Origin of the sequence: Celerinatantimonas diazotrophica, from assembly GCF_004339545.1 — a bacterium.
GTDB lineage: Bacteria > Pseudomonadota > Gammaproteobacteria > Enterobacterales > Celerinatantimonadaceae > Celerinatantimonas > Celerinatantimonas diazotrophica.
In genome coordinates this window covers 1-115,343 of sequence record NZ_SMGD01000014.1, presented here as the reverse complement: position 1 = coordinate 115,343, position 115,343 = coordinate 1, and the positions used below count along the sequence as shown (strand labels likewise).

Annotated in this window: 107 protein-coding genes, 1 rRNA gene and 7 pseudogenes (1 of these 115 running past the window's edge); 55 read left to right on the top strand and 60 right to left on the bottom strand. The window is 43.6% G+C overall.

The window, feature by feature from the left end:
- The 9 genes and pseudogenes from EV690_RS11885 to rpmH form a co-directional block, all read right to left on the bottom strand.
- On the bottom strand, window positions 1–120 hold the start of the coding sequence (locus EV690_RS11885) for a type I restriction-modification system subunit M (protein ID WP_131913235.1). The gene continues 1,431 nt to the left of window position 1, outside the view; the window shows 120 of its 1,551 coding nt (coding positions 1–120); the start codon lies at window positions 118–120; its stop codon lies beyond the left edge, outside the window.
- Complete coding sequence (locus EV690_RS11880) at window positions 117–755, bottom strand: restriction endonuclease subunit S (RefSeq protein WP_131913234.1); 639 nt, start codon at window positions 753–755, stop codon at window positions 117–119. The genes EV690_RS11885 and EV690_RS11880 overlap by 4 nt, the downstream gene beginning before the upstream one ends.
- Entirely contained in the window at window positions 739–1,149 is a 411-nt protein-coding gene (locus tag EV690_RS11875) for a hypothetical protein (RefSeq protein ID WP_131913233.1), read from the bottom strand. The genes EV690_RS11880 and EV690_RS11875 overlap by 17 nt, the downstream gene beginning before the upstream one ends.
- 298 nt (window positions 1,150–1,447) lie before the next feature.
- A pseudogene (gene mobI / locus EV690_RS18640) lies at window positions 1,448–1,791 on the bottom strand (conjugative transfer protein MobI(A/C)); the annotation flags it as partial.
- A 200-nt stretch (window positions 1,792–1,991) separates the two neighbouring features.
- Entirely contained in the window at window positions 1,992–3,356 is a 1,365-nt protein-coding gene (mnmE, locus tag EV690_RS11865; protein WP_131913232.1) for a tRNA uridine-5-carboxymethylaminomethyl(34) synthesis GTPase MnmE, read from the bottom strand.
- A 91-nt stretch (window positions 3,357–3,447) separates the two neighbouring features.
- Window positions 3,448–5,097: a membrane protein insertase YidC gene (gene yidC, locus EV690_RS11860; RefSeq protein WP_131913231.1), complete on the bottom strand. Its 1,650-nt coding sequence runs from the start codon at window positions 5,095–5,097 to the stop codon at window positions 3,448–3,450.
- 7 nt (window positions 5,098–5,104) lie between these two features.
- Window positions 5,105–5,359 (bottom strand): membrane protein insertion efficiency factor YidD, encoded by a 255-nt coding sequence (gene yidD / locus EV690_RS11855; protein ID WP_131913230.1) that lies wholly within the window; start codon window positions 5,357–5,359, stop codon window positions 5,105–5,107.
- Entirely contained in the window at window positions 5,323–5,637 is a 315-nt protein-coding gene (rnpA, locus tag EV690_RS11850; protein WP_233458709.1) for a ribonuclease P protein component, read from the bottom strand. Before rnpA ends, yidD begins: the two co-directional genes overlap by 37 nt.
- Before the next feature lie 47 nt (window positions 5,638–5,684).
- Complete coding sequence (gene rpmH, locus EV690_RS11845; protein ID WP_013745661.1) at window positions 5,685–5,819, bottom strand: 50S ribosomal protein L34; 135 nt, start codon at window positions 5,817–5,819, stop codon at window positions 5,685–5,687.
- 273 nt (window positions 5,820–6,092) lie between these two features.
- On the opposite strand from rpmH, the gene EV690_RS11840 reads away from it, so the two are divergent.
- Window positions 6,093–6,782, top strand: coding sequence for a metal-dependent hydrolase (locus EV690_RS11840; protein WP_131913228.1), 690 nt, complete (start codon window positions 6,093–6,095; stop codon window positions 6,780–6,782).
- On the opposite strand, the gene pyk is transcribed toward EV690_RS11840, so the two are convergent.
- From pyk to EV690_RS11820, 4 genes are all read right to left on the bottom strand, one after another.
- Window positions 6,769–8,205: a pyruvate kinase gene (gene pyk / locus EV690_RS11835; RefSeq protein ID WP_131913227.1), complete on the bottom strand. Its 1,437-nt coding sequence runs from the start codon at window positions 8,203–8,205 to the stop codon at window positions 6,769–6,771. The two genes, EV690_RS11840 and pyk, sit on opposite strands and share 14 nt — an antisense overlap.
- Window positions 8,206–8,307: 102 nt before the next feature.
- The gene (locus EV690_RS11830; RefSeq protein WP_131913226.1) at window positions 8,308–9,054 is read right to left on the bottom strand and encodes an alpha/beta fold hydrolase; all 747 of its coding nucleotides are present in this window, start codon (window positions 9,052–9,054) and stop codon (window positions 8,308–8,310) included.
- An 84-nt stretch (window positions 9,055–9,138) separates the two neighbouring features.
- Window positions 9,139–9,618: a GNAT family N-acetyltransferase gene (locus EV690_RS11825; RefSeq protein WP_131913225.1), complete on the bottom strand. Its 480-nt coding sequence runs from the start codon at window positions 9,616–9,618 to the stop codon at window positions 9,139–9,141.
- A 139-nt stretch (window positions 9,619–9,757) separates the two neighbouring features.
- Window positions 9,758–10,306, bottom strand: a complete 549-nt coding sequence (locus EV690_RS11820) for a cytochrome b (RefSeq protein ID WP_131913224.1) — start codon at window positions 10,304–10,306, stop codon at window positions 9,758–9,760.
- Between the two features lie 186 nt (window positions 10,307–10,492).
- Between EV690_RS11820 and EV690_RS11815 the strand changes: the two genes are divergently transcribed.
- From EV690_RS11815 to EV690_RS18460, 23 genes and pseudogenes are all read left to right on the top strand, one after another.
- Window positions 10,493–11,257 carry an amino acid ABC transporter substrate-binding protein gene (locus tag EV690_RS11815; protein ID WP_131913223.1) on the top strand — a complete coding sequence of 255 codons (765 nt, stop codon included), beginning with the start codon at window positions 10,493–10,495 and terminating at the stop codon, window positions 11,255–11,257.
- 96 nt (window positions 11,258–11,353) lie between these two features.
- Window positions 11,354–12,025 carry an amino acid ABC transporter permease gene (locus EV690_RS11810; RefSeq protein WP_131913222.1) on the top strand — a complete coding sequence of 224 codons (672 nt, stop codon included), beginning with the start codon at window positions 11,354–11,356 and terminating at the stop codon, window positions 12,023–12,025.
- Window positions 12,022–12,759 (top strand): amino acid ABC transporter ATP-binding protein, encoded by a 738-nt coding sequence (locus EV690_RS11805; RefSeq protein WP_131913221.1) that lies wholly within the window; start codon window positions 12,022–12,024, stop codon window positions 12,757–12,759. Before EV690_RS11810 ends, EV690_RS11805 begins: the two co-directional genes overlap by 4 nt.
- A gap of 619 nt (window positions 12,760–13,378) precedes the next feature.
- Window positions 13,379–13,825: an FMN-binding protein MioC gene (gene mioC, locus EV690_RS11800; protein WP_131913220.1), complete on the top strand. Its 447-nt coding sequence runs from the start codon at window positions 13,379–13,381 to the stop codon at window positions 13,823–13,825.
- Between the two features lie 397 nt (window positions 13,826–14,222).
- Entirely contained in the window at window positions 14,223–16,112 is a 1,890-nt protein-coding gene (mnmG, locus tag EV690_RS11795; RefSeq protein WP_131913219.1) for a tRNA uridine-5-carboxymethylaminomethyl(34) synthesis enzyme MnmG, read from the top strand.
- Window positions 16,113–16,124: 12 nt separating this feature from the next.
- On the top strand, window positions 16,125–16,751 hold the full coding sequence (rsmG, locus tag EV690_RS11790) for a 16S rRNA (guanine(527)-N(7))-methyltransferase RsmG (RefSeq protein WP_131913218.1): 627 nt from the start codon (window positions 16,125–16,127) through the stop codon (window positions 16,749–16,751).
- 14 nt (window positions 16,752–16,765) lie between these two features.
- Window positions 16,766–17,554: a ParA family protein gene (locus EV690_RS11785; protein ID WP_131913217.1), complete on the top strand. Its 789-nt coding sequence runs from the start codon at window positions 16,766–16,768 to the stop codon at window positions 17,552–17,554.
- Window positions 17,555–17,578: 24 nt separating this feature from the next.
- On the top strand, window positions 17,579–18,481 hold the full coding sequence (locus EV690_RS11780) for a ParB/RepB/Spo0J family partition protein (protein WP_131913216.1): 903 nt from the start codon (window positions 17,579–17,581) through the stop codon (window positions 18,479–18,481).
- Between the two features lie 280 nt (window positions 18,482–18,761).
- A complete protein-coding gene (locus tag EV690_RS11775; protein WP_131913215.1) occupies window positions 18,762–19,148 on the top strand; it encodes an ATP synthase subunit I in 387 nt (128 codons plus the stop codon).
- 18 nt (window positions 19,149–19,166) lie between these two features.
- Window positions 19,167–19,952, top strand: a complete 786-nt coding sequence (gene atpB / locus EV690_RS11770) for a F0F1 ATP synthase subunit A (protein WP_131913214.1) — start codon at window positions 19,167–19,169, stop codon at window positions 19,950–19,952.
- 53 nt (window positions 19,953–20,005) lie between these two features.
- Window positions 20,006–20,245, top strand: coding sequence for a F0F1 ATP synthase subunit C (gene atpE / locus EV690_RS11765; protein WP_131913213.1), 240 nt, complete (start codon window positions 20,006–20,008; stop codon window positions 20,243–20,245).
- Window positions 20,246–20,305: 60 nt separating this feature from the next.
- Window positions 20,306–20,776, top strand: coding sequence for a F0F1 ATP synthase subunit B (gene atpF, locus EV690_RS11760; protein ID WP_131913212.1), 471 nt, complete (start codon window positions 20,306–20,308; stop codon window positions 20,774–20,776).
- A gap of 14 nt (window positions 20,777–20,790) precedes the next feature.
- Window positions 20,791–21,324, top strand: coding sequence for a F0F1 ATP synthase subunit delta (gene atpH / locus EV690_RS11755; RefSeq protein WP_131913211.1), 534 nt, complete (start codon window positions 20,791–20,793; stop codon window positions 21,322–21,324).
- A gap of 14 nt (window positions 21,325–21,338) precedes the next feature.
- The gene (atpA, locus tag EV690_RS11750; protein WP_131913210.1) at window positions 21,339–22,880 is read left to right on the top strand and encodes a F0F1 ATP synthase subunit alpha; all 1,542 of its coding nucleotides are present in this window, start codon (window positions 21,339–21,341) and stop codon (window positions 22,878–22,880) included.
- Window positions 22,881–22,903: 23 nt separating this feature from the next.
- On the top strand, window positions 22,904–23,767 hold the full coding sequence (gene atpG / locus EV690_RS11745; RefSeq protein WP_131913209.1) for a F0F1 ATP synthase subunit gamma: 864 nt from the start codon (window positions 22,904–22,906) through the stop codon (window positions 23,765–23,767).
- A 36-nt stretch (window positions 23,768–23,803) separates the two neighbouring features.
- Window positions 23,804–25,180, top strand: a complete 1,377-nt coding sequence (atpD, locus tag EV690_RS11740) for a F0F1 ATP synthase subunit beta (protein WP_131913208.1) — start codon at window positions 23,804–23,806, stop codon at window positions 25,178–25,180.
- 37 nt (window positions 25,181–25,217) lie between these two features.
- Complete coding sequence (locus EV690_RS11735; protein WP_131913207.1) at window positions 25,218–25,637, top strand: F0F1 ATP synthase subunit epsilon; 420 nt, start codon at window positions 25,218–25,220, stop codon at window positions 25,635–25,637.
- Between the two features lie 248 nt (window positions 25,638–25,885).
- Window positions 25,886–27,256 carry a bifunctional UDP-N-acetylglucosamine diphosphorylase/glucosamine-1-phosphate N-acetyltransferase GlmU gene (gene glmU, locus EV690_RS11730; protein ID WP_131913206.1) on the top strand — a complete coding sequence of 457 codons (1,371 nt, stop codon included), beginning with the start codon at window positions 25,886–25,888 and terminating at the stop codon, window positions 27,254–27,256.
- A 54-nt stretch (window positions 27,257–27,310) separates the two neighbouring features.
- Window positions 27,311–27,868 (top strand): GNAT family N-acetyltransferase, encoded by a 558-nt coding sequence (locus EV690_RS11725; RefSeq protein WP_165872745.1) that lies wholly within the window; start codon window positions 27,311–27,313, stop codon window positions 27,866–27,868.
- Between the two features lie 115 nt (window positions 27,869–27,983).
- Window positions 27,984–28,745 (top strand): DeoR/GlpR family DNA-binding transcription regulator, encoded by a 762-nt coding sequence (locus tag EV690_RS11720; RefSeq protein ID WP_131913204.1) that lies wholly within the window; start codon window positions 27,984–27,986, stop codon window positions 28,743–28,745.
- A gap of 40 nt (window positions 28,746–28,785) precedes the next feature.
- Window positions 28,786–30,618, top strand: a complete 1,833-nt coding sequence (gene glmS / locus EV690_RS11715) for a glutamine--fructose-6-phosphate transaminase (isomerizing) (protein WP_131913203.1) — start codon at window positions 28,786–28,788, stop codon at window positions 30,616–30,618.
- 326 nt (window positions 30,619–30,944) lie between these two features.
- A pseudogene (locus EV690_RS18465) lies at window positions 30,945–31,064 on the top strand (IS5/IS1182 family transposase); the annotation flags it as partial.
- Window positions 31,065–31,071: 7 nt separating this feature from the next.
- A pseudogene (locus EV690_RS18460) lies at window positions 31,072–31,191 on the top strand (IS5/IS1182 family transposase); the annotation flags it as partial.
- A 100-nt stretch (window positions 31,192–31,291) separates the two neighbouring features.
- On the opposite strand, the gene EV690_RS11705 reads toward EV690_RS18460, so the two are convergent.
- The 26 genes and pseudogenes from EV690_RS11705 to EV690_RS11585 form a co-directional block, all read right to left on the bottom strand.
- A complete protein-coding gene (locus tag EV690_RS11705; RefSeq protein WP_131913202.1) occupies window positions 31,292–33,775 on the bottom strand; it encodes an eCIS core domain-containing protein in 2,484 nt (827 codons plus the stop codon).
- Between the two features lie 20 nt (window positions 33,776–33,795).
- Window positions 33,796–36,426: an eCIS core domain-containing protein gene (locus EV690_RS11700; RefSeq protein WP_131913201.1), complete on the bottom strand. Its 2,631-nt coding sequence runs from the start codon at window positions 36,424–36,426 to the stop codon at window positions 33,796–33,798.
- Entirely contained in the window at window positions 36,423–37,814 is a 1,392-nt protein-coding gene (locus EV690_RS11695) for an ATP-binding protein (RefSeq protein WP_131913200.1), read from the bottom strand. The genes EV690_RS11700 and EV690_RS11695 overlap by 4 nt, the downstream gene beginning before the upstream one ends.
- Before the next feature lie 9 nt (window positions 37,815–37,823).
- Entirely contained in the window at window positions 37,824–38,897 is a 1,074-nt protein-coding gene (locus tag EV690_RS11690) for a hypothetical protein (RefSeq protein WP_131913199.1), read from the bottom strand.
- The gene (locus EV690_RS11685; protein WP_131913198.1) at window positions 38,894–39,481 is read right to left on the bottom strand and encodes a DUF4255 domain-containing protein; all 588 of its coding nucleotides are present in this window, start codon (window positions 39,479–39,481) and stop codon (window positions 38,894–38,896) included. Before EV690_RS11685 ends, EV690_RS11690 begins: the two co-directional genes overlap by 4 nt.
- Window positions 39,482–39,493: 12 nt before the next feature.
- Window positions 39,494–41,335, bottom strand: coding sequence for a bactofilin family protein (locus EV690_RS11680; RefSeq protein ID WP_131913197.1), 1,842 nt, complete (start codon window positions 41,333–41,335; stop codon window positions 39,494–39,496).
- Between the two features lie 10 nt (window positions 41,336–41,345).
- Window positions 41,346–42,209 (bottom strand): hypothetical protein, encoded by an 864-nt coding sequence (locus tag EV690_RS11675; RefSeq protein WP_131913196.1) that lies wholly within the window; start codon window positions 42,207–42,209, stop codon window positions 41,346–41,348.
- Between the two features lie 9 nt (window positions 42,210–42,218).
- Complete coding sequence (locus tag EV690_RS11670) at window positions 42,219–43,457, bottom strand: baseplate J/gp47 family protein (protein ID WP_131913195.1); 1,239 nt, start codon at window positions 43,455–43,457, stop codon at window positions 42,219–42,221.
- Entirely contained in the window at window positions 43,454–47,167 is a 3,714-nt protein-coding gene (locus tag EV690_RS11665) for a baseplate J/gp47 family protein (protein WP_131913194.1), read from the bottom strand. Before EV690_RS11665 ends, EV690_RS11670 begins: the two co-directional genes overlap by 4 nt.
- Window positions 47,164–47,559, bottom strand: coding sequence for a GPW/gp25 family protein (locus tag EV690_RS11660; protein ID WP_131913193.1), 396 nt, complete (start codon window positions 47,557–47,559; stop codon window positions 47,164–47,166). Before EV690_RS11660 ends, EV690_RS11665 begins: the two co-directional genes overlap by 4 nt.
- Before the next feature lie 3 nt (window positions 47,560–47,562).
- A complete protein-coding gene (locus EV690_RS11655; RefSeq protein WP_131913192.1) occupies window positions 47,563–47,958 on the bottom strand; it encodes a PAAR domain-containing protein in 396 nt (131 codons plus the stop codon).
- A 12-nt stretch (window positions 47,959–47,970) separates the two neighbouring features.
- On the bottom strand, window positions 47,971–48,648 hold the full coding sequence (locus EV690_RS11650; RefSeq protein ID WP_131913191.1) for a phage baseplate assembly protein V: 678 nt from the start codon (window positions 48,646–48,648) through the stop codon (window positions 47,971–47,973).
- Window positions 48,649–48,665: 17 nt separating this feature from the next.
- Window positions 48,666–49,703 (bottom strand): phage late control D family protein, encoded by a 1,038-nt coding sequence (locus EV690_RS11645; protein WP_131913190.1) that lies wholly within the window; start codon window positions 49,701–49,703, stop codon window positions 48,666–48,668.
- On the bottom strand, window positions 49,700–50,338 hold the full coding sequence (locus EV690_RS11640) for a CIS tube protein (protein ID WP_131913189.1): 639 nt from the start codon (window positions 50,336–50,338) through the stop codon (window positions 49,700–49,702). The genes EV690_RS11645 and EV690_RS11640 overlap by 4 nt, the downstream gene beginning before the upstream one ends.
- Entirely contained in the window at window positions 50,339–52,024 is a 1,686-nt protein-coding gene (locus EV690_RS11635; RefSeq protein WP_131913188.1) for a hypothetical protein, read from the bottom strand.
- Window positions 52,025–52,027: 3 nt separating this feature from the next.
- Complete coding sequence (locus EV690_RS11630) at window positions 52,028–52,495, bottom strand: phage tail protein (RefSeq protein WP_131913187.1); 468 nt, start codon at window positions 52,493–52,495, stop codon at window positions 52,028–52,030.
- An 84-nt stretch (window positions 52,496–52,579) separates the two neighbouring features.
- Window positions 52,580–52,777 (bottom strand): DUF6760 family protein, encoded by a 198-nt coding sequence (locus EV690_RS18635; protein WP_325063395.1) that lies wholly within the window; start codon window positions 52,775–52,777, stop codon window positions 52,580–52,582.
- The gene (locus EV690_RS11620; protein ID WP_131913186.1) at window positions 52,777–53,139 is read right to left on the bottom strand and encodes a phage tail assembly protein; all 363 of its coding nucleotides are present in this window, start codon (window positions 53,137–53,139) and stop codon (window positions 52,777–52,779) included. The genes EV690_RS18635 and EV690_RS11620 overlap by 1 nt, the downstream gene beginning before the upstream one ends.
- A gap of 115 nt (window positions 53,140–53,254) precedes the next feature.
- Entirely contained in the window at window positions 53,255–53,695 is a 441-nt protein-coding gene (locus EV690_RS11615) for a phage tail protein (RefSeq protein WP_396022810.1), read from the bottom strand.
- Window positions 53,696–53,712: 17 nt separating this feature from the next.
- Entirely contained in the window at window positions 53,713–55,365 is a 1,653-nt protein-coding gene (locus tag EV690_RS11610; RefSeq protein WP_131913184.1) for a phage tail sheath family protein, read from the bottom strand.
- A gap of 62 nt (window positions 55,366–55,427) precedes the next feature.
- The gene (locus EV690_RS11605; RefSeq protein WP_131913183.1) at window positions 55,428–56,210 is read right to left on the bottom strand and encodes a hypothetical protein; all 783 of its coding nucleotides are present in this window, start codon (window positions 56,208–56,210) and stop codon (window positions 55,428–55,430) included.
- Window positions 56,203–56,832, bottom strand: a complete 630-nt coding sequence (locus EV690_RS11600; RefSeq protein WP_131913182.1) for a hypothetical protein — start codon at window positions 56,830–56,832, stop codon at window positions 56,203–56,205. The genes EV690_RS11605 and EV690_RS11600 overlap by 8 nt, the downstream gene beginning before the upstream one ends.
- Before the next feature lie 153 nt (window positions 56,833–56,985).
- Complete coding sequence (locus EV690_RS11595; protein WP_131913181.1) at window positions 56,986–57,624, bottom strand: hypothetical protein; 639 nt, start codon at window positions 57,622–57,624, stop codon at window positions 56,986–56,988.
- 239 nt (window positions 57,625–57,863) lie between these two features.
- Window positions 57,864–57,977, bottom strand: a pseudogene (locus EV690_RS18455) (IS30 family transposase); the annotation flags it as partial.
- Window positions 57,978–58,082: 105 nt separating this feature from the next.
- Entirely contained in the window at window positions 58,083–58,727 is a 645-nt protein-coding gene (locus EV690_RS11590) for a hypothetical protein (RefSeq protein WP_131913180.1), read from the bottom strand.
- A 2-nt stretch (window positions 58,728–58,729) separates the two neighbouring features.
- Window positions 58,730–59,206, bottom strand: coding sequence for a winged helix-turn-helix domain-containing protein (locus EV690_RS11585; protein WP_131913179.1), 477 nt, complete (start codon window positions 59,204–59,206; stop codon window positions 58,730–58,732).
- Window positions 59,207–59,645: 439 nt separating this feature from the next.
- Here EV690_RS11585 and EV690_RS11580 point away from each other — a divergent pair.
- Window positions 59,646–60,725, top strand: a pseudogene (locus EV690_RS11580) (transposase).
- A 337-nt stretch (window positions 60,726–61,062) separates the two neighbouring features.
- On the opposite strand, the gene EV690_RS11575 reads toward EV690_RS11580, so the two are convergent.
- Window positions 61,063–61,635 carry a TetR/AcrR family transcriptional regulator gene (locus EV690_RS11575; RefSeq protein WP_131913178.1) on the bottom strand — a complete coding sequence of 191 codons (573 nt, stop codon included), beginning with the start codon at window positions 61,633–61,635 and terminating at the stop codon, window positions 61,063–61,065.
- A gap of 1,054 nt (window positions 61,636–62,689) precedes the next feature.
- Between EV690_RS11575 and EV690_RS11570 the strand changes: the two genes are divergently transcribed.
- Together EV690_RS11570 and EV690_RS11565 are read left to right on the top strand one after the other, a co-directional pair.
- Window positions 62,690–62,992, top strand: a complete 303-nt coding sequence (locus EV690_RS11570) for an aldo/keto reductase (protein WP_396022811.1) — start codon at window positions 62,690–62,692, stop codon at window positions 62,990–62,992.
- A 174-nt stretch (window positions 62,993–63,166) separates the two neighbouring features.
- A complete protein-coding gene (locus EV690_RS11565) occupies window positions 63,167–64,567 on the top strand; it encodes an MFS transporter (protein WP_131913177.1) in 1,401 nt (466 codons plus the stop codon).
- 269 nt (window positions 64,568–64,836) lie between these two features.
- Here EV690_RS11565 and alsE read toward each other — a convergent pair whose 3' ends face one another.
- The 5 genes from alsE to EV690_RS11540 all read right to left on the bottom strand — a co-directional run bounded on the left by alsE (window position 64,837) and on the right by EV690_RS11540 (window position 69,261).
- The gene (gene alsE, locus EV690_RS11560; RefSeq protein WP_131913176.1) at window positions 64,837–65,529 is read right to left on the bottom strand and encodes a D-allulose 6-phosphate 3-epimerase; all 693 of its coding nucleotides are present in this window, start codon (window positions 65,527–65,529) and stop codon (window positions 64,837–64,839) included.
- Window positions 65,530–65,674: 145 nt separating this feature from the next.
- Window positions 65,675–66,781, bottom strand: coding sequence for a PTS fructose transporter subunit IIC (locus tag EV690_RS11555; protein ID WP_131913175.1), 1,107 nt, complete (start codon window positions 66,779–66,781; stop codon window positions 65,675–65,677).
- A 43-nt stretch (window positions 66,782–66,824) separates the two neighbouring features.
- A complete protein-coding gene (locus EV690_RS11550; RefSeq protein WP_131913174.1) occupies window positions 66,825–67,136 on the bottom strand; it encodes a PTS fructose transporter subunit IIB in 312 nt (103 codons plus the stop codon).
- An 80-nt stretch (window positions 67,137–67,216) separates the two neighbouring features.
- Window positions 67,217–67,672 (bottom strand): PTS sugar transporter subunit IIA, encoded by a 456-nt coding sequence (locus EV690_RS11545; protein WP_131913173.1) that lies wholly within the window; start codon window positions 67,670–67,672, stop codon window positions 67,217–67,219.
- A 23-nt stretch (window positions 67,673–67,695) separates the two neighbouring features.
- Complete coding sequence (locus tag EV690_RS11540) at window positions 67,696–69,261, bottom strand: BglG family transcription antiterminator (protein ID WP_131913172.1); 1,566 nt, start codon at window positions 69,259–69,261, stop codon at window positions 67,696–67,698.
- 561 nt (window positions 69,262–69,822) lie between these two features.
- Here EV690_RS11540 and EV690_RS11535 point away from each other — a divergent pair.
- On the top strand, window positions 69,823–70,251 hold the full coding sequence (locus EV690_RS11535; protein WP_131913171.1) for a MarR family winged helix-turn-helix transcriptional regulator: 429 nt from the start codon (window positions 69,823–69,825) through the stop codon (window positions 70,249–70,251).
- Window positions 70,252–70,255: 4 nt separating this feature from the next.
- Window positions 70,256–71,095, top strand: coding sequence for an alpha/beta fold hydrolase (locus EV690_RS11530; RefSeq protein WP_131913170.1), 840 nt, complete (start codon window positions 70,256–70,258; stop codon window positions 71,093–71,095).
- Window positions 71,096–71,220: 125 nt separating this feature from the next.
- Here EV690_RS11530 and EV690_RS11525 read toward each other — a convergent pair whose 3' ends face one another.
- Window positions 71,221–72,237, bottom strand: coding sequence for a GlxA family transcriptional regulator (locus tag EV690_RS11525; RefSeq protein ID WP_131913169.1), 1,017 nt, complete (start codon window positions 72,235–72,237; stop codon window positions 71,221–71,223).
- Between the two features lie 290 nt (window positions 72,238–72,527).
- Here EV690_RS11525 and EV690_RS11520 point away from each other — a divergent pair, with 290 nt between their 5' ends.
- The 4 genes and pseudogenes from EV690_RS11520 to EV690_RS11505 all read left to right on the top strand — a co-directional run bounded on the left by EV690_RS11520 (window position 72,528) and on the right by EV690_RS11505 (window position 74,353).
- A complete protein-coding gene (locus EV690_RS11520) occupies window positions 72,528–73,211 on the top strand; it encodes a DJ-1/PfpI family protein (protein WP_131913168.1) in 684 nt (227 codons plus the stop codon).
- Window positions 73,212–73,437: 226 nt separating this feature from the next.
- On the top strand, window positions 73,438–73,734 hold the full coding sequence (locus EV690_RS11515; RefSeq protein ID WP_131913167.1) for a YciI family protein: 297 nt from the start codon (window positions 73,438–73,440) through the stop codon (window positions 73,732–73,734).
- A gap of 27 nt (window positions 73,735–73,761) precedes the next feature.
- A pseudogene (locus EV690_RS18630) lies at window positions 73,762–73,848 on the top strand (N-acetyltransferase); the annotation flags it as partial.
- Between the two features lie 55 nt (window positions 73,849–73,903).
- Window positions 73,904–74,353, top strand: coding sequence for a GNAT family N-acetyltransferase (locus EV690_RS11505; RefSeq protein ID WP_131913166.1), 450 nt, complete (start codon window positions 73,904–73,906; stop codon window positions 74,351–74,353).
- Between the two features lie 374 nt (window positions 74,354–74,727).
- Here the strand turns inward: EV690_RS11505 and EV690_RS11500 are convergent, their stop codons facing one another.
- Window positions 74,728–75,219, bottom strand: a complete 492-nt coding sequence (locus EV690_RS11500) for a DUF6622 family protein (RefSeq protein WP_131913165.1) — start codon at window positions 75,217–75,219, stop codon at window positions 74,728–74,730.
- Between the two features lie 272 nt (window positions 75,220–75,491).
- Here EV690_RS11500 and EV690_RS11495 point away from each other — a divergent pair, with 272 nt between their 5' ends.
- The 3 genes from EV690_RS11495 to cqsA all read left to right on the top strand — a co-directional run bounded on the left by EV690_RS11495 (window position 75,492) and on the right by cqsA (window position 79,071).
- Window positions 75,492–75,971, top strand: a complete 480-nt coding sequence (locus EV690_RS11495; RefSeq protein WP_131913164.1) for a 2TM domain-containing protein — start codon at window positions 75,492–75,494, stop codon at window positions 75,969–75,971.
- A gap of 231 nt (window positions 75,972–76,202) precedes the next feature.
- A complete protein-coding gene (locus tag EV690_RS11490; RefSeq protein ID WP_131913163.1) occupies window positions 76,203–77,645 on the top strand; it encodes a sensor domain-containing diguanylate cyclase in 1,443 nt (480 codons plus the stop codon).
- 262 nt (window positions 77,646–77,907) lie between these two features.
- Window positions 77,908–79,071, top strand: a complete 1,164-nt coding sequence (gene cqsA / locus EV690_RS11485) for an alpha-hydroxyketone-type quorum-sensing autoinducer synthase (protein ID WP_207907527.1) — start codon at window positions 77,908–77,910, stop codon at window positions 79,069–79,071.
- Between the two features lie 27 nt (window positions 79,072–79,098).
- On the opposite strand, the gene EV690_RS11480 is transcribed toward cqsA, so the two are convergent.
- Window positions 79,099–81,075 (bottom strand): ATP-binding response regulator, encoded by a 1,977-nt coding sequence (locus EV690_RS11480; RefSeq protein ID WP_131913161.1) that lies wholly within the window; start codon window positions 81,073–81,075, stop codon window positions 79,099–79,101.
- Between the two features lie 330 nt (window positions 81,076–81,405).
- Between EV690_RS11480 and EV690_RS11475 the strand changes: the two genes are divergently transcribed.
- From EV690_RS11475 to dsbD, 4 genes and pseudogenes are all read left to right on the top strand, one after another.
- Window positions 81,406–82,197 carry a DsbA family protein gene (locus EV690_RS11475; protein ID WP_131913160.1) on the top strand — a complete coding sequence of 264 codons (792 nt, stop codon included), beginning with the start codon at window positions 81,406–81,408 and terminating at the stop codon, window positions 82,195–82,197.
- A 255-nt stretch (window positions 82,198–82,452) separates the two neighbouring features.
- Window positions 82,453–82,590, top strand: a pseudogene (locus EV690_RS11470) (integrase core domain-containing protein); the annotation flags it as partial.
- A 153-nt stretch (window positions 82,591–82,743) separates the two neighbouring features.
- On the top strand, window positions 82,744–83,520 hold the full coding sequence (locus EV690_RS11465) for an FMN-binding protein (protein WP_131913159.1): 777 nt from the start codon (window positions 82,744–82,746) through the stop codon (window positions 83,518–83,520).
- Window positions 83,521–83,532: 12 nt separating this feature from the next.
- Window positions 83,533–85,281, top strand: coding sequence for a protein-disulfide reductase DsbD (gene dsbD / locus EV690_RS11460; protein ID WP_165872744.1), 1,749 nt, complete (start codon window positions 83,533–83,535; stop codon window positions 85,279–85,281).
- On the opposite strand, the gene deoC is transcribed toward dsbD, so the two are convergent.
- A complete protein-coding gene (gene deoC / locus EV690_RS11455) occupies window positions 85,278–85,952 on the bottom strand; it encodes a deoxyribose-phosphate aldolase (protein ID WP_131913157.1) in 675 nt (224 codons plus the stop codon). The two genes, dsbD and deoC, sit on opposite strands and share 4 nt — an antisense overlap.
- Window positions 85,953–86,145: 193 nt before the next feature.
- Between deoC and EV690_RS11450 the strand changes: the two genes are divergently transcribed.
- The 7 genes from EV690_RS11450 to cyoE all read left to right on the top strand — a co-directional run bounded on the left by EV690_RS11450 (window position 86,146) and on the right by cyoE (window position 92,404).
- Entirely contained in the window at window positions 86,146–86,454 is a 309-nt protein-coding gene (locus EV690_RS11450; RefSeq protein WP_131913156.1) for a putative quinol monooxygenase, read from the top strand.
- Between the two features lie 52 nt (window positions 86,455–86,506).
- The gene (nfsB, locus tag EV690_RS11445; protein WP_131913155.1) at window positions 86,507–87,163 is read left to right on the top strand and encodes an oxygen-insensitive NAD(P)H nitroreductase; all 657 of its coding nucleotides are present in this window, start codon (window positions 86,507–86,509) and stop codon (window positions 87,161–87,163) included.
- A 417-nt stretch (window positions 87,164–87,580) separates the two neighbouring features.
- Window positions 87,581–88,543: a ubiquinol oxidase subunit II gene (gene cyoA / locus EV690_RS11440; RefSeq protein ID WP_131913154.1), complete on the top strand. Its 963-nt coding sequence runs from the start codon at window positions 87,581–87,583 to the stop codon at window positions 88,541–88,543.
- Window positions 88,543–90,543, top strand: coding sequence for a cytochrome o ubiquinol oxidase subunit I (cyoB, locus tag EV690_RS11435; protein ID WP_131913153.1), 2,001 nt, complete (start codon window positions 88,543–88,545; stop codon window positions 90,541–90,543). Before cyoA ends, cyoB begins: the two co-directional genes overlap by 1 nt.
- Window positions 90,544–90,573: 30 nt before the next feature.
- Window positions 90,574–91,185: a cytochrome o ubiquinol oxidase subunit III gene (cyoC, locus tag EV690_RS11430; protein WP_131913152.1), complete on the top strand. Its 612-nt coding sequence runs from the start codon at window positions 90,574–90,576 to the stop codon at window positions 91,183–91,185.
- Entirely contained in the window at window positions 91,185–91,505 is a 321-nt protein-coding gene (gene cyoD / locus EV690_RS11425; RefSeq protein ID WP_131913151.1) for a cytochrome o ubiquinol oxidase subunit IV, read from the top strand. The genes cyoC and cyoD overlap by 1 nt, the downstream gene beginning before the upstream one ends.
- A 14-nt stretch (window positions 91,506–91,519) precedes the next feature.
- Window positions 91,520–92,404 (top strand): heme o synthase, encoded by an 885-nt coding sequence (gene cyoE / locus EV690_RS11420; protein ID WP_131913503.1) that lies wholly within the window; start codon window positions 91,520–91,522, stop codon window positions 92,402–92,404.
- A 56-nt stretch (window positions 92,405–92,460) separates the two neighbouring features.
- Here the strand turns inward: cyoE and EV690_RS11415 are convergent, their stop codons facing one another.
- The 4 genes from EV690_RS11415 to EV690_RS18625 all read right to left on the bottom strand — a co-directional run bounded on the left by EV690_RS11415 (window position 92,461) and on the right by EV690_RS18625 (window position 98,131).
- Window positions 92,461–93,000, bottom strand: a complete 540-nt coding sequence (locus EV690_RS11415) for an MltR family transcriptional regulator (RefSeq protein ID WP_165872743.1) — start codon at window positions 92,998–93,000, stop codon at window positions 92,461–92,463.
- A gap of 26 nt (window positions 93,001–93,026) precedes the next feature.
- The gene (locus tag EV690_RS11410; RefSeq protein ID WP_131913149.1) at window positions 93,027–94,175 is read right to left on the bottom strand and encodes a mannitol-1-phosphate 5-dehydrogenase; all 1,149 of its coding nucleotides are present in this window, start codon (window positions 94,173–94,175) and stop codon (window positions 93,027–93,029) included.
- Window positions 94,176–94,257: 82 nt separating this feature from the next.
- The gene (locus EV690_RS11405) at window positions 94,258–96,171 is read right to left on the bottom strand and encodes a PTS mannitol transporter subunit IICBA (protein ID WP_131913148.1); all 1,914 of its coding nucleotides are present in this window, start codon (window positions 96,169–96,171) and stop codon (window positions 94,258–94,260) included.
- Between the two features lie 1,273 nt (window positions 96,172–97,444).
- The gene (locus EV690_RS18625; protein ID WP_165872742.1) at window positions 97,445–98,131 is read right to left on the bottom strand and encodes a TetR family transcriptional regulator; all 687 of its coding nucleotides are present in this window, start codon (window positions 98,129–98,131) and stop codon (window positions 97,445–97,447) included.
- 98 nt (window positions 98,132–98,229) lie between these two features.
- On the opposite strand from EV690_RS18625, the gene EV690_RS11395 reads away from it, so the two are divergent.
- The 4 genes from EV690_RS11395 to EV690_RS11380 all read left to right on the top strand — a co-directional run bounded on the left by EV690_RS11395 (window position 98,230) and on the right by EV690_RS11380 (window position 104,094).
- Entirely contained in the window at window positions 98,230–99,420 is a 1,191-nt protein-coding gene (locus EV690_RS11395) for an efflux RND transporter periplasmic adaptor subunit (RefSeq protein WP_317986202.1), read from the top strand.
- A 17-nt stretch (window positions 99,421–99,437) separates the two neighbouring features.
- Window positions 99,438–102,560 (top strand): efflux RND transporter permease subunit, encoded by a 3,123-nt coding sequence (locus tag EV690_RS11390; RefSeq protein ID WP_131913146.1) that lies wholly within the window; start codon window positions 99,438–99,440, stop codon window positions 102,558–102,560.
- A 185-nt stretch (window positions 102,561–102,745) separates the two neighbouring features.
- Complete coding sequence (locus tag EV690_RS11385; RefSeq protein ID WP_131913145.1) at window positions 102,746–103,429, top strand: DUF2786 domain-containing protein; 684 nt, start codon at window positions 102,746–102,748, stop codon at window positions 103,427–103,429.
- 104 nt (window positions 103,430–103,533) lie between these two features.
- Window positions 103,534–104,094, top strand: coding sequence for a DUF6933 domain-containing protein (locus EV690_RS11380; protein WP_131913144.1), 561 nt, complete (start codon window positions 103,534–103,536; stop codon window positions 104,092–104,094).
- A gap of 13 nt (window positions 104,095–104,107) precedes the next feature.
- Here the strand turns inward: EV690_RS11380 and EV690_RS11375 are convergent, their stop codons facing one another.
- The 7 genes from EV690_RS11375 to EV690_RS11345 all read right to left on the bottom strand — a co-directional run bounded on the left by EV690_RS11375 (window position 104,108) and on the right by EV690_RS11345 (window position 111,807).
- Window positions 104,108–104,566, bottom strand: a complete 459-nt coding sequence (locus EV690_RS11375; protein ID WP_131913143.1) for a DUF2753 family protein — start codon at window positions 104,564–104,566, stop codon at window positions 104,108–104,110.
- A 335-nt stretch (window positions 104,567–104,901) separates the two neighbouring features.
- Complete coding sequence (gene glyS, locus EV690_RS11370; RefSeq protein WP_131913142.1) at window positions 104,902–106,983, bottom strand: glycine--tRNA ligase subunit beta; 2,082 nt, start codon at window positions 106,981–106,983, stop codon at window positions 104,902–104,904.
- A 9-nt stretch (window positions 106,984–106,992) separates the two neighbouring features.
- Complete coding sequence (glyQ, locus tag EV690_RS11365; protein WP_131913141.1) at window positions 106,993–107,898, bottom strand: glycine--tRNA ligase subunit alpha; 906 nt, start codon at window positions 107,896–107,898, stop codon at window positions 106,993–106,995.
- 119 nt (window positions 107,899–108,017) lie between these two features.
- Window positions 108,018–108,266 (bottom strand): sulfurtransferase TusA, encoded by a 249-nt coding sequence (gene tusA, locus EV690_RS11360; RefSeq protein WP_131913140.1) that lies wholly within the window; start codon window positions 108,264–108,266, stop codon window positions 108,018–108,020.
- Between the two features lie 113 nt (window positions 108,267–108,379).
- Window positions 108,380–109,645 (bottom strand): ABC transporter substrate-binding protein, encoded by a 1,266-nt coding sequence (locus EV690_RS11355; protein ID WP_224054953.1) that lies wholly within the window; start codon window positions 109,643–109,645, stop codon window positions 108,380–108,382.
- Window positions 109,646–109,661: 16 nt separating this feature from the next.
- Window positions 109,662–111,101: an ATP-binding protein gene (locus tag EV690_RS11350; protein WP_131913139.1), complete on the bottom strand. Its 1,440-nt coding sequence runs from the start codon at window positions 111,099–111,101 to the stop codon at window positions 109,662–109,664.
- Entirely contained in the window at window positions 111,091–111,807 is a 717-nt protein-coding gene (locus tag EV690_RS11345) for a response regulator (protein ID WP_131913138.1), read from the bottom strand. The genes EV690_RS11350 and EV690_RS11345 overlap by 11 nt, the downstream gene beginning before the upstream one ends.
- Window positions 111,808–112,005: 198 nt before the next feature.
- Here EV690_RS11345 and EV690_RS11340 point away from each other — a divergent pair, with 198 nt between their 5' ends.
- The 4 genes from EV690_RS11340 to EV690_RS11325 form a co-directional block, all read left to right on the top strand.
- On the top strand, window positions 112,006–113,298 hold the full coding sequence (locus EV690_RS11340) for a M24 family metallopeptidase (RefSeq protein WP_131913137.1): 1,293 nt from the start codon (window positions 112,006–112,008) through the stop codon (window positions 113,296–113,298).
- A 38-nt stretch (window positions 113,299–113,336) separates the two neighbouring features.
- The gene (locus tag EV690_RS11335; RefSeq protein WP_131913136.1) at window positions 113,337–113,963 is read left to right on the top strand and encodes a YigZ family protein; all 627 of its coding nucleotides are present in this window, start codon (window positions 113,337–113,339) and stop codon (window positions 113,961–113,963) included.
- 2 nt (window positions 113,964–113,965) lie between these two features.
- Entirely contained in the window at window positions 113,966–114,484 is a 519-nt protein-coding gene (gene hemG / locus EV690_RS11330; RefSeq protein ID WP_131913135.1) for a menaquinone-dependent protoporphyrinogen IX dehydrogenase, read from the top strand.
- Between the two features lie 594 nt (window positions 114,485–115,078).
- Window positions 115,079–115,343, top strand: a 16S ribosomal RNA gene (locus EV690_RS11325); the annotation flags it as partial.

Below are 115,343 nucleotides of genomic sequence, written 5' to 3'. Positions count from 1 at the left end.
AATAAAGTCTTTGTAGGTGTCTGCGCTGATGGTTCCGCGGAAAGTGTCGCAAGCGCCCCACAATGCTTTGTTAATACTGTCTTGGTTGATTTTATTATTTGTTGTTACTTGGTTATTCATGAATGGGTTCCCTTAATCATTTGTTGAAACATGCCTTGCAGCATGGTTTCACGATTTTTTAGCAGCGCTTTGGTGAGGTGTTGTTCCTGCTCCCATAGATGATTGATGTGCAGAATTTTCTGTTGTATCGCGATTGGAGGAATGTCCAGTTTCAGCTCTCCGGCTACCTTGGTATTTAACATGACAATGTTGCTGCCCTGACTGCCTGTTCCTTCTGATAGCCAGTATTGAACAGCCGGTTGATTAAGAGACCAACAAAGAAATTCTGGTATCACATCTGCTTTAGGTGTGATAACCACAAACTGACTGCTAACCACTACGGGTTTTGAAGAATGTTCGTCTGTAACTAAACAAGAGGCCCTGAAATAGCCGCCTCTAGAACCTCTCGCAGGGAGCAATACTGTACCAGGGCTAACAAAAGCATTACTTTTGCCTGTCCACTCTATCAAGGGCATTTGGCTGGCTTGTAGGGTAAAAAGGTTGGATTTTTCCCAAGCCTCTCTAACGTCTTTAATTTGCGCCACATGGACATTGCCGGCCTCTTTATCGACTTCCTCTATTTTTCCTCGGAAGGTAAATCCTGTTCTTAGGTCGGCAATGTCACTTAGCGCTCTGGTGCTAGTGCGTTGTGGCATCGATAACTCCTTTAGTCGGTGGAACAGACAGCATACAGCCTGCTATGCGGTTGTTGTGTGCATGGGGCACGAATTTAGCTATCTTCCAGCCTGCCGCCAGCGCTTTATGTTCAAACCACTGTTGAATTTTGACTGTCATTTTTTTGCGTTTAGCGCTTTGTTTTTGTTGCTCTTTGTTATAAATGGCGATAACTCTCTCTGTATCACAGAAACACTCATTACTTTCAGTTGCTTTTGGTGTAGGGAAAGCAAATTTTTCTCGCGATGTTTTAGGTTGGGAGTCCTTGCTTGCAAGCTGTTGGGGCGACTTCGTGATTTGTTGGGTATGAACCAAGTAGACTCGATGTTCAACTTGAATTTCTTGCATGGCCAGCTGGGTTTGGTATTCTTTCATTATTCGATCTCCTATGTGTTTCTCGGCACTGTTGGTATTGAATGGAGCGACAGGTTGCAGCCTGTCGCTTTTTTACATGGTTATAATTCACTCACAACCACATAAAAAAACGCAGTAGGAGCTCTATACACAACCAATGTGTGTATAATTGCTGATCTTTTTTTATCCGTCAAGCTAAAATTATGAGGTTTTTTGTCTACTGCAATAAAAAGTTTATTCTGTCGGTACAAATTTAGTGATTAAGGCCGTGATCAGCCGTTGGGCGCTTTTATTTACTGCTGCTCTCTTCCTTGAAATCTTAGATATCGCCTGCCATTTGGTAGAGGTTAGTGTCATTCCACCGACATAGCTGGCGCATTCTCATCAGATTAGCGTTAGCTCTACGGATTATTGAGAAAACATCTTCGACAGCTGTAATCACTGGTTTTTCCCAATCTTGTGCTCGGGAAAAGTCGTCTTGGGGTAGCGGCAGTAACCTTCACGGGGAAGGTAATGGCTAATCACTTGGAATCCGGCAGCATTCTTTTTAGGTTTAAACTGGTTATAAACCCAGAACATTTCCAATTTAATCTCTCGCAACCTAACACGGTAACCAAAGTGGCCTGGATAACCCGGAGAATTTTCTCCTCTATGAGCCTGATGGGACGCAGACCATTCTTATCTGGTTCGCGTTTCTGGATAGTGATTTTCATGGTCTGCTCCTATTGTGCTCCGAAAACTTATACTCGGAGCACACACGGAGCATGAGGGGTAAAACGGATCAAACTGTTTGCAAACACATAGGATTAATTTATTTATAAAACAATATTTTATCTTTATTTAGGTAGATCTTTTTGGTCGTTTCACTTCCCGATACAAAAGCTTGAGAAAATCCGTCCCAGCAGGTCATCACTAGTGAATTCGCCGGTGATTTCATTTAAGGCATTCTGACAAAGCCTGAGTTCTTCGGCCACCAGCTCGCCCGCTTTGTACTCTTCAAGCTGGACATGGGCATTTTTTAGATGCTCAAAGGCTTTATCCAGAGCATCAAGGTGCCGACGGCGCGCCATAAAGGTGCCTTCGTTCGACCCTTGAAAGCCCATACAGTCTTTTAAATGCTCGCGCAACAGCTCTATCCCTTGACCAGTTTTTGCCGAAAGCGATAACACCGGAATATCCCCAACGTGCGCCATGCCAATGGTTTCACCGCTTTGATCGGCCTTATTACGAATCACACTGAGTCCCATCTGTTCAGGTAAGCGCGCCATAAATTCAGGCCAGATATTGGTTGGATCTTTGGCATCACTTTCACAGCTGTCGACCATTAACAATACCCGATCCGCATGATTAATCTCATCCCAGGCACGGGCTATCCCAATCTGTTCGACTTTATCAGGACTATCGCGCAACCCTGCGGTATCGATAATATGCAAGGGCATGCCATCCAGATGAATATATTCACGCAACACATCGCGCGTAGTTCCGGCAATCTCGGTGACAATCGCGGAATCTTTCCCCGCTAAGGCATTCAGTAAACTCGATTTACCAGCATTCGGACGCCCGGCAATAACCACTTTCATCCCTTCACGCAACAGTGCGCCCTGCCCAGCTTGGGCCCGAACGCCTGTGAGTGCCTGCTCAACTAATGATAATTCGGCCGCGATTTTACCATCCCCTAAGAAATCCACCTCTTCTTCGGGAAAATCGATGGCCGCTTCCACAAAAATGCGCAAATGGATCAATTGCTCGACTAACTCACTCACTTGTTGAGAAAATTGTCCCTGCATTGAATTCAGTGCACTTTTAGCCGCTTGTGCTGAGGTTGCTTCAATTAAATCGGCAATTGCTTCGGCCTGAGCAAGATCGATTTTATCGTTCAAAAAGGCGCGCTCGGTAAATTCTCCGGGCCGAGCTGGACGAATATCATCTAGCTTTAGGATTTGCTGGATCAGTAAATCCATGACCACAGGGCCACCATGGCCCTGCAATTCTAAAATATCCTCGCCAGTATAGGAGTGCGGCCCTTTAAAAAATAACGCAATCCCTTGGTCTATTAATTCACCATCGGCATTTTTAAAAGGCACATATTCAGCATAACGCGGTTTTGGACAGTGCCCGAGCATTGCTTGAGCCACCACTTGAGCCTTGGCGCCAGAAACCCGCACAATTCCAACGCCCCCGCGCCCAGGAGCCGTTGCCTGGGCCACAATGGTATCAATGCTTTGCATATAAACTCCTATTGCTCTAAGAGCATAAAAAAATGCCACCGATGATGCAGTGGCATTTTAAAGATTTGTAACGATTCGTTAAGCGTTATCGTTATTTTTTCTTCTCTTTCTTATCCCGACTGTGTAAGCCTTTTTTCTCTAATTCGCGATAAATCAGCGTTTGTTGAATCAATGTGACACAGTTACTGACCAACCAGTACAGTACCAAGCCCGCAGGGAAGAACAGGAAGAATACGGTAAATGCCACTGGCATAAACTGCATAATTTTCTGCTGCATCGGGTCAGCAACCGCCGTTGGCGACATTTTCTGGATCATGAACATACTAATCCCCATCAAGACTGGCAGGATGTAGTATGGGTCTTGAGCGGATAAATCATGGATCCAAAAGATGAACGGAGCATGGCGCAGCTCAACACTCCCCAAGAAAGCCCAGTACAGTGCAATGAAAATAGGCATCTGCAAGGCAATTGGGAAACACCCACCGAGCGGATTCACTTTCTCTTTTTTGTACAATTCCATCATCGCCTGAGACTGTTTCTGGCGATCATCTGCATAGCGTTCACGCAGCTCTTTCATTTTCGGCTGGAGAATACGCATTTTTGCCATTGAAGTGTACTGAGCACGAGTCAATGGATACATCACCCCTTTTACAATCAATGTAATCAGGATAATCGCGACACCCCAGTTGCCAACTATGCTATGCAAGAATTTCAAGAATTTAAACAATGGCTGAGAGATAAACCAAAGCCAACCATAATCAACGGTTAAATCCAGATGCGGCGCGACAGCAGCCATTTTGTCCTGCAGTTCAGGACCAATCCAGATAGAACTTGTAAGCTGACCAGTTTGTCCCGGTGCAATCTCTTTTTTGGCACTGATAAAGCCGATATGGGCAAACCCATCTTGGTAGCGGCTATACAACGTGCTTTCTTGATTTTGCGGTGGTACCCAAGCTGCTGCAAAGTAATGCTGCAACATCGCTACCCAGCCTCCTTTGGTGTTGATATTCAGAGGCTTCTCTTTAATGTCACCAAAGGAGTATTTTTCATAGCGGGTATTATCGGATGAATATGCCCCACCTCGATAGTTCGGATGGCCGAAGAAACCACCTTTCGCTTTCTGAGTGGTCTGTTTGAGCTCAGCAAACTGTTGCACAGAAATGGGTTTATTTTCGTTATTGGTGACCTTATAGTCCACCTTAACGTCATAACTGCCTTTATCTAAGGTAATCAGTTTATGATAAACAACCCCGTTTTGACCGGTATATGTCAGTGGAACAGTCACCTGTTTTTGACCAGCCGCCAATTTAAAGGCTTTTTTATCGACGCTGTATACAGGACGCTGACCTTTAGCCAGACCGTTATCACCGATTAAACCACTGCGCGCAGTGTATTTATGGGCACCGTTGATATTAAGCAGTTGAACTGGATTTTTATTTTTCTCAGTTTTTGCATATTTGAGAAGATCAGCTTCAACAATATCACCACCGCGAGTATCAATAGTCAGTTTCAAAACATCTGACTGCACGGTAATTAACTGACCATGCGCACCATCATCAGCAGGTGTCGCGTTTACGTCTCCCGGAGCCTGAGGAAGATTATTCGACTGGCCAGAATGAGTCTGAGTTGTCGTTTGTTCTGTATTTACTGGCTTAGGGCTGTGATCCTTGCCCCATTGCTGATAAATCAAAAAACTGACGAACAGCAAACCAATTAACAATAAATTGCGTTGAGATTCCATAATCAAGTCAATCTCTTTTAGTTTTATGAACAGGCGGAACCGGATCGTATCCGCCTGAGTGTAAAGGCTGGCATTTTAATAGACGTTTGATAGATAACCAACTGCCTTTGATCAAACCATGGACTTTTAATGCTTCGATCGCATAATTTGAGCACGTAGGCGTAAACCGACAACGCGGACCAATCAGCGGACTAATGGCTAACTGATAAAAACGAATCAGCCCAATTAAGAGGTAGCGAAACGGCGCAGTAATCTTCGCCATGACTTATCCAATAATTTGTTGAGCTCAGGATCCGACAAATCCGACACCCCAAACTTTGAAATAACAACAATATCCATGCCCGATAGCTGTTGCTGATTCAGCCGAAAGCTCTCTCGAATATGCCTTTTAATTCGATTTCTGGCAACTGCTCGCTTATCGCTTTTTTTGGAAATGGCCAAACCAAGGCGGGGATGTGATAACTGATTGGCTACAGCCAGAAAAGTAAGCTGAGGTGTGCCGATACGAATCGGTTGATTAAAAACCCGTTTAAATTGCATGGGAGTTAACAAACGTAACTCCCTGCTGAACGACTGATTCGCCACAATTAGGCTGACAGACGTGCACGACCTTTGGCACGACGACGAGCCAAGACCTGGCGACCTTTTTTGGTAGCCATGCGAGCGCGAAAACCGTGAGTACGGCTACGTTTCAGTACGCTTGGTTGAAATGTACGTTTCATAATAATAATACCGTTTTGCTAGCTAGTTTTTACTGTACAGCAGGCCCGAAAGCCTGGAAAAAAGAGGCGAAATTCTAATCATTGGCATCGTAAAAGTCAATCACTGATGAAAAACCAACCGCCAATTTAGTATCCCACATCAATTTATGCCCGATTAGCGCGAAATTATAGCGATTATTAGCACACAGGCAAGCATCTTCCTAAGGTTTCTGTGAGCTTTTCTAAACCGCTAAACTTGTTACAATGCTTTTTTTCTCTCAACAGTTGTAGGTTATGGCTGATTTTAAGACCCATACCATTGTTGCTGCCGGTGTCAGTGGGGCAATGACCACTGGATTACTTGTGCATTATCAACTCAGTGTTCCTTTGGCTTTGTTGTTCTGGGCATCCGGAACCTTTGGCGGTATATTGCCTGATATCGATTCTGATCATTCCACCTCAATTCGGCTTATTTTTCAGTTATTGGCCGGGATAAGCGCCGTGATCACGGTGGTAGCTCTGCATACTAGATTGCCATTATGGCAATTATGGCTGGCGGGGCTGATCAGTTTCTTAGCAGTCTACTACCCGCTACGTCAATGCTTCGCTTCATTTACCATTCACCGCGGTATCTTACATTCACTGCTGGCTAATTTATTATTTGCCCTGGTCATGATTGTTGCCGGATACTACTTACTTGATATGCATCCTTGGGTCGCTTGGGGATGTGGGTGTTTTCTGTTTTGTGGCGCCATTATTCACCTCTTATTAGATGAAATCTATAGTGTGGACTTGGCGGGCGGGCGATTAAAATCGTCATTTGGAAGCGCCCTAAAATTAACCCAATGGAGTGAGCCACTGCTAAGCGTGGTTGTAATTGGGCTCATTGGCGGGCTTTACTATCTGGCACCGCCCGATCACTATTGGCTCCATTTAATGGAACACCTATTTGCACCCATGATTCACTTTTTTAAATCACTTTAAGTAATTTACAGGTATTAGTCGTGCCACTAAATTCCACCTGATCACCATGAGTAAGCGCGACTAAATCACCATTTTGCAGATATCCCTGTGCTTTGAGCTGGGATAGAACATCGCGGATTACATCGTTAATATCCCCGATTTGGTCAAAGAAGACCGGATAAACCCCCCGAAATAGCGCACATCGATTCAATGTTTGTTCATGCCGCGATAGCGCCAAAATAGGGATTCGCGAACTTAATCGCGAAGCTAACAGAGCCGTACTCCCTGATTCAGTCAAGGTTATAATGGCTTTCATTCCGGTTTGGTGTTGTGCTGCAAACATCGCCAACATTGCAACTGTTTCATTGATCTCATCAAAGTATTCATCCTGACGATAATTGTACACATGAATACTGGGATGCTTTTCAGCCCCCACACAAACGTTAGCCATCGTTTTGACCGTTGCCACGGGATACGCACCAACGGCCGTTTCACCCGAGAGCATCACGGCATCAGTGCCGTCTAAAACGGCATTGGCAACATCCATTGTTTCAGCGCGAGTGGGCATTGGTGAGCTGATCATCGACTCCATCATCTGAGTGGCAGTAATCACCAAACGGTTATGTTGTCGCGCCAAATAAATTAACCGTTTTTGTACCCCCATCAATTCGGCATCACCGATCTCAACCCCTAAATCACCGCGAGCCACCATCACGGCATCACTGGCCTTAATAATGTCAATCATCGCGGCTTCACTGGCCACGGTTTCAGCTCGTTCCACTTTTGCTATAAGTTGTACTTTTGCCATTCCCGCTTCTTGCGCTAAAGCACGCGCATAGTGCATATCTTCACCATTGCGTGGAAATGAGATAGCCAGATAATCAACACCAATCGCCGCCGCAACTTGCATATCTGCTTTATCTTTATCGGTCAGTGCCGCAGCTGAGAGTCCGCCCCCTTTTTTGTTGATCCCTTTATTATTAGAAAGTTTGCCGCCTACCGTCACTTGGCAGCGAACTTTACTCCCTTCGATATCAATCACTTGAAGTTGCACACGGCCATCATCAAGTAGCAATGTATCGCCTGGGATCACATCATGGGCCAAGACTTTATAATCGAGTCCTACTTGGGTGTGATCGCCTTGGCCGGGTTGCAATTGGGCATCTAAGCAAAATAGATCCCCCATAGAGAGTTCAATCGGACTTTGTTTAAATGTAGAGATCCGGATCTTAGGCCCTTGAAGATCCCCTAAGATGGCGACATGAGTGTGATGTTTTTGAGCAATCGCGCGAACCAACGATGCCTGTTTTTGATGATCTTCTTTTTTACCGTGGGAAAAATTTAAACGCACCATATTCACCCCGGCGAGGATCATCTGTTCCAACACCCCATCAGGTGCTGTAGCCGGGCCTAACGTAGCAACGATTTTTGTTCGACGAAACATCCCATGCTCCTTCAGCTAACAAGATAAACTTTAGCAGTTATGCCAAAGCATGAGATGGAATATAAAGAAAGTAAAGAAAGCGGCTAAAAAATCACGAGCGAACTAATCGTAATGAGTCACCCAGTCAGTTAATTTTTCACAGACCCAACGCGGATCATCCAGTGCTAAGTCATGCCCGGCACTCAAATGTGGAAATAATGGCACCTGCCATTTTGCAGCCAGCGCATAACTCAATGATGAATGAACCCAGTGATCATGGCGAGAAACCAAAAGTTGTAGTGACCCCTTTGGTGAAAAAGAGCTCCCCGATTGCATAAAGAGCTTTATCTGTTTCACTAGAGGTTCGCATCGCAATGCTAATGAGTTGGTCATTTCGGTCAGTTCAGGATGCAACCCAGGCCAAGCCGATAACCGTTTAAACCAGCGTCTAGACTGGCTCGAAGTCAGCACTGACAACACCAAAATTTTTAGCAATATCCACCAAAGTCGCGGATGCCAACGATGTTCCCGGTCTATCACAAGCGGATTAATCAGCGTGACACTTTTAATCTCATCACTAAATTGGTGTTGCCATTGCAATGCAACATTAGCGCCTAGCGACAAACTCACCAAATGACACGAGTAGCCTTGTGTCTGCTCATATAATTGGGTGCGAAACGTTTCAACTAAGTCGGCACAACTCTGCGTTTGCGAGCTTAATTGCTCACGGAGCGAAACCAGAACAACTTTGCGCTGCAGAGTCTGCTCTAGAATCTGTTGAAAACGCAGCCAGTAATAGTTTTCACCTAACAACCCTCGAATAAGTACAACAGGACTGAAATGATCCAGTAGCTGTTTTTCCTCGGTCATATTTAATCCTTATCCAATCAATTGCTCAACAAAAACTCCCAACTTGTCAATTTTGGATGTGAGCTCACAAACCATAGTACCTCATCATCCATTAGACTCTACATATTTCTCCATCTCAACAACGATCCATTGTTGACCATCGGCAGTGGCTACCGCATGCTGGTTAATCATTTTAAAACCGAAATATTGATAGCGATTCAGTGCAATTTGATTATGTTGATAAACCCCTAATTCGATTCTTTTCACTTTCAGTTGATCCCGAGCAAATCCAATCGAGTGGGCAATTAGCAAGCGACCGAGCCCCTGTCGACGATGCTGCGGATTTACAATCACCCGACATAATCGAACACTATTTTGACGGCAGGGTTTAAGCTGAAAATATCCTAATAGTTGCGGCCCATCGATCATCATTCGGGCCCAACCATCCAGCTCACTATCAAGTAATTTTGAGACACTCAACGGAAACGATAAATTAGGGCCCGCAAAAAGTTGAGTTTCCAGAGCATTATTAGGCCAATGAGCCAACTGTGCTAATCCATTTGGAATACTCTCAATAAACTGCATAACGTTCTGCTTTGTAACAATGATTATTTATAACTTTACATGGCTTAGCCACGCTTTACATCTTTAACACAAACGCACTGATGTGTAGCGATGCAATGCAGCAAATACCCATAGTTCAAGGATAAAGCGTTACAGAGCATCACGGCTTAGTGTGGTGGTGCTCCCTTCTGCCAGGCAGCATTCGCAATAACGTATTATCTTTTCGGACAAAATGGTGATAAAACGCAGCAAGCGCATGTAATCCAACTAAAAAATATCCGATAGTAGCAATCTGTTCATGGAACTGATGAAGCTGCACTGAGGCTTTAAAATCTTCGCCTAGAATGGGAGTCATTATGCCCAAAAACGGCCACGACTGTTGTTGTAACGCTAACGACAATGCCCCTAATATCGGCAAACTCAAAAAGCAGGCAAACATGAGATAGTGCATGAGCTTGGAAATAACCTGTTGCAAACGAGCAATCGGAGGAACAATGGCAACAGCTTTAGAACGCGTTATAAAAATAACGAATCGAGCCATCATCACGCCCCACAATAATCCACCGCAATTAAAATGCACTAAACGCAATAGTTCACTGATACGATAATCGGAGAATGCATCCTTTAAGTTGACGCTAGTATAAGCGCCAATCACTAATCCAACCGATAACCAGTGCAACCCAATCGTCCAAGATGAAAATCGTTGCATAGTAACCCCTTGGCCCGCTAACTCAGTATTATAAAGTCGAGTCCCTCTCTTATTTATAGCCTAATATAAAGCTTCTATTGTTATTAACCTATGTATAAACAGCTTGTTTAATAACAAAATGGAATAAGTGAATAAAAATAGTCATGTTTATAATGGCGACAATCACAATAAAGGGATACAGAATTTATGAAATATTGGAGCAAAATTTTCGCTATTGCTGCCTTACTGATGGCAATTAGCGCACCGTCAGCATTTGCCCAGGAACAAGTTGTAAAAGTTGGGATGTCAGGGGGGTATTTTCCATTTACCTTCGTTCGCAATGATAAATTACAGGGCTTTGATGTCGATGTATGGAAAGCGATTGGTAAGCTCAATCATTATAACGTGAAATTTGTTACAGCGAGTTTTTCTGGACTATTTGGTCTTTTACAAACAGGCCGAATCGATACAATTTCAAACCAGATCACGATTACGCCACAACGTAAAGCTAAGTATTTGTTTTCCAATCCATATGTGATTGACGGCGTGCAAATCACGGTTCGTAAAAACAATAACAGTATCCACTCGTTAAAGGATCTAAACGGCAAAACAGTCGCAGTTGATTTAGGGAGCAACTTTGCTCAGATCCTTGAAAAATATAATAAAGATCACAACGGCACGATCAAAATTAAAACCTTTGAAACAGGCGTTGAACAGGTTGTAGCGATGGGTCGAGCCGATGCCTATGTTATGGATCGGTTGTCAGCGGCACAATTGATTAAAAAATCACATTTGCCATTAAAATTGGCTGGCAAACCCTTCTCTGAAATTAAAAATGCTTGGCCGTTTGTAGATAATGCAAAAGGACGTAAACTGCGTAATCAAGTTAACCAAGCTCTGGCTGAGTTGCGTAAAAACGGCACACTGAAAAAAATATCTGAAAAATGGTTTGGTACAGATATTACTAAATAATCATCTAAGGCAAATTGAAAAAACCCGTTGCCTGCGACGGGTTTTTTATTACGCCAGGCACAACGCAATAGGCCACAGAGGTCTAAAAGAGGCATAATGAATTTTGACTTTGCATACATGCTCCATCTGTTTCCAATTTTGCTTAGGTATCTAAGCACCACCATGGAAATGGCTTTTTTGGGAATGTTCTTTGCCCTGATATTGGCCATTTTAATTGCGAATATCAGAATTTTTCGTATCCCAGTTCTGAACCTGCTCAGTCAGTTGTATATCAGTTTTTTCCGTGGTACACCGCTATTGGTACAGATGTTTCTGTTTTTCTACGGATTGCCTCAACTATTTCCTTCGTTGGTGGGCATTGATGCCTTTACCGCTGCAGTCATTGCACTGACATTGCACTTTACCGCCTATATGGCCGAAAGTATCCGCGCCGCAATTTTAGGGATTGACCGCAGTCAGATGGAAGCAAGCTTATCGATTGGCATGACCAATTCACAGGCAATGCGCCGTATTATTATACCGCAGGCCACTCGTATCGCCTTTCCATCGTTAGTGAACTACTTTATCGATATGATTAAATCGACCTCGCTAGCATTTACGCTCGGCGTCACCGAGATGATGGCTGAAGCAAAACTAGAAGCAGCCTCTAGTTTTAAATATCTTGAAGCTTTTTTAGCTGTCGCAATTATCTACTGGGTGGTGGTTCTCATTATGACGCGCATCCAAGTCTGGGCTGAAAAACAGATGAATAAGGCGTACCAGAGATGATTAAAATCACGAATTTACATAAAAACTTCGGCGACAGTGAAATTCTGAAAGGGATCGATCTGAGTATCAATAAAGGTGAAATTCTCTGTATCATAGGTTCCAGTGGGACAGGTAAATCCACCTTACTACGCTGCATTAACTTTTTGGAAAAACCAAGCCAAGGCCAGATTACTATCGGCTCACACTCAGTCGATGTGACACAAGCCAAACGCAGCGATATTTTAGCATTGCGCCGTTCCTGTGGGTTTGTATTTCAGAACTACGCATTATTTGCCCACATGACAGCACGAGCCAATATTGCTGAAGGGTTGATCACGGTCCAGAAAAAAAATCGCAAAGATGCCTACCAAATAGCCGATCAAATCCTCGCGGATATTGGTCTCGCTGATAAAGGTAACTCGTATCCAGCGGCGCTATCAGGCGGCCAGCAGCAACGCGTTGGAATCGCCCGAGCGATGGTATTAGAGCCAGAAATTCTGCTCTTTGATGAGCCCACTTCAGCTCTTGATCCTGAATGGGTCGGGGAAGTTCTCTCGCTGATGAAAAAACTTGCGCAACGACACCAGACCATGGCGATAGTCACCCATGAAATGCAGTTTGCTAGAGATGTCGCAGACCGGGTGATCTTTATGGCTGAGGGGAATATTGTCGAACAAGGAACGCCTCAGGAGATATTTGACACGCCTCAAGACCCGCGTTTAAAACGGTTTTTAAATCAGGTGAGTAAGGTTTAATACAGTAGTATTTCGCATTTTTCTTCATCCGATATCCACCTTGGATATCGGATTTTTTATGGCTGTGTTAGCCAATCTTACCAAGCTATTGGGGTTTACCCCCTAAATACGAGAGAGTCAGAGGGTTACAAACTTGGCTTTATCACGTCCTAATTAGCCCTTCTTGAGACGAAATCAAACTGATTGAACCAAAGCAATGAGCTCATAACTTTCTTGACGGTCTGATTCGTTATTCCGCGTTTGCTCTAAAACTAACCAAGTATTCCTCTATAAAGAATATTTATCGCAATCACACCACCCGCAATTTCTGTATTATTTGCCTACTCAGAGCAAAAATTTCTCAATGTCGCTTGGCCAACCGATCACTTTTACACAGGTTGATCTTATTAAATGATCGGGATAACTGATCCCTTAAATGATCGCAGCATCAGGATCTTCGCGGGTGATCCACACATTTGCGAAGGCGAATATCAGGTGCACAATATGTGGATCAACTGTGACTTTTATTCGATCTTAATTTATAGTCGCAACAACATTTTGTGGAAACTGCTTAAAAACAAAATATTCATCCACAAATAAACGAGGTTATTTTTACCTTCTTTTCGAATGAGGAGTCGTTATGGAAATTGATCTCATTGTGGGATCTATGATGGGTGCAGCAGAGTATGTAGCCGATGAATTAGAGCAAGACCTGATCGATAAACATCAGGTAACACAGCACTTAGATGCAGATTTAGAAGAACTTGCAACCGATGGGAGTCATATCTGGTTAGTTTGCACATCAACACATGGTGCTGGTGATTTTCCTGATAATATTCAACCCTTTGTTGACCAGCTTAAAACACAAAGCCCTGATCTTAGCCAACTAAAATACGGCATTATCGCGTTAGGTTCGAGCCAATATGACACGTTCTGTCAAGCCGGACGAAATATGGATAAACTACTCACTGAACTCGGTGCAAAGCGCATCGGTAAACGATTGGAAATTGACGCTGAAGAACAACCCGTACCAGAAGATAGCGCATTAGAATGGCTACCAGGGTGGCGCGACGAGTTAGAAGCATAATAGTCTATCCACAATCAGCGAATAAATTGTGAATAACGGGATCAATATCCTCTGATCTTAGCAATGTTATTCCTATGGATAACTTACGACTGCGATTCATCTGTGGATAAATAAGGATCTTGCGCCCAGCTTCTACGCGATCAGATCAATGGTTAAACACATCTTTTGATCTGATCTAACTTAATGATCTAAGTGTTTTTTTTCCACTTAATCACAGAAATCCCGCTCCTTAGTAGTAGATCTAATAAAAAAGATCTTTAAATAAGATCTTATATTATTAATAACGATCTTTTCTGAGATCCTATCTAAAAATGATCGTTTCCTCTGAGCCATTAAATCGGTAGAATACCCACCCCCTTAGCGTAAGGGATCATTAAAGATTGATGGGGTTAATCAGATGTTCTTAGATCAGCAGTTTGACGTAATTGTTGTTGGTGGTGGTCATGCCGGCACAGAAGCAGCTAGTGCGGCAGCTCGAATGGGGCGTAAAACACTGCTCCTAACACACAATATCGAAACACTTGGACAAATGTCCTGTAATCCAGCTATTGGTGGGATCGGCAAAGGACATCTGGTTAGAGAAATCGACGCAATGGGCGGGATCATGGCGCAAGCTGCTGATCGGGGTGGAATTCAATTTCGTACCCTAAATTCAAGCAAAGGCCCTGCCGTTCGCGCAACTCGTGCTCAAGCCGATCGGATTCTCTACAAAGCTGCCGTTCGGCAAATGTTAGAAAACCAACCTAACCTGTATCTGTTTCAACAGGCCTGTGATGACTTAGTCATTGAAGGTGAGAAAGTAACCGGTGTGATCACTCAAAGCGGTTTAACATTTCATGCCAAAACGGTGGTTTTAACGGTTGGAACATTTTTGGCGGGCCGTATTCATATCGGTTTAGATAACTACGCAGGCGGTAGAGCTGGCGATCCACCTGCACAGCGTTTAGCTCAGCGTTTACATGAATTACCTCTTCGGATCAGCCGGCTAAAAACAGGGACTCCTCCACGTATCGATGGTCGAACCATTGATTACTCAGTGATGAAAGAACAGCCAGGAGATTCCCCAGAACCGGTTTTTTCGTTTATTGGCCAGCGCAGCGATCATCCACAGCAGATCCCGTGTTATATCGCGCATACCAATTTAAAAACTCATGAGATCATCAAAACTGGCTTGGATCGCAGTCCAATGTTTACCGGGGTGATCGAAGGCGTTGGCCCTCGTTATTGCCCATCGATTGAAGATAAAATCACGCGCTTTGCTGACAAAGACAGCCATCAGATCTTTATCGAACCTGAAGGGCTAACCACCAACGAAGTCTATCCAAATGGGATATCAACAAGCTTACCTTTTGATGTTCAAGTTGAGCTGGTACATTCCATCAAAGGGTTAGAAAACGCTCATATTCTGCGCCCAGGGTATGCAATTGAATATGATTACTTCGATCCACGCGATCTGAAAATGACACTTGAAAATAAACATATTCAAGGCCTCTTTTTTGCTGGACAGATCAACGGCACAACGGGCTATGAAGAAGCCGGTGCGCAAGGATTAATTGCTGGTCTAAATGCCGCTCGCATGGCTTGGGATGAAGAAGGCTGGGCACCTCGGCGTGAAGAGTCCTATGTTGGTGTACTTATTGATGACCTGTCAACATTAGGGACCAAAGAACCTTATCGAATGTTTACCAGTCGTGCGGAATACCGGCTGTTACTGCGTGAAGATAATGCGGATATTCGTTTAACCCCCGTTGGCCGTGAACTAGGGTTGGTTGGCGATAAACGTTGGAAACTATTTAACGATAAAATCGAATCTGTTGAACACGAACGCCAACGGCTCCGCGCAACATTAGTTCATCCACGGACTCCTGGAATTGAACAGCTGAATCCACTGTTGAAAAATCCGCTAAATCGGGAGCACCGTTTAGAAGAGATCTTACGTCGACCTGAGATGACGTATGATCAATTGATGTCTCTGGATATTTTTGGTCCAGGTCTAACTGAACCAAATGCAGCTGAACAAGTTGAGATCCAGGTTAAATACGATGGTTACATTAAACGCCAGCTCGAAGAGATCGAAAAATCTCGGCGCCATGAGCAAACATTGTTACCTCATAACATCGATTTTAGCCAGATCAGCGGGCTTTCCAATGAAGTTGTCGCTAAACTGAAAGAGGCTCAACCGGAAACCTTAGGCCAGGCATCACGTATTTCTGGAGTAACCCCTGCGGCTATTTCACTATTGCTGGTTTATCTTAAAAAGCATGATTTAGTGCGTAAATCGGCATAAAAAGGTGATCGGGTGCTAAAATCTTTATTAAATGAGCTGCTTAAAGAAGCAAAACTCAACCTTGATGCAGCGCAAATTGATCAGCTTGTCGCATTGGTTGAATTACTTGATAAGTGGAATAAAGCCTATAATTTAACATCGGTGCGTGATCCCAACGAGATGCTGATCCGTCATATTCTCGATTCTCTGGTTGTTAGTGAACACCTTGAGGGCGATCGATTTATTGATGTTGGAACCGGGCCAGGATTGCCGGGGTTGCCGTTGGCCATTATCAATCCAGATAAACAGTTTGTATTGCTTGATTCGTTAGGCAAACGAATACGTTTTATTAAACAGGTTTGTTATAGCCTGAAGCTCAATAATGTGACAGCGCTGCAAGCGCGGGTTGAAAATTACCAACCAGAAGATAAATTTGATGGTGTTTTAAGCAGAGCCTTTGCTTCATTAAGTGATATGTTACAGTGGTGTTCTCACTTACCGGCAAATCATGGTAAATTCTATGCCTTGAAAGGGAGTATTCCTGAGTCGGAAATTGAAACCTTAGACGTTGGGCTAAAAGTTCGGGATATTATTAAGTTACAGGTTCCACGACTTGCAGAGCAGCGTCATCTGATTATCATTGAACCAGTTTCACATTAAAACAGAGAGTGCTTGTGGCTAAAGTGATTGCGGTTGCCAACCAAAAAGGTGGTGTCGGCAAAACAACGACCAGCGTTAACTTGGCAGCTTCTATGGCTGCGACTAAGCGCAAAGTATTGTTAATTGATCTCGACCCGCAAGGGAACGCGACGATGGGTAGTGGCGTTGATAAATATGACGTTCCTAAAACGAGTTATGAGCTACTGGTTGACGAAGAACCAATTGATGATGTTCTTGTCCATGAAACATCCGGTGGTTATGATTTGTTAGCCGCTAATTCCGATGTGACAGCTGCCGAAATTAAGCTGATGGAGTTCTTTGCTCGAGAAGTTCGTCTACGCAAGGCCATTGCTCCCGTTCGTGAGCGTTACGATTATATATTTATTGATTGTCCGCCATCGCTGAATATGTTGACCGTAAATGCCATGGCTGCGGCTGATTCTATATTAGTGCCGATGCAGTGTGAGTATTATGCTTTGGAGGGTTTGACGGCGTTGATGGATACCATTAGCAAATTGGCTTCGATCGTCAATCCCGACCTTAAAATTGAAGGAATTTTGCGGACTATGTTTGATCCGCGAAACCGTCTGGCAGCGGATGTTGCCGCGCAGCTTAAACAGCATTTTGGCGAAAAAGTATACCGGACCGTTATTCCTCGCAACGTCCGTTTAGCGGAAGCCCCAAGTTTCGGTAAACCTGCTATGTATTACGATAAAACATCGAATGGGGCTAAAGCATATCTGGCACTCGCTGGCGAAATCATCCGTCGCCAAGAATCTAATCAAACAAAAGTTGCGGGTTAATTTTTCATGGGAGCTGATTTTTCAATGACGTCTCGTAAACGTGGTCTAGGTAAAGGTTTAGATGTGCTGCTAAGCACCAGTCATTCTGCGCGTCAGCGAGAACAGTCTGAGCATGCAGCGTCCGGTCAACAAGATGAACGTTCAGAGTCATCGGATAAAACGCTACGCACACTGCCGATCGAGTGGCTGAAACCAGGCCGTTATCAGCCGCGTAAAGATATGTCTAGCGAACTGCTTGAAGAGTTGGCGCAATCCATTCAGGCGCAAGGGGTGATTCAGCCCATAGTGGTCCGTCCGGTTGGTCATGAGCAATTTGAAATTATCGCCGGGGAGCGGCGTTGGCGTGGGGCCCAGCTGGCTGGACTACATGATGTTCCATGCTTGGTCAAAGATGTTGATGACAATGCTGCGATTGCTATGGCCTTAATTGAAAATATTCAGCGTGAAGATCTCAATGCCATGGAAGAAGCGGTTGCGTTGCAGCGTTTATTAGATGAATTTTCCCTGACTCACCAGCAAGTGGCAGATGCTGTAGGTAAATCGCGTACCGCTATTAGTAACTTATTGCGTTTGAACGGACTAGTCGCTGAAGTGAAGCAGCTTTTAGAGCATGGTGACATAGAAATGGGCCATGCCAGAGCATTATTATCGCTTCATGGTGACCAACAAGTTGAAGCAGGTCGCATAATTGCAGCAAAAGGTTTAACAGTTCGAGAGACCGAAAAGCTAGTTAAAAAGTTATTAAATCCCTCCTCACCTTCGGTTTCGACCTCCTTAGATCCGGATGTTGAAAGATTACAGCAACGTTTATCGGAACAGCTTGGTTCTGTTGTAAAAATACAGCAGTCAAAACAAGGAAAAGGTAAATTAGTGATCAACTACACATCTTTAGCCGAATTAGATCAAATTATTAATAAATTTAACTAGAATAAACCATTTAACTTGAAAGTTTATTTCTATTATCACTGGAATAAGCCAATAACCCTGTAATAAATTGACATGAGTCAACGCCGGATAAAGGCAACAGGTTGAATATATGAGTGGTTGGTTTCTATTGATGAAATAGCTTTGTTATATAACGCGAAAGTTATATTTGTGAAAAAATTTAGCGTTGTTAACAACATTGCAATGACTATTAAGCAACGTATAATTGCATTTTTGTTGGTGGCAGGTGGGTCTATTATTGATTCAGCCAGGGAGTCTTTCCGTGTCGGGACATTTCTTTGAGTATACGCGCCGGCGAGTGTTTTTCCTGATGGGTCTGCAGGCTTGCTTTATCTGCCTATTAGTATTTGGGACTGCGTTATTTAAAGAAAAACAAATTGTTTTATCTGTTTTTATCGGTTCCTTGATATTTTTTATTTCTAACTGGTGTTTTATGTTATTTTCTCTTCGAAAATATACGGAATTATCGCCAGCATCAGCGGTAAAAAGTATCTATATTGGTCAGGCAATGAAACTGGCTTTGGTAGTAGGGCTTAGTGTTGTTTTTATGCATGTTTTTACGTTGAATGCGTTAGCGGTTTTGTTGAGTTTCATCGTAAGTGTATTGGCGCACGGTCTTACTCTTTTACTTATATTTCAAAGTAGATAATTAGGTGGGGCTTATTGTATGGCTGCAACTGGAGAACAGGTGTCTTCTGCTGAATATATATCACACCACTTGCAGAACTTGCAGGTTGGGACTGGTTTTTGGCAGTTCAACATCGACTCGTTGTTTTGGTCGGTCCTATTAGGTGTGCTTTTTTTATGGTTATTTAGAGCCTATGCGAAAAAAGCAACTACCCATGGTGTACCGGGGAAGATGCAATGTTTTATCGAGATAATTGTCGAATTTGTGGATAACTCCGTTAAAGATATTTTTCATGGTAAAAATAAACTTATTGCGCCATTATCTTTAACTATTTTTGTTTGGGTTTTCCTGATGAATTTCATGGATTTACTCCCAATTGACTATCTCCCTTATGTAGCAGAACACTGGATGGGTTTACCAAACATGCGTGTTGTTCCATCAGCTGATGTGAATATTGACATGTCTATGGCATTGGCCGTCTTTGTTTTGGTTATCTTTTATAGTTTGAAGGTGAAAGGTTTGGGTGGGTTCATTAAAGAACTGACCATGCAACCGTTTAACCACTGGGCGTTTATTCCAATCAACTTTATCCTGGAAATGGTTTCATTGCTTTCTAAACCATTATCGTTAGGGCTTCGGTTGTTTGGTAATATGTACGCAGGGGAACTGATTTTCATTCTGATTGCAGCCTTGCTGCCATGGTGGATTCAGTGGCTTCTGTCTGTTCCGTGGGCTATCTTCCACATTCTGATTATTACATTGCAAGCGTTTATCTTTATGGTCCTGACGATCGTTTATCTGTCTCAGGCAAGTGAAGATCATTAATTTTTAAACTCTATTGTTGGATAAACATAGTCGATAGAAAACTGGAGAAACTAATGGAAAATTTGAATTTTGATCTGCTGTACATTGCCGCGGCTATCATGATGGGGTTAGCGGCTATTGGTGCTGCTATCGGTATCGGTATCTTAGGCGGTAAGTATTTGGAAGGTGCAGCTCGTCAACCTGATATGATTCCTCTGTTACGTACGCAATTCTTCATCGTTATGGGTCTGGTCGATGCGATCCCAATGATTGCAGTAGGTCTGGGTCTATATGTCATGTTTGCGGCCGCTTAGAAGGATAGTGTTTAATCGCTATTATTTGATATTTTATTCATTATTTAGAGAGGTATTGCAGTGAATCTCAATGCAACCATCCTCGGCCAGGCTATCGCTTTTATTATCTTTGTCTGGTTTTGCATGAAATTCGTATGGCCACCGATTATGAAAGCCATCGAGGATCGTCAGAAAACTATTGCTGATGGTTTACAAAGTGCAGAACGGGCAAAAAAAGATTTGGAATTAGCAAAAGCTAAATCTTCAGATCAGCTGAAAAGCGCCAAAAACGAAGCCGCCGTCATCATTGAACAGGCGAATAAACGTAAAGCCCAGATCCTTGATGAAGCGAAACAAGAAGCTGTCAGTGAACGAGAAAAAATCGTTTCGCAAGGACAGGCTGAATTAGAAGCCGAACGTAATCGGCTTCGTGAAGAGCTGCGCGCTCAAGTCGCGGCACTCTCTGTCTTGGGAGCTGAAAAAATCATTCAGCGTTCCATTGATGCAGAGGCCAATAAAGATATTATCGATCAGGTGCTCAAGGAGCTTTAGAGGGGTAAGAGTTTATGGCTGAACAAAGAACCATTGCTCGCCCTTACGCGAAGGCTGCGTTTGAGTTTGCTGTGGAGCATAAAGCAATCGATAAATGGGGTGATATGCTGGGGTTTGCGAGCGTAGTCGTCCAAGAACCTCAGATGAAGGAAATTTTATCGAATGCCGATAAGACCCAACTAATGGCTGATATTTTCGTCAACGTTTGTGGGGATGCGCTCGACGGACATGGTCAGAACCTGATTCGGGTTATGGCCGAAAACAAACGTCTTGGAGTCCTTCCTTCGGTCTGTGAACAATTTATGGAGTTCCGTTCGGAATACCAAAAAGAGATTGTCGTACAGGTTGAAAGTGCGGCCGAACTGTCACAGTCGCAGCTGCAAGAGTTATCGAGCGCCTTGGAAAAACGATTTGCGCGTAATGTGCAGCTAGAATGCAGTGTCAACAGTGATTTGATCGCCGGCATGGTGATTACCGCTGGCGATACAGTGATTGATAGCTCTGTTAAAGGGCAACTGGCAAAACTGTCTGACACGCTTAAAGCGTAATTGGGGAATAGAGCATGCAACTGAATTCCACTGAGATTAGCGAACTGATCAAAGAACGAATTGACCAGTTTCAGGTTGTTAGTGAAGCTCGTAATGAAGGTACTATCGTTTCAGTAAGTGATGGTATTTTGCGGATTCATGGCCTTGCAGATGTAATGCAAGGTGAAATGATTGAGCTTCCTGACAATCGATTTGCACTCGCACTTAACTTGGAACGTGATTCCGTTGGTGCGGTTGTTATGGGGCCTTATGCCGATTTGGCAGAAGGCGATAAAGCTAAAAGTACTGGCCGTATTTTAGAAGTCCCTGTAGGCCGTGGTCTGTTAGGCCGTGTGGTTAACACCTTGGGACAACCGATTGATGGTAAAGGCGCTGTTGAACATGATGGGTTCTCACCTGTTGAAGTGATTGCGCCTGGGGTTATGGCCCGTAAGTCAGTCGATAAACCTGTACAAACGGGTTTGAAAGCGATTGACTCAATGATTCCAATCGGTCGTGGTCAACGTGAGTTGATTATTGGTGACCGTCAAACAGGTAAAACTGCCATTGCTGTCGATACCATTATTAACCAGAAAGATGCTGGTATTAAATGTATCTATGTCGCGATTGGTCAGAAAGCATCAACAATTGCTAACGTGGTTCGTCAATTAGAAGAACACGGAGCAATGGCTTACACCACTGTAGTTGCTGCATCTGCATCTGATACGGCTGCGCTGCAATATTTGGCACCTTACTCTGGCTGTGCCATGGGTGAGTATTTCCGTAACCGTGGTGAAGATTCTCTGATTATTTATGATGACCTGTCCAAACAGGCGGTCGCTTATCGTCAGGTTTCTCTTTTGCTACGTCGTCCACCAGGTCGTGAAGCATTCCCTGGGGATGTGTTCTATTTGCACTCTCGTTTACTCGAACGTGCAGCGCAGGTTAATGAAGAGTTTGTTGAAGAGTTCACCAAGGGTGAAGTCAAAGGTCGCTCTGGTTCCTTGACTGCTTTGCCTATTATTGAAACTCAAGCCGGGGACGTTTCTGCATTTGTTCCAACCAACGTAATTTCGATTACCGATGGTCAGATCTTCTTGACGACTCAGCTGTTTAACTCAGGCGTACGTCCTGCGGTTGACCCTGGTATTTCAGTCTCTCGTGTTGGTGGTGCTGCTCAGACGAAAATCATCAAAAAACTTTCTGGTGGGATTCGTACCGCACTGGCTCAGTATCGTGAATTGGCGGCCTTCGCTCAGTTTGCATCTGATCTTGATGATACCACTCGTAAACAGTTGGATCATGGTCAGAAAGTAACTGAATTGATGAAGCAAAACCAGTTTTCACCCCGTTCTGTCGCTGAACAGGCTCTTAGCTTGTATGCCGCTGAGAAAGGGTTCCTGGATGATGTTGAAGAGAACAAAATTGTCGATTTCGAATTGGCATTGCTCTCTTATGCAAAAGCAGAACATGCAGAACTGTTAGCCACTATCAACGAAACTGGTGATTACAACGACGAGATTGATGGAAAATTGAAAGCGCTCTTGGAAGCTTTCAAATCCACTCAAACTTGGTAGTTCACCGATAGGAGCATAACTTTATGGCCGGCGCAAAAGAGATTAAAGGTAAAATCGGGAGTGTGAAAAACACTCAGAAAATTACCAAAGCGATGCAAATGGTTGCCGCCAGTAAAATGCGTCGCTCCCAGGAGCGTATGGAATCGAGTCGTCCATATGCACGAACAATGCGCAAAATGATCGGTCATATTGCGCTTGGTAAGTTGGAGTATAAACATCCTTATACTATAGAACGACCTGCTAAGCGTGTTGGTTATATCATCGTCTCAAGTGACCGTGGGTTGTGTGGTGGTTTGAATATTAACTTGTTTAAACACGCCATCAGCGATATGAAACAGTGGAATGAACAAGGTGTTGAAGTTGATTTAGCACTGTTAGGTTCCAAAGCCACTGGTTTTTTCAACTCCCACGGTGGACATGTTGTGGCTCAGAATTCAGGTTTGGGTGATGCACCCTCGCTGGATGAATTAGTCGGGACTGTCCGGGTGATGCTGGATGCGTATGACGAAGGACGCTTAGACCGTCTGTTTTTGGTGTATAACCAGTTCGTTAATACGATGGTCCAGAAACCAAAAGTCGATCAGATTTTGCCTCTGCCTAAAGCAGATGATCCGGAAATTGCTAAACGTAATTGGGACTATATCTATGAGCCCGATGCACGGGACATCTTAGATACACTGATGTCTCGATATGTTGAATCGCAAGTGTACCAGGCATCTGTAGAAAACTTGGCATGTGAACAGGCCGCTCGAATGATTTCCATGAAAGCAGCCACTGATAATGCCAGTAGCCTGATAGACACACTGCAGTTGGTTTACAACAAAGAACGTCAGGCCGCCATTACCCAAGAACTGACAGAAATTGTCTCCGGGGCTGCAGCAGTTTAATGGCAGCGAAAGCATAAAGAATTTAGAGGAATCAACATGAGTAACGGTAACATCGTCCAGATTATTGGCGCTGTTGTGGACGTTGAGTTTCCACTGGACAGTGTGCCTCACATCTATGATGCTCTGAACGTTGAAAGTGCCGGATTGGTACTGGAAGTTCAGCAGCAAATTGGTGGTGGCGTTGTTCGTTGTATCGCAATGGGCTCATCTGATGGGCTAGTTCGCGGTATGGACGTTAGTAATACTGGTGAAGCTATTAAAGTACCGGTTGGCGAAGGCACCTTAGGACGTATTATGAACGTACTAGGTGAACCAGTTGACGGCGTTGGTGAAATTAAAGCCGACGAAAAATATATTATCCATCGTGATGCTCCAACCTATGAAGAACAATCTAACGCGATTGAACTTTTGGAAACGGGTGTAAAGGTTATCGACCTGATTTGCCCATTTGCTAAAGGTGGTAAAATTGGTCTGTTTGGCGGTGCCGGTGTGGGTAAAACTGTCAACATGATGGAGCTGATTAACAACATTGCGACAGCTCACTCAGGTTTGTCTGTATTTGCTGGGGTCGGTGAACGTACCCGTGAAGGGAACGATTTCTACTACGAAATGCAAGAGTCAGGCGTTATCGATAAAGTGGCCATGGTTTATGGTCAGATGAATGAGCCTCCTGGGAACCGTCTTCGAGTTGCGCTCACGGGGCTGACAATGGCGGAACGTTTTCGTGACGAAGGCCGTGATGTATTGTTGTTCATCGATAATATTTATCGTTATACCTTGGCTGGGACTGAAGTATCAGCATTGCTGGGACGTATGCCATCAGCGGTTGGTTATCAGCCTACATTGGCTGAAGAAATGGGTGTTTTGCAAGAACGTATTACATCAACTAAGACGGGTTCAATTACCTCGATTCAAGCGGTATATGTACCAGCGGATGACTTGACTGACCCATCACCAGCAACTACTTTTGCTCACTTGGATGCAACGGTTGTATTGTCTCGTAACATTGCTGCATTAGGTTTGTACCCTGCGGTGGATCCACTGGACTCAACAAGTCGTCAGCTTGATCCATTGGTTATCGGTCAGGAACATTATAGCGTTGCTCGTGGTGTTCAGACGATCTTACAGCGTTATAAAGATCTCAAAGACATCATCGCTATTTTAGGGATGGATGAGCTTTCTGAAGACGATAAATTGGCTGTTGCTCGGGCACGTAAAATTGAACGTTTCTTAACTCAGCCATACCATGTTGCTGAAGTGTTCACCGGCGACCCTGGTATTTACGTTCCACTGAAAGAAACTATCCGTGGCTTTAAAGGCATTTTGGATGGTGAATATGACGATCTGCCTGAACAGGCCTTCCTGTATTGTGGTTCGATCGATGATGCAGTTGAAAACGCTAAGAAAATGTAATCATTCCACTTTTAGATAGTGGATTGAGGAGGCTATCATGGCAGCAATGACAGTCCATCTGGATGTAGTTAGTGCTGAGGATAAAATGTTCTCGGGGCTAGTAGAAAGCATTCAGGTGACCGGTCAGGAAGGGGAACTTGGCATTCGTTATGGCCATGCTCCATTGCTGACCCCGATTAAGCCCGGTATGGTTCGTATCGTTAAACAACACGGCGAACCCGAAGTGATTTATCTTTCGGGGGGGATCTTGGAAGTTCAGCCTAATCTAGTGACCGTTTTGGCTGACACTGCCATTCGTGGCGAAGACTTGGATCGCGCTAAAGCTGAGAAAGCGAAGAAATCAGCTGAAGAGCGGATTAATAATCCGCATAGCGATATTGATTATGCTCAGGCCCACAGTGAGTTGATGAAAGCCATTGCTCAGCTGCGTGTTCTGGATATGGTGAAAACTCGCTAAACGTATATGAACAAGGCTTATCAATAGTGAAGGCAACCTTTAGGGTTGCCTTTTTTTTAACAAATTTATAGTGACAACATAAATTCGGTTAAGTGTTTAAGTTTAATCATATGATATAACTCAGGGGCTAATAGAGCGCATGTGAAATTGCTATACTGTCAGCTCAATAAATTGAAACTGCTTAATCTAAGCGATTTATGGATTGCTTAGCTTTTTTATATTTTTTCTCATCATTAGTGGAGTCGTGCATGAATTTAAGTGTGGTTATCCTGGCAGCCGGGAAGGGGACCCGGATGTATTCTCGTTTGGCAAAAGTTCTCCATCCGATTGCAGGTAAAGCAATGGTTCAGCACGTCATCAATACGGCTCGCGCGCTCGGTAGCGAGTCGATCCACCTAGTTTATGGTTTTGGGGGGGAGCAACTCAAAGCAACCTTAACTGGAGATGATCTAAATTGGGTTGAACAAATTGAGCAACTTGGTACGGGCCATGCGATGCTCCAAGCCGCTCCATATTTTAAAGATGATGAAATTGTCTTAATGCTCTATGGTGATACACCGCTGGTTGAAACCGAAACACTTGAGCGGCTGATTGCTGCTAAACCACAAGATGGCATTGCTCTGTTGACGGTTAAACAGAACGATCCAACTGGATATGGCCGAATTATTCGTGACGCAGACGGACATATTACCGCGATTGTCGAGCATAAAGATGCCAGTGAAGAGCAGCGCAATATTAAAGAGGTTAATACTGGCATCATGGCGGGGAGCGGTAAAGATTGGAAACATTTCCTCGCTCAACTTTCTAATGATAATGCTCAAAGAGAATATTATGCCACCGATGTGATTGCGCTGGCGGTTAGTGAAGGGCGTTCAATTGGTTATGTTGAAGCGCTCAATGCCGATGAAGTCGCTGGTGTGAATAGTCGAGTGCAGCAAGCTGCGCTGGAGCGTGCATATCAGTTAAAACTGGCGAATCAGCTATTGACCGATGGTGTTTCTTTGGCGGATCCAACACGTTTTGATTTACGTGGACAGTTAGAACATGGCTACGATTGCTTTATTGATGTGAACTGTGTTTTCCAAGGTAACGTAACGCTTGGCAATGATGTCAGTATTGGTGCGAACTGTGTCCTGAGCGATTGTGTGATTGGCGATGGTTGTGAAGTGAAACCCAATACGGTCATTGAAGGGGCTATCCTTGAGAAAGGTAGTTCAGCCGGACCTTTTGCGCGGCTGCGTCCCGGTGCTAAGTTAGCCGAAGATGCCCATATTGGCAATTTTGTTGAAATGAAAAAGGCCTCGCTAGGTAAAGGTTCTAAATGTGGTCATTTAACCTATCTTGGTGATGCCGAAATAGGGGCTAATGTGAATATTGGTGCAGGGACTATCACTTGTAATTATGATGGCGTGAATAAATTTAAAACAGTGATTGAAGATGGTGCCTTTATCGGCAGTGACTCTCAGTTGGTAGCGCCAGTTCGTATCGGTAAAAATGCAACAATAGCTGCAGGTACAACTATTACCAAAGATGCGCCTGCCGAGCAGTTGACTCTTTCCAGAATACGTCAAACATCAGTTGCTCATTGGCAACGACCCGCTAAAAAAGCTGAAGATTAATCAGGCTTCGGCATCGCAGGGTGCCGATATTGTGTTGTATTGAAAGGAGTTGTTGTGAAGAAGTTTCATCTTGTGACCGAACGCTCCCAGGTGGTGTTATTGCAACCTGGGCTCGCGCCATTTTTAACCGACTATATAATTCGTAATCGTGACCATTTAGGTCCTTGGGAGCCACCGCGTCGTGAAGAATATTTCACACTGAAAAATACTCAACAAACCATCGCGGCAAAGTTAAAACTCTACGATCAAGATTTGGCCTTACCATTGGTCGCCTTGGATCGCAGTAGCCAAAAAGTTATTGCAACCGTGAATGTCTCGAATATTGTTCGCGGTATATTTCAGGCCGCTCATTTGGGATATGGAGTCGATGAGAAATATCAGGGCCAAGGATTTATGACCGAGATCTTATCAGCTGCCATCCCGGAAATATTTACGCAACTTAAGTTGCATCGGTTAATGGCCAACTACATTCCGACCAATCAGCGCAGTGGTGCACTTTTGCAACGTCTTGGTTTTGATAAAGAAGGCATTGCTAAAGACTATCTGTTTATTAATGACCAGTGGCATAACCATATTTTAACAGCCAAAATCAATCCAGACTTTCATTTTTAATTGCCACTAAATCTTTCATGACGCATTAACCTACTGATTTTTACTTCAGTGGGTTGATCTTATCTTTCGAATTAACCATAATAAGTTTCAGTTTGAAATTTAATTAAGTTTTTTCATGGCAAAACGTAACACTCAGCAACGACGACGGCTCATTATCGAGCAGTTAAATAGCTCGGGTGAATTGAAAGTTGATCAGTTGGCACAACAGTTTAATACATCTGAAGTCACCATTCGTAAAGACCTAGCTGAATTAGAAGAAAATGGCTTATTGCTCCGTCGTTATGGGGGGGCGGTCCCTTTGCCAAGTGAACTACTCATCGAAACGAATGAACAAGAAGTTTCGAAACGAAAGAAATTGATTGCAGCTGCTGCGGCTAAACTAATTAAAGATCATCATCGAATCATTTTAGATTCAGGGTCAACGACCGCAGCCCTGATTCCTGAGTTGTCAGCCAAACAGGGGCTAGTGGTAATGACTAACTCTTTGTCGATCGCGGCTTCACTGCGCGAGCTCGAGAACGAGCCAGTGCTGTTAATGACTGGTGGCACTTGGGATCCACATTCAGAAGCATTCCAGGGCAAAGTCGCTGAGGAAGTGCTGAAGTCCTATGACTTTGACCAGCTCTTTATCGGTGCCGATGGCATTGATGTTGAACGTGGTACAACTACATTTAACGAGCTGTTTGGGTTAAGCCGAGTGATGGCGGATGTTTCAAGAGAGATTATCGTTATGGCCGAGTCAAATAAAGTGGGCCGCAAGATGCACAACTTAGAGCTTTCGTGGCAACAGGTAACAACATTGGTTACCGATCACCAAATCGCGACTGCTGAACGCCAAGCGATCGAAGCGCAGGGTGTGCAGGTCATTTTAGCGTAACGAATTTAATAAATAGTATTGAGATTATGAGGTTATAACTATGTGTGGAATTGTAGGGGCAGTTGCGCAGCGTGATGTCGCTGACATTCTGGTAGAAGGGTTACATCGTTTGGAATATCGCGGTTATGACTCGGCCGGAGTGGCAACCATTGATACTCAAGGCGAACTGCAACGAGTCCGCTGTGTGGGCAAAGTACAGGCACTTAAAGATGCGCTAGCTCAATCTCCATTAAGTGGTGGCACTGGGATTGCGCATACACGTTGGGCGACTCATGGTGAACCGAGTGAACGCAATGCGCATCCACATGTTTCATGTGAAACTATTGCGGTTGTTCATAACGGTATTATTGAAAACTATCAGTCGCTTCGGCAGATGCTGAAAGGCAAAGGCTATGAATTTACCTCCGATACTGATACCGAAGTCATTGGGCATCTAATTCATGATCTACTTAAAACATACGACTCTCTGCGTGAAGCGGTGCAGGCCGCCAGCTCTCAGCTCGAAGGGGCGTATGGGATGGCTATTATGGATAAACGCCACCCTGAAAGTATAGTTGTGGCGCGCTCTGGGAGCCCATTAGTGATTGGTTATGGTTTGGGTGAAAATTTTGTTGCCTCTGATCAGCTGGCATTGTTGCCTGTCACGCGTCGTTTTTCTTACCTTGAAGAGGGCGATGTTGCAGAAATAACGCGTCAGTCAGTGACGGTTTTTGCTAAAAATGGTGAACGAGTTGAACGGGCTATTGCGGAATCCAGCGCTTCTCATGACAGTGGTGATAAAGGGCCATATAAACACTTCATGGCGAAAGAGATTTTTGAGCAGCCTCAAGCTCTGCAACAAACGTTAGAAGGGCGTATCAAAGGTGGAATGGTTCTCGATAGTGCTTTTGGTGAGCAGGCCAGTGAATTATTGCCAAATATTGAGCATGTGCAGATCATCGCCTGTGGGACCTCCTATAACTCTGGAATGGTTTCCCGTTATTGGTTTGAAGAGTTAGCGGGAGTTTCTTGCAATGTCGAGATTGCCTCTGAATTTCGCTATCGTCGCTCATTCGTGCCGAAAAATAGTTTGTTAGTCACACTCTCTCAAAGTGGTGAAACAGCCGATACTCTGGCTGCATTACGTTTAGCCAAAGATATGGGATACATGGCATCGCTCACCATCTGTAATGTTGCGGGCTCTTCATTGGTGCGCGAATCCGATATGGTCTACATGATGAATGCGGGCGTTGAAATTGGAGTGGCATCAACTAAAGCGTTTACTGTTCAGCTGGCTGCACTATTAATGCTGGTGGTCGCAATTGGTCGTCATAAAGGGCTGGATAAAGCCAAAGAGCAGGAAGTTGTGCAGGGGCTTTTGAGCTTGCCTGCAAAAATTGAGCAGACACTCACACTTGATAAAGAGATTGAACAGCTTGCCGAAGAGTTTGCCGATAAGCAACACAGCCTCTTTTTAGGGCGTGGCAGTCAGTACCCAATCGCCCTAGAAGGGGCGCTGAAAATGAAAGAGATCTCTTATATTCATGCCGAAGCCTATGCTGCTGGAGAGCTCAAGCATGGCCCGCTGGCGTTAATTGATGCGCAGATGCCAACGATAGTTGTGGCGCCTAATAACGAACTGTTAGAAAAATTAAAATCGAATATTGAGGAAGTGCGAGCGCGTGGTGGACTATTGTATGTGTTTGCCGATAAAGACGCTAACTTTCAAAGCGATGAGACCATGAAGGTTATCAATCTACCACATATTGATGAGTTGCTTGCCCCAGTGATCTACACCGTCCCAACGCAGCTGTTAGCTTACTATGTTGCCTTAATTAAAGGGACTGATGTCGACCAGCCGCGTAACTTGGCTAAATCTGTAACGGTTGAATAAGCTTTATAATTGGATATTTAGTAAATGTGTGAGAATAATAAAGTCTCATACTAAGTAATAAAGTTAAAAGTTAGAGTAAAGTTATAAACCCTTCATAGTATAGCGAAAGGGCTAAGCGGCGATACTCTAACTTTTCGAGGTCAGATTTAGACGTGGAATGATCGCTTACCTTATTGGAAAAGCTGACTACACAATTACGAGTTTTAGCGTATTGTGACTTATTAATCGCAGTTTCCTTAGAGCGTGTTGATCTTTGTGGTATGAAAAGTAAACAGCAAATGGCGCGGTTATAATGATTTCGCCAAAAAACAATTTAACGTCCCCAAATGCCGAGATTCATGCTAACAGATGATAGCTGGAAACTGCTATCCAGGATCATGTATTTAACAGGCCAAATTTATAATAAACCTGAACATCGAATGACACTTGAAGGTATTTTATATCGGAAAACTCTTTTTAAAAATAAAGAAATATCGAATTGTCGCCACTCGATATGACAAGTTAGCCAGAAACTACCACAGTGTTGTTGCAATCGCTTTCTCACTTATGTGGTTACCCATGTGGGATTATTAGAATATGTATAGCAAAGATCAATACGCTCTAGTAAATTTTTCTCTTTTTTTATTTCTAACGTCTTAAAGTCAAACTGGATATTTTAATGAATGTTGTTATTTCAAGCGTTATCAAATAAGGGTTCATAATGGTTATTATTGATAAATAACAGTCGTAGGCTGACAGTTTTAGTTGAATTTGCTACTAAGCGCTCATTAGCATTAAGAAATTGAACTACAAAGCCATTAGGCATAACCAAAAATATGTCAACGTCCAGATCAACATGCAACCTCAGATTACTGAAGATGACATTTTGAACCGCCTCTAGTACCAAATTCCCCTGTGGATTAATAATTTCTAACATATCGCCCTGGTTGGTACCAGTTAAACGACGAACTTCATTGATCAAGTCTTGGCGATTTATCTTTATCTCATCTTTGAGTAGTGCTTGATAGATAGAGTCAATGAGGCAAATAAAGCCAGTGGTATCAGAAGGAGTTCGGTATAGCCCCATTTCAGCTAAATTGCGGTCTACATTTTGATATATCTGTTTGTCATCAGGAACTTTTATACTTGCGCTGCGCACAACATCCAGAACGGTTTCTTGATCTTGCACGGCTAGTAGGTCATAAATGTGCTGTTGAGAGGTTTGTGAGGACTCTAGCCCAAAGGCTTCGGCAATAGCCGCTCGTCTTTCCTTAGGAATATTTAGGGCAAAATGAGCCAGTTCTCTTGGCGTCAGTTTATTAGCTGGAGACTCTATTATCATTGCATCACTGTTAGCTTGAAAAGGGTTCTCACCAAACTGATACGATGAAAGGTTTTTTGCATCCAGTGCCCCAAAGGTTGTCCGTCCAGCATAGCGTAGCTGCCGATTCTCAGAAACAAGTGGCTTGCTACGGCTGAGGCAGTCGAAAACCCAGTGATACACTGATAATGGTGTACTATGTTCATCATACATACTAAAGTCGTAGCGAATGGTTTGACCAATGTGGCGCTCGGCATCAAACATGGTTGCCATAACATGCAGATGAGCATGGCCTTTTATCCGTTTGACTATGTCTTTAAGAAATTCCTCGACGACGATCATTTGTGTATTGCACTCGCTGGTCCCTGCGACTAAATTTTCTGAAACTTGGGGACCTTGTAAGTCAATGCCGCCCATACTATGAGCGATCATATGTAACCATTCCCAACCGTTGCCTTCATTCGGGTCAAAGCCTGCATTCTCAGCTGCCACGCAGGCACTCATCCCCATCACCTCGTTTTGAGATTTGATGCGCTTTTTACCCTCAAAAGACTCGATAACATCGGTCGAGATATTCTTGCTGACGGCTTCTTTCATGTCGCCCGCAGACGTGACACCCTGAGCCCATTTTAGGTCATTTGGGTCGCTTTTAGGTTTGAAATTGGGGCTGGCTTGCCCCTCCACGGGACGATGGTCACTGTAATGAGCACCAAAATCGGTACAGCCTATAAAGGGTAAAATGCGACGACCAACCGTGACGATATAAGGTGGGTAGCCCCATTGGTTACGGTCCGAAATTATTTTCCCTTGGGCTTTGTAATCCTCTTTGATTTTTTCCCATAATTCCTGAGTTGCTTCAGAGTTGTTTTTTTGAAAGCTTTTTTCCTTACTGGCTAGATATTCGGCCAATTCTTTTTTACGTGTGTCTCCCATTCTTGAGTTGGGTATAAAGCTAGTTACAGAAGATTCAGAGTCAAAGCGTCCAAATGGATTATAAACATCTCCTGTATTACGGCGATTAGTGCTGCAATATATGGCGTTGTATTCACTCAGAGTATAAGCGGGTATGCTGCTACGTGATGGTCGGATTGTATAATCAGCACGGTAGTAATCACCTACGTTGCTTTCATCAACCATTTGGTAGTTTTGCCAGATTGTTGGCGGAGCAGGAATTTGGCCTCTTGCTTGTGGGCTCCGATCTTCGTGCCAGAATATTCGTCGAGTTGAGTCCATAGAGGTATCATAGAACAACCATACCGCTTGAATGGGTTGATGATCTTGATTCATTAGTGACGATGAGGATAGGAAGCTGGTAGAAGGCAAGGGTGATGACTCATCGGCTTGAGTGCTCTGGTTCTGCGCGGCATAAGCAAGAGCTTGATGCCCCCAGTCTGTGGCCTCTTGCTCCAACGCGTCATCATCATTGATATTAAGTCCTTGATATTGTGTCGTGGTCGCTACCCGCCCTTGCATTTGTTGTACAACGTGCGCTAGCTCGTGAGGAAGGTGCTGATCTTGTCCTTGCCCCATATAAATTTGATGCCCTTGAGCAAAGGCCGCAGCGCCTATTTTGGAGGGTTCCGAGGAATTGTGATGGACTCTGACATGGTTAAGGTTAAAGCCTGAGAGTTGTTCCATACCTTCTTTTAGATCATCGGGTAGTCCCGTATTATTGTGAAGCTGAGTATGGTGATGCATCATCTTAATTTGCTGTTTTTGTATGACCGTTTCTTGGCGTTGGTCGGCAATAGTTGGGGCAGGTAACTGCTTAGCTTGCAGCGGTCGAGTCGAGCTAGCAGAGCCTGATTTTTGCGGCTTATCTAAGCCTGGGGTGCGAGATGAGGAAGAATGACGCATCGATCTGGCCTATAAGCAAATTAAAAACGCGTAAAATGACGGTGGGCATAGCGGATATGGATGGTTTTTTCCCCTGTGCCTATAGAACAACTCGTCGTCGCTTCATCATCTGATTGGGTATAGACCTCAACGGTTGCATTAGGGCAATTAAAGTAACCTAAAATGATGGACAGGGTGGTGGCATTTAAATCGAGCATTTCACCGACATTGGCCCCTGCGTATTTCTTCAGACGCATACGAATTTCAATAATATCCTGCATGGTTAAGTTCGTTCCCGTTTGTTCCGCCAAAGCAATGATCAAACAGTTGTTCCACTCGAATTCGCTGGACGATAAGCTGTAAAGGTAATGAAACAGCCTCATGGCTGCACCGTTTTTATTGCCCATGGTTGTCCCTTTAGGAAGCATGGAGGATTTACCCAAAGCGGATGCCATAAAGTCTCCTCGTACTGTATCCCACAGGTCAAAAATCATGGACACATTTTTCTGATAGCCCATAAATTTGTGGATGAGGTAATATTCCATGGCCTTTTGGAACTGATCGAGAAGCAGTCTAGGGTCTTTAACTTTTTGGCTGAATAACGGGGTAAAGAATTGTTTGAGGAACAACTCCTGTAATTGGAACTGACGGCGCATATAGACATCTTTAAAGACGAGATAACCTAATGATTCCTTATCCTGTTTCGTTAAGTTGCGCTTTTGTGATTTAGAAAGTTTGCCACTCTGATTAGACTGTGCCAATGAGGTCGTTGCTAAGTCTGAACTGACGGCTTGACTGTTAAATCTGCCGTTTTGTACGACTTCTGCTTGGCGTTCCATTGGACCTCTAGCGCCTGAACGGGGAATGGTACCTTTCTGGTTGGCGTCCGAGGCGTAAACAAAATACGGCATGGATTCCAGCGTGGGTCTACGAGAATCATCCTGGAATAATGCCTGATTCCAGGACAAAGTGCCCTGATTCGCCAAATCTACGACCATCGGACCGTGTAAGGTCATCATATTGTTTTGTGTGCCTTCGATACCGACCAAGAGAATGGCCAATTCTCTAAAGAACGGGTCAGACGTGCTCATCGAATGAAAGGCTCTATTTAAATGCGCGCGAATGGTGTCTGGGTCCATCAGGTTAAGGTGGTGGACAATGTTTTCATAACTGAGGTCTTCATTGGTACTCATGCCGCCAGGGAGAGCATCACTGATTTCCTCTCGTTCGGGGGTTCCCGTGGTAAAGTCGAGTCGAACGGCACCGGTATTTTTAATGTGAGTGCGGCGCTGGTCACCTGTATACAGGTCTAAGGTATAGGGGAAGCGATGGTCGTCATTGGTGCTGACATCATCGTCAGGACTTTGTTTGAGTCGATTACGTTCGGATAATAAATTGCTTTCGAGCTCTTCCCTGACACCGCGTGGATAGCGACTAAACTCATCGGCGCGCATGTCCAAAAACCGATCAGAAGTCCAGTTGAGAGGCAATGGCCGTGTTTCTTCTACGGGGAAGTAATCACCAGAAGCTAGCATCATAGACATGCGGCCAACCGAATTGAGTAACTCCAGTCCATCGGTGATTTGAAACTCGGAACCTCTTGTTCTCGGGTGCATCGCATTAGAAAAAGCAAGTAAGGCCTGAATACTGGTATGCAAGCGTTGATACAGGTGGAGATTAAAGTCATCGCTCGTAAACATATCGCTTGGTGAATAGTGGCCAGAAGATTGCAGCCCTGTCTGACTGATAACACGATCCAAAATCCCTGCATGCAGCATGCCAGACAGTGGCGAGTTTGCTTCTCGAAAGTTTTGCTGGCGCACAAATGAGTCAACAGGAACCAGAGCCTGCAACTCGGACAATTGCTGCGGTGAAATATTAAACCTTTTGATCAGATAGTTTAGCGCTTGTTTCAGCGTATCACTTTGACGTGCGGCGTTTATAAGCTCTTGCTCAATGGTCTGATGTGTCCAAGAGGTTAAGGTCAGTTTGCTTTTTAGGAGTTGCCATAGCTGGAATAAACGCTGCGCATCTTCCAGATTAAGCTGCCGTTGTACGGGAGACTGATGAGAGGCCGTAGCCGTTACTGCTACTTGCTGTAACGGTGGTGGGTTGATTGACGCATTAGGATGAAGAGCGTGCCCCCCCATTTGTGTGGCTTTGGCTCCCATTTTATCTGCTTCTTGTTCAAGCTCACTGTCATCATTGATATAAGTACGGCTTTTAAGTTGAGCGGTAGCTGGAACGCGCCCCTGTTTTTGTTGTACCACATGCCAGGCTTCATGAGGTAAGTGTTTTTCTTGGCCCGCGCCTAAATGAATTTCGCTGCCTTGCGCGTAAGCATGAGCCTGTAATTGTGCGGGTTGATGGGAGTTGTAATGGACTTTGACATCATCCATAGACAATCCGGATAAATTTTCGATGCCTTGCTTGAGCGTGTCAGGGAGCCCCGTTTTATTTTCCATGTCAGTCGGAGCAGAAATAGAGGGAGCAGGAGAGGATTGCTGCATCATCTGTATTTGAGATTGCTGAGTCTGTGATTGTAGACGTTGATCAGCAATCGCAGCAGACGGATTCGAGGGGCTATTAGCAGTCGTCTGATGACTTGAAGAAAGCGCCGTGCTGGATTGATGAGCAGGTCTTGGCGGTTTTGGGGATTGATGTTCACTCATAAGCTTTTTCCTTCTTTATCCAGCTCTCTGCGAATGCCCTCATGTATGTCCAATAAGGAAAAGTGCTGTCTTTGCTCTTGTAACGCCATCAGTGATGCATAGCGCAAGACATTACTAATGGTGCCTCCAGACAGTTCAAAACGCTGGGCTAATTCCTGTAAGTCAAAGTCGGGTGCCTGAAAGTGCTGCCGACCAATCAAGCCTTGTTGCCAAAGTTTTAAACGTTCATCGCATCCAGGTAGAGGAAAGTAAATGCAGGACTGAAAACGGCGCATAAAAGCATCGTCAAAATTATCCTTTAAGTTACTGGCCAGAATAACGACATTAGGACAATCTTCTATTCGTTGTAATAAATAAGCGGTTTCCTGATTGGCATAACGATCATTGGAACTGCTCACCTGGGTACGTTTACCAAACAGTGCGTCGGCTTCATCAAAAAAGAGAATCCAGCGATTAGGCTCAGACAGTGAGAATAAACGTTCGAGGTTTTTTTCCGTTTCCCCTATGTATTTCGAAACGAGTTGCGATAAATCGATACGATAAACCGTTTGCTGACTAAGCTTGCCCAAGAGGCTGGCTGTGAGTGTTTTGCCTGTTCCTGGTGGGCCATAAAACAGGCAACGATAGCCAGGTTTAAAGTGTTTGGTGCCTTCTGCTTGCAGTAAGGCTTCTCCATATTGCAGCCAGGCTTGTAACTCTCGCAATTGATTGTGCGTTTTAACTGACAGAATAAGATCGTCCCATGTTTTTTCTGTGGTTAAAGGCACCGCAGGAAATTCTTTATAGCTCAGACTAAAGTCGGCATTGCCTAAAATATGGCGCTCCAAAAACACAGGGGTAGGGCGTAAAGGGCACAGCAGATTAGAATGCGCTGTGTTTTCTGCTTGTTCAAACTGTAACCAGCCCTGAATAAACAAAGCATGTTGGGGAGAAAATAGGCGCAATAATGTCAACTTTTGCTTCACGTCTTTCCCTGCTAATAGAAAACAGGCGGTTTGTAAGGTCGGCTGGAAATGGCTGTACTGGTCATGAAATACGCCTCCAAACTCCGAATAAACACGGTCATAAAGTGGGTTTTTGGAAAGAAAAATATCCAATACATTGGGCTGTAATGGCGGTGCTAAAGCCAGTATCAGTAGCAATCGTTCTGATATGGATAGTGCTTGTTGCTGTAAAAACAGACCAAAGGGATCGTTAAATTTTCCTAATTCAGGCGGTGAAGGCAAGACTCCAGCAGTGGGAGAATCCAGTTTGAAATATTGCTCTAAGCGATACTCGATACATTTTGTAAGCCAGTGAAATTCCTGTTGCAGGCTAGTACAGCAAGGAGGCTCCTGATCGGTAGGTGAATTGGTGAGAGCTGGTGTGATCATTTCTGGTTGAGACATTTTGACCTCCTAAATATAAATGTACATATCGGAGTATGCCGCATCGGGCTCTACGACCAGTTGTGTTGGGTTTGGGGACGGCAAATTATCAATCAAAGTCCCTTGTTTACTACTGTTTAGCGTTAAGTGTTTGCGACCTTGTGATGACAATGTGAGAGGCTGGTCAGCCAAACACTGCCATCCCGTTGGCGTAGTCGAAACGGCAAAGGTATAACATTGATCAGGCACTTGAATGGACAAGTCGCCCAGTGTCTCATGGTTGAGATAACTTGCTGTCACCAAATAGCGCCACCATGTGCGACGGGCAGGAATAGTTAAGTTAAAGGACTTATAAGAAACCACGCCTGTTTCAGGGATTACAAATTGCCCCTTGGTCGGCGTTAAAGACCCTGTTTTCAAGGTCAAGACCGCAAAAGGTGTGCGCCACAGCAACCTGTCATCAATATAAAATTGTGCTTGAGGCACTTGTGCCAAAGCCAACTCATACTGCCCTGGGCCATTTTGGGCATAGCTTTCTTGGCTATTGCCTAAATTGACTTGTAACCCTTTTGGGGTGGTTTGGATAACCTGACTGTCACAGATTTGCTGGGTGTCGAGTGATTTAAGCGTCCACTCGCTGCCTGCTTGTTGTTCGGAAGAATGAAAAGGCCAGAAAAAATTACGTGATGAAAGGATGGGCCAGTAGGTGCTGGTTTGCCAATCGGCATCGGTGACAGGCGCCAAAGCGCAGCCAGTATCGTTTGTTATGACGTCATCATTACGAAAATTGACCAGTATTTTTGTTCCCAGATTATCGGGGAAGGCCGAGATTTCAGTCAGCATGTTATAGCGACGGTAAAGAGTAAAAGTGAGCGCCTGATTCATTGTCAGCAGCCGCGAACACACAACGGCTTGTTCATTATGAGAAGCATGTGACTCACAGAAAAGCAATAACTGATTATTCCTGATCTTGTAATGGCAGCGCATGTGCTTTAATAACTGAGCGCATTCAGGGGTTGGTTGCCAGTCAAATAGTTCTGGTGTTTGGCCGGTAAAATATTCGTGTTCGAGTGTCACCAGACAGAGTTTAGAAAAGCTGGTCATGAGATATTACCCTGTTGGTTTAATACTTGAATATCGACCTGCTCAACAATGTCATCAATCGAGGTGATGCTGTCTTCTTGAATAGGCACACTGCGTAAACGATAAATCACAGAAGGCATATAACGACTGCCAAACAAGCTCCAGGTATGGTTATGCTCGGAAGTGTCCTGAGTTAATAACGCGACGCTAAAAGGAGCCATCTCTTTAGGCATCAATGGGTTACTGGTTTGATCAAAATAGTTTTGACTCTGAAAAAAAGCGATGGCTGCAGACAGGTACTTCAACCCCTCTGTGTATTCGGTAAAGTTGGCCGTAATGATAAATTCCAGACTAAGAATGACAGGTGGGCGTTTGTTAGACGAAGAAGAGTCTTGAAAAGAAGTCCGGTACTCTGTTTCTGACACTCGATCTTCGACAACACGATAAAGTGTAATACCCAGTGCATTATTGGGAATGGTCATCTCACCTTGTTGATTAATGATGCTGGTTAAAACAACTTTTTCAGTGACTTGGTCAAGATTGAGTTTTAACCGTAAAAACTGTCGTAGCCCTTCCCGTACAATGATCATAGCTTGGTCTATCATAGTCTGGCTCCATTAAGACTCAGCAGGTGTGAAGATCCATACTGATACACTGATGCCTAGCCACTGAAAAATCGTATTATCAGCAGGCGTCGTCACTGTAATGCTGACCTGACCTTGACTTAATGTCTGCTCAACATTGGCTCCTGAGGTGAGGTTTTGGCTGTTGGGGTTCTGTAATTTTGTTTGTTTACCCGCTTTGACCATGGCACTTAATTCGCTGTTGATCGGGCCTAAATCACTGCATCCCTCGACGCCGATACGATACATCACATCGCCGTTTTTCAGAGCAGTTGCGATGGCTGGGATATTGATATTCAAGCTCTTGGTTTGCGTCTGACTGCCAACATAAAAGTCTCGAATAATAGTGCCGTTTTGCGATGTTAGAGAGGTTAGGCTGGTCAGAGATTGAGCCGTCAGGTTTTGGTCATGACCAAAACCTTCTTCGACTTGAATGGACTTGGCTTTAAGTACGCCCTTGGTCGTGATATTGCCATTGGCAACAATGTTTTCATCGACGGTTAATCCTTGTGTAGCAACCAATGATTGAGCGGTTAAGGTATTCGACACGGTGACATTCTGGTCAACATTGACATAGCCGCTGGCTGTGATATTGGTGGCATTTAATTCACTCTCTAACTGTACATTACCCGACAAGGTGACACCTTTACTGGCGCTTAATGCACCTTGAACTTCAAGCTTATCGGTAATGACTGTGGTACCTGCCGTCAAAGATTGGCTGATTTGGGCACTTTTAAAGGTGGCACTGCTATTGGTGGCGGACACATCGCCCATCAGGATTAAGTTTTGTCCTTTTAAATCTGCACCAGCGGTAATATTTCCCGTTACCTGAATCTTGCCTTTTTCCAGAGTAATATCACCTTGCTTAATATCTAGGTTGCCATTGTTAATGACAATGCCTTTGGCCGCAGTAAACTGGTTTTGTACCGAGAAATCCTGATTGAGTGTCAGGGTTTTGTTGACGACAACATTTTGAGCCGTAATTGTACCTTGATTAACGGATAGGGTATCGCCCGTAATGCTTGCCGTTTGTGCACTGAGAAAACCTTTCGTACTAATACCTTTTTGAGCTGTTAGCATACCTTCGGTCGAAAATTTGGATTTTGCCGTCACCGTATTGGCGTAAAGTCCTTCCTGAATTTTGACCATATCGCTGCTGTGTATGTCACTGAACACATCTGGGTTACCGACAATCAGTCCTTGACTGACATTAAAAGTGCCGTTTAACTTGAGTCCGTATTGCTGGGTACTGGTATTAAATTGGATACCGAAGACCTGATTAATGTCATAAATATAGGCATTGTCGGTATAACTGATTTCTGCTGGGTTACCTGTCGTGATTTTACCCAGTAGAACGTAAGCCTGATTGCCTGTTTTATCACCATATTGACTGAAACATTCAATCTTAGGTTGCTCGACCAGATGAATTGGGTCTGGGCCTTTATCAACATTGGTGTCTTGTGTTAGTACCTGATAGCTCATGGCAACATAAAAAGTACCTGCCGCGGCGACATCATCGGGTACGGTAATGCTTTGCTCTTGAGGCAGGTACAAGCCAACACAATAGCTACTTAGAACATCGGTTGAGGTCAAACATTGCGCGAATCCTGAAGCCACCTTGATAACATACTGAGTCGAGCTTTGAGAGCCTTTCGTTACACTATTGGGCACCACACTTAAGGTTAAGCCTGAGGCAATGCCATAGGCTTTATGAATATACTGATTATGTAGGCTGAGTGTCTGCATGCCGTAAGTTTGCTCGGTGATAAAGTCATTTGCTTGTAGAAACAAACCATCATAATAATTTAAGCGAGTTGGGTAAGTGTTCTTGCTCATGTAGCATTCCTTAATGGGCTGTCTGTGTCGGCTGGCTGTTAACATTACGGGCGATTAAAGGCTTAAGTATTTGCCAGCTATTAATGGTGTACTTGGCGAAATTGGGTACAAGCGTTGTATTCACGCCAAGCGTACAGGTACCGCGTGCACCAACTTGCATAGGGGTGGTGGAGAAATTCAGTTGGAATTGCGTTTGTACGGGCTTTTCTTCTTGTACCAAGTTGAACAGGTTCAATGCTTGCTGAAGAAGCGAATCGGGTCGTTGGTTCACATTACCATTGACCCCAATGGTGAGATTGATAATAAAAAAGTTCCCCACCATATTACCGCCTAGACGCATTTGATCCGCGGGGCGTTGGTCATCAACGGTGCCAATACGACCAGAACAAAAGGCAATATTATGCGCGCTCTTTTGGGCATCATTAATAGGTTGGCGATAAAAACCTATGCCAAAGTCGCCGAGTATCTCAATAACCTGAGCGGGATACTGAGTCAAGATAGCAAACAGATATTCCAGTCCAAAAGCCATTGTACGAATACGGTAAATAGGCAGGATTTGCTTAATCATCTGCTTGAGTTGGTAATAGTTCCAATCCTGTTGCACCGCAATGCCCAGACAACGCGCAAACCAAGAGCCAAGACTTGGGAAAATGTCGTAAAGAATCGCATCTGGATCAGAATAGCTTTGGGCATTGTCTATGGTCTGCCCAAATGATATTAAATCTGTAATGCCTTCCTCTTGCAGCTCTTCATCGGTTGCAACCATGATGGCTTCAAAGATTTTAAGAAAGTTATCCAAATCCGTATTGGGTGTGCCTTGTTCCAAATAGGCGAAATCGATCGGTAATAAATCCAGAAAACGACTATGTTTCATTGACGCCTCCTATATTCCATTGAGTATGGGTTCTTTGATTTTGACGGTAGCCTGCACATTACCTATCAGCTCTTGGATGATGAAATCATCAAAAGCAATGGGATTTGATGAGGAGGCATCACTGTGTTTTATAGTGGCCCATTTTTTTTCTGAAGGGTTATTTTTTGCTATGGGTCGGGTAATCAGCCATTGATCCTTGGGTAAGGGCAGTGTCGGTTTGTTTGACAGAGAACGTTGCACAAATTGATAGCCTTGAAGTTCAATCTTGATCACCACTTCAACGCCATTGACTTCACCAATCAGGTGTATCAAATCAAAACTGATTAATGGTTCTCCCAATGGCCAACCCGTGTTATTACGTCCGCCACTGACGGAACTGACATAATGATCAATTTGCTGTTGAATGGCCTGGCTCACGGTTTGGCTGTTACTTCCCGTGGTGATTTGTACCTCGACCCTCAAATGAATCTTGGTATAGTGAGCGGGGCGTACTTTGATCAAGGTTCCCACTGGTCGACGTGGCACAATAAAGTTTTTAATCGAGTTAATCAGAGTCGTGACTTCTGGCGCTTGACTAGGTTCTGCCTGAGTTATAACTGTGGGTAGGTCTGCAGCAATATTGACCACAATTTCGATCCACTGTTGTGTACTGGACGGACTCAGATGGCTTTGAGTGGTGATAAATAAGCGCCGTAAGGCCTGTAAGTCCTCCAAGCTTTGTTGGCGATATTGGAGTTGATCGTCAGTGAGAGTGAGACTTGGGTGGGTTAATTCCGCCAAAGCTTGAAAATAGGCTTCAAGTCCCAGTGAATAGTAATCGACCTCTGCAATCGCGCGATTATTCACTTGCCAGTACGCCTGAGCGACCGCTTCTATTTCATTAATCTGTGCCTGGGTGCGTGCTTTTGGGTAGCTACGAGGTTGACCACATTGATCAAGCTCAGGTTTGATTTCCTGTGGCCAGTCTTCTAACGCTGCTAACAGTGCTTGTTGATAGCGGTCATTAGGGCGATACGTTTGTGTCCCTGCGAGTAATTTTAGATAGTTATAATAACTTTGGTCAGAAATACTATTAGCTTGATAAAGTAAAGACTCACCAATCCAGCTAATAAGTTGTAGTATAGTGATGCCTGGATCGGATTGATTGAAATCTATCCAATTCGAAGAATAATTCGGGATGGAGCGAACCAATTCGTCAATGAGTTGCTCATAAGTCAAATCATCTAAATTTGGAATATCGATACTCATAAGCTGTCCTCCCGCTGTTCCGCTTGGGTGATATGGATAATCCCTGGTAGTGGCAAAGAGCGATCACCAAGTTGAATCTGCCCGAACTTATTGGATGCACTGGGTGATGTTGAAGCTTGTGTGATCACATTTTGTTTTTGTGTATCTTTTGTCGCAGTGAATGATGTTGTGTTTGAACCTTGTGGGTCGGGTGCCATAACCTGTAATGTCATAATACGCTCAACCCCAGGTTCATTTTGTATTTCGGCACTGACTTGAGACGAAAAAATAACCGCTCCAAATGGCCAGCCTTGTCCCTTTGCTTGGCCTAATACTGGGTCAAAGAAGCGCGTTAAACGACTGTTTAGTGCGCTGCGTACAGCGGTAAGGGTATAACCTGAAGCTATCACAATCTCGGCGCTGACATCGATCGCAACATAGTCTGGTGCGGCGATATGGATACTTTGATGTAACGTTGGTAGCGCGCGCGCTAGTAAATATTGAGAAACGCTATCACTGAGCTCAGAACCAGGATAACGGCTACCATAATCACTGTTGGGAACAATAATGACATGAATCGTATTAGGGTCTTGGGTATCCTGATAACTTTTCGCTTGAGCCACAAGGTTACTGGCTTGTACGGCTAAAAACTGAAAATCTTGCAGCGCCGTTGCCCTATCACGTGTTTTTAAGCTTTCAGGAATACGTTGCAAAAACCGTTGCTGACTTTCTCGCTGTTTTTTGCCTATAGCCGCTTCATAGTTGGTAACACCTTTGACGTCATTGAGTTGACTCACCAGTTTGCTTAGTTCACCAATGTTCACCAGATCGGTTGTGCTATTACCCCGACGATAAAACGCCGCCATGATATTGTTTTTAAGACTAGGAGGAATCATTCCCTGAACACCATTGCCAAAGGTAATAGTGCCTGTTTCATAGTCGATGGTGTAGTGTCGAGATTTAGGCCCCGACAAGGTTAAATTCGATACAGGAGCCCAGCGTATCCAGATTTCTTTTCCTGTGGATGTATTGACCGTACGAATGGCATCAGGCCCTGATTCCAGTTCAATAATTCGTATTTGTTCAGGGCTTGGATAAGTGGCTTCTTTTATTTCGATTTGCTGACCTGGATATACCAGATATGGAGTGATTTGAAACTGCTGGTTGGCGTTTTCATTACTGGTTCCAATAACTTGATTATAATGAGTGGTATAGTCGCTGGCCCATACCGAGTTGGGATAGATACCTTTTACCTGTATGTTGGAATAAGCAGGGACAGGTGTCGTGTCTGTTGTTGTATTGTCGGTCAGTTTTGATGACGATGTGGATGACGTGTTTTTGTTAGATTGGGAGCTTTGGGAAGATTGATCGTTTTTGGTCGCCTGTTGCAAACGAAAACGTACCCAATAAGATGCTTGCGTACTATTAAAAAGAGTTCTAAAGCTGGCTTTTGTCGGCAGTTGCCAGGAAATCACGCCACTTTGGCTTAAATTATCCGTTTCATCAGTTTCAATCGAAAGTTCGTCCCAACTTTCAGGGCTTAAATATTCAAAAATAACCGTAAAATCTTTAGTGTTGAGCGTTTGTGTTGTGGGTGATGGTTGCTCAAATGAAAACCAGGCATTCCATAATTGTTTAGTAGCCGCCCCAGTAAAACCTAGATAAAACGCTGGCATCCCCATAATCAGATAAAAAGGATAAAAAGGAGCAAAGGTGCCATTGTCGGTTGTTAAGCTGTGGGTGGCGAAGTTATTGGTGGTGCTGATACGCTGAAAACAGGCCTCTTTACGCAAATAACTCAGTCGCAGGGCAATCATATAAGGCGGAACGCAGTCCTTTTTACTGCTGATTACCCAGCTTTCTTTGTTCATGTACTTCATGAGGTTTTTCCAGTTAAGCGTTTCTCCCAAATACTTGCTCATATTTTCTTCTAAGGTGGGCTGAATTTGGTCTAACCCCGCATAATGAATAATATTCTTTTGCCCTTCAATGGTTACTTCTTTTTCGTATTTAACGAATATTAAAGCTAATAATAAATCCAATAATGCGTTCTTACCGATATCTAGCTCCATCAGTTCTGCAAACTGAAATTTACTTTTATCAGGTAAGACTTTATCGGGCCAGTTTTGCGACAGAGTGTCGAGCGTCTCATCGATGGCTTGTTGTAACTGTTGTTGCTGTTGCAGTGACAGAGGCGTTAGGTGGTAACGGTCGCCATAATTTCCTGCCACAATCTTGATTCTGATCCAACGGCTGTCAATCTCATTGATTTTACTCATGGCAATATCTGGACAAGTAAAACGCAGACTCATGGTGATTTCACTGTCCTGCGTACTGCTGCTCTGCTGTTCAGAGGCTTGGTTATTGGTATTGTTAGTACTGCTCGTATTGTCGGTGAAATCCAGTGCCGTAACGGGTGTCCAGTTCTGAGCGCTGCCTGTACGTTGGCTAAGACTATGAGCGACATCGACCAGCTGCCACTGTATGCCGTCCCAATATTCACAGGCCAGTTGTAAGTCTGAGCTCTTGACACCTGGGTTGAAGTTCATATCTAGTGTGACCACAAAGCCCGCTTTAAACGCTTCACTGGAACCTAAGTAAAACGTATCGTTTACCTCGGGATTTTTACCAAAGAGATAAAAGCCTTTGTTGGCATTGACCTGACTGTCGTTGACGAATAGTGCGTCCCAGGGCACATTGTCGGCACTTAAATCAAAGCTCATGGTGGTGAGTTTACTGGTAACAACGCTTTCTGCACCGACCAGTTCATGAGAAGGAAAGACTCCAAAATCGCCTACAGGACTTGAAACGGGCTGTTTTAGTGAAGACAAGTCGGGAGTGGGGAGAAAACGTATGCCCAGCCAGTATCCCGTGTATTGGTCGAGCGTATTGGCTGCAAACAACACCGAGTCAAACGTTACAATGAGTTGATTGTTTGGCCAGACAGGATTGGCTTGGGGGTTTCCTGCGGCGTCTTTTAACTGTGCTGGATACAGTCGCGTTTCATTACCCTTACTGTCATAGACAAACCATTCCCAAAGCGTGCTTTCATGCAATTTGGGGGATAGCGGGTCAGTAAATGTGAGCGTTAGGGTGACCGTTGCCAGCGTATTATATTGTAGGAGATCCGAAGCCAGAAACATCTCATGAGTTAAATAGGTTGTAGACGATGTTTGATTGGCTGATGTGTGTGACGCTGGGAAGAGTGTAAAAGGTTGGCTCTTGCCCAGCACGGTAGACGAGATGTCCTGATAACTGTTCTCATTCGGGATGAGGGTACAAGCTGTGCTGATGGGAATACGCGTAGCGTTGAGCACTGAGGTTGTTTCAAAGATAATTTTTTGGTCTTTACTGGACGCAACTTGCGTACCGACAGGGATGGCAACAACATCATCTACCGTGCTATCTAATGCAAAAGAGAGTAAGGCCTGTGCAGGAATCGGTGGTTGTAAATCCAACCCCATAAATTGATAAAAGCTGAGCAGTTGCTTTTGCGGTAGCTGATTCAAACGATAGGCCAGTGTATGGCTCAATTGGGCAAACAGTTTGAGCAGCACGACACCGAGGTCTTGCTCGTCAATATCTTGTGCTTGGATATTATACCAGTCAGGACAATAGTGACGTGCCAATTGCAACGCCTGACGATAAATGTCTTCTGTTGTGCGAGGGTCAAGCTGCGACAAAGAGTCGGTCGCACTCGCTTCCTGAATCAAACTGCTGGTCAGACTCACAATGCGGCCCCCTGTAAATAAAAGGGATAGACCAGATTTTGTGATGAGTTAATGCTCTTGATCAAATATTCAATGGCAATATTAAGGCAGTTACGTTGTTCAGAGTCGGGTGTGGCACTGATCGACACTATCTCAATACGGGGTTCGTATTTGCCTAAAGCATCTTTGATCATATATTCAAACTGATGAGCAACAGCCTGATTATTGGTTTCAAACACCATGTCATTAATACCACAACCGTAATCGGGTAGCATGACGCGTTCCCCTTTACTGGTTGCCAGAATTTGCATGATGGACTGCTTTACCAGTGCTTCATCACTGGCACTTTGCAGCTGCCCGTTAGCAAAGGTAAACGGATAGCCTACGCCAAAACCTAGAAAACTTTCATCCATACGCTAGCCTCCTATCATGACAGTACTGTCAGCGACCACTTTTCCGATAGGCAAATCCACGGGGTCATTGCAGGTTAATGCTGTATCTCCTGCTCTAGCGGCCATTTTGCCGTTGATAAATACAGTGGCACTGCCCATGATAATTTTGCCACGGTTACTGGGTGGTTTTTGAAATGGGCCCCCCTCAGGAATATGAGGAGGAATATTATTAGCGACCGAGTTAACGGTCGCGGCAGCTAGGCTGTTTATTTTAACATCGGCACTGAGGCTTTGGTTGATAATGCCAACAAATGGGTTTGGTAATGGCGTTGGTACTGGACCTCCAAGGGTGGGAATCATCACGATATGCGTATCGGTCGCAATAATCTGATCACCTTGTTTTGCAGCGGGTTTGCCCATCTCTTCTTCTCCTTAGTTCAGATTGATCGTGACGCCTTTAACCGACACACTGGCATCGGCTTTCAGTGACATGGACGCCCCCGCTTTGGCTGATAGGCTTGAGTCGGCTTGCAGGGAAACCTGTCCTCCTTTGATGCTGACGGAATTACTACCGTTTAACTCGATTTGCTGTGCATCAATTTTTACAGCACCTTGTTTGGCTTCCAGTTTGATGTCTTGGGTACTGCTGATACTAATGGTGTTGGCGTTGCTGTCGATGACGAGTTTGTTCTTGCCCGTTTTATCGATGATTTCGACCTTTTCGGCGGAAGCTTTGTCATCGAAACGAATAACATGGCCGCTGCGTGAACGAATTTCACGAATATTGTTTTCACCATCGGCATTGTTTTGTGGCGGGGTATCGACACCGTTGTATAAGGCACCAATAACAAAGGGGGCATTAATATTGCCAAACTCAAAAGCGACCAATACTTCATCCCCCACTTCTGGTAAAAAATAGCCGCCGCGGTCTTTGCCCGCCATAAAGGTCGTCATGCGCGCCCAGTTTGATTCCAATTGGTTGGCAAATAGCGGGTATTGCACTTTAACACGGGCCAGGTTTTTTGGGTCTTTATTGTCGGTGACCAAAGCGATAACAACCCCTTGGATTAAGGCTGCACCTGCCGTTTGTGATTCAATCAATTCATCCATTGCTCGCTCCTAAAAAACTAAATCGCCGTCTTTTTCACGGAAAATGATGTGCTATAGCCTTGTGAATTCAGTGTATGAGTGACCGAACTTAGATAATAAGTGCCACTGAATTTACTGCCGACGCCTTTAATCTCGACGGTTTTACCTGCCGTCATATTATTGTTGCCAAGACAGCTTCCTTGACCTGTGATAAAGCCCAGTAGCCGTTCGTTGTATTTGTCTTTGGCAATGGTGTTGGCGTTATTTAAATCAACGGGGTCACTGGTCTGAATGACAGTGGCCGACGATTGACTGGCAAGGCTAAATCCCGCTTCGTTTTTTCCCATTTTGCTGTCTTCATCACCACTGCTGGCTGAGCCAGCAAATTGTTGTTTTTTCATCATGTCCCAGCCACGCACTTCAACACTGCTGCCTTGGTCCAAATTGTTGACCGTGGCACTGAAGTCATCCAATTGAATACCAAACTGTAAGGTTGCAACGGGGGCATCACCTTCCTGAGATTTCTTAAAAATCAATGACTTTTCGGTTGCCGCAACGTCGTAACCAATTCGCTTGGCGCGTGCTAGTAAGAACTGCAAGTCGCTTTGATTATTCTGTGTCACTTGCTGGTAGCGTGTAGAAGTGCTATCGGTTTCGGCGGAGAGGTTGTTACGTCGTGCCACGGTTTGCGCTATATCACTGTCTGTCGTATCTTGATACACCTGTGTCTGTGTACCGAACGTCAGTGCATGCAGCCAGGAAAAACCGCTGACGGTGAGCGAAGACTGATCACCAAAGCTGGCGCTAAGACTGTCAATCTTCCCAGAAAAGACCTCTTTGGTCTGATCCATTCCCAAATAGATATCGACTTTGTCACCAATATCAAAAACGTCCAAGTCCAGACCGACCCATTTCCCCAGTTTGAGATCCACTGTATCGAAATTAAAATTAAAAGAAGACGGGGCATCCAGATCATCATTAATCGTTACACTGGAGATGCGTGACTTTAAGTCATTGGATAACTTACTGTCGTTTAAATACACATCAAAGTTTGGCACATAAACTTGTCTGGTCATGAGTTAATCGGCTCCTTATTGGCAATGTCTGGAATAAGAAGACGCTGACCTATGTCCGAGTCTTGTGGAAAAGCAAACGGGTTGGTAATGCGATTTTGATCGGCAATCAGGCGCCAGTAAGCCGAGTTATTGAGTGTTTTGTTGGCAATTAAATCCAGACGATCTCCTGCTTTGACTTCCCAATATTTCACACAGGCTTCTTTGCCTGAATAATCGGTTTCATCCTTATCCGTGAGCCAGGAGGTAAAGGTCACCTGCAATTCAGCTCGTACGGGGATACCTGTGGGTAAGAAAAGCGTGAATTTTTGCTGTACTTTGTTGATTAACCCGCGATAGGTAAAACCGCCCCAGCTAAATAAGCAAACGGGAGGTCGTTTGGTGTTGGTTCCTGCAATCGTAGGGAGTGTCAACTTGGCTATTTTATCGGTCTGATCGCGTATGTCGGTTCCTTGAACATAACTATCAAAGAACAGAGAAACGGTAAAGTCTTCGAGCTTACTGCGGTTGTATTGCAGGTTACCGTCATTTTCCGAGAGTAAAGCAGATGTGGTCAGTTCATAATCTTCTGGATTGAACATGACTTCGATTTTTTCACTGCCCTGATCTAGGTTAATAATATTGGCTTTGGTGACCATTTAGCTTAACCCCCGACGCCGTTTTTCAAAGCGAATTTTCTGGTTAATGAGCTGATACACATCTTCGGCAAGCTTTTGGGTGAGTTGGCGAGAGAAACCCTGTTCATTATACAAGGACGAGATCGACCTTTCTGTCACATTGGCCGCAGAATCGTCCTTTGTTTTGGTCGGTTCTTTAGGTACTGATGGTTCAGGTTTTTCCACGTTTTTAGGGTAGATAAGCTGAGGCTGAGGTCTCGCCTCATTTTTTGCATGCTTTCCCTGCGTCAGTGCAGGGGCTTTGTGAGCCAGAGTCAATGGTGTCGAAGCCGCTTGTTTTAATTGATCAAAAACCGTTTTTAAAATTGGGGTTTCTGGAGCAGAGATATTAATCAGTGACTCGCTTTTGAATTGCTTGTCATTGAATAGCTTGTTTGTGAATGGTTTGCGACTAAGAGTATTGTTGAACAATAAGTTGGTAAATGGCCATTCTTTAGCACTTTTTCCTGTAGTACTTTTAGCAAGCAGGTCTTGCGGCTGGTTGTTGAGTACAGTGTTGTAGGACAACATGGGCAGTAAACGACTGAGTGCCAGTCTGGTAAAGGAAGTATCCGCAGAGGGTGTCTTGTCTAACAGTGTTTTTTGCAAAGATTCCCGATGTAAAAGAGAAAGACCTGTGGTTGAGGGTGTTGGCAAAAAAGGTAATAGGTCTTGAATTCTCGAATTCTGGTCATGTGGAATCAAAGGTAAGTGTGCGCGCTGGGCCAGAGTCGAATCTTCTGACAGTGGCGTTTTATATTCAAATCCTGTTGTTATATCTCGTCCTAAAAATCTGGATATTTGATACGGCAATAGCTGACGAATGGCAAAATATTGACGATTGTAGTGCTTTAATAAGTTTGGATGATCCGAGACCTGCTGCATCATATCAATGGGTGATGATAATCTTTGCGCCCTACTGATGCGATACGATATGCCATTGCTGCTATAAGGGTTAAAGGTATTCAAAATTAAAGGACGACTGATCATCGTTGCTTTAGCGGGAGTGGTGTGTTCTGGTGTTCCTGCTTGTTGTTGCTGAGTGGGTTGCTGTGTTTGGCTAAAGATTGTTTTTAATAATTCGGCCTGCTTGATGATCGGTGTTATGGCCTTGAACAGGCGTTTGCTTGTCCAGATTTTTAGCTGGGGTAAGGCGTTTTGTGTAACAGTATGCAGCCAGCTTTGTGCGCTTTCTGTGGTCGGGCTGGTTTGGGTGTTGGCTTTGGACGCTAGTAGAGACGATAGTGTTATGGGGGATGACAGCTGTTTGTGGGTGGTTCTAGGTGTTGCTGCTATAGGCGTCCCTATTGAGAGCAGATGCCAGTGCTGGTGTTGCTGCAATAGAGAATGGTTATGCTGATGTCTATGTTGGTGAATAGTCTGTTGTAAAACCTGACGCTGTTCGATGTGCGTTTTATGCAGTGTAGTTACCGCTGACATCTGTTGTGGGTTAAGTCGATAGAATAAAGACGCCCAAATGGATGCCTTGTCAGAAACTTGACGGCTACCCAGAAGTTGCTGACAAAAATCACGGTTTGCCTCACTTGACGCGCACATTTTTCTACTGTCGATCGGTTGGATAATAGCATGGCTTGTTTGCACTGAGCTGGCTAATAAAGAGTCGGCTAACAAAGAAAGTGTGATGGCACCGTGAGTCCTGTTTAGCATCCCCTATATCGTCCCTTTTTTTAATTGCTGGTAAGCGAGAGTAAGGGTATGGGTTGCGACCTCATTCCCTTGCGCATTCAGTGAGGGGCCTTCCCACTTGATCGGGTAAGCCTGATAGAAATTCCAGTAAGTAAAAGTTTTAGAGCCCAAATCGTATAAGAAAATACTGCCATTACGGGCTTTAGGCTTACCTTGTACAGTGTCTTCAAACCACTGCCACATAAAGTTGTATTGTGAAATGCCATTTTTCAATACCAGATGGCTGTAGTTGGCGGACTTGAGAAAGGTATATTGCACATCGTTTTCTCCTCCAAAGTGGCGCTTTTCAACGTCCAGTTCAATACCCATACCATTGACCTCGGAATAGCCTGCTGCCAGAATACCGTCAATTTCGACGATAAAATTAAAGTTACGAAAGGGGTCTAGAAGATGGGAAACCCCTTGGTTAATCATGCTTTGAATCATGGACATATCGGCTCTCCAAACTGTGTGCTACGTTTCACCTGTTTTTTATGGCTCTTTTATGATGGTCACCATGTGACCGAGACAGTCTATTTAAGTGATGGATAATATTGATTTCTCAGCAGGGGCTGGTGTGCTCCCTTCATTAACTTTTTGGTTAATAGCACTGGTCTTTTCTATCCATTTTTGACGTTCATGGTGTTCCATACTGAGCAGAGACTCATAGCTCCAATGCAGGTAGTACCCTAAGAATGCTATCTCCTCATGCAGGCGATCATGGGGATAGCATATTATTCCCCCTCAAAAGATAGCTCCGTATCAAACTCATGCTGACATTTCGGACATTGTACCTTCATGCTCAGACCATCTTTGTGGTTAATGCGGTTATAGACGTCTTGTAAAAAGGCGAAATCCGCACTGAACAGACTTTCAATAATTTGCGTATTGATGGTGTCTAATGTACCAAGTCGAACCAGTACACGTGAGAGCAGAATAACGGATAGGTAACTTGGATTTTGCTGTACTCTAGGGTCGCGCATGGGCTGGATTTCATCACCTGCGGTTGCTAAGCGCATGGTGACTTCTCGATGTAAATTACCGTGTGGGTCAACATAACCACGTGGCAGTGTAAATTGATATTCGGTTTGTAACATATTGTTCCCTCTAGATTATTAAGTCAAAGCACAGATAAGTCTCTGTTTGTCTGACACCGTGGGGTCATGAGGTCGCCATTAAACCCACTGTGTCAGACCAGGTTAATCATGGTCTTTATTTGACGCGTTCAATGCCTTCATGCGTAATCTCGAACGTTTCGATTAACACATCATTGCCTTTGGCGTCTAAAGAGCCTGACTCGTATTTGGTTGGCCAAGCATAGGAAATATTCCACCGGCATTTATCCGCGCCAGTCTCATCGATCAAGATGATGGAAATATTTTTACGAGCACTGCCAGCGCCCGTACTCTCAACCTGTTTTTTCCAGTTGTATAAATCCATGTTGTCGGTAATTCCACGCTTCAGAGAAACAGAACCTGAACTGGTTAAACCTGATAAATGGCGTGTACCAGGTGGATAAGTACCTTCTCGATATTCGATGTCTGCTGTGGTGGAATCAGGAATGCTGACTTCCGAAAAGCCCGCAATCTGAATGCCATCAATTTCAACCCTAAAGCGGAAATTCTGATAGGGATCGATTCTAGTTGTGCTCACGATATTCTCTCCTGTATTTATTCAGCAGGCAGTACTTTCTGGCCGATTTTGATGATAATGAATTCCGCTGGGAACACAGGAGCCAGTCCTATTTCAATGGTTAAATTCCCTTTTCGGCGTTCTTCTGGTGGGTTGTTTTCTTCATCCACTTTAATGAAAAAGGCATCCTGAGCCGTTGCGCCGAATAGCGCGCCTTCTTGCCATAATGAGGTTAAAAAGACCGTAATATTACGCGTTATAGTGCCCCATAATTTAGGCGTATTAGGTTCAAATACGATCCAAGCACTGCTCTGCCTAATCGATTGTTCAACGTAAATAAACAAACGTCGTACCGCGATGTACTTCCATTCGCTGGCTTCCCCTGCATTGGTCACGGCGCCCCAGATACAAACGCCTTTGCCTGTTAGGGTGCGGATATCATTGACACAGTTTTGGTTGAGTAATCCCAGTTGTGTTTGGGTAACCTTGACTTGTTCTTGTAACGCTGATGGCAGCTTCCCATCTGTGGTACCAGCGGCGGACTTAAAAACACCTCGTGACGCGTCGGTTGCCGCGAAGGCTCCCGCCACGGCACCAGATGGTGGAATATATAATGGAGGCTTAGCTGGATAGGCGACTTCTGGATTGTTGACTTGTATCCAAGGATAATAGAACGCCGCAAAGCCTAGCTCATTAAGTAGAGTGGGTGCGGGTGGCTTTGAATCATTCCCTTTAACAAAGTTAATCGCATCCTGATAACCACTGCTTTGCGCAGGGATGTCACCAATAAAGAAGCAATCTCCTCGTTGGGTACAGTAATTTACAACCTGAGAATAAGCGCTGGCTTGTTTGTCTTGGGCCAGCAAACACAAATCTGGAATCAAAATCAGGTTAACATCTTCGATTACATCAAAAGCATGTAGGCCAGTGCCTTTGGTTTCATCACCGATCAGTAAGGACGAGTCCATATCTGGGTTAGAAAAAGTGTCATCACTTTTGGACCCAGTGTCTTTATGGGGGAGGGGGGTAGAATTTTCAATGATTTGAGAACCATAAGCGGATGGGGTCACTTCCTTAGTACTGCCCACAACAGCAAGTGTGACATCATCATTGTGGAATTCAGTCACGGTTAAGCCATTGGTGGTACTATTACTATCTGGTGGTAGCTGGCCTTTAGAGATACCAACGTTCTGATACGTCACAGGTGACTTGCTGGCACCAGTGACTTTTACGTTAAATAAACCTGGTCCTGTATTAGAAGGTGCAGACACTTCAACCGTTATGTTACCACTGCCCGCCTTTTTAGCGGTAAAGATTAACTGTCCTGCGCCTTTAGCAGGGAACGTAACTGCGGGAAGAGACTTTGCTGGTGGATTATTTTGCTGTGCGGCCCCGTTGATATTGACGATATAGCATTGTGTGCCCCCTCGTTGGAAGAAGGAATAGACCGAATATGCCAGACAGCTTTTACTAGTGAAGGTGGTTGTCACCTGTTTACTGTCTTGAGTGGTCACCTCGCTATAAGCTTGGGTAAACTCAGTGAAGTTGGTAATAAGCTTGGACTCATTGACATATTGCTGATTTGCGGCCCAGCCCACAAATCCAGCCGTGGATGTCCCCACACCAGTAATCATGGGGCTTTGTTGTTGCTCCACGATATAGACTCCAGGGGCGGTTCTTTGGGTTGCCATTGTTTTTTCTCCTTCAATGAACGAACGGTATTAGGTCAGTTTGTGGATAATCCTGTCGCTGATCATGGCTCTGTCGCTCCATCTTGTTGGAGACGGCAATCCGTACCACAATTAATATCGGTTAATCTAAAGTAAGAATCTGTTGAGGGACTTAATGAAACATTTATGATTTGCAAATAATATGTGTTGTCTAACGTCAACGTATAGTGATTGCGGTCGGTTTCAATTAACTTGTCTGATTCTGAGTTGCCCAGCGCGCGAATGCTGTAAAGTTTGTAGTCTTGGTCTGTCACAATGATAAAGTCGGTTTGACTGTGAGGCGCCCATAATTCCAGATAATAATAGAGGCCTGTTAAGGTCATGGCCTGGCTTTCTAACTGGTCGAGCTTAATATTACTGGCGAGCAGCTCCGATTCTTCATTGATGGTTTGAACGTTATCGCTTGGCGCCAGACTAAAAAGAGAAACACCTAGCTCGGCTTCGGGAGATAAGCTGATATTGGTAATCGACAAACAGTTTTGATCCCATTCACTAATTTGTCTTTCCATGACATTGACGCCCATTTTGAATTCTTGCTCCGACAAAGGAGAGCACTCAGTTTCAGTGCTAGGACAATCGCGGGAGATGACATACTTGGTTTCTGCAGCATAAGGCAGTGCATTGTATAACATCAATGCAAAGGGGCCGGTTAATACCTGCTTGATACAGGCTTTTTCACTTTTTTTCAGCACGATTGCTGAGCCATCGGCAGACAGGCAAAAACTATTTTGTTGGGCAAAAAGAGGAAATGCGGTGACAATGCAGAGTGCCGAGAGGAAGCGCCTAATCATGTGCAGCCTACGCATTGTCAGTGTCTTTATTAACAGACACCCGAATACTACTGTCTGCATCAGAGGAAGTATTAACGATCAAGAGCATATTGCCTTCCCAATCTCCTGATAGATTGAGTACCTGAGTGGCGTCTGTTGGCCCAGGGTTAGAAGATGATACAGGTTTAAGCTCATAGAGGACGGGCATTTTTCTAGGCTCAAACAGATAAAAAGACTGACGATCTTTGTTTTTACTGCTGAACTCCAAACCGATTTTATAAGGCTCAGTAATGATCGCCAGAGATTGCAGTTGTGTAATGTTGGCCGCTGGAGAACCCACCGGAATTTGTCCCAGACTTGCGGGACCAAAACCAAATAAGCTGGCTCCAATCACAGATTCGGAGGCCGCGCTAATATTTTGTATTGATAAGGTAAAACCATTGCCTTGAACGGTCTGGCAATATAAATCACTGTTATATTTAGGAATGAATATTTTGCCGAGTGTCTGTCTTCCCAAATTATAGCTGGCTGTTGCAGAGGTTTTAAGAGTCTGATTCTGAATGACAACAAGCAGGCCTGCCGCTGGTGCATAAGGAAGAGAAGCTTCCTGTTTATCTTGAAGAGAGGCAAGCGGGGCGTTTAATTGCAGCTGGATCATTAGGTCATCCTGATCATGTTTAACGTGCAAAGAATAAGTTAAGCAACAATCAATCAAGGTAAGAGACGCTCCAGGTTCGCTTGCAATCGTACTTGGAGCGAAGTGTTACCCATACTTTTCAGTCAAAAGCAGAGCGCAATAGAGCAAAAGGAATTATGCGCTGGTAAGGGTAATTTCTACTTGGCACTCTGTGCTGTTCGATACGTTGATAAAGAACAGAGCATTACCTTGCCAGTTGCCTATTTCTTCGTATTGGTTGCCAGTTGTGGTTTTGAAGTCTGTGTTCCCGGTACCTGTGTAGTTCAAAACATAACCTTGCGGTTTTTTAGGTTTTTGAGCAGCACTGAACACGTAAACAACCGTTTCCTTATTGGTTGAGTCCGTTGTCAGTCTGAATTTCTGCCAAGAGGGTGTGGTGATAGCCAAAATAGACTGGAATTGACCAATACTACAAGATTGACCTTCTTGAATGAAGCCGCTTGTAGGTTCGCCTATACCAAATACACCGCCAGTAATAACGGAGTTTGGGTTGCTACTAGTATTAGACAGTGTAATGTTGCTGCCATTGCCTAATACAGCATGAGAAGAAGGGATCAACTGTCCAGCATACATAGGAACAGGTATTGGGCGTTCACCACCTTGAGAGTAGCTGCCTGCAGCCGTATAAGTGAAGTCTTTATTTTCAAAAGATACCAATAACTCCGCCGCTGGGGCAAAAGTTAGCGTTGCAGAATCGTCTCTTGATAGTCGAACAGGGGCTTTGTTAAGTTTAAGTACTAGATTTTTTGACATGCTAAATCTCCATTATGCTCTAGATTGCAAAAAGAGCGATTGTGATTATTTAGAACGGCAGTTAATTTCATCCATTCTTAGAAAGATATAGATAATTTACTATTCTGTTCTAGTTTGATTTTAGAAAATCAAGGATGTGTCTAGACACAAAAAAACAATACTCCAAAACTTAGAGCTCAGCAATGATTGATAAAATTATTCATTAAAATTTAAGATCATTATGAGATAGTTCAACGATTTCTCAGCCTAAAATTTATTAGCATTTGAGTGTCCGCAATCTCCTGTTTTGTCAGCTGACCGATGGCGAATCCCTTAGGATAAAAGCGCCTCAACAGACCATTGGTATTTTCATTTTTGGACGACCTTGGTGGAGTGTGTGAGAACTCGAAGCTTATAGGCAACTGACTCTCTGGTCTATACCAAGTGTGTCGGTTATTCTTGAAATCTAAGATATCAAGTCACGGATTCAGGTAACAGTAAGTTTCTATTTCTACTGTAAAGAGACAATTTTCTTTATCGGAGGCATTAATAAAAAAAAGGGGATTTCCTTGCCAGTTCCCCATCTCTTTATATTGTGATGTCGTTGTGGTCGTACAATTATCAAATCCTGATCCCGTATAATTTAAAACGATAACCTTGGGCATACTGTCTTCATAAAAAACATAAACTAGAGTTTCCATATTTGTAGTGGCAACGACTCGATAAGTCATCCACTCGGGATTGGTGTCTACTAATGTTGAGTCAAATTGTGCCAGCGAGGTGGGTTTTTGGTTTGCTTCTATTTGACCTTTAGTTGCTTGACCTAGACCAAATATCGCAACTTTTATAAGTGCGTTAGGGTTTGAACTTGTGTTGTTAATAGTGAGGTCACAACCATTGCCATAGATCAATGACCTAGTCGGTATTGTTTGACCAGTTTCTACTATTATGGACTTTGGAAGATTACCACCAAGAGCGTAGTCAACAGTGGCATTATACTCAATATTGCTGTTGATGATACATATAAGAAGAGCTGCTTTGGGAGAGTCAGTTAGGATTTTTGAGGCATTGGCGGTAAGGCTGACAGGAGGGTGGTTTAATACCAGAGTATCTGCTTGTGTCATTGTTAAGACTCCGTAATTATGTAGTTAGTGGTTGTTGTTACAAAAATATTGGAGGTACTATCAGTGGCAACAGGTAGTAGAAGCTGATAGCTTCTTCCTCTAGCAGCTTTGATCGCATCTTTTTCAGGGATGAGTTTTTTCATCTTTCGCCGTAGACGACTAATGGTTGTTTCAAGTTTTCGCTCATTATAGTAAAGATAGTTGCAGCCTAGTGCTTCCGTCAAATGTCTTGGTGAAAGAGCCTCCGGTGCACTTTGTGCGAGGGCATGTAAGACGATACCTTCTGTGGCAGTCAAGTCAATATGTGAATTATTGTTTAAAATGAGGCTGCGTTTGTCAGCGCATAGTCGATAATTACGATGAGTGATTGTGTCCGAACTGGTGATATGACGATACAGGCTTCTCATTATCGCAATGAGCTCCTGCTGATCTGCAGATTTTGATATATAAGCATTAGCTCTAGTATTTAAGCAAGACATCTTTTTTCCAAATTTGGTTTGTTAGTTAATGCGATAATTGCAATGCCATTATTTAAACTTTCTTCAACTAGCTGTTGGTGATGTATGTCTTTTGAAAAATCAGGTTCTATTAGTAATATGTTAATTTTTTCCTGTTTTTAAAAATGACAGAAGGGCATCGAAGTTCTCATGCTCTACTATTTTAAAGTTTATTCTATGTTGGTTGCTATTTTCAAAATGTATCTTGTTCTTTGTGATAATTAAAATGTCCATAATTTACTCTTTCAATAGGCTGTTTTTATATCACTTTATCAAGTCAATATTAATTAATATTGAGGTAATTGCAGAACTATTGATATAAGAAACATTTTATCGTAGAAAACGAAAAAAATAAGATGTGGGTGCCGTTTCCGGCGACGATAGAGTTAGAGTTCTCACACAACATCGACATATCCACTTTATGAATCCTACGACGCCTCAACAAATTATGCAACGCTGGCAAATCGTTCAAGGTCAATTATTATCTGACTTGCGCCAAGACATCGGTTCGCTGACCCCAAAACTTGAAAAGCTTATTCATATTCTAGAATGGTCTCGTATCGAAGAATTTGTTCAACATTCTTTGTACCATATCGGTCGTTCTCCTCATGAGTTGGCTTGGTTAGCCAACTCCTTTGTTGCCAATACGGTGCTTGGACTCACGACCACAGTACATATCATAGAACGCTTAAGCATCGACAAGGCATTGCAACGTATCTGTGGCTTTCCACTTGACAAGAAACTGCCGTCGGCATCGACTCTTTCTCGTGCTTTTGAGGCGTTTGCCAAAGACAAGCTGGCCGAAAGTAACCCCCACGAGGCACTGATTAAAGCGTACTTTGGGGATCGCCTCATTGACATATCAGCCGAGATGGGACGGCTATTGAGGTGAGAGAATGGCCACAAAAGATCGACAAAGAGTACACGGATAAACCTAAGGGGCGCCCCCGCAAGGATGAAGACGGAGAGCGCCCGATCAAATTCAATATGGCACGGCAACGTACTCAATGCTTGGAATAGATGCTTAAAGAGATCCCGACCGATTGTCGTCGTGGCACAAAATGCAACGCTCAAGGCTATAAGCACAGCTGGAATGGCTACAAACTGCATCTCGATATCGCAGACTGTAGTGTTCCCATCGCCGCTTTATTGTCTTCAGCCCCTATGCATGACAGCCTTTCCACCATCCCATTGTCTCACCTAAGTGCGGCGCGGGTGACCAACCTTTATGATCTGATGGACTCCGCCTACTGCAGCATTGACCTGCATGATCCCAGTCGATGAGCCCTTGATAGATCACAACCCCAGAGGGGGCGAGAAAAAAGAGTTTGAACCTGCCGATGCGGTGCGTTATTGGGAGCGTTCGGGTGCAGAACGGGCCAATGGCCGTCTCAAAGACGAATTTGGTGGTTGACACATCTGGGTACGTGGGGCGACAAAAGTGATGAGTCACCTGATGTTTGGCATTTTAGTAATGCTGAATATGTTTCCCCCTGAGTAGGACAAGCTATCGAAACTGATCAGTATGCTTGAGCACGGTATGGGTGAAAATATCGAGCCCACAGTGACAGAACAAGCCTTGTTTGAGCTTCTTGATGCCAATCTATCCAGCTATTTGTGTACATCAATTCTGTAAAAGAGAAGACTAAAGTGATGAAGTTGGAGCTTAATATATGTTGAGAATGAACTGCGGTTAATTCTCAACAGTAAAGGTGGTAGTTACAAGACTATGAAATATGAAGGAATTATACTGCGTTTGGCCGATGAACACGCATCAAACATGCGGCTCATGATATTGACGTCTATGCAGTCTTTCTTCGATCGGGTACATCCTTCTTTTAGCGAATCTGCTTGCCTGCATTAAATCGAAGCAGCATTAACGCCGCATCTCTTGCCTCATCAGCAAAGTAACTTTCGCCAAATGCTTGGGCATTCACGGTCGCCCCGTCAAGCAGCATTATGATGTAGTTCGCGAGGGTCACAGCAGTCTCAGGGAGGTGGTATTGGGCGATCACGTCTTTTACTATGCCGTGCAATTTGCGCTTGTAATCAAGGGCTATCTCACGGATGTCTGGGTGGTCCGGAAACTCTGACACTGCTCGACCGAATAGGCAGCCGGCGAAGTTAGTCGCGCAAAACCATTGGCCGCGCCAATTGAAGATTTCAATGATCTTCTCGTCTAAGCTGGGCTTGTCCTTAAGGCGCGTCTTTAATTGCTCGGTCAGGTAGTCAGAGCGCTGCCTCAGTACGGCTTTTACTAATTCTTCCTTGCCGTGGAAATTACGGTACATCGTCATCCTGGCAACACCCGACGCTTCGATGATCCAATCAACGCCTACCGGGTGAAAACCATATTGGGAAAATAAGGTAGTTGCAGTGTCTAAGACATGCTGTTTCTTCGATACGGACAACTCAAGAGCTCCAAAGTTAAAAATTGGGATGGCCGAAAAACCGCAGCCTTTTAATATAAATTATTGTCAGGTCGGTGTTTCGCCGTAAATTTACCAAAGCTATGCCAAAGTCAACTTATCAATCATAGTAAACTGATACAGAAAAGTCTATATCAGTGTGAAATTGATGTTTTGCTCGAACTTTACAAAACTACGTGAAAGTCACTGTATCTCCAACGACTACGGCCAATCCTGTACCGCTGCTCATCGGGTTGATGGCGAGTAGAAGCGTGGCTTAAGCAATGTCTTCCGGTCGTGCGATGAGTGAAAGACTTCGATGGCTCGTTTTTTGTACCAGTGGTTCGGGATGCATGCCTGTGTCGACAAAATCTAGGGAGAGTACGTTGACCCACCAGCGACAGCTCGCTGGTTAGCTGCGGGCATCTGAACCTAGCTGATCAAACCGCCCCGAGACCCGTGTCAGAGAGTCATGCTCGTCAAACTACGCGAGGCGGCTGTGACGATGATGTGGTGCCAGCGCGCCACCGGACTGCAGCTGAATATTCCCCTTTTTTGCTGGGGCCTTCCCGTATCAGAATTTCCTCAAAGCGGTACCGGAATATTGGGGTGGGGGATTCTGCCGTTGCAGTGGCTGACATAAAAGCTATTTTCCTTCCAGAACAGTGACTTCTGACATACATGAATGATGTCCTCTAGCACGTATTTCGGTGTCCTGAGGGGTCTGTCCAGTCTTTCGTCCTCGATTTTATGGAAGGGAAAATTGATGGATACTAATCTGTCTCATTTTTGTGTTTAATGTCATCGAAATTTATGCATCAACATCTGTTTTTAGTGATTGGAACCAATGTGTGGTTTTTATTAAGTTCCTGGGAATATCTTCCTTATAATAAAATAACTATTTAATATTTAAACTAAAATTATCTTATCATTAAAGGTTATTATGGTGATAATAGAAAAATAATTTGAATTATTTTTAATAAAAGTGTTGACGTGGCATCGATAGTTTGAAAAAAATATAGAACGATCTGTATCATTTTCATAAAAGGATGGTTCCATGGTTTCCAAGATCACGCTGGGCACGCAGGAGTTGCGAGTAGGCCGTATAGGCCTAGGCTGCATGGGGATGAGTCAGTGGTATGGCGCTATGGATGACACCGAATCGGTGCGCACTCTGGTGCGGGCAGTAGAACGGGGAGTGGACTTCTTTGATTATGGACCGTTCACCAATAAACGGCCTTTACAGCGCGAGTTTGCCGGGCGGCGCGAGGAAGTTGTGATCGCGACCAAGTTCGGTTTCCACCTTCACCCTGCGCGGCTCAACCGCCGTTGCAGCCCGACACATTTTCCTGACGCGTAACCACGAGAGCTCATACAGCTACAGTACTGCCCGATTGGTCAACCGCTCCGACGGCAACTACGAATTCGTTCTGCAATTAGGCAAGTTCAACGGCACTTACTTTCAAATCACAAGTGGAGGCAGCACTTGATTGATGTATTGCCCGCTGCACTTAACATCCCATGAGGAATTAAAATGAATACTTCCGGCAATAAGAAACTGACGCTACTTGCCACTTGTCTAGGCTTCGTGGTAGTGCTGCTCGATGTGAGCGTGGTCAATGTGGCGCTGGAGAGCTTCAAGGCCGAGTTCGCCACGAACGTGCTGCAATTACAATGGATAGTTAACGCTTATACCTTGTTGTTCGCTTCGCTCCTGCTCACCGCTGGGGCATTGGGCGATCGCTTCGGACACAAAAAGGTGTTCTTGTTGGGATATGCAGTATTCACCCTAGCTTCGCTAGGTTGTGGTCTGGCTCATACATTACCCATGCTGATCGGCTTTCGGTCGCTGCAAGGCATTGGTGCAGCGCTGTTGGTGCCGACATCTTTGGCTCTGGTGCGTATTGCCTACGAAATACCTGCCGAACGCAATAAAGCGATTGCCCTCTGGGCTGGGGTTGCCGGGATCGCGCTGGCTGCCGGACCGGTGGTTGGCGGGCTGCTGATCGGAGTGTTCGGCTGGCGCAGCATTTTTTTCATCAATCTGCCCATTGGCCTGATCGGGATCGTGCTGTGCATGGTCAATACGCCCCGTATTGCGCCAGACCACAAAGGGGGATTCGATCTCTGGGGGCAGCTCCTGGCGCTGTTCGCCTTGGCCAACCTGATCTACACGGTGATTGATTTGGGCCGGGAGGAAGGTGTTGACCTGTGGGTGATTATCCATGCTCTGTGCTTTGTGGTCGCTCTGATCGGTTTTGTCTGGGTCGAGTTGCGTACAGCGCGTCCTATGGTGCCTCTCTCAGTCTTCAACAATGCGGCGTTCAGTCTAGCCTCGATATTGGGCGTCATCGTGAATTTCGTGTTTTACGGACTGATCTTCGTCTTTAGTATCTTTTTACAGCAGGTCAATCATTACTCGGTGATCAACACCGGCCTGGCATTCCTACCGATGACGGGCGTCCTGTTCTTCGGTAATCAGTTAGCGGCTAGGTGGTTGCCCAAGCTGCGCGAGCGACGCCTGCTAGCGTTGGGGCTGGCCATTGCATTGCTGGGCGTGGTTTCGCTGGAGCCATTTGTAGACGGTGCACCCTACGCAGACATTGCCGTACAGATGTTTTTTATCGGCTTCGGTATATCGCTGACCGTTCCCACGCTGACTGCGATAGCGGTCAACCACGTCAGCAGTGACAAGTCCGGTGTTGCCTCAGCAGTCGTCAACGCCTCGCGTCAGGTCGGCGGCCTGATTGGGGTGGCGATTTTCAGCTTGTTAATCAACGTGGCCGATGCCTCCCAGTTCGGTCACGGATTCGCTCGGGTTATCGTCTTATCCTCGCTGCTCTTGGCGGTGGGCTGGGCTTTAACGCTCGTGTTGCTGCGCAAGCAACCATTGGCCGTCAAATCGGCTACGTTAAGCAATGCTCAAAAACCCTGAAAGCTATGAAGGTTGAACATGCAAGCCATCATGAATACTGAGTCAAACCCAGGCAACATGTTCTGCGTAACTCAATCAGGACACTTTTCTTAGGGAATCTGTTCATACTGTGAATGGTGGTCTATCACCATTCACAGTATAAAGTCGTTCTAAGTTGTAATAATGCATATAGGCAGTGACATCCGTCTTCATGTGTTCGCGCGTTGGTTATCCTCACTCACCCAAGCTAGTTCTACTAGAGCAGAACAGATGTCTATGAATCATAAAAATTAGATAAATGTTTCACCGGTTGCTTCTTCAAATTCAGCAACCATTTTCTGCCAAGAACTTTGGATATCATCTGCTAAATTGAACAGCCCACTTCGACCAATGACATAAATGTCTGGTTTAACCTCATGAATCATTTTCCAATGCTCTTTATTTGTTGAACCATCCATCTCAATAAGATAGTGGTAGCCCTGTTCTTCACGAAGTTTTTTTAACTCTGTGATTTTCTCTAGCATATGCCCAAGAAATCGCTGGCCTGCAAATCCAGGATCAACGGTCATAATCGTTACCTTATCGAGAATATCAATATAGGGCATAATTTCTTGAACTGGGGTTTCTGGATTTAATACAACACCAGCTTTTAGCCCTGCTGAATGGATTTGATCAATGAGTCTAAATGCGATGCCGTTAATTTTTTCTGCAGGCATACAAATGATTTCACATTTGATGTTAATAAGCTGCTGAACCCAGAATGCAGGATCGGTTACCATTAAATGTGCTGACATTTCCTTATTGGTTAACTTGCGAGTTTGTTCAATAAACCATGGAGACAAACTTAGATTAGGTACAAAGTGACCGTCCATAATATCAATATGAAATGAATCGACATGATCATTTAAAAAGTGTATTTGTTCTTTGAACTGATCAAGATCCATGGTCATTAATGAGGGTGAAATATTAATATGTTCACTCATATTTATAACATCCGTTCTTTAGAAAAATATTTTTATTTGAAAATAAAATTGATTTCCTAACTTATATAAGGAATATATTTTTTTATTAATTAAGTTGTTATCAAATTTATTTAGTGAAATATCTATTATGTTTTTAGGCTATATATTAGCTAACCTTAATATCATCCCAACTGATATCTTCCTCTTGTTCATCATTATTGATGATTGAGTCGCGAGGAATATCTTTTTTGATAATGGCATAGACAATACCGGTTACAACGATATTAACTAGCAATGCCATAATCCCCGCCATTGGGCGTGACATGGTTGGAATCATCAAAACTCCGCCAAAAGGCACTGTCGCATCTGCACCATAAATCATAGTAACTGCACCACCACAGGCACCACCAATAGCCGCGGCAGAGATACCTCGGATGATATCGTTCATCACGATGGGAATCGATCCTTCCACAATATTGATAACTCCCATTGGAACAGCCGATTTTAAGGTTTCGATTTCTTCATTGTTATAAATATTCTTCCGCAGAAGCTTGGCAATAAAATAGGCGAAGCCAAAACCGATAGGGGTTGCGGTATTAACAAGCTGAAGTGCTGTAATGGGTTCATTGATGCCCTGTGCCTGAAGGGTTAACACAAATGCAAAGCATGTTTTATTGATTGGGCCACCAAAATCAATGATACACAGTGCGCCAATGACTGCACCAACAATGAGGTTGGACGAGGTGCCTAAGCTTTTTAGAAAAGATGTCAGGCCATGGGTAAAAATACCGATGGGGGTTCCAATAATATAGACCATGAGTAAGCCACTGATGATTGATGCAAAAAAAGGAACAATCAATGTTGGCATTAGGCCTCTGGCCCAGTCTGGAACTTTCAGATTTTTAATGATAGCAAGAGCAATATACCCGGAAAGGTAACCACCGATGATGCCACCGATAAAACCAGCATGAATAGAATTGGCAGCAAGACCGACCACAAAACCGGGGGCAATCCCTGGTTTACCCGCGATTGAACCGGCTATCCCACAGGCAATGACTACTGGTAAGAGTCCTAAAGCTTTTCCTCCCATAGTGGCTAATGCTTGCCATAAATCAAAGTGGTTTGGCACTAAGGCATTCTGAGGTATTCCACCAAAAGCCATCCCGATTGCAATGATAAAGCCAGCACCACAGACAATTGGGATCAAGAATGAGATAGCAGTTAGCAAATGACCTTTAGGGTTTGCAGCTTTCCATACAGTTTTTATATTCATAAATAAAACCCTCTATTTCTATTGCATCATTATTAATAAAAAATTATTCCTTTATTACTTCGTGCAATTTTTCGATAAGTTTATTGGGTGATTTAATGGCTGTTTCTGTGGTCACTTTAACGATTTTCTTGCCTGTAAATCGCTCTTCTCCAGAAACTTTAACGTCAACAGCTAACAGGACTATATCTGCTTGTGCTATCTCATCAGCTGTGAGTTCGTTTTCAATACCAATGGTGCCCTGAGTTTCAATTTTTACATTATCTCCAGCTTTTTTTGCTGCGGTTTCAATTTTCTTTTGCGCAATATAGGTATGTGCTATACCAACAGTACAGGCTGAAATGCCGACAATATTCATAATTATCCTCGAAAGTTACTTTTATTCTTCTTAAGAAGAATTTTCATCAATAGAAAGAATGATCACAGATAAATATTTATTTAATCTTGTTCTTTAAAAAGCTCAATAATATTATTTGGATCATCTTCTTTTAGTAATTTAGCGATTATTTCATCATCTGCTAGTGCACTAGAAACTTGTGTTAATAAACGAATATGGGTTGTATTTTGGTCCTCGAGACGAACAGCAAATAAAATAATACAGCGAATATCACTACCATCTAAACTTTCCCATGGAATTTCCCGTTGGGTCCGTCCAATAGCTAAGGTCGTGTGGCTAACTGCCGAGGATTTACCATGTGGGATCGCAATATGGTTTTCAAATCCAGTTGACCCTTGAGCTTCGCGTCGCCAGACATCCCGAATAAAATCATCTCGGTTAATAATAGAGCCATCTGCTACTAATAAATCTGTGAGTTCTTCAATAACTTCTTCTTTATTATTTGCCACCATATTTAATTTTATATTTTTTACATTAAGTATTTTTGTGATATCCATAAATCACCTTTGTTGGTATCAAGTTAAGATTGAGTAGCCGTATATGCATCTCTGGCCTGATGTAGTTTTTCTGTGATGAGTTTTTCAGTAATCCTCTGGAGATCTGTATCATTAAGAAATGCTGTGACATAGACCACTGGCGTTTCAATTTCTGGTACATGAACCGTAGAGATAATCAGATCGGGTGTCATTTGTTGGGTAACACTCGGTAATTGATCCGATGGTACCGTCGCAACAATTTCCCAATCAGGAAATGCTCGTAGGATGCGGCTTCTTAATAAATGTGATGTGCCGATTCCTGTAGAGCACACGAGTAATACACGCTTATGCGTAATTTGCCGTTCAACCGCTGCTTGGAAATGGACGGCCAGATAACCAACCTCGTCATCAGAAACGGTTTGTTGGGGACAATGTGTAAATACCTTTTCCACGGCAATACGAGTTAAGTGATAGACATCGGCGAGTTCATTTTTAATATCATCCAGTAAAGGGTTACGAATATTAATCTGATAATAAAGCCGATTGATTAAGGGACGAATATGTACGACGAGACCATCATATAGTTGCTTATCTTGGCTAAGATCAATACTGATTAAGTTTGAAAAAATTTCTAATAAATTCAATGTAATATCACGAGCTTCATCACTCAATAACTCGGTATGCCACGCGTGATCACTGTGGTTTTCAGCAACTAACACACCAGATGAAATAATGTATTGGTAAATGAACCACACTTCGTCTTCTGGTAATGACAAGGTGATATATTGCTCGATTTTTGCAACCATTTCTCCAGCAATCATAAATATTGGATCTTCTAAATGTTGCCGGGAGACAGGCTTTGGACTGCCCAATAAATTTCCCCGTGTGCGGCGGTGCATCATGATCAAAATATGAGTGAAAATATTAATGTAGTAAGGTTCGCCTAGTGGATATGCCAGTGCTTGTTCCATTTCTTGCAATAGGACCTGAACAAAATTGACATCCTTCTCACCAAAGTACTGAACCAATGCTTTATAGCTACCCGGATCCAGCCGTGAGTGGTTTACAGTGCCGGGGTCCTGATGGTTCATCAACCCATTAATCAATGCCGCCATTGCCTGACGTACATCATTTTCATTGCCTTTAATACGGGTGCCACTTTGACTGCGAATTAGTTGCAATCCTAATGGTGTGATCCAATCTTCGATTATTTTTAAGTCATTGACGATAGAAGCATTACTAATAAAATGTCGCTCTGACAACTTGTTTATCGAGGTTTCTCTGGGTGTCTCACTGAGTAACCAAGAGGCGATTTTTATCCGGCGGGCATGGCCCAGAACACTATCTGCATCATCATTTTCATTATTGATCTGTTGTTCTAGTTGCATCAGATCCGCTGTATTTTCAGCAACTAATAAAATACCGGCTCCCGATTTTTTATCTACCCGGATATTAGAATTAACTAAATAATCATTAATAATATTCAGATCACGCTGAATAGTTTTTTTCGACACTTCAAATTGTTCTGCCAAAGTAAGTAATGTGGCGTATTCCTGTTGCTTTAACAAGAAACGTAATAATCTGTGTTGTCGAGAGGTAAGTACTTTCATTTTTTACCTTTAGTTACAGATCAAATTAATAAATGTGATGAATTACTCAATATTTCTAGTTTATAAGCCGTTTGAATAAACATTCTGTGATGATGAATATAGAGAGATTTTTATAGCACAACAATACTAAATATTGTCCATGTATCAGGACAATTAACAAATACTGAGACTAGAATGCAAATAATAAGATTGGTATTTGTAAGGAATATGTAAAAGGACAGGGAGATTAGAATCACATCAAGGGCATTGCTTAAAAAAGCATAAAAGTAACAATATTTCTGAGGGGCAATTTGAGTGACGTTTTGACATGGATAGGTGCTATGGCGAACAGGATCGACTGAAGCCGATAGTTTATAAGCAATCAACCCTGTCTGGGGTGGAGCAAGCTAGACAATGCGTTTTTTAGTTTTCTCATTTGTTTTCAACACGTGTTTAGCGCTATCGATTTTAACTTTGCACTTTAAAATCTGCCTAATTTAGCTTTTTTGTTGCGAGGTATTTGATCTTTCAAATATATAAGCATAAAGTTGCTAACTCAAACATATCGCAAAGAATAACTCCATGATTGAACAAAAAGAAAGTAGCTTAATCCATAGTCTGATTGGTCTCAGTAGTTATATCCAGAAGAGGATGAGCCGAGCACTCTCAGTTCATGGTATTGGTGTCACCGAATATCTTGTTCTTAATCAACTATATATAACACCGACACAGACACTGCGGCGTAGTGATCTCGCGGAACAGATAGGCTTGAGCCCGTCAGGGATAACCCGTCTGATTAATCCCATGGAAAAAATGGGTCTGGTTAAGAAAGAGGAGAATATCCGTGATGCCAGAGTGAGCTTGGTTGCCTTGTCGGCCGCGGGTCAGCAAATTTATGAAGATGCACAGACCTCATTTACGAGCACTTCGGTTGCGTTACTTGAGCCGTTGGAAGAGAAACAGCTTGATGTGTTTACACAGTTGCTAAAAGCTATCGCTAAAGCGGGATAATCGCATGCATCAGCAATATTACCGGCAAGCCATTATCGAGCAGATGGGCTGTTCAGTGACTCAAACCAATGTGCTAGCAGGCTCAGTCAGTACAGCCTATTTGTCGGCAGGAACAGGCTGTCCTGTTATCTGTCTGCACGGCGGTGGAGCTGGTGCGATCACATGGTACCCTGCTATTGCCTCATTGGCACAACACTTTCGTGTAATTGCGCCAGATATTGTTGGGTACGGTGAGTCTGATAAACCGGATGCAAGCTACGATAAAACCTATTTTGCAAACTGGCTAAAGCAGTTTTTGGATGCGCTTGGGGTGGCTAAAGCGCATATTGTCGGATCCTCTCAAGGAGGGGCCATTGCTCTGCAATTCACTTTGGATCATCCTGAAATGGTAGACAAGCTTGTTCTTGTCGATTCTGGTGCACTAGGCGCAAAACCACCCTTGATGTCGACCATTGGGTTGGTGTGGTTGAATATCTTTCCATCGTCCCTGGCAAATCGTTTTTATTCCCGTTATATCCTGTTTAAACCTGAACAGCGCGACCCGAATCTCGGAGATTATTCCCTAGAAGTATTGAAGAATGCTGGTGGGAAAAAGGCTTTTTCACAGGGGCGTGGGGCGGCGGTTTCAGTGTTACCAGAAGCGGTACTGTGCGGGATAAAACACAAGACGCTCATGATTTGGGGGAAAAATGATCGGTTATTTCCTATCGAATATGCGACCAAGGCCGTCTCGGTGATGCCCGATGCTGAATTATTGAGCATTGAAAATGCGGGACATCTGCCAATGATCGATCAACCTGCAGTGTTTAATCGAGCCGTTGTAGATTTTTTGCTTAAAAAATAGGAAGTAATACTCGCATTAAGTCGTTTGCGAGGTGAGATAAAAAGAGAGCGTGTTGCTTTGTGGACTCTGTAAAGAAACTTTAGGAAATCTGAATGTTGCGCTACCTACTTTTATAGGTCCGGCTATCATGGTAACCGTTTGTCCTCAGATATTGTTTGTTGTGCGAAGTTTAGGTCGGTTTTATCGGCAAGATAGTCTTTATTCGCTTTTATTCGGATACTCTGGGGAGACTCGTGAAACGTTCGCAAAAATGCATGGCGCATTCTATCAGCTGATTTAAGACCTACCCGAATTGCTATTTTTTCGAAGCTATCACGGCTTTGTTGTATGTGTTCGCGTGCAACGGCTAAACGCACTTGCTCAATTGCTTTTGCCGGTGTTACTCCCATTTCTTTACGGAACGCTCTGGCAAAATTTCTTGGGCTCATGGCAACCTGATGAGCTAAACGATCTACGGTAATCACCTCAGCAATATGTTCTCGAACCCAACCCAATAATTCTGCAAAAACTTCGCTAAATGGATCGACAGCCAGTAAACTGGATCGCTGCGAATATCCTCCGGGTCGCCGGAAGTAGACAACAAGCTGTTGAGCAACTTGGTTGGCAATGCTGCGTCCTAGATCGTTTGCTATCAAGGCAAGTGTTAAGTCAATACCGGCCGTGATTCCTGCCGATGTCCATATATTTCCGTCACAAATATAAATATGATCAGGCTCCACCCTCACTTGGGGATAACTGCTAGCTAACTCGAGCGCCATGTCCCAGTGAGTCGTTGCTCTGCGGCCATTCAATACGCCAGCTTTGGCTAGAATAAATGCCCCGGAACAGGTACTCGCTAAGCGACGAACGTTGATGGCTGCGCATTGAATATAGTGGATGACCGATGGATACTCAGCAGTATCCTTAGCTCCAGGACCGCCCACGACAATTAGCGTGTCGTAATCCATCGGAAGCCATGAAGCAGCCGCTATCTCAAGACCACATGAACTTTTTATCAATCCTTCTGTTTCTGGCTGCGAAATCACCTTAATTTCATAGCTATCAGGAACAAACCTATTGGCAATTTCGAAGGCTGAAATGGGTCCAGACATATCAAGTATTTGAAATTTATCAAAAATTTGAATACCAATTTTACGTGTCATGGCAGAAAAACCCGGAATTTTGTCATTGTGCTTAGTATGCATCATCGTTATGTTTTGAACATGAATTGTTCATGCAAATTAATCAATATAAATATTCCTATCGCTTCATTTATCGCTATAGGGCGGATCATAACAATCAGTGCTGCTGCCAATCAGTATTTGGAGCATAAAAACACGTTTATGCAGAAAGTGATTTCAGAAGAACGCTCTGAAAGTTCCGATAAATTTTGTCTGCGAAAAATGGTTTTAGCATTCATAAACTTGGTGGCACATCATATGGAGTCGTATCTATGACGTCGAAAAACTTACAAATTGGTATATTGCTATTTCCTGAGGTCACTCAGTTGGATCTCACTGGGCCGGCAGAAGTCTTCTCAGCCAGTCAATGTTGTGATGTCCATTTGATTTGGAAAGCACTTGATCCGGTCATGACGGGTTCGGGATGGTCTATCAACCCAACTCACACTTTTCATACAACACCTGCGCTGGATGTGATCTGTGTTCCCGGTGGGACGGGGCAAATAGAGTTGATGGATGATGATGAAACGCTCAACTTTATCAGAGAACAGGCTGCCCATGCTTTACTCGTTACATCGGTTTGCACGGGTTCTTTAATTTTGGGGGCTGCGGGGTTGCTTACGGGCTACCAAGCGACTAGCCATTGGATGTCATTGGATCAATTGGAACTGTTCGGTGCGATACCTGTCAAGGAGCGTGTTGTGCATGATCGTAATCGTATTACGGGAGCTGGCGTTTCCTCCGGTATCGACTTCGCCTTATATGTCCTGAAAGATCTTCTTGGGGATGATATCGCGCAAGAGGTTCAACTCGGTATCGAGTATGACCCTGCTCCCCCTTTTTCTTTTAGCAAGCTTGCGGTTCCGAGTCGACTTGATAAGTTAGCTCAACGAGCTCAGCAAAGACAGACACGGCGTTTGAGGGCTACCCGTAAGGCGGCTGAACGGTTGAAGTGAGGAAAATAACGCGATCGAGGGACGTTTATATTCTGGCATTGGCGTGCTGAGAAAATTACGCAATATCGCCCAGCCATCGTCGGTTGTGACCTTAAGAAACTACGTCAAGCTGATTCTGTTTAGCGAGTGTCGTTCCTGTGCTAAGTTACGGTTAGATTAAATTGATTGTCTGGTGTGGGTCTGACCAATGCGATCGCGAAGTTTTTAAATTTATAGGAGAGAATTTATGAGGGTGTTTGTTGTCACATTAAGTCGGAAAAGAAAAGGTGAGCTGACCGATGAGTTACTAAATAAGCATGTCGAACACTTGAGGTTAAAAACTCAGGAGGGAAAAATTAGACTATGTGGTCCATTTGCGGACGGTGATTCAGCTATGCAAGTGTTAACCGTTTCGGATAAAAATGAGGCGATACAAATAATAGAAGGCGATCCTTTTATCCGGAATGACTATTATCAAGACTACCAAATTCAAGAATTAATTGAGGCAAATGAAAATAACAATTGGCTCATGAAGAATAATTAGACTTAGATGTGATGTTGTAGGCGTCAAATGGCAAATCCACGAGTTTTGAAAGCGCAAATTGTAAATGTTAAGTGTGGCGAAAATGTCACGATCATCGAGCCTGCAAACATTTTCAAAATGTTACACTAATAGTCATCAGTTTAGCTTACTTTATCATTTCGAGGATGTGATGGAATTTCGTAAAGCAGGAATAGAAGATGTTGAGCCGTTGTCTCAACTTTTTCATTCTTATCGTCAACTATCAGTAAGTTTAGAGCATGGTGCTTCACAAAAAGAATCTCTGAACTGGATAACATCAAGATTAACACAAGAGAATGGTGTTTTTATCATTGCAATTAGTGATGATGAAATTCTTGGTTTTGTCACACTATATCAAGGGTTTAGTTCTATTTCACTAAATCGATATTGGGTGCTTAACGATCTCTATGTCATTGAGCAAGCAAGGGGCTTAGGTCTGGGACGGGCATTAATGGAACAGGCTGAAAAATATGCTCAAAATACCCATGCTAAGGGGATTGAGCTTGAAACATCATTCGACAACACCGTTGCTCAATCGCTTTATGAAAATTTGGGTTACCTCGAGAATAAGCGCTATAAAAGGTACTTCAAAAAAATATAGATTCCACAATCTGCTTCAGAATGATGGCTCTGAGCTTGTAAGTTTTTATAAATTGTTCAGGTGATAGAGCCTTGATGATCATATTGCTCCGGCTATTGACTGATGATTTTTCTGCATCAGGAGCCATGAAATACGAAGACTCACATAAACGACTCAAACCACGCTGATCCCACTATATATAGATTTTTACTGTTTTAATATTTGCTGGTGCTTCATACTTTTCCGGCCATGAGTAGGCTGTGACTTTCGCATTGCACTCGGCAAATAGGTGCTAAGTCGCAAGAAGCAATTTCTATAGCGGCATAATCACTAAAATACTTTGTTGATTATGCCTTATCGTTCATCTGCTCAGCGGTTGTTTAGCCTCTAGATTCTTAATTTTTCAGCGGGTATTGCGCTAACCGTGATTGTTGAACTATCAGACTCGCGGCCCGAAAACCAAATGCACCCGCGGTAAAGCCACTAATGGCAATATTTAAAATGCTCCAAATCGCTGCTGGATTGACGGCGACTAAAACAGCTAATAGGTAGTGACTGATAAATACAGTCATTAATAAAATGAGTAGATTGTAACTCCCCGGTAAAATGGTCTGTTGTTCTGCAGTTAGATACATCTGTTTGATTTGGGCATTAAAAATCATATAGCCCGACACGATTCCAACGGTAATACCGAGCAACCAGAACTCGGCAAATTTAAATTGTTCCAGGAGCTGATGCAGCGAGAGAATAATAAAAATAGCGGGTAATATAATCGTTTTCTGGGGCAAAACGATTTGTGGTTTTAAGCTGTTGCACCCTTTTCGAAGTAGATAAAGAAACAGGAGCCACACCCAAATTGGCGTATGATTAATAATAGTGATTAACATCGTTTTTAACCCTTCACTCTGATAGAAAGTGGGGCAATGATGCCAGTTTCCCCGCCCATCTAACCACGTCGTTCACGTGTCATAAGCCTGACAAGCGGGTCACATGAAGTGGATAGCATGCTTTTTATTGCGAAATTTAATCCTGCCAATAAGATTTTAAATCCATATAACTTATTGAATTATAAGTAATGTCATCTATATGACGGGCTGTGGTTGCTATCTTTATTAAATTAAGTCAGTATGTTGGCGATAAAAGCAACAAGAGAACGTTAATGGAAATACGTACTCTGCGATTAAAGCGTGGCTGGTCTCAAGAACAATTGTCTTTATTATCTGGATTGAGTGTTAGAACCATTCAGCGAATTGAGCGTGGGCAAAAGCCATCTCTTGAATCATTAAAGTCACTTGCTGCAGTATTTGAAATTGATATCCAAGAACTCTCTTTGCTTCGTGATAGCGATGAGCGCAATGAGCCCCAGGTCAGTGAACGTGAACAAGAACAGCTTATTTTGCATCAGGTGAGAGAGATGAAACGGTTTTATAGCCATTTAATCTCCTACATTGTTGTGGTTGTATTTTTGTTTATTATCAATATTGTGACTGATCCAAGCTATATTTGGGCATATTGGGCTGCGTTAGGACTAGGGATTGGGATCATAAAACACGCGCTTCGCGTCTTTCATGTCTTCCATTGGTTTGGTGCCGAATGGGAGAAAAAGCAAGTTGAAAAGCGCTTAGGGCGAAAGCCATAAATATATTTGCTCGAATTTTAGCTTTTCAGTAATCGGGGACCATTGTTCATCGCCTCAATATTAGTTTTCCACAAACTTAACATAAATGGGGCTGACCTGCCTTGTCTGTATGCCAACGGTTTGATGATATTCATAAAAGATTGTGGTTTGCCGATTTCTTCTGCCATTGCACAGAAAAGCCTCCTATAGTTAAGCACAGAGGATTTTCTTTATTTGCGCATAGGATGTTGAATGCTAAAAGTACCAGAGCCATCGATTAAGCGACCCAAATCTATCTGGTTTTTTTGTATCTTCATCTTTGTTGCTTTTTTACTCGTCAGTTTTAGCAGTTACCATGAATCAAAGCGTTTTTTAGGTGAGCAGATCCGCGAAAATTCGTTGCCACTGACTAGCGATAATGTCTATTCACACATTCAGCAAGATTTAATCGAACCTATTTTTATCTCGGCTTTAATGGCCCATGATACATTTTTAAAAGATTGGGCGATCAACCCTGACCATTCTGACGCGGCGATGTTGCGTTACCTTCGTGAGATCGATCGTCGCTTTGACACAAAACTCGCGTTTTATGTTGATGAACAAACGGGAAAATACTACACCCCGGTTGGTATCAATAGTGATTTTGATCGATCTGCAACTTGGTATCAGCGAGTCAAAAACTTTCCAGAAAATAAAAATTATGAAATCAATACGGGTCGAGATCCTATTAACCCTTCATATATCGATATATTTATTAACCATCGTGTATTTGATTATAAGAATCAGTTTATCGGGATTGCTGGGATAGCCTTAGAAGCAAAAAAAATTCGTCAATTAATTGAAAATTATCAGCAACGTTATAACCGAACTATCTATTTTATTGACCGACAGGGACATGTTGTCATGCATGGCAACCAATTTGGTCGTTTGAATAATATTCGAAAATTTATAAAAACCCCGGGGTTAGTGAATAAAATATTATCTTCTCCAAGCGGTTATTACCAGTATCATCGAAATGGTCAAACCATTGATGTAAATGTTCGGTTAATTCGTGAATTTAATTGGTATCTTGTGGTTGAACAGAATGAAAATAAAGCATTGCAGAATTTAATTTATATTTTTTGGTTTAATTTATCGGTTTGTATTTCGGTTACCTTACTCGTCTTGTTTATTGCTCGGATAACAATTGGTCGTTATCAAAAAAATCTACTTAAACTGGCTTCTACTGATAAATTGACTGGGCTTGCTAACCGGCAGGCTCTTCAAGAAGCATTTAAAAGCATTGATGAGCCTGGCGACTTTCCAATCTCAATATTGTTATTTGATATTGATTTCTTTAAAAAATTAAATGATAGCCATGGACATAGCTTTGGTGATGAAGTTCTTAAAGATGTAGCAATGATATTACGTACTCAGGTACGAAGCTCTGATTTGGTTTGTCGCTGGGGGGGTGAAGAGTTTTTATTCTTGTTACATCAATGCTCTTTAGACAGAGCAATTCAGATTGCTGAGCAGATTCGTGCAAAGGTGGCAGAGTTAAAATTAAGTAAAGATGGTGAAACAGTCTCTATTTCAGTGAGTGGTGGAGTTGCTTGCCTGCGGCCAGAAGAGTCTCTTCATCAAATCGTTAATCGCGTTGATGTCGCTCTGTATAAAGCAAAAGAGCATGGGCGCAATCAAATCATATCTGTCTAGATATATTAGATTCGTTAATAGTTAATATTAATCACTATTAACAAATTAATAATTTTTGATCTATTTTTATTCTTTCTTATCAAGAATTTTCATTATATTGTTCAACAATCATACTCATTTATATTTGGTTCATAAATATATAGCAAATTGTCATAAAAAAATTATTTCATCCATTTTCTCTTATTAATACAAAAATAAACAAGCATTCCATTACGATGGTGTTGGCAATTACGCCAAAATTAATGGAGAAAATACCATGAGTATTAACAAAAAAGAACTACCTTCCTTCTTGAAATCTGAATTGGATTTCTACCTAAAAGACTTAATAAAATATAATGACCAACATTTAGTCGTCGGTGGAAAGCCTCATTCAGAGGATGTAGTCTTGCAATCGAATGATTATTTGGTACTAGCGAATAATCCTCATATTAAAGAATGTTTGAAAAAGTCTGTCGACAAGTCTGATGAAAGCATCCTGATGTCTGCCGTGTTTGTTCATAAAGATGATAGCAGACCGACGTTTGAAAAGCAGATGGCAGAATTTGCTCATTTTGACTCTTGTCTTATTTTTCAATCGGGGTGGAGTGCCAATACCTCACTGTTGCAGGCGATTTGCTCAAAAGAGATCACGGTTTATATTGATTTCTTAGCGCATATGTCGTTGTGGGAAGGGGCGCGTAGTGGTGAAGCCAGAATTTTGCCGTTTCTACATAATAATGCTCGGCATCTGGAAAAGCTCATTAAACGTAATGGCCCCGGAATCATTATTGTCGATGCGGTTTACAGTACCGTTGGGACAATTGCGCCATTGGAAAAAATTGTTGAGTTAGCTAAAAAATACGGTTGTGCGACAGTTATTGATGAGTCTCACTCACTTGGTGTTTACGGTGAGCAAGGCGCTGGTATTTTAGCGGAATATGGCTTGTCAGATGAAATTGATTTTATGACCGCTAGTCTGGCAAAAACATTTGCCTATCGTGCTGGTGCTGTCTGGGCCAACAATAATTTCAACGCTTGTATTCCTTATATCGGCTATCCAGCGATTTTCAGCTCAACGATGCTTCCATACGAAGTCGAGGTATTGGAAGAAACACTCAACCTGATCAAATCAATGGATAAAGAGCGGGCAACGTTGTTCTCTCAAGCCCAGAAATTGCGTGAAGGATTCACCAACATGGGGATTTGGATACAGAGTGAGTCGCAGATTGTATCCATCGAAACTGGAGATGAAGACAATACTTATGCTGTTCGCAACTATTTAGAGAAAAATGGGGTGTTTGGGTCGATATTTTGCCGTCCGGCAACATCGCCTAAACATAGTATTATACGGTTCTCGGTTAATAGCAGCCTAACGGATGCGCAGATTGATAAAATTCTGAGTGTTTGTTATCAAGCTATAAATCAAGAACATCTCTATATTAAATAATTAGTGATTAGCCCTGGTTCGCCAGGGCTATATCCATAATTGTAATTTATTGATTAACTGGGTTTTGTTGGATGGTTTGATAATGTAGTCGTTCATGCCACTGGTTAAAATTTTGTTGATAGTGGTGCTTTGATCATCCCCTGTATGGCCAATGATCGGGATACTGTTGTATTTTTTCTGTGAGGCTCTGATTTTGCGGGTTGTTTCCAGCCCATCCATTGCAGGCATTTCTAAATCCATGATAATGATGTCGATATTTTCGCCGTTATCTAACATTCTTATCGCATCGGCGCCTTCACTGGCTTGGTAGGTAATAAAACCATTATGTTCTAACAGTAATGAAGTGAGCTTCAATACCGACTGGTTATCATCCACGACTAGAATTTTAGACTTTCCGTTGACTGGTTCTGTTGGTGGTCGTAATGATTGGACGTGTTTATCATTTGATAATAGGTTGTTCAGAATGATTTGCTGGTAGTTTTTAATAAAATCCTGGTAGTTGATAACATTTGCTTGATCGGTCTGTTTTGTATCATTGCTGAGATAAATGACGTTATCTTTATGGTTGATTTTGCTTTTGATTCGGGTATCTATTTTATCTAAGTCAACAATTGTTAGGTCGTAGCGATAGGTATAAAAATCTTCTGAAATCAATGCGTTTGAGTTAATGATTTGGTAAGGAAACTTACTATTAGAGAACAGAAAATCGGACATCAACTGATGTGGTCGCATATCAGTGATGTAAAGGATCTCTTTATGGCTGATAATGGCATCTTTGAGTTTCCCTAATTCTGGTGAAGTCTCCTTGGGAAATACCAGCTCAAATTCGGTCCATTGACCAAAGACGGAACGACATAAAATATCACCATGAAAGGCACGCATGACCCTTTTACAAAAAGGTAGGCCTAGGCCAAAACCGTTGTTCTTACCGTTGGTGTAGAAATCATCAAAAATATATTTGAGCTCTTTTTTATCAATTCCTTGACCATTATCCCGGAAAATAACTCTGTTGAACTCTTCATCCTGTTTCGCCTGAATGAAGATATGGAACTCATTGTTTTCTTTATAATGAAAGGCATTTTTCATTAAATTATAAAAAGTATAGATGAGTAAGCTTTCGCTGCCCAAATAGGAAAAATCCTGTTGAACCTCTAAATGAACTGACTTTTGATCGTCATATTGATTGTAACTAAATGAATGCGTGACTTTATTTAAGGTTTGTGCAATCGAGTGCAACTTAAATGACGAGGTCGAAATACGGGTTTCATCTATCGATGTCAGCAAAATTTCGATTGTCTCTAGGGCATTATCGATGATGTTAATCGAATCATTAAAGATCTGATCAAGCTTCTCTTTATTCTGAGGTTGCTCTTTGATCAAATCTTGAGATAAATACAGTGAGTGTTTTAAAGCGCTGAGAGGGTTGCGCATTTCATGAGCGATGCCTGCACCGAACGATTTTGTGGTCGATATTTTATTTTCGTTGGAATTTTTGTTTTTGACATAACACAAAGTGCCAAAAATATAGGCAAATAAAAATATGGGGACGTAAGACCATTTTACGTCTGGATCGAGTTGCCCATCTTTAATTAAAAAAGCACATAAATAGGCGATGAAAAAGCCAAAAATAGCTTGAGATACAAGAATTTTGGTATCGTAGATCGTCAAAATATGCAAAAACAACGCTGCCATCAACGACATGGCCCAGATATCTGACCAGTTATTCATTAACATCATAAAACTAAAGAAAAATGGCAGGCCGATCCCGATTGTTACAACATAATAATAAGGAAGCCATTTTCTGAGCTGCTCAGGCCAATATCGATGCAATGCCAGGGGTAAAAAACATAGCGAGCAGAATGAGCGTAATAACAATGAATCGTAAGGCTGTGGATAAAGATAATGCCAGAATAAATAATAAACGGGGTAGCCAAAAAAGCCGAGCCAGCCGATCACTGTCAGATTAGATTCGGAAGTTGTATAAATTTTCTTGATGGCATTCATAAAGTCAACTTCACTCAGAAGGAACAGCTATGATCCTACGTGATTTCATAATCAAAAAATATAGCCTAATTTGATTAAAAATAAATTTATTACTAGTGTTTATAATCTAAGACAAAATTGATTATAGCGCGCCGTCACTAGGGATTAGCTACGAGTTTTAATCGTGTTTATCTTAATTCAATTGGATTAATCCATTGCTAACATCTACGTCATTGCATGATTGAAGAGATGATATTTGTGCATTTACCGATGTTTGCTGTTGGTTAGGATTGCGTTGGGGTAAATGTCCCGTTAAGGTGTTACTAATTTTAGCTGTCGAGATACGGTTTCATGAAGAAAATTACGGTACTTTTTTTATCTGCATTGACTATCACAATGACCAGCTCTGCTGCGTTTGCGCAACAACAAGATAGTGATTTTTCTGCCAAGCAACGCCAAGAAATCGGTAAGATTGCTGCCGATTATCTGCGTAAGCATCCGCAAATTTTGGTGCAAGTCAGTCAAGAACTCCAAAAACAACAACAGCAGCAGCAACAACAACAGATGGTTTCTGCTGCAGTCCAATCTAGCAGTAATCTGATGGATGTGAAAGGGATACCGCATATTGGCCCTAAAAATGCGAAAGTGACGGTGACTGAATTTTTCGATTATCAGTGTTATTACTGTCATCACATGGCTCCGGTCATTGAAAAATTGATGAAAGCTAATCCGAAAGTACAGTTTATTTTCAGAGATTGGCCTATTTTTGCTTCACGTTGGGAAAATTCAGCCCGAGCCGCGACAGTCGGTTTGCAAGTTTGGCATGACAAGGGCGCGGCTTCTTATATTAAATATCACAACGGTATTTTTGCGACGAATCATGATGAGGGTAAGCTCACCCAAACGGATATTAAGACCGTGGCTAAGGCGGCAATGGGTAAAACATTGAAACTGGCTAAAGATGATGCTTACAAAAATACTATTATGAAAAATGATGCATTGGCTCGCCAGATTGGTTTTCAGGGAACCCCTGGGTTTATTGTGATGCCAGCAAAAGGTGCAAATGCGGAAAATACCGCGGTGATTGGTGGCGCAGTACCACTGCAAGCATTGCAACAAGCGATTGATAACGCTAAAAAATAATTCTTATCTAGACTCCCTCTTATATACTGAGCCCTCTTGAATGAGGGCTTTTTTATGGCAGACATTAATAGTCGGTTGGATCAGGCCTTGGTTGTGTCACCATCCCTTCATTGTAGAGTTTCTCTAATGACACTGAATTTATAGGAGAACTCACCATGAAAAAATCACGCTATACTGAGACACAAATTGTTAAGCTTCTAAAAATAGACCAGAATTTATCCCAGTCCCTAGGATGAAGAGCGTGATATTGAACTGCAAGTTATTCAGCCAGGGAAACCAACACAGAACTCATATATAGAACGATTTAACCGTATATATCGAACTGAATTACTTGATGTTTAAGTATTTAAAATACTGGCGAAAATTCGTGAACTGACTGAGGAATGGATGCAGTAATATAATGAAGAATCCCCCAATGGGAATCGTCACTAAAATATGATTAACAGAAAACTCTAATCATGAGTGTCACTAATCAGGGGATGATTACAGTGATAGCGAATGTATCTTCGTTAACTCACTGTATTTAACACGCAAAAGGAAAGGTTAATGAAATTATCGCAATGCGCTTGGCTGATTTTAGCCATCGTATTATTATCAGGATGTTTTTCTCACTCAGGTTCATCTTCTGCTGATTTAGATAAAACAATTCATACTTCACTGTATCCGACTGGAAAATATAAGATTAAACGTGAAGACCCTCAACGAGTACTGCTCGAGGTGGCGGGGCTAGCTGAGCAACAGCAAACTGCCAAGGCGTTGATTAAAACCGATCTGGTCGCTGTGGTGGTTGATTTTAAACAGCACCGGCTAATTCAGCAGCCTCAAGTTGTGGCCCGTTTTGATCCATCGAAAGTTGCTTATACACAACTGGACCCCAAACAGAATTTGGCGCATTTGCCAAAACGACCTGAGCAGATCAGAATTTATCTAAAACATGGTAATCGTCATCAACCAGCTGAAGTGATTGTGCCTGTTCAGGGAATGGGATATTTTTCTATGCTCTATGGTTATGCTGCATTTAATCTTCATACCCTGCGCTTAGAGCGTATCGGTTTTTATCAGCAGGCTGAAACGCCAGCTTTGGGTGGGCAAATTATGACTAATAAAAAGTGGCTCAATCAGTTTTCTGGTAAGCAGGTTTTAAACAATGGTCAGCCAGTCTTTAAAGTTGCGCCGCGCCATGGGCATGCATCAATCCACAGTTTTGATGCAATAAGTGGGGCAACTCATACTAGTAAAGGGGTGGCAAACTTGCTGAATTACTGGTGTGGCCCCGCTGGATATGGTCCTTTTTTTGCCAAGCTTAGCAGCCAAGCCAGTTAAAGAGGAATTTTAGTGAGAACAGCATCTTTAAGGTTTGCGTTGCTTCGATGGTTATTGGGCATTTGTCTTGTGTTATCGGTTTTTCCTTCGCAAGCGCAAGTGTTAAATGTTAGTCAGGCCTTTTCACTGCAAGCCAGTTATGCGCATGGACAATTGCAGCTGAACTGGCATATTCAGCCAGGGTATTATCTTTATCGGGATCGCATTCATCTGATTAGTGACTCGGCGGCGCTAAAGTCATTTTATAAGCCACCGGGCGTGATGCACCACGATCCGATCTTTGGTGATACTCGTATTTATACTTCTAATGTGACCTTGTTAGCTGATGTTGAGCTTGGGAGTCGGCCGACAACATCAATTCGACTCAGCTTTCAGGGGTGTTCTCAGAGTGGTTTTTGTTACCCGCCGACGACCCGCATTATCGATATTCATGCCAACCATGTGGCAATCCATGACGCGTCAGTTCACTCGATAGATACCGCCAGTTGGTCAGCTTCTCCGGCACCAGCACCAGCGCCATCTTCTGCATGGCACGCTGGTCCTTGGATGTTATTGAGTAGCTTTGGATTTGGTCTGTTACTGGCTTTTACCCCTTGTGTACTGCCAATGTTGCCCATTATTACCGGTATTATTATCGGCCAGCGTAAGCGAACGACATTGCAGAGTGTTTTGCTTGGGGTTATCTATGTCCAGGGGATGGCTCTGACTTACACTCTCCTTGGAATTATCATCGCCTATGTTGGGGTCAAGATGCAGATCTATCTGCAAAATCCTTGGGTACTGGGTTTGATGTCTGCCATTTTGGTTGGACTGGCTTTATCAATGTTTGGACTATTCGAGTTGCAACTGCCAAGTGCCGCACAAACTCGGTTACAGCAATGGCAGGGACACCTTACTCAAGGTTCATATCTTGGGGTGATGCTGATGGGGGCACTGTCAGGTGTGATCTGTTCGCCGTGTGTCAGTGCGCCTACTGCAGGTATGTTAGTTTACATTGCCCAAAGTGGCTCGGTACTCATGGGGGCGTTAACCCTTTATCTCTTTGCTTTAGGCATGGGTCTGCCGTTAATCGCGGTTGCTTGGCTCGGTAAAAAAGTGTTGCCAAAGGCGGGAATATGGATGTTGCGAGTGCGACAACTGGGGGGCTTTTTAATGTTAAGTGCCGCTTTGTTGTTAGTTTCCCGCGTGTTAGATGATGTACTGAGTGATCTTTTGTGGTTGCTGCTAGCGGGAGTTTTGCTCGTTTGGTTAGGATATCTGCTCTTTTGTCGAGTGATAGGTCGACGATATGCGTTGGTAAGTTGCGTATTGCTAGCGTTTTTGTTGGTGGTTGCTGGCGAGCAGATTTTCCATTATCGACAAACCGTGCGGCAAGCACAGCAACCATTGGCATTTGTTAGTGTTGACTCACTAACGCAATTGCAAACACAGTTGCGACAAGCAAAGCAGAAGCATCAACCGGTGCTGGTGGATTATTTCGCTAACTGGTGCGTGGCTTGTAAAGAGTTTGAACAAGATACCCTTAACAAGCCTCAGATCCGTCAACAGCTAGCGCAGTTTAAATTGTTGAGAGTTGATGTCAGCCGCTATTTACCACGCCAGCAAGATATTTTAAGTCACTATCGGGTGTTGGGTTTACCAACGCTTGACTTATACGACGCCAATGGGAGCTATCGACCTGAGCTGCGAGTGAGCGGCATCATTAGCACGGCGCAGTTTGCCAAGCGATTGGTGGATGTTTCCTCTTCTAAGCAGCTTTAGTAACCTTGCGATTCATCAGGGGTGGCGGTCACAATAGCAATTGATGCACTGGTTCCTAACCGAGTGGCGCCAGCAGCGATCATCTGTTGTGCACTTTGTTGAGTGCGAACACCTCCTGAGGCTTTTACTCCCATCGATGCCGGCACATTTTGCCGCATCAGTTTGACAGCTTCAATGGTGGCACCGCCCTTACTAAAACCAGTAGAGGTTTTGACAAAAGCGACGTCCAGCTCGGTACAAATCTGACAGGCTTTAATAATTTGGTCATCGCTGAGCAAGCATGTTTCTAAAATCACTTTCAATGGCGTGTCGTTACAGCTTTGTTTAACGCTTGCAATATCTGCTTTGACATCATCAAAATGGCCACTTTTGAGCCAACCGACATTGAGGACCATATCGATCTCATCGGCTCCTGCGGCGATTGCCTGAGTCGTTTCAAAGGCTTTAACTGCGCTTAAACAAGCGCCAAGTGGAAATCCCACCACTGAACATACTTTCACATCACTATTTTGTAACTGCTCTTTTGCCAAAGGGACATACCCACTGTTGACACACACCGAGTAGAAACCGTATTGAATGGCTTGTTGGCAGAGGGTTGTGATGTCATCAATGGTGGCATCCATCGCTAACAGAGTATGGTCAATATATTTTGCGTAATTAAGAGTGGTCATTAAACGATCCTTTAAATGAAATAACACACGCACTGATTGATGGTATCACGGATTATAAATTCTAAGGTGATGGAATTCGCGTCTTAGTTATCTCCGTCATAGTGTTTGCTTGTATTAACCAATCATTTATGATGATTATATACCTACCTATTTTATTGCTTAGCTAGTCTTTCATACTGACAGAGGAATCAAAATGTTACTTGCTCCTAATGATACAATCCGAGTGATAGCCTTGGCTCATGCTAAAGAAGGTCAACGTGATGCACTCAAACAGGCGTTTATCCAAATTATCGATAAAGTTCGCCAAGAAGACGGTTGTCTGGGATACCAATTTCATGTCGATCAAAGCGATCCTAATCAGTTCTTAATGGACGAGATTTGGCGCGATCAGGCAGCGTTGGACAAGCATGGTCAGACCGATTATTTCCTCAACCTGGTAAAAACTATCGAACCGCTGCTGGCCGAACCTTTGCTCGTGCGAGTGTTCTCACCAATTTATTAATCATGATGGTTAGCTCATTGCCGTGCTAGCTATTTAATATAAGGAGTTACAGATGAATCCAGTCGATTTTGCAAGTCAACGTTATACAACCAAAGCATATGATAGTAACAAGAAGATTCCAGCTGAGCAGATCGAGCAACTCGTTGAAAGTTTACGTCTTGCCCCCTCTTCTGTGAATTCTCAGCCATGGCATTTTGTGCTGGCCAGTGATGATGCTGGTAAACAGCGGATTGCAGCCGCCGGGGCGAGCGGAGTAGCGGCGTATAATGCAAGCAAAATCAACGATGCATCGCATGTTGTCGTTTTGTGTACTCGCACCAATATGGACCGTGTGCATCTGGACGCGGTTTTAGAAAAAGAACAGGCAGATGGTCGTTATGCGAATGACCAAGCGCGACTCAAAGGGCATGCCACTCGTGTAGGATATGTCCATCAACATATCTTTAAAAGCAAAGACTTGCAGTCGTGGATGGAAAAACAAACTTATATCGCTTTAGGATGTCTGCTGACTCATGCAGCACTGCTGGGGATTGATGCAACACCAATGGAAGGCATTGATTTTGCAGCCCTTGATCAAGAGTTAGGTTTGAATGAGCGCGATCTGACCAGTATTGTAGTGGTTTCTTTGGGGTATCACAGCGATAAAGACTTTAACGCTCAATTACCTAAATCCCGTTTATCTAAAGAACAAGTATTTGATTTTATTTAGTATTGAATTTATCAATATTCTAAATAAAGATTCATATAGCTCATCGATATAACTCAATTGTATAAAAAGCGGACTTCTGCATAGCTGCGGAAGGCCGCTTTGTTTTTTATGGTCTATAGTTGTACTGCTTGTTGATAAAATTATTCGTCGATAAATGAGCTTGTTTGAGAGTGGATTGCTCAAGATTCAGCCATTTTTTTGTCGATTTGGATATAGCTGCCACACTTTTCGTCACGAGGATAGATCGTCATGAGGAAAATGTTATAGTATTGTTTACAAAAATGTATATGTGTTACTCAATTTATACACTTGTTCTTGGTGTGTGAAATTAATGCCAGTTAAGTTGCTTAATTGTTCACAATAACGCTTCAATTTTAGAGAATTGTGCAAGCTTTTATGAATCGCAAGGGTCGTATCATGAGAAGAGGAATCTTTCTTAAGCTCTACCGATTGCTGTTTATCGGAATGATCGCTTTACTGACAGGGTGTCAAAGCGGAATTCTCGATCCAAAAGGGCAAGTAGGGATTGAAGAAAAACATCTTATATTAACTGCGCTCGGTTTAATGTTACTGGTTGTTATTCCAGTCATTATTATGACGTTAGTTTTTGCCTATAAGTATCGAGCGTCTAATCCGAATGCTCGTTATGAACCCAAATGGGACCATTCAGTAAAAATTGAAATGTTCTGTTGGGGGATCCCCATCGTCATCGTTATCATTTTGGGTATTATTACCTGGGTTTCGACTCATCGGCTCGATCCTTATCAGCCTCTTGATGTGAAACCTGGTACGCCAACCCTTGAAGTTCAAGCTGTTTCAATGGACTGGAAATGGTTGTTTATTTATCCCAAGCAGGGGATTGCAACTGTTAACCGACTGGTCATTCCCAAAGATACCCAGATTAGTTTCCGTATTACATCACAGTCTGTGATGAATTCATTTTTTATCCCTCAGTTGGGGAGCCAGATTTACTCTATGGCAATGATGGAAACCAAGCTACATCTGATCGCTAACCAAGCGGGTACGTTTGATGGTATGTCTTCAAACTATAGTGGTGCAGGTTTCACGGGGATGAAATTTAAAGTGACTGCCACACCAACCCAAGCTGGATTTGATCAATGGGTTTCGAAAGTTCGTCAATCTAGCAAAGTGTTAGATGATGCAACTTACAAGCAGCTCATTAAACCATCAGAAAACAATCCTGTTGAATATTTTTCGCATGTTAAACCGAAAATGTTTGAGCAGATTGTTCATCAGTATATGCATATGAACATGTCTAAGAAAAATGGTCTAGATCATATGAAGGCAACTGTTCACAGTGCTCATGGCGCGATGTCGAGTGACATGTCATCTGCCAGTGAATCGGCAACTAAGGAGTAATCACGATGTTCGGAAAATTGACGATAGATTCGATCCCATGGAACGTTCCGATTGTCATGGGAACCTTGAGTGTCGTTGCCCTTCTCGGGATTGCGTTGCTAGCGGCGATCACTTATTACAAAAAATGGGGAATCCTGTGGCGTAATTGGTTAACGACAGTGGATCACAAACGTATCGGTGTGATGTATATCGTTGTTGCATTTGTGATGCTGATCCGTGGTTTTGCCGATGCAATCATGATGCGAACCCAATTGGCGGTCGCCACTGGAGGCGCACACGGTTACCTGCCTCCTCATCACTATGACCAGATCTTCAGTGCTCATGGTGTCATTATGATTATCTTCATGGCAATGCCAATGATGATTGGACTGATGAACATTGTGTTGCCAATTCAGATTGGGGCTCGTGATGTGGCATTCCCATTTTTAAACTCAGTGAGTTTCTACCTCTTTGTTGCCGGTGTGATTCTGGTTAACTTATCACTAGGGGTTGGTGAATTTGCGAAAACTGGGTGGACTGCTTATCCGCCGCTCTCAGAGCTTACCTATAGTCCCGGAGTGGGGGTCGATTATTATATTTGGGCCTTGCAAATATCCGGGATCGGGACGACGCTGACAGGGGTGAACTTCTTAGTTACCGTCATGAAGATGCGTGCACCGGGTATGAAATTGATGCAGATGCCTATTTTTACGTGGTCATGTACCTGGGCGAATGTATTAGTGGTTGCTTCTTTCCCTATTTTAACCGGTGCATTGGGAATGCTGACCTTAGATCGCTACCTTGATTTCCACTTCTTCACCAACAGTGGTGGAGGGAACTCGATGATGTATATCAACTTGTTCTGGGCATGGGGGCATCCGGAGGTTTATATCCTGATATTACCCGCTTTCGGGGTGTACTCCGAGGTCGTTCCGACCTTCTCCGGGAAACGGTTGTTTGGTTATAACTCAATGATATGGGCTACAGGCGCCATTGCTCTTTTAGGCTTTATTGTTTGGTTACACCACTTCTTTACGATGGGGTCTGGGGCTAACGTCAATGCCTTCTTCGGGGTGATGACGATGATTATCGCGGTGCCGACAGGGGTCAAGCTATTTAACTGGCTCTTTACCATGTATCGCGGACGCATTCGTTTTGCGACTCCTATGTTTTGGACGCTTGGCTTTATGGTGACCTTTACCATCGGGGGGATGACAGGGGTGTTGCTGGCTGTTCCTGGTGCTGACTTCTTGTTACATAACAGTCTGTTCTTGATTGCTCACTTCCATAATACGCTTATCGGTGGTGCGGTCTTTGGTTATTTCGCTGGTGTTTCTTACTGGTTCCCGAAAGCATTCGGTTTCAAACTCAATGAAAAACTGGGTCGCCGAGCCTTTTGGCTCTGGCTGGTTGGTTTCTATGTTGCTTTTGTGCCGCTGTATGTTCTGGGTTTCTTGGGAATGACTCGCCGTCTGAACCATACCAACAATCCTGAATGGACGCCTTGGTTACTTATCGCTTGTGTCGGTGCGTTTTTGATTTTGTTCGGTATTCTGCATCAGTTGGCGATGTTCTATGTCAGCTATAAACAGCGCAATGAAAATCGTGATGAAACTGGTGATGCATGGCAGGGCCGTACTTTGGAATGGTCATTATCATCACCACCACCATTTTATAACTTTGCTAAATTGCCTGAAATTCATGATATCGATGAGTTTGAGTGGCAAAAAGAACATGGCACAGCTTATAAAAAACCTGAGAAGTATGAACCCATTCATATGCCGAAAAATACGCCGTATGGTGTGCTGCTTGGGATTGCGGCAACGGTCTTTGGTTTTGCCATGATTTGGCACATCTGGTGGTTAGCTATTGTAGGTTTCTTAGGGATTGTCGGCAGCTTCCTGAGCAGAGCCTATAGCAATGATAAAGACTACTATGTGCAACCTGAAGAGATCGAAGCGATTGAATCCGCTCATCTTAAGAAAGTTCATCAGGCGGGTCTAAGTCAGGCTAACGCGTAAGCTTGTTGTGAGATAGGTGAGAGATAAATAATGACATCACAATCAATAAATACTCATGGGCATGAAGCCCATGAAGAACATCATGATGGTGACCAGACTGCTAAGTTAGGTTTCTGGCTCTATCTAATGACAGACTGTTTGTTGTTCGCATCAGTTTTTGCAACCTACGCGGTTCTCTATCCGAATGTGGATGGTGGTCCATCGGGCAAAGATATTTTTGAATTAAAATTTGTTTTAGTCGAAACCTTTGCGCTGTTGCTCAGTAGTATTACATACGGCTTTGCGATGGTCAGTGCCCATGCCAGAAAACCTGCCGGTGTTTTATTTTGGCTGGTTGTAACATTTATGCTTGGTGCTGTGTTCATTGGTATGGAGCTATATGAATTTCACCATTTGATCATCGACGGTTTTGGGCCATCGCGGAGTGCGTTTTTATCTGCCTTCTTTGCACTGGTTGGAATGCATGGTTTGCATGTAACCGTGGGGCTATTGTGGATGATTGCGACCATGATCGAAGTTGGACGGTGTGGACTAACCGGTCGTTCAATGACTCGGTTAAGCTGTTTAAGCTTGTTCTGGCACTTCCTTGATATTGTTTGGATCTGTGTCTTTACTGTGGTTTATCTGATGGGGGCCTTGTAATGGATCACGAACACAATGCAGATCACGGTAGCTACAAATCTTATTTAGTTGGTTTTGTGCTGGCCGTGATCCTGACCGTTATTCCTTTTTATTTGGTGATGAATCTTAGCATGTCTAAGGTGGCCACTCTCTATACCATCTTTGCCTTTGCTGTGGTTCAAATAGTGGTGCATTTAAAATACTTTTTGCATCTTAATTTCACGACCGAAACTGGCCGTTTGAATACAATTTCTTTTTTATTCAGCGCGCTAATTATCGGGCTGGTGGTTGGCCTGTCTTTGTGGATTATCTACAGTGCCAATGACCTGATGATGTTTTAGCAGGTTTTAGTGTGTTGAAATTGAAGCGATATTTACTAGTAGTTAAGCCTGGGATTATTTTTGGTAATCTCGTGGCTACTATTGGGGGTTACTTTCTGGCTGCGCAGGGGCAATTTAACTTGGCCTTGTTTACTGCAACGGTGATAGGTCTATCACTGATTGTGGCATCCGGCTGTGCGTTCAATAACTATATTGATCGTGATATTGATAGCCGCATGGAGCGAACCAAAAACCGGGTGACGGTGACGGGGGTGATTTCGGTCGCTCAGACACTTTCTCATGCTTGTGTTTTGGGGATTGCTGGATTTGTTACGCTGGCTGTCTGGACCAACTGGGTGGCCGTGGCGTTTGCCGCATTTGGTTTTGTCATCTATGTCGGCGTTTATAGCCTATATATGAAACGTCACTCAGTCTACGGGACACTTGTTGGTAGCCTTTCGGGCGCGGTGCCTCCGGTTGTGGGGTATTGTGCCGTAGCGGGGCAGTTTGATACTGGTGCTTTGATTTTATTGGTGATGTTTAGCTTGTGGCAGATGCCGCACTCGTATGCGATTGCTATTTTTCGCTACAAAGATTACGAAGCTGCGAATATTCCAGTGCTGCCGGTTGTCCACGGGATTCATCATGCTAAAAGCCATATTGTCGGTTATATTATTGCCTTTGCTTTTGCAGCCGTTATGCTGAGCTTTTCCGGTTATGTCGGATTTGGTTATTTAGCCGTTGCGGTGGCGACCAGTGTGTGGTGGTTACACATGGCTATTAAAGGCTATCGGAAAAATAATGATGATGTGGCTTGGGCTCGGCAAGTATTCTTCGCTTCAATTTTTATTATCACTGCCTTGAGTGTTGCAATGGCGGTCGACTCTCATATTGGCCCTGTTGCGGTAGCCTCAATTTAGTTCTTCATCATTTATGCGATGAGAAAGCCTTTACCTGCAAGGGTAAAGGCTTTTTATTAGTCCTTTAACAGGCTATTGCTTGGATGTAGCGATTGATAAAGTGTGATAACACTTAAAATCCAGATGGAATGGATAACTTTTTCTTGCTGTGCTTGATAAATGGTCTGGTTAGATGGTGCTATCTCTTCCAAAGGAATAATATTAGCTAACTGTGCTCGAGAAACATCACTCAGTGTGTGAAGTTTTTTTAGCTCGTTAACCAGTACTTCATCGCTAAACTGATATTCTTGAGGATCATTGTTTAACTGATCGCGCAGCGATGCCATTAACTCAATGTCCTGATAGACTTCTTTGGAGATGATGCCTAAACCGAAGATCAGCTTGAGCCGAACACTCACATCGCCCAGTGGTCCAGAACTTTTCAGCAGAGGTGTGACTGCGTATTTGACCGCATAGTCGTCTTTTTGAAAAACTCTTTCGACCAAGTCGGCGATGCTTTGTTCGATAAACTCCAAGGCTTTGAGCATAAAACCTCTGACTGAGCGAGTTTGATTTAACTTCTCTAGAATTTCCGAATCATCAATCCACTCGGCCATATTTACTGCATCCACTATCATTTTAATTATTGTTTAGCTTTTAATCGTTCATAAGCCTGAATAATGCGTTTGGCTTCACTACTATGACTATCAAGCCCAGTGTATTTCACTAATGTAGCTTCTATACATTGATCGGCAATACTTTGCTCAAGTTCAACTGCTTGCGGATCATCATTGTTTCTAAATAACAATGCAGATGCAATCACTTCAATGAGGTGATCGTTTGCAACATTGTATTCAATGGTCCCTAACAGAGGTTTAATCAGCCGGTCTGAAAAACTCAGTTTACGAAGAGGCTGACGCCCTACCCGGTTTATATTATCGTTTAGATACGGATTAGCAAATCGATTCAGAATTTTCTCAATATATGCTTGATGGGCGTTGCGGTCAAAACCATAACGCAATATTAGGACTTCACCGCTTTCCTGCATGGTTTGTTTGACATGTGTTTTGATGACATCATCGTGGATTGCTTCAAGGATCGTTTGATAGCCATTTAAGGACCCCAGATAGGCGGTAGCGGCGTGGCCAGTATTTAACGTAAATAATTTACGTTCGACAAAGGCAATTAGGTTGTCCGTCAGTTCCATTCCAGCAATATCTGGAATAGCGCCTTTGAACTGAGTTTGATCGACAATCCACTCTGAAAACTCTTCCACTATCACTTCTAGCGGATCATCTGATTCGGCGGGAGGAACAATACGGTCTACGGCCGAATCGACAAACCCGACCTGTTTTTCGATGCCAGGTTTAGCTTCATCGGACAGATATTTAAAAATTTCTTCTTTTAGATAGCTGGTTCCTTTAACCATGTTTTCGCAGGCGATGATATTGATGGGATGGTCGTTGTTCGCAAGACGCTGAGTGAGGCCTTGTGCTAATGGTTTGGCAATGATATCAAGAACGGTTGGTCCGACAGCTGTGGTAATCAGATCAACATTCTCGATCATCTTAATTAATTCGTTACTGGTTGAATTAATAGCCGAGACATTAGTGACGATATCTGTTTTGGTGTGCGTGCCAACTACCTTTACAGGATATTCCCTACGCTGATTAATGGTATCAAGCAGTGGCTGATTTACATCAGCAAAAATGACTTCAATGTCTGATTCACTCAGTAATTTACCAATAAAGCCACGACCAATGTTACCAGCTCCAAAATGTAAAGCTTTCATGATTTTTCCTCTTTGAAAGAAAGATTGTGTTGCAATACTTTGAAAGGGGATGAGTGATTCATCCCCGAAGATTTAATTGGCTTTAGGCGTTGAGGATGTTTAGTACTTCCTGGGGATCGGTAGTGGTCGCTAATTTATCGATGCCACCACTGATATCTAATGCATTGGTGACAGCGGATATCACCTGAAGATGCTCATCGTTCTGCGCGGCAATGGCGATAACCAAACGGGCAACATCATCTGGGTCATCTCCCCATTGGATCCCTTCTGGATACTGGCAGAACACAATCCCAGTTTTTAGGACTTGATGTTTAGCCTCGATGGTGCCGTGAGGGACTGCAATAGACTCTCCCAGATAGGTTGAAACCATCGATTCACGTTCTAGCATCGCTTCAATGTAGTCAGATTTAATATAATTTCTCGCAGCGAGCTGCTCACCGGCAAACCGAATTGCTTCTTCTTTGCTGTTCGCTTTAAGGCCTAATTTCACATCATCCAACGTCAACTTAAATGGAATATCCTGAGCTGCTTCCTGAGTTTCTGATGGCGATTGAGTTGCGTGTGCTGCTGGGGCATCACTACTCTGGGCTTGCTTGAGTTTCTCAATCAGATCATCATATAAGGTCCCTTCTAAGAAATTAGTCAGTGACAGATGCTCGGCTTGTGGAGCACTCTTGCGAGCGCGATTGGTTAAGTCTCGGTGTGTGATGACAATATTGACATCGCTAGGGAGATCGTTAATCGCTGTATTGGTGACACTGATATCAAGGCCGGCATTTTTCATTTTTTTGCGTAGTAATCCGGCTCCCATTGCACTAGAGCCCATTCCGGCGTCACATGCGACGACAATCTTTTGCACATTTGCATAATCTACCGAGCCATTCGCTTGGGATTCGTTATGGCTATCCTGACCCTTAGACTCAGCTTTCATTGTTTTCATTTTGTCAGTAGCAGAAGATAAGCTTTGCTCTTCAGTTTGACGCTGAGTTTTTAACAGCAGAGATGCAATCGTAAATGAAACAAGGCAAGAGAGAACGACTGATAAAATAACCCCAACAAATGAGTGCTGTGGTGTCATTAATAAAACCGCGATGATCGAACCTGGTGATGCGGGTGCGACTAGACCAGCATGGAAGGCAACCAGAGTGAAAACACCGGTCATACCCCCTGCGATCATGGCGATAATTAGACGAGGATTCATCAGCACATAGGGGAAATAAATTTCGTGGATCCCACCTAAGAATTGAATGATACAAGCCCCTGGAGCTGATTGTTTCGCTGTGCCGCGACCAAATACTGAATAAGCCAGTAACAGACCGAAACCAGGACCTGGGTTTGCTTCAATTAGGAAGAATGCTGATTGTCCTAAGGAATGCGCTTGCTGAATGCCAAGAGGCACCAAGATCCCATTCCCGATGGCGTTATTCAGGAATAGAACTTTCGCCGGTTCAACAAAGATCGATGTCAGGGGCAATAGATCATGTTCGACTAAGATGTTGACCCCCGCGGCTAGTAATGCTGAAAGGTGCTCAACAATGGGACCAAAGACCATATAACCTAAGATGGCTAAGATCATTCCGATGATCCCTGCCGAGAAGTTACTCACTAGCATTTCAAAGCCAGCTTTGATCTTACCTTCGACTAAGCGATCAAAATGTTTAATGGACCAACCACCTATAGGGCCTGCAATCATTGCGCCTAAAAACATAGGAACGTTGGTGCCGATGACAACCCCCATTGTGGCAATGGCTCCGACAACTGCTCCTCGTTCACCGCCAATCAGTTTCCCCCCGGTATAACCCAATAGCAGTGGCAACATATATGTCACCATGGGGCCTACAAGTTTGGCGAGGTAAGCATTTGGAATCCAGCCTGTTTTAATAAATAGGGCGGTAATAAAACCCCACGCAATAAAAGCTCCGATATTAGGCATAACCATATTCGATAAAAATCGGCCGAAGCTTTGAATTTTGACTTTTGCTCCTGGTGATAGCATATAGAACTCCGTCTAAAGACTACTGTTGTTATTTAAATTTTAAATAGGTCTGTATTTCATTTACCGGAAACTTAGCATGAGTTGTGTACGGGCGTAGGGTGTTATAAGAATGTTGTGATTGATCTCTTTATTTATGAGTTAAAGCGGATGAATATAGTGATTTAAGTCACAATATATACATTAAAATGATCGTATAAATTACACTTTTTAAAAAAGTCAATATGTATTTTTGTGATATATTTCAAATAAATAAGATTAAAAATAAAAAATTAAAGGTGATGTAAGTCACATATTTGTATATTTATATATTTTTTTAAAAAAATAGCGTGATTCATATCACACTAAATGATTATTGATTGATTTGTCTTTAATGGGGGGCGAAATTTATCGATAATTTTAATTATTACGGCATAAAAAATATATTTTATTTGTTAACTAATTATTTTAATTCACTATTTTTAATTCTGTCTGAATTAGGTTTTTATTGATCATTAATTTTATTTTTAATAAATAAACAAGTTATTCGTGGAGGGTTTCATTAAATTATTTAACTACTGCTATTGTTCCTTTTCGATGATATTCAATATTGTTGATTATGCTTTTGGTCCATCTGATTGGTTTGATTTTATTGAATTTAATTTGAATTAATTTAAATCGGGTGGCGTTGATTTGCATGTCCTCATTGAATATGGATGCTAAATAACTGTTCCTGAATATAGATCATTGGCGTGTAGTAAAAAGAAGGGAACTTGGTAGCGCTTAGGTGACCTGATCTGTTGCCAAACATACAAATCCACAATCGCGACCAAGTTCCTATGATTCTAAACATGACCTGACCGTTGAGAGCGACGACGTCTTGCTACCAAGATCTATAAAACTAAAGATAGAGACTATTGCTGCCGCTTGAATGGCATATTGCTTTTCTCACCAGGGCATTCCGTGACAACAGTATCGAAGCTTTTGGCGATTGAGGTTAATCGGACATTCAGGCTTAGAGTTCATTTATCAACCATTCGGCGATGGCCACGGAACACAAAAATGAGGCATCATTAGAGTCAGTTAGTGAGGGATAAATTGAATTGTATCGAGCGGAAAGACAAAGCTGTTTCATTTGGATGGGGGTTCTCTAACGCAGCTGTAAATTTTTTATCAAGCCTTGTCCCTGTAGGGATGCCAATGTATTTACATTATTTGAATATGCAATAAGTGATTAAAGCGAGTAGTATAATAATGGCCGTCTTGCGACTGATAGAGGCGGCCATTATTAATAATTTCAGAGGATAGCGCTTGGCTGCGAGAGCATGTTAAAGAGTGAGTGGATGATATCTTTACAAGTTTGTACTTTTTTTTGCGCATCTGCTGCTGATTGCGCCTGAATTATTCGCAAATTGCAGCCATTAACCGTTGTTGCAATCAAATTTGCAGTAATTTTAGCATCAAGACTTTTTGCGAGCTGACCTTGGGCAACCGCATTTTTAACAGAATTTTCAAGATCGGTTAAGAATTCTTCGTATTTTAATTGAGTATGGCGGCAGATTTCAGTGATATCTTGACTGGCGTTGTCTAAGCTAAACAATATAAAAAATAGTTGGCGTTGTGCTTGATTCGTGGCCATGTCTTCAAACAATGTTGTAAATAGAGACCTTAACTTATTTATGGGATTAGGTTCATCTGCGTTAATACTGGCATCGAGCAAATTGCTCAAGGGCTCGCAAAATTCATCCCATAGATTAATGAAAAGTTCATTTTTGTTTTTGAAATGCCAATAAATTGCACCTCGAGTTACACCAGCTGCCGTCGCAATGTCTGTGAGGCTTGTTTTAGTTATGCCATGTTCACCAAATAGTTCTAGTGCAGTATCAAGAATGACTTGACGAGTTTTTTGGGCATCTTCTTTTGTTCTTCTCGCCATAATAGCTGTTCTCTTTAAAAATTTTTTTAAAAAATGATTTACATACATTCACGAATGTATGTAAATTACTACAAGATTGACTCATATGCCAATATAATTGGTCATATATTTTGTGGTTGGCAATGACAGGGGCTCAGATATTCATGTTGCACAAAACTATAATTGTTCGTTCTTTAGGATTAGCGCTCGCTGCTAGTCTATTTCTGACAGGATGCGGGGATAATAAATCCGAGCAAGCTAGCGCGCATCAAGGGGCTGCGCAGGCGATTCCTGTAAATACGGTGACTATTTCGGCTAAACCCATTCAATTAACAACTGAATTATCTGGGCGAGTCAAAGCATTTCGTGTTGCACAAGTGCGTCCGCAGGTCAGTGGTATTATTCTTAAACGCTACTTTACAGAAGGCAGTAATGTTAAGGCTGGCGAGCTGCTGTATCAGATTGATCCTGCGACCTACCAGGCCGATGTTGATAATGCACGGGCCAATTTAGCGGAAGCGAAAGCGAATGCACACAGTGCTGGACTCAAAGCAAAACGCTATGCCAAGTTGATAAAAACCAATGCGATTAGTGAGCAGGATTATGATGATGCGCAGGCCACTTGGAAACAACAACAAGCCGCCATTGAAGCTGCTCAAGCGAGTTTAGAAGAAGCCCAAATTAATTTAAAACGAACTAAAATTACAGCGCCTATTTCTGGACGTATTGGGGTTTCTGATGTCAGTGAAGGTGCTTTGGTAACGGCGAATCAAACTGGCGTTATGGCAACGATTCAACAGTTAGATCCAGTTTATGTAGATGTTCAACAGTCAACTGAGGCTCTCTTGCGCCAAAAACGCGAAATTGCCAATGGGTCATTGAATATCAACGATGACAATAGTGCCAATGTCCATTTTATTCTGGATGATAATTCTACCTACCAATTCCCTGGGCGACTGCAATTTTCTGATGTGACAGTTGATCCGTCGACTGGGATGGTCGATCAGCGCATTATTGCGCGTAATCCACAGCATTTGTTGTTGCCAGGGATGTTTATTCGGGCTGTGCTTCACGAAGGAACTCGTAAAAATGCTATTTTAGTTCCACAAAAAGCCGTGAGTCATAATCCGCGTGGCGAAGCTGAAGTGATGCTCGTTAACGCTGATGATCAAATTCAGCCGAAGATCATCAAAACTGAGCGTGCAATTGGTCAAGATTGGTTAGTTAGCTCAGGCCTGAAAGTTGGGGATAAAGTTGTTGTTGCTGGGCTACAAAACATTCGTCAAGGGAGTAAAGTCCAACCGAATGATGTGACAGCCAATTATCAAGATAGCTCAGATCAAACTCAGAATCAGTAAGATGGAGCAACGGATTCATGGCTAAGTTTTTTATTGACCGACCCATTTTTGCATGGGTCATCGCCTTGGTGATTATGCTCGCCGGGGCATTATCTATTTTTAATCTTCCGATTGCGCAATATCCTCAGATTGCCCCACCAGCGGTAGACATTAGTGCAAACTATCCTGGTGCTTCGGCTAAGACTGTTGAAAATGCAGTAACGCAGGTTATTGAAGAGAACATGACAGGACTGGATAACTATATGTACATGTCCTCGACCAGTGACTCTTCAGGGCACGTTTCCATTACCGTAACATTCAAACCAGGCACTGACCCGGATGTTGCGCAGATGCAAGTAACGAACAAACTGGATCAGGTTAAATCGAAACTGCCAAGCATCGTTCAGCAGAGTGGGATTGATGTTCAGAAAACGACTAGCAGTTTCTTAATGATTGTTGGTTTTCTTTCTCCTGACGGCAGTATGAACAGAAATGATCTGTCCGATTACATCGACTCTCATGTGAAAGATCCAATTAGCCGTATTAACGGAGTCGGCCAGATTCAGGTGTTTGGTAGCCCTTATGCTATGCGTATTTGGCTGAATCCGACTAAGTTGCGTCAGTTCTCGATGACACCAGCAGATGTTGAAGCGGCGATTAAAGCGCAAAATGCTCAGGTTTCTTTCGGTAGTCTTGGTGGGGCTCCCGCGGTGAAAGGGCAGCAGTACTCTGTGACGATTGAAGGCCGTGGGCGATTGAATACGGTTAAGCAGTTCGAAAATATCCTGCTGCGTGTTAACCAAGATGGTTCCCGGGTTTACTTAAAAAATGTGGCACGGGTGGCTCTGGGGAGCGAAAATTACGACTTCAGTTCGTTTTATAACAACAAACCTGCTACCGGGATCGCGATTAAACTGGCAACGGGGGCCAACGCTCTACAAACATCGAAAGATGTGAAAGCGAAAATCAAAGAGCTTTCGCAATTCTTCCCAGAAGGAATGAAAGTAGTTTATCCTTTTGATACCACGCCATTTATTCAGATATCAATTGATGAAGTGGTCCATACATTGATCGAAGCGATTGTGTTGGTCTTCTTTGTGATGCTGCTGTTCTTGCAGAATATTCGGGCAACATTGATTCCGACCATTGCTGTTCCTGTGGTGCTATTAGGGACCTTTGGGGTGATGAATGCGGTGGGCTTTTCGATCAACACATTAACGATGTTTGGGTTGGTGCTTGCTATCGGCCTGTTGGTTGATGATGCGATTGTGGTGGTCGAAAACGTCGAGAGGATTATGGTCGATGAGGGGCTAACCCCCTATGAAGCGACGAAGAAATCGATGGGGCAGATCACTAGTGCTCTAGTCGGGATTGCATTGGTTCTATCCGCGGTGTTTATTCCTATGGCCTTCTTTGGTGGGTCAACTGGGGCTATTTACAGGCAGTTCTCCATTACCATTGTATCGGCTATGGCGTTATCGGTGCTGGTGGCATTGATTTTAACGCCAGCACTTTGTGCCACCATTTTGAAAAAACCAGATTCTAAGCATGAGAATAAAAAAGGGTTCTTTGGGTGGTTTAACCGGTTCTTTGATGCCTCTGCTGAACGATACAAAAATGGGGTTCGTCGAGTTGTTCATCAGCGTTTTCGTTATTTGCTGGTTTACGTTGTGATCGTTGCTGGCTTGGCATTTTTATTTGTACGGATGCCAACCTCATTTATTCCTGAAGAAGACCAAGGCGTCTTGTTGGCGATGGTGCAATTGCCTCCAAGTGCATCTAAACAGCGTACCAATAAAGTTTTAAAAGATCTGACCAATTACTTTTTGACTAAAGAAAAGGACACTGTCTCTTCTGTGATGGATGTGACCGGATTTAGTTTCGCGGGTCGTGGTCAGAATGTTGGGATGGCATTTATTAAACTGAAAAACTGGAGTTTGCGTGAAAATGCGCGCGGCAATATTAACGCGATCATTGGTCGGGCAATGGGGTATTTGTCGACAATAAAAGATGCTCGGGCATTTGTCTTTAATATTCCAGCGATGCCTGCACTGGGTACCGCAACTGGGTTTGACTTCTATCTCCAGGACCGTGGTAATTTGGGGCATGCCGCACTGATGAAAGCACGTAACCAGATGCTAGGTATGGCTGCGCAAAACCCAGAGTTAGTGAGGGTTCGTCCAAACGGCTTAAGTGATGCGCCAGAGTTTGATTTAGAGATTAACTATGCAAAAGCAATGGCACATGGCGTGTCGATCTCAGCCATCAATCAGACCCTTTCAAGTGCATGGGCATCGGATTATACGGATGACTTTATTCACGGTGACCGAGTGAAAAAAGTCTATGTACAAGGGGACGATAAATATCGTATGAACCCAAGTGATCTCGACCATTGGTATGTACGCAATAAAGATGGTCAGATGGTTTCATTTGCTACCTTTGCTACAGGGAAATGGGGGTACGGCTCACCGGCGTTGCAACGTTATAATGGTGTGAGTGCTGTCGAGATTGTCGGTGAACCCGCACCAGGCTATAGCTCCGGTCAAGCGATGAAGCAGATTACCGAGATGGCGAAAAAACTGCCGAAAGGGATCAGCTTAGCATGGACAGGGTTATCCTATCAGGAACGCCAGTCTGGTTCACAGGCGCCTGCACTGTATGCCATTTCGCTGCTGGTTGTGTTCTTGTGTCTGGCTGCATTATATGAAAGCTGGAGTATTCCGTTCTCAGTCATGTTGGTGGTCCCACTTGGGGTCTTCGGTGCAATTGTCGCCGCAACGCTACGCGGGCTCGATAACGATGTCTACTTCCAAGTCGGGCTGTTGACCACCATTGGTCTGTCGGCGAAAAATGCGATTTTGATTGTTGAGTTTGCCAAAGAGCTTTACGACAAGGGCAATAGTTTGCTGGATTCGGTGCTTGAAGCGTGCCGGATGCGTCTGCGGCCTATTTTGATGACCTCATTGGCCTTTATCCTCGGGGTATTACCACTTGCAATCAGTTCAGGCGCTGGGGCTGCTAGCCGCCATGATATTGGGACGGGGGTAATTGGTGGGATGATTAGTGCCACGATCTTGGCGATTTTCTTCGTGCCATTATTCTTTGTCGTTGTGGTCCGATATTTCACCAAATATCGCAAGGATGAAGAAAACGACATTTAGTCACTGACTATCTCTGAATCCACAAGAGGCCAGATTAATTCTGGCCTCTTTTTATTGTGCCAATCGGTTTTGGGGTTTAAGCTCCGCCACAGTTATATTAAAATGGCTAATTCGTAGCCGGATGCTCGTTTCGCACGTTGAGTGCTTTTTGGACAGTGCTTATTCATTCAGCCTCTGGAGGTGTCATGTCAGATCTGCGGCAAAAAGCATTGCAGAAAATTGCAAAATGTCTGGAGTTAGGACAATCTGCCAATGTTCATGAGGCTGCGCAAGCGATTCGCATGGCCGAACGGTTGATGCACAAGCATGGCCTGGAGCAGGCAGACATTGATTTTATTCGGATGGGAATCACCCGAGCGAAGCAACTGTTGCCAGCCCAGCCAGGGCAAAATATTTTGCGGATTATTCGTGGAATTAATGCTCGGTTTGGTGTGGAAGCCGTGCTGGTCGATCATAAAGGGCTCAAGCGGCTTGAGTTCGTTGGTGATGCGGATAAAGCGGTGTTTGCTGGGTTTGCCTTTGATATTCTTTATCGCGAGATGCATCAGCAGATCGGTTCTTTTCGAACAGGTTTAAGCGGTAACGGTTTATCACAGCATGAACAAAATCGGCGTGTTGCCTCATTTACGGCCGGTTGGTTGGAAGGGGCATTAGAAAAATTGCCCAACTTAGCGGGTGAGCATTCCGATTCTTTAGATGATTATCTTGACCAGCAATTTGCTAATCTGGATAGAAAAACCTTTAAAGAACAGCTCAAAAAATCAATGGCACAGCTGACGCCTGATTTTGAATCGGGTTTGAAAAAAGGGAAGCGTGTGAGCGTTAATCGTCCAGTTAGTGGTAAATCAACTCCTCGTCAGCTTTCTTAAAGCAAGTTTTACTTCTGATTTCCTTCGCCAGAGGGCGATTTTTGAGTTCTTGGCACTGCTTTTGCAAAATTCTGATTATTGTTGCAATGACAGAGTTTTGACACATGATCCAGTTACAATTATCGACTACGGTTCACCCGGCTTTGACACATAGTGATGTGGACTCGTATGACTCTTTTCGCTGGGAATGGTCTGGTCATCAGTTCACCATCGCTCAACAGGAATGCCTGCTGTTGATGGAACAGCAAAGTGGTTATGTAATGCTGTTTTTTGATTTGACCGGGCCAGACTATGCCACTTTTTTGCGAGTTTGGCAGCGGCGATTGTTGGCTGAAGTGCTGACTGTGTCGGATTTAGATCCGCTGAGTCAGAGTCGCTTACAGTTTGAACTGCTAGAGCGCTGTGACCAGCTTCATATTGGTAGACGGAAAACGCTGATTTCAGAGACGATGCAAACTGCTGTGACAGGCGTTCAATTGTTGGCAAGGCATCATCAATGTTTGCCAGAAAATGAGTCTGATGAGTTCCGCTGGGGGGTTATCCTCAATCAAGCCCGGTCTTTTCAGGGTAGGACAGCGTATCAACATTTTACTGACAATTGCCAATTATGGGTGGATCATATCTATGCGACTGACGAATCTACCCAAGCTATCGTGTGGCACTGACTAGGAAGGGATATTAGCCTCTGACATTTATTTGATCTGTTGTTTGCTCAATATCGTCTTCTAACTGCTTTAGCGATTGTTTGAGTGACTCTATTGCTTGATCTTTTTGCTCTCTAATAAATTGCTCGAGCGATTGGCGTAGTGTTTGTAACACATTGTTTAGTGTGATCTGAGATTGCAAGGAAAGCTCATCAAAGTAGCACGAGTAATTAAGCGCTAACTGAAGATAACGCAGTTGTTCTTCTTCGGATGACTGAATATACCAGAAACGAAAGAGGTTCAGGCATGAGCGAAGATAAATCGTTATCATCTCTGCGCGTTTAGCTTCGGGGGTTTGCTCAGTCATCCCTTCCATCCAATAACGCGCCTGTTCCAGAGCTGCCAGATAGTGAACTAACGCAATTCCAGGCTGATCTTGTTGCAGCGATTGTTCACCAGCTTGCGTTCGATGATGCCAAACAGAATAACTCATCGCTATTCAACTCCTTAATCGACAGATAGCTTCAGGGGGCACTGGTTTAAATTTCCTCCTACTGTTTTGACAATGTATGCTCAATTGAGATCTCATGGCTTTAAAGGTTAATTTAGCTGTTAGCTGTTGATTTTATCGAATAATATTCACAAAATTTAATTTGTTAGCAATAGCTATAAACCTAGATAAGCTCTCCAAAGGGATCATTATTATAGCATATAATCCTGTTAGGCTAGCTGGAAAAGCCTGAATCGTGATTTTTTTGATAAAAAAATTAAAAAGGATGCCAAATGGCATCCTTTGTTTTGTCATCGCATTGAGCGAGCGGTAAGAAGTTAGTTCTGAATTAGCGAAATGTCAGCCACTTTCAGGAATAATTCCCGGAGTTTCGCCAGCAATGCAAGACGGTTGGCTGCCAATTTTGGATCATCGGCCATCACCATTACTTTGACAAAGAATTCATCAACGGGTTCTCTCAGACTTGCAAGCTCTGTTAGCGCTTGCGTGTAGTTGCCTTGTTCAAATAATGGGGCTAGTTGCTGACTTAGCTCATTAATATGCTCGGCAAGTTGACGTTCTTCGCTGTCGACAAACAGGCTTTCATCTAAAGCTGGGGCAATTTGTGCCTCATTTTTAGTTAAAATATTTGCTACCCGTTTGTTGGCACTTGCCAGTGCTTGTGCCGGTTCCAGGGAACGGAAATGACTTACTGCGTTTAACCGATTGGCAATGTCAGTCGGTGCACTTGGATGGCGAGCTAACACTGCTTGGATGACACTGATATCAACCCCTTGTTCTTGATAGAACGCGCGTAGACGAGCATAAATAAATTCCATGAGCTGTTCTACGACTTGGGCTTGTTCTTGATCGCTTAAATGAACCGGTTGGTTACGAAGGGCGTCATTAAAGAGTTCGACTAAATCCAGGGGATAATTCTGTTCGGTGATAATGCGAATAACCCCTAGTGCTGCACGGCGCAGTGCAAATGGGTCTTTATCCCCTTTAGGAGGCATTTTAATGGCGAAAATACCCGCTAGAGTGTCAATTTTGTCGGCAATCGCAACGGCAGCACCTTCTTTACTTTGTGGTAATGTATCGCCAGAAAAACGGGGCTGATAGTGCTCACCAATCGCCTGAGCGACTGTGTCAGGTTCACCATCGTGATGAGCGTAATACATGCCCATGGTGCCTTGAATGTCGGTAAATTCCATGACCATTTCACTCATCAGGTCGGTTTTACACAACAAAGCCGCACGTTTAGCTTGCTCAGCGTTGGCATCGATCTGTTTGGCTATCGTTTCAGCCAATGATGCAATGCGCTGCGATTTATCAAGTAGCGTTCCCAGTTTTTGCTGAAAGACGACATTACCCAATGATTCTAAGCGATCTTCAAGTTTGAGCTTACGGTCGGTGTGATAGAAAAATTCGGCATCGGCCAGACGAGGGCGGACGACTTTTTCGTTACCGCGAATAACCTGAATCGGATCTTTACTGACGATATTAGCAATGAAGATAAACCGAGGCAGCAGTTTGCCATTTGGGTCCAGAATAGGGAAGTATTTCTGGTTATCTTTCATCGTGTAAATGAGTGCTTCAGCTGGAACATCAAGGTATTTTTCCTCAAAGCTTCCCACCATCGCAACCGGCCATTCAACCAATGAAGTGACTTCCTCTAGCAAGTCTTCATCAATATCGGCAATGCCATTTTCACGGGCTGCTTCAGCTTCAATCTGTTCACGGATAATTGCTTTGCGTCGTTCGTAATCGACGATCACCTTACCCCGTAAATCAAGCATCTGAACATATTCATCCGCGTGAGTGAGCTGAAATTCTGCTTCCCCCATGAATCGATGGCCACGAATGGTGCGGGCTGACTCAATGCCTAATACTTCACCTTGGATCAGCTTATCACCATAGAGCATTGTAACGGTGTGAACTGGGCGAATAAACTGAGTGCTCCGGGCTCCCCAACGCATGGGTTTGGGGATTGGCAGTTTAGCCAAGGCCTCATTCACCAGATTTGGGAGCAACTGGTTAATATGTTCGCCTTTGACTTCAGCATGATACAACAGCCATTCACCTTTATCGGTTTTCAACCGTTCTGCATCGGCAACGTCGATCCCGTTCGAGCGAGCCCAACCCAGAGCTGCTTTCGTTGGATTGCCTTCGCTATCAAATGCTGATTTGATAGCAGGGCCGCGTTTTTCAACAGTTTTATCCGGAGCTTGCTCGGTCAGCTCATTGATCACGATTGCTAACCGTCGCGGGGCGCCATACCACTTGATCTGACCGAATGCTAGGTCAGCTTCACTTAGTGCTTTTTGCACATTGTCGGCAAATGCCTGTGCTAACTGCCGTAATGCTTTAGGAGGCAGTTCTTCTGTGCCGATTTCAACTAATAAACTATTGGTACTCATAACTGCCTCTTAACCTTGTTCTTTACACAGTGGAAAGCCTAGCGCTTCGCGTGCGGCATAAAAGCTTTGTGCAACAGCTTTGGCCAGAGTACGGATCCGCAAAATATATCGCTGGCGTTCGGTGACCGAAATGGCATGGCGGGCATCCAATAGGTTAAATGCGTGCGATGCTTTCATCACTTGTTCGTAGGCAGGCAGTGGCAAGTTTGCTTCAATGAGGCTCTGACTATCTTTTTCGCACTGATCAAATTGGCGAAATAATGCATTCACATCTGCATGTTCAAAGTTGTAAGCTGATTGTTCAACTTCGTTTTGATGGAATACATCCCCGTAGGTAACTTTACCCATTGGGCCATCAGTCCATACCAAGTCATAAATACTATCAACTTCCTGGATGTACATGGCCAAGCGTTCAAGACCATAGGTGATTTCACCTGTAACTGGCGAGCATTCTAAGCCACCGACTTGTTGAAAATAGGTAAATTGGGTGACTTCCATCCCGTTGAGCCAGATTTCCCAGCCTAATCCCCAAGCCCCCAATGTGGGTGATTCCCAGTTGTCCTCAACAAACCGGATATCGTGGACTTCTGGGTTAATTCCTAATTCCACCAAGGAGCCAAGATACAGTTCCTGAATATTATCTGGTGATGGTTTTAAGGCAACCTGGAACTGGTAATAGTGTTGTAATCGGTTTGGATTTTCTCCATAGCGCCCATCGGTTGGACGACGGCAGGGTTGAATGTATGCACTGCTCATGGGTTCAGGGCCAATTGAGCGTAAAAATGTTTGCGGATGGAAGGTCCCTGCTCCGACTTCCATATCTAAGGGCTGAACGATGACACAGCCTTGGCGAGCCCAGTAATCCTGGAGCGCCAGAATCAATCCCTGAAATGTTTTGATATCATATTTTTGCATGTCGATTAATCGCGCGATGTTAGAAGTTCAAGCTGCTTTGAAACTAGCCAAGTATACACAGCTGATGGCGGGGTCGATACAGTGACTACGGAAAACCATAATTTTAGCCAACAGCGGCTTTAATTAAGCCCTTTTTGGATCAGGTATTCGTAGGGCTGGTATTCTGTTTGACTGGCCAACAGCGTATGGTCCATAAACCGACAAAAACTAGGAATGTCACGAGTGGTCGACGGGTCATCAGCGAGCACTTTTAGTCGCTGTCCATCGTTCAATGAACGAATCGTCTTACGCACCATCATCACTGGCTCAGGGCATCGAAGACCGCGTGCGTCGAGTAATTTTGTGGCATCATTTGTTGATGTGGTCATGTTCGTTATCAAATTTGTTATATATAGCAAAAAGGCATTGTACCGATTTGGCGTTCATTGACAATGAATTGACCATCGGTGCGCCACTATTCTACTAGAAATCGCCCGCTCTTTTAACTAGCCGCTAAGATTGCTCGCATTAATTTTTCACTGGCCTTTTTGGGAGAAGCATTCGGCGTGTTAAAAAAATTGGTGACCACATCTAAAATCGCACCTTGAACATAGTTCGTTGTTGCCATGCCATGGGCGATGCTGGGAACTGCAGTATGGTCTTTCAGACTCTGTTTAAATGCTTTTTCGCTTTTAAGAGCACAGCTATCAAATCCGGTCAGTTTAATATCACTGCGAACTGGAATGGAGCCTTTTATTTGATTAAAACGGGTCTGCAATTGTGGGCTCATGATGGTGTGTGCTAATAATTGCTGTGCTTTAATATCATTGGGTTCCGTTAACTGAAACATCGCGAAGCTATCTACTGAGTAGATAAATTCGTGAGCAGTTCCTGGGACGGGAACACAGCGAATATCTTTGCCTACTTTTTTATGGGCTAGTAAAAACTCGCCGTTGGCCCAATCGCCGATAATTTGCATCGCTGCCTGATTATGAATGACTTCAGCGGTGGCCTGATTCCAGCTTTGATGATTATTGGGATGGACAATGTAGGGGTGCATTTTTTGTAGAATTGCAAAAGAGCGCACCATCGCAGGGCTAGTGAGCACTTTTGGAATATGCTCAATAAAGGCTTGTCGATAACCTTTCGCTCCGAGTTGCGACAGCGCAATGCTTTCAAATACGGTGGTGGTTTGCCAGTCTTGGTTACCCTGCGCTAGTACTGGATATCCTGCTCGTTTGATTTTTTCTGCAGTGGCAAAAAATTGTTTCCAGGTTTTGGGAATTTTGGCATGTGCTTTGGCAAAGATTGCACTATTGATCCACAGCCAGTTGATGCGGTGGATATTCACGGGAACAGCTACATAGTGGCCGTGATATTTCATGTCTTGATTAATCAGCGGTGGGATCAGTTTATCCCAATGTTGCGCTTTTGCTACACCATCCAGATTGGTTAAAAATCCTAGCGAAGCCCATTCTTGTAATGCCGGCCCTTTAATTTGTGCTGCTGCCGGAGGATTGCCTGAGATAGCCCGTGATTTGAGTACCGTCATGGCGTTTTCTCCCGCGCCGCCAGGGACGGCAAAGTCCTGCCAATGCACACCTTGAGCTTCCATCATCTGCTTAATGACTTGCACTGCTTTGGCTTCACTGCCTGATGTCCACCAGTGTAGTACTTCCACAGATTGTGAAGGCTGGCCTAGCGCGCTGGTCGACCAGAAGGCACTGAGCACGCATGCAATAACAAATTCTTTTAAGTGGGCAATCACATTGGTTTTCCTCTTGTTAGCGAATATGTGGAAGTTCTAAGATCACTTTAAGGCCTCGTGTTGGGAGGTTTTCTAAAGTAATTTCACCACCGTGAGCATGGGCGATATTGCGAGCGATGCCTAGCCCAAGTCCGTTACCACTGGTGGTTTTATCCAGCCGGACGTAGGGAGAAAATATATCTTTATGTAAATTGGTCGGTATGCCAGGCCCCTGATCAATAAAATTTAAACGAAGTAATGGCTCGCTGTCTTCAATCACGACAGTTAAATGTTGGCCATACTTGATCGCGTTATCGACAATATTGCCAATACAACGTTTGATCGCCAGCGGCTTACCTCGGTAACGGCGCATTGGCGCGCCTTGAAACTCAATGTTATCGGCGTAACTCTCACAGATGATTTTTAACAGTGCATGAATATCGATATCCTGTAGATTTTCATGAATATCGGTGTCTTTAACCGTTTGCAGAGCCCCTTTGGCCATAATCTCTAATTCATCAAGATCGCGATTAAATGTTGCGATGAGTTTTTCATCCTCGAGTAACTCGGTCCGCAGACGCAATCGGGTAATGGGTGTTTTTAAATCATGAGAGATAGAGCGAAACAACTGTTCACGGTCATCAATGTAGCGCTTGAGTTTCTCTTGCATGGTGTTGAATGCGCGGGTTGCTCGCACTAGCTCAATGCTACCTTCTTCTTTAAGTGGTGGCTGATAGAGATTAAGGGCTAGCTGTGATGCTGCACTGGCGAGTCGGTTCAACGGGCGAGTCTGGCGACGAACTAAAACAAAGGTAAAAATGCATAAAAACGAAGTAGTGAGCACTAAATTGAGGAGCTGCCGTGGTGGAATGCTGGGTTCATCCAGCATCATATACGGTGCGGGAAGCAGTGCCGCTAGATAGATCCATTCGTGTGGTTTGAGTTCAATCTGTGTGACTAAAATAGGCGGATTGAGGGGTTCCATGGTTAGCGTGTAATGGGCCCAAGAGCGGGGAAGATCGGTCATCAAAGTATGGTTATTGAGCACTTTTAAGGTACTGGCTGCTGAAAAATTAGTGACGATTTTATCGAGATGACCCAACTGTTGATGCAAAATATCATTGACTTCGTTGACGACTAGCTGTTTACGCGAGCTCGGGGGAATGGACTCAATATTGATTTTTTCGCGGTTCAGCGAGACAAAAAAACGGGTTCCCCCCATATTGCGCAGCTGGTTAAGTACAATATGGCGATAACGTAGCGGCAATGATTCAAAAAACCGAACGGTTGAAGACAAATTCATTGCTAGGTTTTTTGATGTGGCTATTAATCCTTCATTTTCGGTCTGTTCAAACCGATAGGACCAGAATAGGTTACTGATCCCTTGAGCCAGAGCGATCCCCAATAACAACAGAATTAGCATGCGTGACAGGAGTGATGTTGGGGTGAGTCGTTGACGCCACTGTCTAATATTCATAGCTAACCTGAGCCACTAAGGTATAGCCGCTGCCGCGGATGGTTTTAATGATCCGCTTACTTTTACTGTTATCTCCAAGCCGTTGGCGCAACCGACTAATCTGTACATCTATACCGCGTTCTAAAGGTAATATTTCGCGGCCTCGAGTCGCATCACTGATCATATCGCGATTTAGAATTTCATTCGGATGTTGCAAAAAGAGCTGTAATAAGCGGTAATCCCCTCCCGAAAGCTCCAGAGGTTTGCCATTATTATCCAGCAAGCTTTGTGTCTGAGTATCTAGACGCCACTGATTAAAGCGAATAAAGCGGGCCGGCTGCTGCGCCTGATGAGTGACCTCTGAACGTCGCAGCAGGGCTTTAATACGTGCTAGAAGTTCCCGTGGGCTAAAAGGTTTCGCAATGTAATCGTCGGCCCCGAGCTCTAAACCAACGACTTTATCCATTTCATCTGAGTTGGCTGTGAGCATAATGATAGGGACAGTTGAATCTTGACGGATTTTGCGACATAACGTAAACCCATCATCCCCAGGCAACATAATATCTAAAATAATCAGATCGGGTTCCTGGCCTGCCAGCAACTTCAGCATCTGTTCACCTTCGGCTGCGGTAATCACTACAAAACCTGATTTGCTTAGATACTGTTCCAAGAGATTGAGGATCTCTTGATCATCATCGACAACTAAAATCTGCTTTTTTCTAGTCATAGTCCTTCATTCATTAATTGCCCTGTCCAGTCTTGGTGATTGTATCATGCCCGGTTGATTTGTTGAGTTTGTGAACGCCAAATCTTGAACTGCCGTCAATTATTCAGTTTGTTTGATTCACCTACCATAATTGCGATGGATTTATCTATATTTATAAAGAGATGCTCAAGCCAAAGCATCGGTGACTAACGGAGAGCGATGATGGATAGATCCAATGACGCGGTTTTATATCACAGCCACATTGAGCAACTATGTCAGCGTAGCCGAGCGCTTTTACAGGCGATGCAAGAGCAGTTTTTAGTGATTCATGCTGGCCATGCTTTGCATCAGATTTTTGCCGAACAGTCATTGCCGTTTGTCCCGAGTGCGTTGTTTCGTCAATGGTTGGCAATCGGTGAAAGCGAGCACGCTTGGATTATTACCTCAGGTGATGCGCCTGCTCAGCTGTTTTTACTTCAGGAGCATTTCAATCCGGCCTGGCAACAGAGCAGCTGGTGGCCTCTTTTTCAGGTGACATTGCTGCGCTCTGCTCACGAGATAGAACGTTATCTTCCGCACCCTTTGCGCCATAGTATTTATTTGGGACCGCATCCGGATATTGCTAAGGCGCTGGGGTTTGAGCTGATCAATCCAGAATTAGCGATTCACTATTTTCAGTACCACCGCGCGACTAAAACGGACTATGAGTTATTTTGTCTGCGTCAGGCGGGTACGCTTGCCCAGCGCGGGCTACAACAAGTCCATGATCGTTTTTATCAAGGCGCGAGTGGGTTAGATATTTACTTGGGATATTTAAAAGCCATTGGCTGCGCATACCTAAACGATCCCGTACAGGTGGCTTTTAACGAACAGATCGGTCAGCTTTCACCTATGCGTATGAGCGCTCAGTTGCTACCAGAAAAGGATAGCTATTCGTTATGGTTTAATGCCACCGCTGAGTTTCGTGGCTATCGCGTTAAAATTGGCCGCTGTTTTGGTTTTCGCCGTGATTACTATCAGCAGTTGGTCGCATCTTTAGAACAATTGTTACTGGGGTTGACTGAGGAGTTGCATCAAGGTCGTCCCCTGAGTGATATCAGCCGCCGTTATCGACATCATTTAGCTAAGTGGCTGGTTCACTGGGAACTGGTTCAAGGGAGTATTCAGCAGTGCTTGCACAGTGGTTTGCTGGATATCCTCTGTCCACAACCGGTTTGTGAATTTGTCGGACTCAGTATTAATGAGCCGGGTGCCCAGCTTAGTGACCCAACGGGAAGCGATATAATGGCACAAATGGGTGAAAAAGATATCCGTACCCTTGATGCAAGGCAGGTCATTGCTTTTAATATAGGTATTTTTGTGAATCCAAATCGACTGGAATTTTTGAAAAAATCATCGTGGGTTGATTTGATCAATTGGTCACAAATCGATATGTTGCAGCATTACGGCGGCATTACTATGACTGATACAGGCATAGTGACCAGTGATGGCATAGAGCGGATCACCGCGTAAGCCGCTCTTTTTGGCTTGTTTTAATATAGAAGTGTATCATGAGCAGTCCGTTTAATGTGCCTGTTGCTGAGGTCGAATCTTCTCAACTTATCAAGAAAAGTCGGTTTATCACCCATTTATTACCAGTGACTGACCGAGAACATGCCTTTTCTCAAATTGAACAGCTGCGTCAGCAATATCCTGACGCTCGTCACCATTGTTGGGCTTTTATCGCGGGTGCTCCAGATGATACTCAAGTATTGGGCTTTAGTGATGATGGTGAACCTAATGGAACTGCCGGCAAGCCGATTCTTGCGCAATTACAAGGCAGTGGTTTAGGGTATGTGCTAGCAGTGGTTATCCGCTATTTTGGCGGAATTAAACTTGGAACAGGTGGTCTCGTGCGGGCTTACGGCAGTAGTGTGGCCCAGGCATTAGCTATAGTAGAGACTCATCCCTATATCGCCAAAACCACTTTATCGATGGAATTTGGGTTTGATGCTTTAGGCGAGGCCAATCAGCTTTTTACTCGTTTCAATGTGATTCAGCAAACGATTGATTATAACGAAAGCGTTTGTGTTACCGTTGAGTTACCTGCGCAGCATCGTCAGCAATTCATGGATGCGCTCACTAATGCCTGTCGTGGTCAAGTCGAATTTCAGATGCCGCTACAAGATAAAGGATAGAAATGACTATTTTAATAGGCTATTCAAGCTGTGATGGTCAAGCTCGCAAAATTGCTCAGCATATTGCTAAAGAGCAAACTGAAGCCGTCGAGTTGCGCGATCTGTCACAAACCGATCAATGGCCTGATCCAAAAGATTTCTCAAAAGTATTAATTGGCGCATCGATCCGCTACGGTAAGTTTCGCCCGGTTGTTCATCAATATGTTGAGCACTTTGTTGATGCGCTCGGTTCTCGCCCTAATGCTTTTTTTGGCGTGTGCTTGACGGCTCGCAAGCCGGGTAAAGATGACCCGCAAGTGAACGTTTATATGCGTAAATTTATGCAGCGTCATCAATGGCAGCCTCAATGCAAAGCTATGTTCGCAGGCGCTCTGCGCTATTCGCGATATAACTGGTGGCAAACCCGACTGATCCAATTCATTATGAAGATCACTGGGGGCAGTACCGATACGAGTCAGGATATTGAATTTACAGACTGGGATAAGGTTGCCGATTTTGCGCAGAAGTTTCGTGAACTGTAATCGTGTTTTTAGTTTTGTAAGTTGTTTAAACACTCAAAGCAGTTTAAAGATTCTTGCCTGCTCAGTTAACAGATTCGCCAAATAGTGAGATGGTTTGAAAAACTTACTCAGAGAAATTTTGGCAATAATCAATATAGTGGTAGATAAGTGCGAGATGGTGGTTTTTGCAACAAATTTACGGTGATATATGCTAACTTTTCACCATATTGCTGGCTTTGTGAGCAAACGCATGGTTTTCTTGTAAAAATATCGTTTTTTTCACAAAAACCGCTTGCGTAAAACTGCCGTATCCCTATAATGCACCACCACTGACACGGCACACCGCTTCAACGGTTGCTCTATCAGGGTTTCAGCCGGGTTTATCGCGGCAGAAACGGAAAGCAAAAAACGAAAATAATCGTTGACAGGCTTTCCGCTGATGCGTAAGATGCGCATCCGCTTCAACGGCAAAGTGCTGATGAAGCAACGTTCTTTAACAATCTATCAAGCAATCTGTGTGGGCACTCACAGAAGATGATTTGCAAAATGATTTAATCATCGACTGTTAGTGACTAACACTTGTCAATTATTAACAGAATTCGATGAGCATGATTTGAATTGAAGAGTTTGATCATGGCTCAGATTGAACGCTGGCGGCAGGCCTAACACATGCAAGTCGAGCGGTAACAGAGAGAAGCTTGCTTCTCTGCTGACGAGCGGCGGACGGGTGAGTAATGCTTGGGGAGCTGCCTGATAGCGGGGGACAACCACTGGAAACGGTGGCTAATACCGCATAATGTCTACGGACCAAAGCAGGGGATCTTTCGGGACCTTGCGCTATCAGATGCACCCAAGTGAGATTAGTTAGTTGGTGGGGTAA

Coding starts and splice junctions, on each gene's coding strand:
- EV690_RS11880 (WP_131913234.1), bottom strand. CDS start 755: ATGCCACAACGCACTAGCACCAGAGCGCTAAGTGACATTGCCGACCTA.
- EV690_RS11875 (WP_131913233.1), bottom strand. CDS start 1,149: ATGAAAGAATACCAAACCCAGCTGGCCATGCAAGAAATTCAAGTTGAA.
- mnmE (WP_131913232.1), bottom strand. CDS start 3,356: ATGCAAAGCATTGATACCATTGTGGCCCAGGCAACGGCTCCTGGGCGC.
- yidC (WP_131913231.1), bottom strand. CDS start 5,097: ATGGAATCTCAACGCAATTTATTGTTAATTGGTTTGCTGTTCGTCAGT.
- yidD (WP_131913230.1), bottom strand. CDS start 5,359: ATGGCGAAGATTACTGCGCCGTTTCGCTACCTCTTAATTGGGCTGATT.
- rnpA (WP_233458709.1), bottom strand. CDS start 5,637: ATGCAATTTAAACGGGTTTTTAATCAACCGATTCGTATCGGCACACCT.
- rpmH (WP_013745661.1), bottom strand. CDS start 5,819: ATGAAACGTACATTTCAACCAAGCGTACTGAAACGTAGCCGTACTCAC.
- EV690_RS11840 (WP_131913228.1), top strand. CDS start 6,093: ATGGCTGATTTTAAGACCCATACCATTGTTGCTGCCGGTGTCAGTGGG.
- pyk (WP_131913227.1), bottom strand. CDS start 8,205: ATGTTTCGTCGAACAAAAATCGTTGCTACGTTAGGCCCGGCTACAGCA.
- EV690_RS11830 (WP_131913226.1), bottom strand. CDS start 9,054: ATGACCGAGGAAAAACAGCTACTGGATCATTTCAGTCCTGTTGTACTT.
- EV690_RS11825 (WP_131913225.1), bottom strand. CDS start 9,618: ATGCAGTTTATTGAGAGTATTCCAAATGGATTAGCACAGTTGGCTCAT.
- EV690_RS11820 (WP_131913224.1), bottom strand. CDS start 10,306: ATGCAACGATTTTCATCTTGGACGATTGGGTTGCACTGGTTATCGGTT.
- EV690_RS11815 (WP_131913223.1), top strand. CDS start 10,493: ATGAAATATTGGAGCAAAATTTTCGCTATTGCTGCCTTACTGATGGCA.
- EV690_RS11810 (WP_131913222.1), top strand. CDS start 11,354: ATGAATTTTGACTTTGCATACATGCTCCATCTGTTTCCAATTTTGCTT.
- EV690_RS11805 (WP_131913221.1), top strand. CDS start 12,022: ATGATTAAAATCACGAATTTACATAAAAACTTCGGCGACAGTGAAATT.
- mioC (WP_131913220.1), top strand. CDS start 13,379: ATGGAAATTGATCTCATTGTGGGATCTATGATGGGTGCAGCAGAGTAT.
- mnmG (WP_131913219.1), top strand. CDS start 14,223: ATGTTCTTAGATCAGCAGTTTGACGTAATTGTTGTTGGTGGTGGTCAT.
- EV690_RS11780 (WP_131913216.1), top strand. CDS start 17,579: ATGACGTCTCGTAAACGTGGTCTAGGTAAAGGTTTAGATGTGCTGCTA.
- atpB (WP_131913214.1), top strand. CDS start 19,167: ATGGCTGCAACTGGAGAACAGGTGTCTTCTGCTGAATATATATCACAC.
- atpE (WP_131913213.1), top strand. CDS start 20,006: ATGGAAAATTTGAATTTTGATCTGCTGTACATTGCCGCGGCTATCATG.
- atpH (WP_131913211.1), top strand. CDS start 20,791: ATGGCTGAACAAAGAACCATTGCTCGCCCTTACGCGAAGGCTGCGTTT.
- atpA (WP_131913210.1), top strand. CDS start 21,339: ATGCAACTGAATTCCACTGAGATTAGCGAACTGATCAAAGAACGAATT.
- atpG (WP_131913209.1), top strand. CDS start 22,904: ATGGCCGGCGCAAAAGAGATTAAAGGTAAAATCGGGAGTGTGAAAAAC.
- atpD (WP_131913208.1), top strand. CDS start 23,804: ATGAGTAACGGTAACATCGTCCAGATTATTGGCGCTGTTGTGGACGTT.
- EV690_RS11735 (WP_131913207.1), top strand. CDS start 25,218: ATGGCAGCAATGACAGTCCATCTGGATGTAGTTAGTGCTGAGGATAAA.
- glmU (WP_131913206.1), top strand. CDS start 25,886: ATGAATTTAAGTGTGGTTATCCTGGCAGCCGGGAAGGGGACCCGGATG.
- EV690_RS11720 (WP_131913204.1), top strand. CDS start 27,984: ATGGCAAAACGTAACACTCAGCAACGACGACGGCTCATTATCGAGCAG.
- glmS (WP_131913203.1), top strand. CDS start 28,786: ATGTGTGGAATTGTAGGGGCAGTTGCGCAGCGTGATGTCGCTGACATT.
- EV690_RS11705 (WP_131913202.1), bottom strand. CDS start 33,775: ATGCGTCATTCTTCCTCATCTCGCACCCCAGGCTTAGATAAGCCGCAA.
- EV690_RS11700 (WP_131913201.1), bottom strand. CDS start 36,426: ATGAGTGAACATCAATCCCCAAAACCGCCAAGACCTGCTCATCAATCC.
- EV690_RS11695 (WP_131913200.1), bottom strand. CDS start 37,814: ATGTCTCAACCAGAAATGATCACACCAGCTCTCACCAATTCACCTACC.
- EV690_RS11690 (WP_131913199.1), bottom strand. CDS start 38,897: ATGACCAGCTTTTCTAAACTCTGTCTGGTGACACTCGAACACGAATAT.
- EV690_RS11685 (WP_131913198.1), bottom strand. CDS start 39,481: ATGATAGACCAAGCTATGATCATTGTACGGGAAGGGCTACGACAGTTT.
- EV690_RS11680 (WP_131913197.1), bottom strand. CDS start 41,335: ATGAGCAAGAACACTTACCCAACTCGCTTAAATTATTATGATGGTTTG.
- EV690_RS11675 (WP_131913196.1), bottom strand. CDS start 42,209: ATGAAACATAGTCGTTTTCTGGATTTATTACCGATCGATTTCGCCTAT.
- EV690_RS11670 (WP_131913195.1), bottom strand. CDS start 43,457: ATGAGTATCGATATTCCAAATTTAGATGATTTGACTTATGAGCAACTC.
- EV690_RS11660 (WP_131913193.1), bottom strand. CDS start 47,559: ATGGATGAAAGTTTTCTAGGTTTTGGCGTAGGCTATCCGTTTACCTTT.
- EV690_RS11655 (WP_131913192.1), bottom strand. CDS start 47,958: ATGGGCAAACCCGCTGCAAAACAAGGTGATCAGATTATTGCGACCGAT.
- EV690_RS11650 (WP_131913191.1), bottom strand. CDS start 48,648: ATGGATGAATTGATTGAATCACAAACGGCAGGTGCAGCCTTAATCCAA.
- EV690_RS11645 (WP_131913190.1), bottom strand. CDS start 49,703: ATGACCAGACAAGTTTATGTGCCAAACTTTGATGTGTATTTAAACGAC.
- EV690_RS11640 (WP_131913189.1), bottom strand. CDS start 50,338: ATGGTCACCAAAGCCAATATTATTAACCTAGATCAGGGCAGTGAAAAA.
- EV690_RS11635 (WP_131913188.1), bottom strand. CDS start 52,024: ATGCTAAACAGGACTCACGGTGCCATCACACTTTCTTTGTTAGCCGAC.
- EV690_RS11630 (WP_131913187.1), bottom strand. CDS start 52,495: ATGTCCATGATTCAAAGCATGATTAACCAAGGGGTTTCCCATCTTCTA.
- EV690_RS11620 (WP_131913186.1), bottom strand. CDS start 53,139: ATGTTACAAACCGAATATCAATTTACACTGCCACGTGGTTATGTTGAC.
- EV690_RS11610 (WP_131913184.1), bottom strand. CDS start 55,365: ATGGCAACCCAAAGAACCGCCCCTGGAGTCTATATCGTGGAGCAACAA.
- EV690_RS11605 (WP_131913183.1), bottom strand. CDS start 56,210: ATGCGTAGGCTGCACATGATTAGGCGCTTCCTCTCGGCACTCTGCATT.
- EV690_RS11600 (WP_131913182.1), bottom strand. CDS start 56,832: ATGATCCAGCTGCAATTAAACGCCCCGCTTGCCTCTCTTCAAGATAAA.
- EV690_RS11595 (WP_131913181.1), bottom strand. CDS start 57,624: ATGTCAAAAAATCTAGTACTTAAACTTAACAAAGCCCCTGTTCGACTA.
- EV690_RS11590 (WP_131913180.1), bottom strand. CDS start 58,727: ATGACACAAGCAGATACTCTGGTATTAAACCACCCTCCTGTCAGCCTT.
- EV690_RS11585 (WP_131913179.1), bottom strand. CDS start 59,206: ATGTCTTGCTTAAATACTAGAGCTAATGCTTATATATCAAAATCTGCA.
- EV690_RS11570 (WP_396022811.1), top strand. CDS start 62,690: ATGGTTTCCAAGATCACGCTGGGCACGCAGGAGTTGCGAGTAGGCCGT.
- EV690_RS11565 (WP_131913177.1), top strand. CDS start 63,167: ATGAATACTTCCGGCAATAAGAAACTGACGCTACTTGCCACTTGTCTA.
- alsE (WP_131913176.1), bottom strand. CDS start 65,529: ATGAGTGAACATATTAATATTTCACCCTCATTAATGACCATGGATCTT.
- EV690_RS11555 (WP_131913175.1), bottom strand. CDS start 66,781: ATGAATATAAAAACTGTATGGAAAGCTGCAAACCCTAAAGGTCATTTG.
- EV690_RS11550 (WP_131913174.1), bottom strand. CDS start 67,136: ATGAATATTGTCGGCATTTCAGCCTGTACTGTTGGTATAGCACATACC.
- EV690_RS11545 (WP_131913173.1), bottom strand. CDS start 67,672: ATGGATATCACAAAAATACTTAATGTAAAAAATATAAAATTAAATATG.
- EV690_RS11540 (WP_131913172.1), bottom strand. CDS start 69,261: ATGAAAGTACTTACCTCTCGACAACACAGATTATTACGTTTCTTGTTA.
- EV690_RS11535 (WP_131913171.1), top strand. CDS start 69,823: ATGATTGAACAAAAAGAAAGTAGCTTAATCCATAGTCTGATTGGTCTC.
- EV690_RS11530 (WP_131913170.1), top strand. CDS start 70,256: ATGCATCAGCAATATTACCGGCAAGCCATTATCGAGCAGATGGGCTGT.
- EV690_RS11525 (WP_131913169.1), bottom strand. CDS start 72,237: ATGACACGTAAAATTGGTATTCAAATTTTTGATAAATTTCAAATACTT.
- EV690_RS11520 (WP_131913168.1), top strand. CDS start 72,528: ATGACGTCGAAAAACTTACAAATTGGTATATTGCTATTTCCTGAGGTC.
- EV690_RS11515 (WP_131913167.1), top strand. CDS start 73,438: ATGAGGGTGTTTGTTGTCACATTAAGTCGGAAAAGAAAAGGTGAGCTG.
- EV690_RS11505 (WP_131913166.1), top strand. CDS start 73,904: ATGGAATTTCGTAAAGCAGGAATAGAAGATGTTGAGCCGTTGTCTCAA.
- EV690_RS11500 (WP_131913165.1), bottom strand. CDS start 75,219: ATGTTAATCACTATTATTAATCATACGCCAATTTGGGTGTGGCTCCTG.
- EV690_RS11495 (WP_131913164.1), top strand. CDS start 75,492: ATGGAAATACGTACTCTGCGATTAAAGCGTGGCTGGTCTCAAGAACAA.
- EV690_RS11490 (WP_131913163.1), top strand. CDS start 76,203: ATGCTAAAAGTACCAGAGCCATCGATTAAGCGACCCAAATCTATCTGG.
- EV690_RS11480 (WP_131913161.1), bottom strand. CDS start 81,075: ATGAATGCCATCAAGAAAATTTATACAACTTCCGAATCTAATCTGACA.
- EV690_RS11475 (WP_131913160.1), top strand. CDS start 81,406: ATGAAGAAAATTACGGTACTTTTTTTATCTGCATTGACTATCACAATG.
- EV690_RS11465 (WP_131913159.1), top strand. CDS start 82,744: ATGAAATTATCGCAATGCGCTTGGCTGATTTTAGCCATCGTATTATTA.
- deoC (WP_131913157.1), bottom strand. CDS start 85,952: ATGACCACTCTTAATTACGCAAAATATATTGACCATACTCTGTTAGCG.
- EV690_RS11450 (WP_131913156.1), top strand. CDS start 86,146: ATGTTACTTGCTCCTAATGATACAATCCGAGTGATAGCCTTGGCTCAT.
- nfsB (WP_131913155.1), top strand. CDS start 86,507: ATGAATCCAGTCGATTTTGCAAGTCAACGTTATACAACCAAAGCATAT.
- cyoA (WP_131913154.1), top strand. CDS start 87,581: ATGAGAAGAGGAATCTTTCTTAAGCTCTACCGATTGCTGTTTATCGGA.
- cyoC (WP_131913152.1), top strand. CDS start 90,574: ATGACATCACAATCAATAAATACTCATGGGCATGAAGCCCATGAAGAA.
- cyoD (WP_131913151.1), top strand. CDS start 91,185: ATGGATCACGAACACAATGCAGATCACGGTAGCTACAAATCTTATTTA.
- EV690_RS11415 (WP_165872743.1), bottom strand. CDS start 93,000: ATGGCCGAGTGGATTGATGATTCGGAAATTCTAGAGAAGTTAAATCAA.
- EV690_RS11410 (WP_131913149.1), bottom strand. CDS start 94,175: ATGAAAGCTTTACATTTTGGAGCTGGTAACATTGGTCGTGGCTTTATT.
- EV690_RS11405 (WP_131913148.1), bottom strand. CDS start 96,171: ATGCTATCACCAGGAGCAAAAGTCAAAATTCAAAGCTTCGGCCGATTT.
- EV690_RS18625 (WP_165872742.1), bottom strand. CDS start 98,131: ATGTATGTAAATCATTTTTTAAAAAAATTTTTAAAGAGAACAGCTATT.
- EV690_RS11390 (WP_131913146.1), top strand. CDS start 99,438: ATGGCTAAGTTTTTTATTGACCGACCCATTTTTGCATGGGTCATCGCC.
- EV690_RS11385 (WP_131913145.1), top strand. CDS start 102,746: ATGTCAGATCTGCGGCAAAAAGCATTGCAGAAAATTGCAAAATGTCTG.
- EV690_RS11380 (WP_131913144.1), top strand. CDS start 103,534: ATGATCCAGTTACAATTATCGACTACGGTTCACCCGGCTTTGACACAT.
- EV690_RS11375 (WP_131913143.1), bottom strand. CDS start 104,566: ATGAGTTATTCTGTTTGGCATCATCGAACGCAAGCTGGTGAACAATCG.
- glyS (WP_131913142.1), bottom strand. CDS start 106,983: ATGAGTACCAATAGTTTATTAGTTGAAATCGGCACAGAAGAACTGCCT.
- glyQ (WP_131913141.1), bottom strand. CDS start 107,898: ATGCAAAAATATGATATCAAAACATTTCAGGGATTGATTCTGGCGCTC.
- tusA (WP_131913140.1), bottom strand. CDS start 108,266: ATGACCACATCAACAAATGATGCCACAAAATTACTCGACGCACGCGGT.
- EV690_RS11350 (WP_131913139.1), bottom strand. CDS start 111,101: ATGAATATTAGACAGTGGCGTCAACGACTCACCCCAACATCACTCCTG.
- EV690_RS11345 (WP_131913138.1), bottom strand. CDS start 111,807: ATGACTAGAAAAAAGCAGATTTTAGTTGTCGATGATGATCAAGAGATC.
- EV690_RS11340 (WP_131913137.1), top strand. CDS start 112,006: ATGATGGATAGATCCAATGACGCGGTTTTATATCACAGCCACATTGAG.
- EV690_RS11335 (WP_131913136.1), top strand. CDS start 113,337: ATGAGCAGTCCGTTTAATGTGCCTGTTGCTGAGGTCGAATCTTCTCAA.
- hemG (WP_131913135.1), top strand. CDS start 113,966: ATGACTATTTTAATAGGCTATTCAAGCTGTGATGGTCAAGCTCGCAAA.